Annotated in this window: 100 protein-coding genes, 2 tRNA genes, 1 pseudogene, 1 riboswitch and 1 other annotated feature; of the genes and pseudogenes, 5 read left to right on the forward strand and 98 right to left on the reverse strand. The window is 33.3% G+C overall.

The features are described from left to right. Nucleotides 1-95: 95 nt before the first annotated feature. From DFR80_RS06540 to lepA, 19 genes are all read right to left on the reverse strand, one after another. Nucleotides 96-1190 (reverse strand): DUF3048 domain-containing protein, encoded by a 1095-nt coding sequence (locus tag DFR80_RS06540; protein ID WP_076544620.1) that lies wholly within the window; start codon nt 1188-1190, stop codon nt 96-98. Between the two features lie 16 nt (nt 1191-1206). Beyond that, nucleotides 1207-2466 carry a hemolysin family protein gene (locus DFR80_RS06545; RefSeq protein ID WP_076544575.1) on the reverse strand — a complete coding sequence of 420 codons (1260 nt, stop codon included), beginning with the start codon at nt 2464-2466 and terminating at the stop codon, nt 1207-1209. A gap of 29 nt (nt 2467-2495) precedes the next feature. Next, nucleotides 2496-3197, reverse strand: a complete 702-nt coding sequence (locus DFR80_RS06550; RefSeq protein WP_076544574.1) for a diacylglycerol kinase — start codon at nt 3195-3197, stop codon at nt 2496-2498. 9 nt (nt 3198-3206) lie between these two features. Continuing rightward, on the reverse strand, nt 3207-3638 hold the full coding sequence (ybeY, locus tag DFR80_RS06555) for an rRNA maturation RNase YbeY (RefSeq protein ID WP_076544573.1): 432 nt from the start codon (nt 3636-3638) through the stop codon (nt 3207-3209). Further along, nucleotides 3631-5871, reverse strand: coding sequence for an HD family phosphohydrolase (locus DFR80_RS06560; RefSeq protein WP_233493753.1), 2241 nt, complete (start codon nt 5869-5871; stop codon nt 3631-3633). Before DFR80_RS06560 ends, ybeY begins: the two co-directional genes overlap by 8 nt. A gap of 11 nt (nt 5872-5882) precedes the next feature. Continuing rightward, complete coding sequence (locus tag DFR80_RS06565) at nt 5883-6842, reverse strand: PhoH family protein (protein WP_114489519.1); 960 nt, start codon at nt 6840-6842, stop codon at nt 5883-5885. A 117-nt stretch (nt 6843-6959) separates the two neighbouring features. Beyond that, nucleotides 6960-7418, reverse strand: coding sequence for a hypothetical protein (locus DFR80_RS06570; RefSeq protein ID WP_114489520.1), 459 nt, complete (start codon nt 7416-7418; stop codon nt 6960-6962). Between the two features lie 36 nt (nt 7419-7454). Beyond that, on the reverse strand, nt 7455-8441 hold the full coding sequence (gene floA, locus DFR80_RS06575) for a flotillin-like protein FloA (protein ID WP_076544569.1): 987 nt from the start codon (nt 8439-8441) through the stop codon (nt 7455-7457). 3 nt (nt 8442-8444) lie between these two features. Then, complete coding sequence (locus tag DFR80_RS06580; RefSeq protein ID WP_076544568.1) at nt 8445-9725, reverse strand: nodulation protein NfeD; 1281 nt, start codon at nt 9723-9725, stop codon at nt 8445-8447. 67 nt (nt 9726-9792) lie between these two features. Beyond that, nucleotides 9793-10242, reverse strand: a complete 450-nt coding sequence (locus DFR80_RS06585; protein ID WP_076544567.1) for a GatB/YqeY domain-containing protein — start codon at nt 10240-10242, stop codon at nt 9793-9795. 77 nt (nt 10243-10319) lie between these two features. After that, nucleotides 10320-10664, reverse strand: coding sequence for a histidine triad nucleotide-binding protein (locus DFR80_RS06590; RefSeq protein ID WP_076544566.1), 345 nt, complete (start codon nt 10662-10664; stop codon nt 10320-10322). 103 nt (nt 10665-10767) lie between these two features. Continuing rightward, on the reverse strand, nt 10768-12078 hold the full coding sequence (gene mtaB / locus DFR80_RS06595) for a tRNA (N(6)-L-threonylcarbamoyladenosine(37)-C(2))-methylthiotransferase MtaB (protein ID WP_114489521.1): 1311 nt from the start codon (nt 12076-12078) through the stop codon (nt 10768-10770). Between the two features lie 3 nt (nt 12079-12081). Then, nucleotides 12082-12834 carry a 16S rRNA (uracil(1498)-N(3))-methyltransferase gene (locus DFR80_RS06600; protein WP_114489522.1) on the reverse strand — a complete coding sequence of 251 codons (753 nt, stop codon included), beginning with the start codon at nt 12832-12834 and terminating at the stop codon, nt 12082-12084. A gap of 23 nt (nt 12835-12857) precedes the next feature. Further along, nucleotides 12858-13982 (reverse strand): molecular chaperone DnaJ, encoded by a 1125-nt coding sequence (gene dnaJ, locus DFR80_RS06605; RefSeq protein WP_114489523.1) that lies wholly within the window; start codon nt 13980-13982, stop codon nt 12858-12860. Nucleotides 13983-14108: 126 nt separating this feature from the next. Further along, the gene (dnaK, locus tag DFR80_RS06610; protein ID WP_114489524.1) at nt 14109-15989 is read right to left on the reverse strand and encodes a molecular chaperone DnaK; all 1881 of its coding nucleotides are present in this window, start codon (nt 15987-15989) and stop codon (nt 14109-14111) included. An 89-nt stretch (nt 15990-16078) separates the two neighbouring features. Continuing rightward, nucleotides 16079-16693, reverse strand: coding sequence for a nucleotide exchange factor GrpE (gene grpE, locus DFR80_RS06615; protein WP_076544561.1), 615 nt, complete (start codon nt 16691-16693; stop codon nt 16079-16081). Between the two features lie 5 nt (nt 16694-16698). Next, the gene (hrcA, locus tag DFR80_RS06620; RefSeq protein WP_233493754.1) at nt 16699-17748 is read right to left on the reverse strand and encodes a heat-inducible transcriptional repressor HrcA; all 1050 of its coding nucleotides are present in this window, start codon (nt 17746-17748) and stop codon (nt 16699-16701) included. A gap of 95 nt (nt 17749-17843) precedes the next feature. Then, nucleotides 17844-19070 (reverse strand): radical SAM family heme chaperone HemW, encoded by a 1227-nt coding sequence (hemW, locus tag DFR80_RS06625; RefSeq protein WP_114489525.1) that lies wholly within the window; start codon nt 19068-19070, stop codon nt 17844-17846. Then, nucleotides 19063-20850: a translation elongation factor 4 gene (gene lepA / locus DFR80_RS06630; protein ID WP_114489526.1), complete on the reverse strand. Its 1788-nt coding sequence runs from the start codon at nt 20848-20850 to the stop codon at nt 19063-19065. The genes hemW and lepA overlap by 8 nt, the downstream gene beginning before the upstream one ends. A gap of 259 nt (nt 20851-21109) precedes the next feature. Between lepA and rpsT the strand changes: the two genes are divergently transcribed. Further along, nucleotides 21110-21370: a 30S ribosomal protein S20 gene (rpsT, locus tag DFR80_RS06635; RefSeq protein ID WP_076544558.1), complete on the forward strand. Its 261-nt coding sequence runs from the start codon at nt 21110-21112 to the stop codon at nt 21368-21370. 124 nt (nt 21371-21494) lie between these two features. Here the strand turns inward: rpsT and holA are convergent, their stop codons facing one another. The 18 genes from holA to nadD form a co-directional block, all read right to left on the reverse strand. After that, nucleotides 21495-22502, reverse strand: a complete 1008-nt coding sequence (gene holA / locus DFR80_RS06640) for a DNA polymerase III subunit delta (RefSeq protein WP_114489527.1) — start codon at nt 22500-22502, stop codon at nt 21495-21497. Between the two features lie 100 nt (nt 22503-22602). Next, the gene (locus DFR80_RS06645) at nt 22603-24927 is read right to left on the reverse strand and encodes a DNA internalization-related competence protein ComEC/Rec2 (protein ID WP_114489528.1); all 2325 of its coding nucleotides are present in this window, start codon (nt 24925-24927) and stop codon (nt 22603-22605) included. Continuing rightward, nucleotides 24924-25556 (reverse strand): helix-hairpin-helix domain-containing protein, encoded by a 633-nt coding sequence (locus DFR80_RS06650; RefSeq protein ID WP_114489529.1) that lies wholly within the window; start codon nt 25554-25556, stop codon nt 24924-24926. Before DFR80_RS06650 ends, DFR80_RS06645 begins: the two co-directional genes overlap by 4 nt. Before the next feature lie 99 nt (nt 25557-25655). Next, complete coding sequence (udk, locus tag DFR80_RS06655) at nt 25656-26270, reverse strand: uridine kinase (RefSeq protein WP_076544554.1); 615 nt, start codon at nt 26268-26270, stop codon at nt 25656-25658. An 83-nt stretch (nt 26271-26353) separates the two neighbouring features. Next, nucleotides 26354-27565: a patatin-like phospholipase family protein gene (locus DFR80_RS06660; RefSeq protein WP_114489530.1), complete on the reverse strand. Its 1212-nt coding sequence runs from the start codon at nt 27563-27565 to the stop codon at nt 26354-26356. A gap of 99 nt (nt 27566-27664) precedes the next feature. Further along, nucleotides 27665-27763, reverse strand: a tRNA-Sec gene (locus DFR80_RS15190). A 94-nt stretch (nt 27764-27857) separates the two neighbouring features. Further along, complete coding sequence (gene selB, locus DFR80_RS06665; RefSeq protein WP_114489531.1) at nt 27858-29768, reverse strand: selenocysteine-specific translation elongation factor; 1911 nt, start codon at nt 29766-29768, stop codon at nt 27858-27860. Then, nucleotides 29769-31190, reverse strand: a complete 1422-nt coding sequence (gene selA / locus DFR80_RS06670) for an L-seryl-tRNA(Sec) selenium transferase (RefSeq protein WP_114489532.1) — start codon at nt 31188-31190, stop codon at nt 29769-29771. Nucleotides 31191-31375: 185 nt separating this feature from the next. Next, nucleotides 31376-31870: a GNAT family N-acetyltransferase gene (locus tag DFR80_RS06675; protein ID WP_233493764.1), complete on the reverse strand. Its 495-nt coding sequence runs from the start codon at nt 31868-31870 to the stop codon at nt 31376-31378. Nucleotides 31871-31884: 14 nt separating this feature from the next. Then, a complete protein-coding gene (gene argF / locus DFR80_RS06680) occupies nt 31885-32880 on the reverse strand; it encodes an ornithine carbamoyltransferase (protein WP_369862653.1) in 996 nt (331 codons plus the stop codon). A gap of 146 nt (nt 32881-33026) precedes the next feature. Continuing rightward, nucleotides 33027-33238: a binding site (T-box leader), on the reverse strand. A 220-nt stretch (nt 33239-33458) separates the two neighbouring features. After that, nucleotides 33459-33914, reverse strand: coding sequence for a SoxR reducing system RseC family protein (locus tag DFR80_RS06685; RefSeq protein WP_076544548.1), 456 nt, complete (start codon nt 33912-33914; stop codon nt 33459-33461). Nucleotides 33915-34269: 355 nt separating this feature from the next. Continuing rightward, a complete protein-coding gene (gene feoB / locus DFR80_RS06690; RefSeq protein ID WP_114489534.1) occupies nt 34270-36132 on the reverse strand; it encodes a ferrous iron transport protein B in 1863 nt (620 codons plus the stop codon). After that, the gene (locus DFR80_RS06695) at nt 36133-36360 is read right to left on the reverse strand and encodes a ferrous iron transport protein A (protein WP_076544546.1); all 228 of its coding nucleotides are present in this window, start codon (nt 36358-36360) and stop codon (nt 36133-36135) included. Between the two features lie 278 nt (nt 36361-36638). Next, a complete protein-coding gene (gene leuS / locus DFR80_RS06700) occupies nt 36639-39134 on the reverse strand; it encodes a leucine--tRNA ligase (protein ID WP_076544545.1) in 2496 nt (831 codons plus the stop codon). A 71-nt stretch (nt 39135-39205) separates the two neighbouring features. Further along, nucleotides 39206-39574 (reverse strand): ribosome silencing factor, encoded by a 369-nt coding sequence (rsfS, locus tag DFR80_RS06705; RefSeq protein WP_076544544.1) that lies wholly within the window; start codon nt 39572-39574, stop codon nt 39206-39208. A 14-nt stretch (nt 39575-39588) separates the two neighbouring features. Next, nucleotides 39589-40761, reverse strand: coding sequence for an LCP family protein (locus DFR80_RS06710; protein WP_076544543.1), 1173 nt, complete (start codon nt 40759-40761; stop codon nt 39589-39591). Between the two features lie 3 nt (nt 40762-40764). Beyond that, nucleotides 40765-41355, reverse strand: a complete 591-nt coding sequence (gene yqeK, locus DFR80_RS06715; RefSeq protein ID WP_076544542.1) for a bis(5'-nucleosyl)-tetraphosphatase (symmetrical) YqeK — start codon at nt 41353-41355, stop codon at nt 40765-40767. A 4-nt stretch (nt 41356-41359) separates the two neighbouring features. Next, nucleotides 41360-41962: a nicotinate-nucleotide adenylyltransferase gene (gene nadD, locus DFR80_RS06720; RefSeq protein WP_076544541.1), complete on the reverse strand. Its 603-nt coding sequence runs from the start codon at nt 41960-41962 to the stop codon at nt 41360-41362. 140 nt (nt 41963-42102) lie between these two features. Here nadD and DFR80_RS06725 point away from each other — a divergent pair, with 140 nt between their 5' ends. Then, nucleotides 42103-42621, forward strand: a complete 519-nt coding sequence (locus DFR80_RS06725; RefSeq protein WP_076544540.1) for a gamma carbonic anhydrase family protein — start codon at nt 42103-42105, stop codon at nt 42619-42621. A 68-nt stretch (nt 42622-42689) separates the two neighbouring features. Here the strand turns inward: DFR80_RS06725 and DFR80_RS06730 are convergent, their stop codons facing one another. The 4 genes from DFR80_RS06730 to DFR80_RS06745 all read right to left on the reverse strand — a co-directional run bounded on the left by DFR80_RS06730 (nt 42690) and on the right by DFR80_RS06745 (nt 47919). Continuing rightward, nucleotides 42690-45080, reverse strand: coding sequence for a homocysteine S-methyltransferase family protein (locus DFR80_RS06730; RefSeq protein ID WP_114489535.1), 2391 nt, complete (start codon nt 45078-45080; stop codon nt 42690-42692). Further along, complete coding sequence (locus DFR80_RS06735; protein ID WP_114489536.1) at nt 45064-45810, reverse strand: Vitamin B12 dependent methionine synthase activation subunit; 747 nt, start codon at nt 45808-45810, stop codon at nt 45064-45066. The genes DFR80_RS06730 and DFR80_RS06735 overlap by 17 nt, the downstream gene beginning before the upstream one ends. Before the next feature lies 1 nt (nt 45811). Beyond that, nucleotides 45812-46699: a methylenetetrahydrofolate reductase [NAD(P)H] gene (gene metF, locus DFR80_RS06740; RefSeq protein WP_076544537.1), complete on the reverse strand. Its 888-nt coding sequence runs from the start codon at nt 46697-46699 to the stop codon at nt 45812-45814. 163 nt (nt 46700-46862) lie between these two features. Continuing rightward, a riboswitch (SAM riboswitch) is annotated at nt 46863-46965 on the reverse strand. A gap of 60 nt (nt 46966-47025) precedes the next feature. Next, the gene (locus tag DFR80_RS06745; protein ID WP_114489537.1) at nt 47026-47919 is read right to left on the reverse strand and encodes a cation diffusion facilitator family transporter; all 894 of its coding nucleotides are present in this window, start codon (nt 47917-47919) and stop codon (nt 47026-47028) included. A 234-nt stretch (nt 47920-48153) separates the two neighbouring features. Between DFR80_RS06745 and DFR80_RS06750 the strand changes: the two genes are divergently transcribed. Next, a tRNA-Arg gene (locus tag DFR80_RS06750) sits at nt 48154-48228 on the forward strand. A 48-nt stretch (nt 48229-48276) separates the two neighbouring features. Here DFR80_RS06750 and DFR80_RS06755 read toward each other — a convergent pair. The 6 genes from DFR80_RS06755 to DFR80_RS06780 form a co-directional block, all read right to left on the reverse strand. Continuing rightward, nucleotides 48277-48954 (reverse strand): hypothetical protein, encoded by a 678-nt coding sequence (locus DFR80_RS06755; protein ID WP_147270176.1) that lies wholly within the window; start codon nt 48952-48954, stop codon nt 48277-48279. Beyond that, entirely contained in the window at nt 48947-50335 is a 1389-nt protein-coding gene (locus tag DFR80_RS06760; protein WP_114489539.1) for an AAA family ATPase, read from the reverse strand. The genes DFR80_RS06755 and DFR80_RS06760 overlap by 8 nt, the downstream gene beginning before the upstream one ends. A gap of 751 nt (nt 50336-51086) precedes the next feature. After that, nucleotides 51087-51455 (reverse strand): metalloregulator ArsR/SmtB family transcription factor, encoded by a 369-nt coding sequence (locus tag DFR80_RS06765; protein ID WP_073158292.1) that lies wholly within the window; start codon nt 51453-51455, stop codon nt 51087-51089. Between the two features lie 112 nt (nt 51456-51567). After that, nucleotides 51568-52188, reverse strand: coding sequence for a class I SAM-dependent methyltransferase (locus tag DFR80_RS06770; protein WP_114489540.1), 621 nt, complete (start codon nt 52186-52188; stop codon nt 51568-51570). Nucleotides 52189-52295: 107 nt separating this feature from the next. Beyond that, complete coding sequence (locus DFR80_RS06775) at nt 52296-54536, reverse strand: heavy metal translocating P-type ATPase (protein ID WP_073158298.1); 2241 nt, start codon at nt 54534-54536, stop codon at nt 52296-52298. Between the two features lie 148 nt (nt 54537-54684). Continuing rightward, nucleotides 54685-55815 carry a M23 family metallopeptidase gene (locus tag DFR80_RS06780; RefSeq protein WP_089717708.1) on the reverse strand — a complete coding sequence of 377 codons (1131 nt, stop codon included), beginning with the start codon at nt 55813-55815 and terminating at the stop codon, nt 54685-54687. A gap of 244 nt (nt 55816-56059) precedes the next feature. Between DFR80_RS06780 and DFR80_RS06785 the strand changes: the two genes are divergently transcribed. Then, complete coding sequence (locus DFR80_RS06785) at nt 56060-56827, forward strand: undecaprenyl-diphosphate phosphatase (protein WP_073158304.1); 768 nt, start codon at nt 56060-56062, stop codon at nt 56825-56827. A 364-nt stretch (nt 56828-57191) separates the two neighbouring features. Here DFR80_RS06785 and DFR80_RS06790 read toward each other — a convergent pair whose 3' ends face one another. The 45 genes and pseudogenes from DFR80_RS06790 to DFR80_RS07005 form a co-directional block, all read right to left on the reverse strand. Beyond that, nucleotides 57192-58337: a cysteine desulfurase family protein gene (locus tag DFR80_RS06790; RefSeq protein ID WP_114489541.1), complete on the reverse strand. Its 1146-nt coding sequence runs from the start codon at nt 58335-58337 to the stop codon at nt 57192-57194. 42 nt (nt 58338-58379) lie between these two features. Next, nucleotides 58380-59180 (reverse strand): cation transporter, encoded by an 801-nt coding sequence (locus DFR80_RS06795; RefSeq protein ID WP_114489542.1) that lies wholly within the window; start codon nt 59178-59180, stop codon nt 58380-58382. 474 nt (nt 59181-59654) lie between these two features. Beyond that, nucleotides 59655-59909, reverse strand: coding sequence for a UPF0175 family protein (locus DFR80_RS06800; protein ID WP_114489543.1), 255 nt, complete (start codon nt 59907-59909; stop codon nt 59655-59657). 61 nt (nt 59910-59970) lie between these two features. Beyond that, nucleotides 59971-60306, reverse strand: a complete 336-nt coding sequence (locus tag DFR80_RS06805; RefSeq protein ID WP_089655593.1) for a DUF86 domain-containing protein — start codon at nt 60304-60306, stop codon at nt 59971-59973. Next, a complete protein-coding gene (locus DFR80_RS06810; protein ID WP_089655594.1) occupies nt 60293-60589 on the reverse strand; it encodes a nucleotidyltransferase family protein in 297 nt (98 codons plus the stop codon). Before DFR80_RS06810 ends, DFR80_RS06805 begins: the two co-directional genes overlap by 14 nt. After that, complete coding sequence (locus tag DFR80_RS06815; RefSeq protein WP_089655595.1) at nt 60586-60837, reverse strand: hypothetical protein; 252 nt, start codon at nt 60835-60837, stop codon at nt 60586-60588. The genes DFR80_RS06810 and DFR80_RS06815 overlap by 4 nt, the downstream gene beginning before the upstream one ends. Before the next feature lie 353 nt (nt 60838-61190). Continuing rightward, complete coding sequence (locus DFR80_RS06820; RefSeq protein ID WP_089655596.1) at nt 61191-62294, reverse strand: AAA-like domain-containing protein; 1104 nt, start codon at nt 62292-62294, stop codon at nt 61191-61193. Nucleotides 62295-62367: 73 nt separating this feature from the next. Then, on the reverse strand, nt 62368-62988 hold the full coding sequence (locus DFR80_RS15390) for a cysteine desulfurase family protein (RefSeq protein WP_233493758.1): 621 nt from the start codon (nt 62986-62988) through the stop codon (nt 62368-62370). A gap of 41 nt (nt 62989-63029) precedes the next feature. Then, complete coding sequence (locus DFR80_RS06830; RefSeq protein WP_114489544.1) at nt 63030-63830, reverse strand: cation transporter; 801 nt, start codon at nt 63828-63830, stop codon at nt 63030-63032. Between the two features lie 434 nt (nt 63831-64264). Further along, the gene (locus DFR80_RS06835) at nt 64265-65554 is read right to left on the reverse strand and encodes an IS110 family transposase (RefSeq protein ID WP_114489545.1); all 1290 of its coding nucleotides are present in this window, start codon (nt 65552-65554) and stop codon (nt 64265-64267) included. Nucleotides 65555-65690: 136 nt separating this feature from the next. Beyond that, nucleotides 65691-66080, reverse strand: a complete 390-nt coding sequence (locus DFR80_RS06840) for a DUF302 domain-containing protein (RefSeq protein ID WP_073158316.1) — start codon at nt 66078-66080, stop codon at nt 65691-65693. Nucleotides 66081-66123: 43 nt separating this feature from the next. Continuing rightward, the gene (locus DFR80_RS06845) at nt 66124-66369 is read right to left on the reverse strand and encodes a hypothetical protein (RefSeq protein WP_073158318.1); all 246 of its coding nucleotides are present in this window, start codon (nt 66367-66369) and stop codon (nt 66124-66126) included. A gap of 536 nt (nt 66370-66905) precedes the next feature. After that, a complete protein-coding gene (locus DFR80_RS06850) occupies nt 66906-67181 on the reverse strand; it encodes a metal-sensitive transcriptional regulator (RefSeq protein WP_114489546.1) in 276 nt (91 codons plus the stop codon). Between the two features lie 57 nt (nt 67182-67238). Beyond that, nucleotides 67239-67367 carry an LDCC motif putative metal-binding protein gene (locus DFR80_RS15460; RefSeq protein WP_255417020.1) on the reverse strand — a complete coding sequence of 43 codons (129 nt, stop codon included), beginning with the start codon at nt 67365-67367 and terminating at the stop codon, nt 67239-67241. A gap of 249 nt (nt 67368-67616) precedes the next feature. After that, the gene (locus tag DFR80_RS06855; protein ID WP_114489547.1) at nt 67617-68039 is read right to left on the reverse strand and encodes a NusG domain II-containing protein; all 423 of its coding nucleotides are present in this window, start codon (nt 68037-68039) and stop codon (nt 67617-67619) included. A gap of 48 nt (nt 68040-68087) precedes the next feature. Continuing rightward, nucleotides 68088-68828 (reverse strand): ZIP family metal transporter, encoded by a 741-nt coding sequence (locus DFR80_RS06860; protein ID WP_158537689.1) that lies wholly within the window; start codon nt 68826-68828, stop codon nt 68088-68090. A gap of 85 nt (nt 68829-68913) precedes the next feature. Continuing rightward, nucleotides 68914-69504 (reverse strand): electron transport complex subunit RsxA, encoded by a 591-nt coding sequence (gene rsxA, locus DFR80_RS06865; protein WP_114489549.1) that lies wholly within the window; start codon nt 69502-69504, stop codon nt 68914-68916. Nucleotides 69505-69519: 15 nt separating this feature from the next. Next, nucleotides 69520-70146, reverse strand: coding sequence for an electron transport complex subunit RsxE (rsxE, locus tag DFR80_RS06870; protein ID WP_114489550.1), 627 nt, complete (start codon nt 70144-70146; stop codon nt 69520-69522). Then, entirely contained in the window at nt 70146-70706 is a 561-nt protein-coding gene (locus tag DFR80_RS06875; protein WP_114489551.1) for an RnfABCDGE type electron transport complex subunit G, read from the reverse strand. Before DFR80_RS06875 ends, rsxE begins: the two co-directional genes overlap by 1 nt. Next, on the reverse strand, nt 70707-71615 hold the full coding sequence (locus tag DFR80_RS06880; RefSeq protein WP_114489552.1) for an RnfABCDGE type electron transport complex subunit D: 909 nt from the start codon (nt 71613-71615) through the stop codon (nt 70707-70709). 15 nt (nt 71616-71630) lie between these two features. Beyond that, nucleotides 71631-72956 carry an electron transport complex subunit RsxC gene (gene rsxC / locus DFR80_RS06885; protein WP_114489553.1) on the reverse strand — a complete coding sequence of 442 codons (1326 nt, stop codon included), beginning with the start codon at nt 72954-72956 and terminating at the stop codon, nt 71631-71633. Nucleotides 72957-73002: 46 nt separating this feature from the next. After that, the gene (locus DFR80_RS06890; protein WP_158537690.1) at nt 73003-73239 is read right to left on the reverse strand and encodes a heavy-metal-associated domain-containing protein; all 237 of its coding nucleotides are present in this window, start codon (nt 73237-73239) and stop codon (nt 73003-73005) included. A gap of 28 nt (nt 73240-73267) precedes the next feature. After that, nucleotides 73268-74035, reverse strand: a complete 768-nt coding sequence (locus tag DFR80_RS06895) for a PIN/TRAM domain-containing protein (RefSeq protein WP_158537691.1) — start codon at nt 74033-74035, stop codon at nt 73268-73270. Nucleotides 74036-74631: 596 nt separating this feature from the next. Continuing rightward, a pseudogene (locus DFR80_RS06900) lies at nt 74632-75597 on the reverse strand (acyl-CoA dehydratase activase); the annotation flags it as partial. Then, complete coding sequence (locus DFR80_RS06905; protein ID WP_073158352.1) at nt 75598-76680, reverse strand: acyl-CoA dehydratase activase-related protein; 1083 nt, start codon at nt 76678-76680, stop codon at nt 75598-75600. A 1-nt stretch (nt 76681) separates the two neighbouring features. Continuing rightward, complete coding sequence (locus tag DFR80_RS06910) at nt 76682-77728, reverse strand: acyl-CoA dehydratase activase-related protein (RefSeq protein ID WP_114489556.1); 1047 nt, start codon at nt 77726-77728, stop codon at nt 76682-76684. A 117-nt stretch (nt 77729-77845) separates the two neighbouring features. Then, entirely contained in the window at nt 77846-80326 is a 2481-nt protein-coding gene (locus DFR80_RS06915; protein ID WP_114489557.1) for a heavy metal translocating P-type ATPase, read from the reverse strand. 70 nt (nt 80327-80396) lie between these two features. Continuing rightward, entirely contained in the window at nt 80397-80849 is a 453-nt protein-coding gene (locus tag DFR80_RS06920) for a SoxR reducing system RseC family protein (RefSeq protein WP_114489558.1), read from the reverse strand. A 98-nt stretch (nt 80850-80947) separates the two neighbouring features. Continuing rightward, entirely contained in the window at nt 80948-81232 is a 285-nt protein-coding gene (locus DFR80_RS06925; RefSeq protein WP_114489559.1) for a metal-sensitive transcriptional regulator, read from the reverse strand. A gap of 192 nt (nt 81233-81424) precedes the next feature. Continuing rightward, nucleotides 81425-81571: a YHS domain-containing protein gene (locus tag DFR80_RS06930; RefSeq protein WP_114489560.1), complete on the reverse strand. Its 147-nt coding sequence runs from the start codon at nt 81569-81571 to the stop codon at nt 81425-81427. Between the two features lie 226 nt (nt 81572-81797). Further along, nucleotides 81798-82814: a peptidoglycan DD-metalloendopeptidase family protein gene (locus tag DFR80_RS06935; protein WP_305037541.1), complete on the reverse strand. Its 1017-nt coding sequence runs from the start codon at nt 82812-82814 to the stop codon at nt 81798-81800. Between the two features lie 49 nt (nt 82815-82863). After that, nucleotides 82864-83679 carry an ATP-dependent sacrificial sulfur transferase LarE gene (larE, locus tag DFR80_RS06940; protein WP_073158372.1) on the reverse strand — a complete coding sequence of 272 codons (816 nt, stop codon included), beginning with the start codon at nt 83677-83679 and terminating at the stop codon, nt 82864-82866. A 196-nt stretch (nt 83680-83875) separates the two neighbouring features. Next, on the reverse strand, nt 83876-84724 hold the full coding sequence (locus DFR80_RS06945) for an Mrp/NBP35 family ATP-binding protein (RefSeq protein ID WP_073158375.1): 849 nt from the start codon (nt 84722-84724) through the stop codon (nt 83876-83878). Nucleotides 84725-85054: 330 nt separating this feature from the next. Next, nucleotides 85055-85273 carry a DUF2933 domain-containing protein gene (locus DFR80_RS06950; protein ID WP_073158378.1) on the reverse strand — a complete coding sequence of 73 codons (219 nt, stop codon included), beginning with the start codon at nt 85271-85273 and terminating at the stop codon, nt 85055-85057. 80 nt (nt 85274-85353) lie between these two features. Continuing rightward, nucleotides 85354-85965: an isoprenylcysteine carboxylmethyltransferase family protein gene (locus DFR80_RS06955; protein WP_073158381.1), complete on the reverse strand. Its 612-nt coding sequence runs from the start codon at nt 85963-85965 to the stop codon at nt 85354-85356. A 196-nt stretch (nt 85966-86161) separates the two neighbouring features. Beyond that, nucleotides 86162-86371 (reverse strand): heavy-metal-associated domain-containing protein, encoded by a 210-nt coding sequence (locus DFR80_RS06960; protein WP_073158383.1) that lies wholly within the window; start codon nt 86369-86371, stop codon nt 86162-86164. Between the two features lie 37 nt (nt 86372-86408). Beyond that, nucleotides 86409-87761, reverse strand: a complete 1353-nt coding sequence (locus tag DFR80_RS06965) for a cytochrome D1 domain-containing protein (protein WP_073158386.1) — start codon at nt 87759-87761, stop codon at nt 86409-86411. Between the two features lie 292 nt (nt 87762-88053). After that, nucleotides 88054-88281 carry an SHOCT domain-containing protein gene (locus DFR80_RS06970; protein ID WP_073158389.1) on the reverse strand — a complete coding sequence of 76 codons (228 nt, stop codon included), beginning with the start codon at nt 88279-88281 and terminating at the stop codon, nt 88054-88056. A 47-nt stretch (nt 88282-88328) separates the two neighbouring features. Beyond that, on the reverse strand, nt 88329-89123 hold the full coding sequence (locus tag DFR80_RS06975; RefSeq protein WP_114489561.1) for a hypothetical protein: 795 nt from the start codon (nt 89121-89123) through the stop codon (nt 88329-88331). 13 nt (nt 89124-89136) lie between these two features. Continuing rightward, entirely contained in the window at nt 89137-89775 is a 639-nt protein-coding gene (locus DFR80_RS06980; protein ID WP_073158395.1) for a hypothetical protein, read from the reverse strand. A gap of 2 nt (nt 89776-89777) precedes the next feature. Further along, nucleotides 89778-90482: a PspA/IM30 family protein gene (locus DFR80_RS06985; protein ID WP_114489562.1), complete on the reverse strand. Its 705-nt coding sequence runs from the start codon at nt 90480-90482 to the stop codon at nt 89778-89780. A gap of 80 nt (nt 90483-90562) precedes the next feature. Then, complete coding sequence (locus DFR80_RS06990) at nt 90563-90802, reverse strand: hypothetical protein (protein WP_073158400.1); 240 nt, start codon at nt 90800-90802, stop codon at nt 90563-90565. A gap of 336 nt (nt 90803-91138) precedes the next feature. Further along, nucleotides 91139-93073 carry a copper-translocating P-type ATPase gene (locus DFR80_RS06995; RefSeq protein WP_114489563.1) on the reverse strand — a complete coding sequence of 645 codons (1935 nt, stop codon included), beginning with the start codon at nt 93071-93073 and terminating at the stop codon, nt 91139-91141. Nucleotides 93074-93299: 226 nt separating this feature from the next. Continuing rightward, the gene (locus tag DFR80_RS07000; RefSeq protein WP_114489564.1) at nt 93300-94646 is read right to left on the reverse strand and encodes an NAD(P)/FAD-dependent oxidoreductase; all 1347 of its coding nucleotides are present in this window, start codon (nt 94644-94646) and stop codon (nt 93300-93302) included. 76 nt (nt 94647-94722) lie between these two features. Further along, nucleotides 94723-95136, reverse strand: a complete 414-nt coding sequence (locus tag DFR80_RS07005; RefSeq protein ID WP_114489565.1) for a (2Fe-2S)-binding protein — start codon at nt 95134-95136, stop codon at nt 94723-94725. A 132-nt stretch (nt 95137-95268) separates the two neighbouring features. Between DFR80_RS07005 and DFR80_RS07010 the strand changes: the two genes are divergently transcribed. Continuing rightward, nucleotides 95269-95676: a MerR family transcriptional regulator gene (locus DFR80_RS07010; protein WP_233493760.1), complete on the forward strand. Its 408-nt coding sequence runs from the start codon at nt 95269-95271 to the stop codon at nt 95674-95676. Between the two features lie 340 nt (nt 95677-96016). On the opposite strand, the gene DFR80_RS07015 is transcribed toward DFR80_RS07010, so the two are convergent. From DFR80_RS07015 to DFR80_RS07040, 6 genes are all read right to left on the reverse strand, one after another. Then, complete coding sequence (locus DFR80_RS07015; RefSeq protein ID WP_114489567.1) at nt 96017-96352, reverse strand: DUF86 domain-containing protein; 336 nt, start codon at nt 96350-96352, stop codon at nt 96017-96019. After that, nucleotides 96339-96635, reverse strand: a complete 297-nt coding sequence (locus DFR80_RS07020) for a nucleotidyltransferase family protein (RefSeq protein WP_114489568.1) — start codon at nt 96633-96635, stop codon at nt 96339-96341. Before DFR80_RS07020 ends, DFR80_RS07015 begins: the two co-directional genes overlap by 14 nt. Then, nucleotides 96632-96883: a hypothetical protein gene (locus tag DFR80_RS07025; protein WP_114489569.1), complete on the reverse strand. Its 252-nt coding sequence runs from the start codon at nt 96881-96883 to the stop codon at nt 96632-96634. The genes DFR80_RS07020 and DFR80_RS07025 overlap by 4 nt, the downstream gene beginning before the upstream one ends. A 53-nt stretch (nt 96884-96936) precedes the next feature. Further along, a complete protein-coding gene (locus DFR80_RS07030; protein WP_114489570.1) occupies nt 96937-98496 on the reverse strand; it encodes an AAA-like domain-containing protein in 1560 nt (519 codons plus the stop codon). A gap of 81 nt (nt 98497-98577) precedes the next feature. Continuing rightward, nucleotides 98578-99954 carry an AAA family ATPase gene (locus DFR80_RS07035; RefSeq protein ID WP_114489571.1) on the reverse strand — a complete coding sequence of 459 codons (1377 nt, stop codon included), beginning with the start codon at nt 99952-99954 and terminating at the stop codon, nt 98578-98580. 749 nt (nt 99955-100703) lie between these two features. Then, on the reverse strand, nt 100704-102203 hold a 1500-nt coding region (locus tag DFR80_RS07040), incomplete at its 5' end, for a TrkH family potassium uptake protein (RefSeq protein ID WP_233493762.1).

Genomic DNA, 102203 nt, shown 5'->3' on the forward strand with positions numbered 1-102203 from the left:
TGAAGAAAAGATAAATGACCTATTAGACTACTTTTTTGAGCTTCTTCCTGGTTATATCAAGAAATCATTAATGATTTCTAACGCCGAAAGTTGAGCTAATAAGTAACCTCAGTACTATTTGGGACTACCTGAATCCAGGTCTGTCCTCTGTTGAGCTCAATTTCTTCACCAGCAGTATTAAAATATGTTATTTGATTATCATTATTTTCCCAGCTGCCTTTAATTACAAGCCCGTCTCTAAACAATTTCATTTTGCCGCCAGATTTTAAATCAATATCCTGACGTCCTTCCCGGTCTTTAGTAGATGTCTTAACATACTGAACTATAATATTTTTGGCTTTTAACTGATCACCATTTTCTACAAGATGCGGATTATCTCTGCTATTTAAAAATCTTAAATAATTATTTTCCAGACTGTTATATTCATAAAGAACCTTATAAGGTCCCCAGTAATCAATACTTATATTTTCTGCCTCCTCAAAATCACTAACTACAGAGGCTGTTAAAAAATTAAACTGTTCTGGGTATTCTTTCTCAGCCAGATTGTCCAAATAGTTTTTCAGGGGTTCTTCACCTGAGTATAAATTATGTGGAGCACTTCTTTTACTGCTTCGCCAGAAATACTGGCTTTTATATAACTGATCCAGATGTAGAATATCGTTAACTGCCAGGATGGCAAATCCATCAGGACTGGCTCCAGCATGTAAAAATACGGCATCATATGATTGAGCTGTTTTAACCAGCGCTGGTCTGGCACTTCTAATCGGACCAATTTTTTCTGGTACCTCCGGCCAGAAAATCGCCAGAAATCTAGTAATCCCTCCCTCAAGCATGAACTCATAAACTAATTTAGCTTCATTTAACCCACTCTGGGGGCGGGCAGCTGGCGAGTTTTCAATTGAGACAGCTACAGCTCTTTTATAGTAATTTTTAGTAATCGGAAGCCCTGTAAAAGGCGAAACAGCATTATAATCATTCTCTGTTATCTGTTTTTCTTCCGGGGTCTGAGCTTCATATTCTTTTTCAATATTTTGGATTTCCTCTTTCAGGTCATCCTGACTTAAATTCCCCTGCTGTTTAATATCATCTTCTGTCTGCTGTGGTTGTTGTACTTTCTCTGAACTACAAGCTGTAAATAAAAGCAGTGCTGACAGCAGCAAAATTAGTAAAATATATAACTTCGACTTCATCTTCTCACCCCAAAAATTATTCATCATCTTCAATTTTTAATTCCTTTTCACTTATTAATTTAATTTTTCTAATTCTATTATCGATAATACTTTCAATAACAAATGTTACATCTTCCAGTTCCAGTTTTTCTCCCTGTACAGGCAGTCGATTTAAATAATATAAAACCAAACCACTTACTGTTTCGTAGTCATCACTTTCAGCCAGAGGCTCTTTTAAATAATTATTTAATTCTTCAATATCAACTCTGCCATCAAGCAGTAATTTATTGTCATCAATCACTTCAATATAACTTTTTTCTAAATCAAATTCATCCTGAATATCACCAACAATCTCTTCTAGTAAATCTTCAATAGTAATTAAACCGGATGTACCTCCATATTCGTCCACTACAATTGCCATATGTTCTTTTCTGTCTTTCATTTCTGATAATAATTGGTTAATTGGTTTCCCTTCTGGAATAAAATATATTGGTTTAACAAACTCCTTAATATCTACATCTTTCTTTGGCTCCAGCAGCAATTCCAGCAGGTCTTTAATATAAATTAGACCTACAATGTTGTCAATAGATTCTTCGAAGACTGGAATTCTGGAATGTCCTTTTTCAACACCCATTTTTATTAATTCTGTTAAATTAGCATTTTTTTCTATACAGACCATATCAATTCGTGGAATCATAATTTCTTTTACCAGAGTATCATCAAAATCGAAAACACTCTGAATCATCTCCTGTTCCGTTTCTTTGATTACACCTTCTCTCTGACTTACATCAACAAAACGTCTGATTTCTTCTTCACTTAAAAAAGCAGAAGAAATTAAGCTTTTATCTTTAACAAAAAGATTAACTATTTTAGTAAAAAGATAGATAAAAGGTGATAAGATGATTTCAAGATAATAAAGAGGAGCTGCAGCAACTTTGGCGTAATCAATAGATCTATTATTACCCATAGATTTAGGAGTGATTTCTCCAAAAACTAGGATTAATAAAGTTACTACACCCGTTGCAATCCCAACACCTTTACTCCCAAATAATTCAATAGAAAGTGCTGTCGCTATGGAGGAAGCAGCAATATTAACAAGATTATTACCGATCAAAATAGTTGTTAATAATTTAGTCTGATCCTGCAATAATTTATCTACTTTTGCTGCATGTTCATCTCCTCGTTGAACTTTTTCCTTAATTTTAATTCTATTGACAGACATAAATGCTGTCTCAGAACCTGAAAAAAAGGCAGATAAAAATATTAATATAAATAACGATCCTAATTCTAAATACATTATTAATTCCTCCACAGTCACCAAAATTATTATATACTAAAATAATAAAAGACTATAAATGTAATTATAATACCAAGTATTGCCCCCAACAAAATCTCCTTAAAGGAATGTGTACCAGCCTCCAGACGACTCTGTGCTGTTAAAAAAGCCAGAACAGAAGCTAAAGAAAGAGCAATTAAACTTTTGGTCAGAAACCAGATAATTAATACTGAAGAAGCCGCCAGAGCTGTATGCCCACTGATAATTCCTCCTTTAAGTGGGGTGCCACTACTGAAAATTGATTTAATAATAATAACCAGGATAAATATTAATGATAGGTTAATAAAAATTAAATGCAGTGGTTCATGGCGAATATTAAAAATAAGATTTAATGATAATTCCTGGGCTTTATTAAAAAAAACAAGGTAAGCAATAAACAAAGCATTTCCAGCCGCAATAACAACAGAAGCAGCACCTATATTTTTTGCAATCCGGGCTTTAAAACTATACTCCTGACTTATGATATCAATAATAACTTCTACAGCTGTATTTATTAACTCAGCAAAAATAACAAAAGAAATAGCAATTATTACAAGCCCCAGCTCTATTCTGCTCAAATCAAAGAAAAGACTAAAAGCCAGTACTAAAATTGCAGCTGTTAGATGAATCTGCATATTACGCTGAGTCCTTATGGCATGAATAAAACCTGCGATTGCATGATTAAAACTATCTATAGTTTTTAAAATCCACATTTATTACACCTAATCTCTGCTAATACCCAGCTGAGTTAAAACTCTCTCTTCTTTTTGGCGCATTTCTTTTTTCTCTTCTTTACTATGATGATCATAACCAAAAAGATGCAGCATCCCATGAACAGTTAAATAAGCAAGCTCTCTTTTCAAAGAGTGACCATACTCATCCGCCTGCTCAAGAGCTCTATTTGCTGAAATTATTATATCTCCCAACATCTCATCATCTATTGGAAAAGAAAGTACATCAGTAACTTCATTTTTATCTCTATAGTCATTATTTAAATCCTTAATTTGCTGGTTACTCACAAATGCAATACTTACTTCACCACCACTGTAACCTTCTAGTTCAGCAGCCGTTATAATAACTTCTTCTAAAAGTTTTAGCATCTCCTGGCTGATTTCAATTTCATCCTGTTGATCATTAAATTCTACATTAATCACTATTATTACCACCCTTCATTTCTTTCAAAAGTTTCTCTGGATACTCCACACGCTGGTGATAAATACCGGTTAGTACCTTAACAAAGCTTTTTACAATTGTATCTAAATCACTGAGGGTTAGATTAGATTGATCAAGCTGATTTTCTATTAATTTATCCTTGACAAGACCTCGTACAAAACCTTCAATTCGATCATGATTGTTTTTATTAAAGTTTTTAGATCTAATTGCCGCTTCTGTAATATCTGCCAGCATAATTATTGCTGCTTCCTTACTCTGAGGTTTAGGACCATCATAGCGAAAATCTTTCTTTTCAATATCATCATGTTTATTGTCCTGTAAAGCCTGCTGATAAAAATAAGAAATTAAATTTGTTCCATGATGCTGTTTAATTATATCAATTATTTTAGCAGGGAGTCCATTTTCTTCAGCCATTTCTACACCATCTTTAACATGGGACTTAATTATAAGTGCACTAAGATTAGGAGAAGTTTTATCATGAGGATTTTCTCCCCCAAATTGATTGTCCGAAAAAAAGTAGGGCCTTTTTAGTTTACCAATATCATGATAATAAGCAGCAGCTCGGGCTAATAATGAGTCTGCTCCCACATCCTCAGCAGCTGTTTCCGCCAAATTACCCACTATTACACTATGGTGATAAGTGCCAGGTGCTTCGACCAGCATTCTTTTTAAAATTGGCTGACTGGGATTAGATAATTCCAGTAATTTTACAGAACTTGTCATATCAAATAAATCTTCAAGATAAGGCAGTAAACCATTTGCAAGCACCCCAACTAAAAGACCATTGACAATTCCACCCCCAATTGACCAGATCAGATATGTCCAGTCCTGATTCTGCTGCAGCAGTGAAAGTCCTCCAATTAAAAATACCAGAATAAAACTAACATTTAAACCGGCTCTTATAATATCTCCTCTTTCTTTAACTTTAGTAACACTAAAAATACCAATTAAACCGGCCAGAAAGGAAGTAAGAACTATATTAAAATTCATATCATAAACCGGAGCAACTAATAAACTAATAAATAGAGTTGTAATTAAAGCCGTATCACTACTAATCAGAACTGTCAGCAGTATAGACGCCATTGCTGTAGGAACCATAAAATCAACAAATGGGTTCTGAAACAGAGTCATTATTTTAGCAAAGAAAACTACAATTAAAATTAACAGTTCAATTAATAAAAGCTTACTGTTATCCTGCCAGACTTTTTTCTGATATTTATAAAAATAAAAGCCAAGCAATAAAACTAGAATAAAACTAATAATAATTCTACCTGTTATATTATAATAATTAATTCCACCTTTTTGTAAACCCAGTCTTTCTAAAATATCAATGTCAGATTCAGTAACTACATCACCCTTACGAACAATGATTTCACCCTGTCTCACTGTTTTTTCTACAGCTTCGACTTCAGATATTGCTTCCTGCCTTCTGCTGGCAGTCGCCTCCTGATTCAAAAACATATTTGCAGCAATAACTGATTCTGTAACTTCAGCGAGAGCAAGTCGTTCTCTTCTGGAAATGTCCATTTCCATTGCACTCTGTCGGAGTTCTTCCCTGGCTGAAGCAAGATCAGATGGTAAAATTCTGCCTTCTAGTTTAGTCTCTAAAAGATCAAGAGCTCTATTTTTAATTCCCAATAATTTTTCATTATTAAGAGTTATTAAAACTGCTAGACTTTCGCGACTAAGATCATAATCAATTTCTCCCCTGACCAAATCAGCAATTTCAGTAATTTCTTCCTGACTAAATTTTTCGATTTCAGCTGCTGTGAGATTATTTTCTTTGTCAACTGCAGTCTGTTCACTATCAGCATTACTATTTTGAGCAGTACTTGCTTCATTAATAGTAATTTTATTATAGTAAAAAAACTCTCTTTTGTCATTGATAGCCTTAAATAAGTTATTTACTTTTTTTAATACATCTTCTTCTACAGTGCTGTCTTCTTCATATACTCGAGGTGCAGCATCTGCTGCCCGCTGTCTCAGCTCTGAAGTCCTATTTCTATCAATAAAAGTAATAGTTCTGGGCGCTGTAATATCACTCTGGCTTACCTGTCCAGATCTTAGATCAACCTGATTAGGAATCAAGTCCAGACTCAAAATCAGAACAACCAGAACAAAAAAGATCACTGCCCAGATGATTTTATAGGTATTTGTGGAAAAATCAAGATATTCTTTTCTCCAATTGCGGAGTCTGACTCTTAATTTTTTCATAAATTTCATTTTTAGTTCCCACTTTCATAACTTTCATATGCTTTTATGATTTCTTTAACCAGATCATGTCTGACTACATCGTGCCTGCTTAAATAAACAAAATCGATACCTTTAATATTCTTTAGTATTTTCTGAACAGTAGCCAGACCCGAACGCTTTTTACTTGGAAGATCAATCTGGGTTATATCACCTGTAATTACAGCTTTAGAGTTAAATCCAATTCTAGTTAAAAACATTTTCATTTGTTCTAAAGTTGTATTCTGAGCTTCATCCAAAATCACAAAAGAATCATCAAGAGTTCTTCCTCTCATATAGGCAAGAGGAGCCACCTCTATAATATCTTTTTCCTGATACAATTTAGCTTTTTCCGGTCCCAGAATATCATAAAGGGCATCATACAATGGTCTTAAATAGGGATCAACTTTTTCCTGCATATCCCCAGGTAAAAAACCCAAATTTTCGCCGGCTTCAATTGCAGGTCTGGTTAATACAATTCTATTTATTTCATTGTTTAAAAGACTTTTAACCGCCATGACCATTGCCAGATAAGTTTTCCCTGTACCAGCAGGACCAATAGCAAAGACAATATCTCTGTTTTTAATTGATTCTAAATACAGTTTCTGACCTACAGTTTTAGCCTTAATTTTTCTACCTTTATAATTTTCAAGTATAACTTCATCATAAATTCTATTTAAATCTACAGCCGGATTTCTTTTTAAAAGTTCAGCTGCATATTTAAGCTTCCTTGGTGAAAGTTCTTCATTTTTTTCTGTCAAGGAAATTAATTTTTTTATTATTTTTTCTGATTCTTTAAGTTTACCATTATTCTTTATTTTAATTTGATTACCTCTGCCATTCAATTTTAAAGATAATATCTCCTCTAAAAGTTTTAAATTCCGATCATTATGGCCGAAAAAATTCTGTGCAAGTTGATAATCATTTATTTCAATTATTTTTTCTTTTTGACTCAAATTATAACTCCTCCTTAATACTTTTACTTATTTATTATATCATATTTATTTCTTTAAACAAATTTAGCGAAAAAACTGCAGCCGGAGGGAGGCCACAGTTTTGAAGAAGATTTAGAATTAATCTCTCTTTAAAGCTTTTGGTTTAGATAAAATTTCATTATAAATCACAGCTTTTTCTACCTCATTATACCGGGCAAATATTTCACCCAGAGAGCTGTTTTTTTTCTTAAATCTTTTTTTCTTATGCATCTGCATCTGCTCTTTTGCACCTGTCTGACTTGATTTTTTATGAGAATTATTCTGCTTTAAATCAGTTTTTGACTTTCTCATAATCTTTTCTTTATTCTCAGCTAATGATTGCTTTTCAGCCTCTGCAATTCTAGTCTTTACTTGATCCTGATCATAGCCTTGCTCAACCTGACTGCTGCTTTTTTTTGTTTCCTGATCAGCATTTTTAATTGTCAGATCAAAGTTTTTACTAATAAAACCAAAGACTTTTTTAAATAAAGAAAAAATCTGAAAGATAATAAAAAAGAATATTATTAATGAAGGAAGCACAAAAATAAGATCTCCCAAGTTTCTTCACCTCCAGCATTGACGACATTTTAAAAATTAGTTACCATTCTGATTTTCATTTTCATTTTCCGAGGCTTCGGAAATACTTGTTCTCATTTTTGTATCAGACTCTACATTTTTCATTTTCATATAGTCCATTACTCCCATATTACCTTTTTTAAGTGCTTCGGACATTGCCAGCGGTACTTCTGCCTCTGCCTCTACAACCTTAGCTCTCATTTCCTGAACTCTAGCTTTCATCTCCTGTTCTTCAGCTACAGCCATCGCTCTTCGCTCTTCGGCTTTTGCCTGAGCTATTTCCTTATCAGCTTCCGCCTGATCAGTTTGCAGCTGAGCACCAATATTCTTACCAACATCAACATCAGCAATATCAATAGATAAAATCTCAAAAGCAGTTCCCGAATCAAGTCCTTTATCTAAAACAGTCTTAGATATCGAATCAGGGTTTTCAAGTACTTTTTTATGTGATTCTGCAGAACCTACTGTAGTAACAATCCCCTCTCCAACTCTTGCCAGAACAGTTTCTTCACCAGCTCCACCTACAAGACGATCGATATTTGCTCTTACTGTTACCCTTGCCGTGGCCATCACCTGTATTCCATCCATTGCCACAGCTGTAACAACTGGTGTCTGAATAACCTTTGGATTAACACTCATCTTTACAGCTTCTAAAACATCTCTTCCTGCTAAATCAATTGCTGCAGCTCTTTCAAAAGTAAGATCAATCTCCGCTCTCTGAGCAGCAATCAAAGCATCAACCACCCGATCCACATTACCTCCGGCCAGATAGTGCGCTTCTAGCTGATCACTACTTAACCCTTTGCCCGCCTTATGAGACTTAATCATCGGGCCAACAATTGAAGAAGGAACAACCCTTCTTAAGCGCATCCCAATTAAATTAAAAAAGCCAACCTTAACTCCAGCAGCAGTTGCTGAAATCCACAAACCAATCGGTATAAAATAAAAAAATAAAACAAAAAATAATATTAAAGCAACTAAAATTAAAATTGAAAAAATCTCCATTATTTATTCCCCCTCTGATATTTCCCTGACAACAACTCTTGAACCAGAAACAGAAATCACCTTTACTTTTTTACCTTTTTCTATAAAAGCTCCTTCACTGACAGCATCAACTCTTTTCCCAGCAATCACTATTGTACCAGCAGGACGTAACTTAGAAAGTGTTTTAGCTTCCTGATTCAAATAATCTGTTTTTGAACTTGAAGAATAATAGTTTTCAGAATTACTTTCTAAAGAAATTCGCTTCCAAAAACGGCTACTACCAAACTTTTTAAACATTAAAACTGCTATTACCAGAGTAACTAAAATCACTGCCAATAAAACATTAATTGCAATTGTCGTATTGGGAAAAATAAAAAACAAACTAACTATAACTGCTGCAATTCCAGTTATACCAGCAATTCCAAAGCCAGGAATAATAAAAATTTCTGCCAAAATCAATATGATTCCAATGATAAATAAGATTACAATCCCGGTTCCTATTGATCCAGTAAAAATATGGCTCGCAAAAAAGACTAATAAAGCAAGTATCCCTATAGTACCTCCAAGAGCAAAACCAGGAGTCAGAGCCTCAAAAATCAAAGCAGAAAAAGCAATAATTAAAACCAGTGAACTGATATACGGGCCGCTGATAATACCCATAATAACTTCCAGAGTAGTCTTTTCGACAGTTTTAATATCACTTAAATTAACTTTCTTAATCACTGCAACATCAGCCAAAGTAGAAGCACTAAAATCTGCAATCTGATATTTAAGGGCTTCAGCTGCCGTTAGAGTTAAAAGTTTATCTTTTTCTATCAAATCATTAATTTCAATTGAAGAATCAACCATTGCTTCAGCAATTTGAGGATTTTTATTTCTTCTTTCTGCTGTAGCTGCAAATTCTTTCCTTAAAGCAGAAATATACTTTTCTTCTTTAGGCCTTGTTTCGGCAGCTCCAATACTTGCAGAAGGAGAAATAAACATTTCCTCACCCGCAAGAGCAATCAGGGCAGCAGCAGACCAGGCTCTTCCACTGACAAAGGTAACTACTTCTCTATCCGATTCTAAAATTCGATCTCTAATTTTAAGGGCAGGGTCCACATAGCCACCAAGAGAATTGATTTCTATAATTATAAATTCTGCCCTCTCTTTTTCAGCCGCAGTCAAATTTTTATTAATAAAAGCATATTCGGCATTATTAATTTCACCATCAATTTTTAGGTGGATTACTTCCGCTTCGACTGCAATCGTATAGAAACTAAAAATCAACAATAAGATTAAAAAAAATATAATTTTTCTTTTCATCTGCTGACCTCCCTTAAAGAGGGATAAAGAGGGGAATTACCCCTCTATAAAAAATTCAACTTTTTAATTAGCTGCTTAATTTTTCTTTTACTTTTGCACTAACCAGAGAGCCGTCAGCTTTTCCCTTAATCCTGGGCATAATGGCTCCCATAACTTTTCCCATATCAGACATGTTTTCAGCACCAGTTTCTGCAATAACTTCTTCTACAAGTTGATCAATTTCCTCTTCTGACATCTGCTCAGGCAAATATTCCTGCAGTATTTCAATTTCCTGATGTAATTTTTTTATAACATCTTCTTTTCCCGATTTTTCAAAATCAGAAAGAGAATCTTTAATCTGCTTTACCTGCTTTGCAATCACAGCAGTTACACCCTGGTCATCTAATTCTTCGCCTGTTTCAATTTCTTTATTTTTAATCTCAGAACGAGTCATTCTAATAACTGAAAGTCTGGCTTTATCTTTTTTCTTCATTGCCTTTTTCATATCTTCTAATAATTGTTCTTTTAATTCACTCATTTTAACATCTCCAATCTTATTACATAAAACGTATTTGATAACTTATTATAAACCAGTATTTCCTAACATTATCTTCTTTAACCAGGAGGCCACTGCAGAGTACGTCCACCTAACAGATGAAAATGAATATGAAAAACGGTCTGACCACCATCATCACCACAGTTACTTACAAGTCTATAACCTGAATCAGCTATCCCTTTTTCAGCTGCCATTTTTTTAGCTACCTGATATACATGACCAATTAACTCGTTTTCACTTTCTTCTAAATTATTTAAATCAGCAATATGCTTTTTAGGAACAATTAATAAGTGAACAGGTGCCTGAGGATTAATATCTTCAAAAACTACCAATTTATCATCTTCATAAACAAAATCAGTATCCATTTTACCTGCAGAAATTTTACAAAATAAACAGTCTGTCAAAACAACCCCTCCTTTAATCTTCACTTAAACAATAAACTTTAGCCAATAATCTTATCAAAACCCTGACTATTAACTATATTCTCTTAAAAGAAGAATATTCCTGCTAATCTATTATTTTTCCCAAAATATGATAAGAATCAAAAGTTTCTGCCAGTTTCACTTCAACAAGTTCATTTTTAAGTTTATCAGGTCCATCAACTAAAACTTTTAGATAATTATCAGTATAACCAGTTAGTAAATTGGTTTGATGATCTCTGACCTCTTCAATTAAAACTTCTTTTTTTTCTCCCAGGAATTTTTTTTGATAATCAAGCATTAAAGCCTCATTAACAACTCTCAACTCTTTACTGTATTCTGTTACAAGATTTCCATTTAACTGCTCCATCTCCGCTGCAGGTGTACCTTCTCTAGCTGAATAAGGAAAAACATGGACTTTAGCAAATCCGATCTCTTTTACTAGATCTAAAGTTTCTTTAAAAGTTGTCTCAGTTTCCCCGGGGAATCCAACAATCACATCTGTAGTTATTGCTAGATTAGGAATGCGTTTCCTGAGTTCAGCTACAGTTTCCTTAAATTCTTTAACTGAATAAGGTCTCTTCATAGCCTTTAAAATTTTGTCACTGCCACTCTGCAGGGGTAAATGTAAATGAGGACAGAAAATATCTTCTTTAGAAATCAAGTCCATCATTCCGCTATCAATCTCTGTACCTTCAATTGAACTTAACCGTACCCTTTGAAGTTCATCGATTTCAGTCAAAATCTGCATTAATTCGGTTAAAGCCTGAGAATTCCCTTTTTCACTACCATAAGCCCCCAGGTGAGTACCGGTTAAAATGATTTCTTTTACTCCTTGCTCAGTTAATTTTTTAACTTCTGCTACAATATCTTCTTTTTTTCGACTGCGGACTGGACCTCTAGCATAGGGGATTATACAATAACTGCAAAATTGATTACAGCCATCTTCAATCTTAACATTGGCTCTGGTAGTATTAGAAAGACGTTTTAAGTTTAAATCTTCATAATCTCTGAGCTGCTTATATTCTTTAACTTTAGTATCAACATCTCTACCGGCCAGCATTTCTTCAGTTTTATCCAAAATTTTTGCTTTGTTATTACTGCCCATCACCAGATCAATCTCTTCTATTTCGCTGACCTCATCTGGAAACGCCTGAGTATAGCAGCCAACAATCGCTACTAAACTACCAGGAGAGCGCCTTTTAGCCCGACGAGCGATCTGTCTTGTTTTACGAGCGGCCTCATTGGTTACCGTACAACTGTTAACTATATAAACATCTGCTTCTTCTGAAAAATCTACAATCTGATAACCGCTGTCTAAAAATATATCTATTACAGCTTCTGTTTCATACTGATTCACTTTACAACCTAAGGTATAAAAAGCTGCTTTTTTAATCATTTTTTAATCACCAAGTTCACCTTTCTCATATAAAATTGCTGTTAAAGCAGCAATACCTGCAGTTTCTGTTCTTAAAATTCTTGGACCCAGGCTGATAATTTCTGCTTCCAGTTCAGTTTTGAATTTCTCAACTTCTGACTCAGAAAAACCTCCCTCAGGACCAATAATCAGCAAAATATTGGCATCCCGCTTAACATTATTATCTTTAAAAAATTTTTTAATAGAATAACTGTTTTCATCTTCCCATAAAACTAAAACATAATCAAATTTTTTCTTTAAGTCTTTAAGATTATCCGAACTACAAAAATCTTTGATTTCTGGAATCACAGATCTTCCTGACTGTTTTGCTGCTGCTTCAACAACTCGCTGCCAGCGGCTCTGTTTTTTATCTTTTTTCTTATGATTATATTTTACTATAGTTCTTTTGCTTTCTAAAGGGATTAAACCGGCAAAACCAATTTCTGTTGCTTTTTCGACTATTAAATCCATTTTGCTCTTTTTGGGTAAGCCCTGAGCCAGCCAGACCTTAATTTCGGTTTCAACTTTTGATTTTTCTTTAGTTAAAACCTCAAGTTCTGCCCCATCATCATTAAAATTAATTATTTCTGCTTTCATATCAAAACCATTACCATCAGAAAGAATAACCCTGTCACCTATATTTAGGCGCAGGGAATTTTTTAGATGGTTATAGTCATTTCCAGAAATAATTACTTTTCTTTCAATTTCAGTACTCTGATCTATAAAAAATCTATGCATTTTTTTCACTCCATTATTGGAATTTAAATATTAATTGCATCTTTTATTTTTTTTAAGAAGCTTTTATGCTCCGGATTTATTTCTTCACCACTAATTTCTGCAAATTCGGCCAGCAATTCCTTCTGTTTAGCATCTAAATCTTTTGGAATCATAACTTTAACCTTAATATACTGATCACCACGACCATAACCATTAAGATGCTGAATACCCTTGTTTTTGAGTCTAAAAGTTGTGCCCGGCTGTGTTCCCTCAGGAATATCAAACTGAACCTTTCCCTCTAAAGTAGGTACTTTAATTTTATCACCCAGGGAAGCCTGAACAAAGCTTATTGGAACCTCACAGTAAAGGTCATCTCCTTTACGATCAAAGATTTTGTGGTCCTGAACATCGATTACAATATATAAATCACCTGCAGGCCCACCTTTTTCTCCCGCCTGTCCTTCTCCAGACATTCTAAGTCTGGTTCCTGTATCAACACCAGCTGGAATATTAACAGTTAATTTGCGCTGTTTACGCACCTTACCTGAGCCATTACATTTATGACAGGCTTCTTCAACTATTTTACCATCTCCACCACATTTGGGACAGACTCTACTCTGAGTAAACTGACCAAAAGGAGTTTGTTGACTGCTGCGCACCTGCCCCTGCCCATTACATTCCGGACAGGTTTTCACATCTGTTCCCGGTTCAGCACCACTGCCATTACAGCGATCACACTCTTCCTCCCGGGGGATTCTAATTTCCTTTTTGCCACCAAAAGCAGCTTCTTCAAACTTGATTTCAAGTCTGTACTGCAAATCAGCTCCGCGGCGAGGGCCATTACGTCTGCGACCTCCCATACCACCGCCAAAACCAAACATGTTAAATAGATCATCAAGTCCACCAAAACCACCCTGAGCAAAGTCGTCAAAATTAAAGTCCTGATCATTAATTCCCGAATGTCCGTATTGATCATAACGTGCTCTTTTATCCGGATCACTTAAGATTTCATAGGCCTCAGAAATTTCCTTAAACTTATCTGAGGTATCTTTATCCTGATTCATATCAGGATGATATTTTTTGGCCAGCTTACGATAAGCTCGCTTAATTTCTTTTTGATCGGCATCCCGGTCAACACCGAGCAGCTCGTAATAATCTTTTTTTGCCATTTTAGAATCACCTCTCTAAAAAAGAAAGAGAAAACAGTTATAGGGAGAGGCCTACTCTCCCTAAACTGAAACATCTTTCCCCTTACTCACTAATAATAATTATTGTGGGTTTTTAAACTATCTGATTTATTTTTCTTCGTCTTCTTCTACTTCTTCAAAGTCTACATCTACTGTATTATCGTCAGCTTCGGACTGTGACTGTGGACCTGCCTGGCCTGCACCAGCTTGAGCACCGGCACCAGCAGCTCCTGCTCCAGCTTGAGCTCCCTCTGCTTGAGAGTATAATTCAGAACTTAATTCTGTCAGTTCATCAGTTAAAGCTTCCATTTTTTCTTTGATCTCTTCAGTTTCAGCATCTTCATTATCTAATACATCTTTAAGCTCGTCTTTAGCTGCCTCAACCTTCTCCTTAATAGCAGAATCAACTTTATCTCCTGCTTCATCTAAAGTCTTTTCTGTTTGATGGACTAAAGCATCAGCTTCATTGCGAGTTTCTATCTTTTCTACTCGTTTTTTATCTTCTTCAGCATGTTCTTCAGCATCTTTTACCATTTCGTCAATTTCTTCGTCAGATAAACCACTTGTTGACTTAATAGTGATCTTCTGCTCATTACCTGTTCCCTTATCTTTAGCAGCTACATGCACAATACCGTTTTTGTCAATATCAAACTCTACTTCAATCTGAGGCACTCCGCGTGGTGCAGGTGGAATATCTGTTAACTGGAAACGTCCCAGAGTTTTATTATCTTTAGCCATCTTTCTTTCTCCCTGCAGAACATGAATATCCACACTTGACTGGTTATCAGTCGCTGTAGAGAAAATCTTCGACTTTGAAGTAGGAATGGTAGTATTTCTGTCGATTAATTTAGTAAATACCCCACCCAATGTTTCAATACCTAAAGATAGAGGGGTAACATCAAGAAGTACTACATCATCAACATCACCGGCTAAAATACCACCCTGAATTGCAGCACCAACAGCTACAACTTCATCAGGATTAATACCTTTATGAGCATCTTTACCGATTAATTCCTTAACCGCTTCCTGAACAGCAGGAATTCGGGTAGATCCACCAACTAAGATAACTTCATCTATATCAGATTTATCCATACCAGCATCTTTTAAAGCTTTACGAGCTGGTTCCATTGTCTGCTCAACTAAATCACTAATTAAACTCTCAAACTTAGCTCTTGTTAAATCAATATCTAAATGTTCAGGGCCTTCATCAGTCTGAGTAATAAATGGCAGATTAATATTGGTCTGTTTTACACTTGAAAGTTCAATTTTTGCTTTCTCAGCAGCATCCTTTAAACGCTGTAATGCCATCTTATCTTTCTTTAAATCAATTCCAGTTCTATTTTGAAATTCCTCTGCCAGATAATCAATAATTCTCTGATCAAAGTCATCTCCACCAAGATGGTTATTACCATTAGTTGCAATAACTTCGAAAACTCCATCTCCGATATCAAGAATTGAAACATCAAAGGTACCTCCACCAAGGTCATAAACTAAGATAGTTTCTTCTCCCTTGTCATCAAGACCATAAGCTAAGGAAGCCGCTGTAGGCTCATTAATAATTCTTTCTACTTTTAGGCCAGCAATTTTACCGGCATCTTTTGTTGCCTGGCGTTGAGCATCACTAAAATAAGCCGGAACTGTAATTACAGCTTCTTCTACTTCTTCACCTAAATACTCTTCAGCATCTCTTTTTAATTTCTGTAAGATCATCGCAGAAATCTGCTGAGGATTATATTCTTCCTCATTCAGTGTTACTTTATAATCAGATCCCATGTGTCTTTTGATGGAAGCTACTGTCTGATCAGGATTAGTTACCGCCTGACGCTTAGCATGCTCACCAACAATTCTTTCCCCTTTTTTAGAATATGCTACTACAGAAGGAGTAGTTCGAGCACCTTCCTTATTTGGAATAACGGTTGGTTCTCCACCTTCCATTACTGCTACACAGGAATTAGTTGTTCCTAAGTCAATACCAATTACTTTACCCATTTTATATTCCTCCTTATAAAATTGTTGTCCAAATTTTTTAAACAAAGTTTAAATTAAAACAAAATTTATTAAAAAGTTAAAACTTTATTTTATCCGGCTACTTTAACCATCGCCGGTCTAATAACTCTATCATCAAGGGTGAACCCTTTTTGAACTACCTCAACAACTGTCCCTTCTTCAAACTCTTCACTTTCAACTCTCATAATTGCTTCATGGTACTCAGGATTAAATTCTTCACCTTTAGCTAAAATTTCTTCAATACCCTGATCAGCAAAAGTTTTTAAAAGCTGATTATAGATCATCTCGACCCCTTTATAAAAATCACTTTCACTCTCTTCTGATTTTAAAGCCCGCTCAAAATTATCAATAACAGGCAGCAGACTTGCACATAGTTTGATTTTACCACGCGCAGACATCTCAGCTTTTTCGCGCTGACTTCTCTTGCGATAGTTCACAAAATCAGCCTGCAAGCGCTGTAATCTGCTCAGTAAATCATCTATTTCAGCATCCATTTCTTCAATTTTTTTATTCTTCTCTTTTACTTCTTCAATTAATTCTTCCCGGGAAAGTTCTATTTGGATCCCGTCAAGTTCTTCAAATTCTTCAGTTTTGCTTTTTTCATTTTCTTCTGCCTGAACAGTTTCTTCAGTATCCTGTTCTTTGTTTTCTTCTTTTAATTCATTATTTTCTTTTTCTCTGTTCATAATTATCACCCACTAGCTTTAGAAATTAATTTACCCAAAATATCTGATATAACATCAACCGATGAAATAACACGCGGATATTCCATTCGGGTGGGACCAATAACTCCAATTTTTCCAACTGCTCGATTTGAAATATAATAAGTTGCTACAACCAGTGAGCAGTTTTTGATATCTTCAACCTCATTTTCCTGGCCAATCTTAATTTCAAGATCAGAACCAGAAATACTGTTAATGATTTTGTTAAGCATTTCCTCCTGATCAAGCAGTCTGAGCATTTTTTTTACCTTTTCTAAATCATTAAATTCAGGCTGTTCTAAAATATAGGAGGTACCCCCCAGATAAACTTTAACTCCACCTGGTTCAAATGCACCTTCAAACTCATTATAAAACTGTTTAAACAGGCCAACAGACAGGTCCAGCCTGGCCATTAGTTCTTTTTCTACTTCTTTTAAATATCTAGTATCCAGATTAGCAAGTAATTTATTTTCCAGCTTTTCACTTAAAAATTTATTAAGATAGGAAATTTTACCCGTGGATAAACTCTGATCCAGATTGATAATTTTATTATTAACCATTCCAGCATCAGTTACCAGAACTAAAAGCAGCGAATTATCTGCCAGCTGCATAATTTCAACTTTTTTTAAACGGCTCACCTGACTCTTAGGCTCACTAACCATAGCAGTATAATGAGTCATATTTGAAAGCATTTTTGCCATACCAGAAATTATATCCTGTACATCCTGAAGATCCTGATACAAATTTTCTATATTTTCGATTACACCAGGGGCCTCATTCTTTTCTCTGCTGACAATCTGATCAACATAATAACGATAACCCTTATCAGAAGGCACTCGACCAGCAGAAGTATGAGGCTGTTCTAAATAACCTAAATCTTCTAGATCAGCCATTTCATTTCTGATAGTTGCAGGACTTACATCCAGATTATATTTTTTTGCAAGTGTCCTTGAGCCAATCGGAGATGCAGAAATTATGTGTTCCTGAATGATGGCCTGCAGTATTCGTTTTTTCCTTGGATCTAATTCTTCAACCATCATTTCTCACCTCTTTTTTTAGCACTCAATTAAGGAGAGTGCTAACAGCTAATAATAAAATAACATATTGATTTTTTTTTGTCAAATTATAATTCAATTTAGTCCAGCAAAAATTTCAAAAAAACTTCATTTGCCAATTCTTTTCCCTTCTCTGTTAAATAAATACGTTCATTTCCCTCTTTAATTAATTTACTTGACTTTAATTCTTTAATCTCATCTTTATATACTAATTTAAACTCTAGATCAAATTTACGATAAAATTGATGATAAAATATGCCTGCTGAGGTTCTTAATGCCAGAAATGAATATTCAGCCATTTGTTCTTTCTTACTGAGGCAGTTCAAATTTCTAATTTTAATTTCTGGATTAGGATTAAATTTTTTTACCGAATCTAAAAGCTGATTATTTTCAATTATTTCTTTAAAACTTAATTTTTCCGGATTATAATATTTAAGATAATGATTTAAATCAGCTATATTTTCTGATCTACAACTGCCATCAAAAGCAGCCGCCCCTGGTCCTAGTGCTAAATAAGGCTCAAATAACCAGTAAATATAATTATGACGAGCTCTATAAGCTCTCTGAGCAAAATTTGAGATTTCATAGTGTTGATAATCAGCAGCAGTTAGTTGTTCTAAAGCAAACTCATACATCTCTGCATCCAGTTCTTCTGCCGGTAATTTGAGTTCACCTCTATTATAACGCTTATAAAATGGTGTGTTTTCGTGTATTTCCAGGTTATATAAAGAGATGTGAGGAGGTTTAAAACTTAACAAAGTTTCCAAATCTTTTTTTAACTCATTTAAAGTCTGATTGGGCAAAGCAAAAATCAGATCAGCACTATAATTATTGAAATAATTGTTAACTAAATTTAATATCTTTTTATTCTTTTCACCACTGCTTTCTCGTCCCAAAAAGCTTAAATGATGATCATTAAAACTCTGAATTCCTACACTTAATCTGTTAATTCCGGCTCTTTTCAAAGCAACTATTTTTTCTTCATTAATAGAAGCAGGGTTTACTTCTGCAGTAATTTCTGCAGTTGGAGTGACCCTAAATCTCTTTCTTATCAATTTGATCATTTCTTTAATATAAAATGTAGGCACCAGAGAAGGAGTCCCACCACCAAAATAAATTGTCTGCAGTAAATTATTATCTACTTTTTGAGATAATTCTTCCAATTCCATAAAAAGGGCGAACCAGTAAAGGTCCACCCTTTTTTTCGAATATTTAACTGAATAAAAGTCACAGTAAGGACATTTACTGCTGCAGAACGGAAAATGAATATATAAAGCATTTGCTTGCTTAAAACTTAAATCAGGCATTTTCATCCCTCTCTAAAACTGTCATAAATGCTTCCTGAGGAATTTCTACACTTCCAACCTGTTTCATTCTCTTTTTTCCTTCCTTCTGCTTTTCTAGTAATTTTCTTTTACGGCTGACATCTCCACCGTAACATTTCTGCAGAACATTTTTACGCATAGCAGGAATATTAACTCTGGCAATAATTTTCCCACCAACAGCAGCCTGAATTGGAACTTTAAACATATGTCTTGGTATTACTTCCTTTAATCTCCTTACCAGAGCATTCCCCTGTTGATATGAATTTTCGTCATGTACAATTGTAGAAAGAGCATCAACAACCTCTTTATTTACCAGAATATCAAGTTTGACCAGCTTTGATTCTTTATACCCTTCTAACTCATAATCTAAGGTTGCATAACCCCTGGTCTTTGATTTTAACTGATTAAAAAAATCAGTAATAATTTCACTTAAAGGCATTTCATATTTTAAGGTAACTCGATCTTGATCTATATACTGCATGTCTTTAAATTCACCCCGATTATCCTGACAGAGCTCCATTGCCTGACCAACATATTCTTCCGGCAGATGAATCTCTGCAGTTACAAAAGGTTCCTTAATTTTATCAATTTCGCTTTGTTCGGGAAAAGCTGCCGGATTTTCTATTCTAAGTTGCTCACCATTCTTTTTGATAATCTGATATTCAACACTGGGAGCGGTAATTACAAGATCCAGATCATATTCTCTTTCCAGTCTTTCCTGTATAACCTCCATATGCAGCAGCCCTAAAAAGCCACAGCGAAAGCCAAAACCAAGCGCCTCAGAGGTTTCGGGCTCAAAAGTAAAGGATGCATCATTTAACTGTAATTTTTCTAAAGCTTCTTTTAATACTTCATAGTCAGCATTGTCAGTCGGATAAAGTCCGCTGAATACCATCGGCTGTACTTTCTGATAACCAGGAAGAGCTTTTTTAGCTGGATTATTTTTTAAAGTAATTGTATCTCCGACCCTGCAGTTTCGAACATCTTTAATCCCTGAAATAATATAACCGACCTCACCTGAACTCAATTCGTCTTTTTTCTGCATAGCCGGGCTAAAAAATCCAACCTCATCAACCTCATAACTTTTTTGATTGGACATTAATAAAATTTTATCCCCTTTTTTAACCGAACCCTCCATTACTCTTACATAAGCGATTACTCCCTGGTAGGAATCATAAAGAGTATCGAAAACCAGAGCTCTTAAAGCTTTGTTTTCCCCGTTGTGAGGTGCTGGAACACGCTCAATAATGGCTTCTAGAATCTGATCAATATTGGTTCCCTCTTTAGCACTGGCTAAAATCGCCTCATCCGGATCTATTCCTATGTCTAAAAGCTGCTCTTTAACTCGCTGAGGATTGGCGGACGGTAAATCAATTTTATTAATAACCGGAATAATTTCTAAATCATGCTCTAAGGCCAGATAAATATTGGCCATAGTCTGTGCCTCCACACCCTGAGCAGCGTCAATTACTAAAAGAGCTCCCTCACAGGCAGCCAGAGATCGAGAAACCTCATAGGCAAAATCAACATGGCCAGGAGTATCAATTAAATTTAACTCAAACCCCTGATGCTCAATAGTTACTGCTTGAGCCTTAATTGTTATCCCTCTTTCTCTTTCTAAATCCATTTTATCTAAAACCTGTTCCTGCATTTTACGGTCTGTAATAGTTCCTGTATATTCTAACATACGATCAGCAAGAGTTGATTTCCCGTGATCAATATGAGCAATTATGCAAAAATTTCTTATTTTTTCAGTCTGCAAAAAAACTTCCTCCTTTTTTGAATCATTTTGCTCTAACCAAAATATATTTACAGCAATTTTATTATATTATACTTGGCTCTATTAATCAATTCTCTTTTTAGGCTGCCTTAATTAAGATAGATATCTTTAAACTCTTTTAACCTGGGACTGATTTTTTAAATTTAACTCTTGCATTTTAAAGAACAACATGTTAAAATTGAAATGTTGCAAATTAAGTCTGAGAGTATAAATACTTACATTTAAGAGGGGGTGAAGTTAGATGCCTATTATTAAATCTGCTAAGAAAAGAGTTAAAATCACAGAAAAGAAAACTGCTCAAAATCGCGAGTGGAAGGACAGATTAAAAAATGCGATTAAGGATATGGAAAAAGCAGTTGAAGCAGGGGACAAAGAAGCTGCTGCAGAACAGTTAAAAGAGACTAAAAAGGTCATCGATAAGGCTGTAACAAGAAATATTATTCATAAGAACAATGCAGCCCGCAAAAAATCCCGCCTCACAAAGATGTATAATAATATGTAATTTAAAATTGAATTTGTTTAAAAGATAGCTATCTTTTAAATTATTAAACTCATCCAGCTGGGTGAGTTTTTGTTTTTAAATATAAAAATCCAGCCCCTTCGTCTGAAGCTGAGGCTGGATTTTTTTAATAGGCAATTGATTTAATTATAATCATTTCTAAAGCGGTATTCTGATCTGGGTAGTAACCGGTTAAAAAATGATAATTAGCCTGTAAAATTTCTTCTAGAATTTTTTCAAGTTCTTTTTGAGTAAAGTTTTTACATCTCTGCATTGCTTTTTTTACTGGATAGGGGTGCTTATTTATTTTCCTGGCTATTTCTCGGTTATCATGAGTATACTGACTGTAAAATTTAACCTGCATCAAAAGTTCAATTTGATTCTTGAGCATTGTCAGTAAATACAGAGGATATACTCCTTTATTTAACATTTCTTTTAAAGTCAAAAGAGCCTGATCAGTTTTTTTATCACCAATCAAATCTAAAAAACTAAAAATTTCTTCATCTTCTAAAAATTTTTCTCTACTGATTATAGCCTTAAGATCATAATATGAGAGCTTCTGCTTATCTGGATAGCGAGTCATAATTTTTTCTATTTCACTATTTAAAATTTCCAGTTTGTTACTAAACATATTTTCCAGCATTTTTACACTCTGTCTATCAATTTTTTTATTATGGTTGTGAAAACGCTTGACAATCCACTGATCCAAATCTCGATAACGAGGAGTTTCAAATTCCTGATACACAGCAATTTTTTTTAAATTAAGATAAAACTTTTTTCTTTTATCCACCTTATTTGCTGTTAGAAATAGCAGACTTACACTCTTATCTAAATTATTAAAAATATCCAGAAGCTTCTGCTTTTCTTTCTGGTTTAAAGATTCATCGTCACCAAAATGAGAAACAACAAATCTTTTTTCTGCTCCCATCGGAGGAGTCTGAACAGCATTTGAAAGTCTTTTTAAATAGTCTTCTCCCGGATTAACATAAGAAAGATTAAAATCCCTTATTAACTCCGGCACAAATTTTGCGATAAATTTCTCTTTAAATTTATTCCTTAAATATGAGTTTTCTGCATAAATATAATATAAACTCTTTGCTTTTTTTTCACTCTTAATAAATCCTTCTACATCCATTTTTATTACACCTCAATAATTATAAATAACTTTATCTGCTATTATAGTTTAACATATTTTAGGGATCCTCTCCAGTCAGAAAAATAACTCAACTGAATTTTTATTTAAAAGTGTTTAGCTTAATATTTTGACCATCAGAAATTATTTTAATCATTCCCTGCTGATCAGTACGTAAATATTTTATTTTTAACTTATTAAATCTATTGATAACTTCTCTGGCAGGATGACCAAAATTATTTCTGCCAACAGAGATAATAGCCAGCTTAGGTTTTAATTGTGAAAGCATAATTTTCCCACTTGAGCTTTTACTGCCGTGATGACCTACCTTGAGAATATCAATTTCAGGTAGATTATATTTTTTAATTATTTTTGCTTCCCCATCTTTAGATAAGTCACCTGTAAACAAGAAATTTCTTTTTTTATATTTCAGTAGAAAAACAATTGAGTTTTCATTCCGATCTTCGCTAATATTATCTGGCGCCGGATTCAATATTTTAAAGTAACAATCAGCAATTTTAAAACTCATGCCTGCAGTTAAAAAGTTTACTTTCGAATCTTTATCTATTTCTGCTGCCAGCTGATAATGTAAATCAGTTTTTTGCAGATAGGGAGGAATCATAATTGATTTAACATTTTTCCGCTGAAGCAGATGGCTAAGTCCTCCTGCATGATCTGCATCAAAATGACTGATCATCAGATAATCAAGACTTCTAATGCCAAGGTAATTAAGATATGAGATAATACTGTATTCGATATTTCTACCTTCACTACCTGGAGGTCCTGTATCAAGCAGCATATTTTTGCCATCTGGAAATTGAATTAATATCCCATCTCCCTGTCCGACAGCTAAATAATTTATTTCCAGATTACCAGATGTTGGATTTATAAAAAAAGAAATTATAACTATGGTTAATAGAACTGGAACTATTAACCGCCAGATTCTATACTGCCTGGCTTTTAAATTAATATATCTTTTTTGATAAACATAGGGTAAACTAAACAAAAGCAAGTAGTAAAAAATAACAATTATTACTTTAGGGTGAGCAATGATCAGGGCTTTACCCTGAATCGAAGTCATCAGCTCCAGACCAGCAAATAAAATTTTCAATCCCAGGCTCACTAAAAGAACAGGGACTTTTAGCAGATTTAAACTTATAAAAGAAAATATAAGTATAAAAAATATTAAAGGTAGAAGTATTGTAATCAATGGAATTGCCCAGAGATTTGTGATTAAAGCAATAAAAGAATATTCATTAAAATAATAAGCAACTACAGCCAGAGAAGAAAGTTGTGCAGAAACTGAGACAGCAAAAAAAACCGGTAAAAACTGATTAAATAAAGGAGTTAGATAAAATAGTGCCAGTACAAGAATATAAGATAGCTGTAAAGATACACTAAATAAAGCAGAAGGATCTATAATCAGGTTGACAATTAAAGTTAGAGAAATAATATTTAAAAAATCTCCCTCACGATTAAATTCATCTGACCATAAAAATAATAAAGCAAGTAGTGCCGCCCTAATTATAGAAATAGCAGCCCCGACCATGATAATATAGATAAAAGTTAAAATGCTAAGTAAATAAAGCGCATTTCTCCTTTCAGAACAGAGTTTAAATAAAATAAAAGAGAAAGTAAAAATTAAAATACCCATGTGCAGTCCCGAGATAGCAAGCAAATGACTGGCACCTGCATTTCGAAGCAGTGACTCCTGCTTATAGCTTAAATATTTTCTTTCACCAAGCAAAATTGCTTTAATAAAGGCAGCCTTATCTTTAGAGAATAAACAATTTATTTTTTTGATAAAAATTTTTTTAATATTAATAATTAAGTTTCTAAATGTTTTTTTCTGCCTGAGCAGACTAATATTATGAGGGTCCCACCCCTGAAGATAAATTTCTTGCTTTTTTAAATATTTAAGATAAGAAAATGCACCCGGATTTAAAGCAGGAGTCGGTTTATTTAATTTCAGTTCCAGGCTAACCAGATCACCATCATTAAACCTCTTAATCATTTTAGAATTTAAAATTATTTTACCATATTTAGTTTTTTTCCCATTAATCCTAACTGGTTTAAGACAAATCTGATCACTTTCCAGATCACCAATATCAAATTTAATTTCAGCCAGAACTTTATTCAAACCCTCATCAGCAGAATTTATACAGGAGTAATTACTTCTATATTTATATTCCTGAAAGCTATATAAAACACTACCAAGAATCAGAAAAAGTATTAGCAGCCAGATATAAATTGAGTTTTTGCTGCTATTTAAAATAAAGAAAATATAAAAAAACAGATATACTATTTCGATAAATATAAATATTTTTAGAATATCTATTAGTTCCATCTTAATCAGTAAATAACTACTTAAAATTCCAGTCATTAAAGCTGCAGCCAGAAAAAAAGCAGGTCTCCTCTTAATTTTCACTGTAAAACAATCTCATCTCTAATATTTTCCAGCGTTTTTTCTCCAATACCACTCACATTTAAAAGGTCTTCTTTACGAGAAAAATAATCATTTTGCTCTCTATACTTTATAATAGCTGCTGCCTTGGCAGGACCAATTCCACTCAATTTTTCTAAGCGATTTTGATCAGCCTGATTGATATTAATCAAAGAACTATTAGCTGAAAAATTATTAATTACAGACTTCTCATTTACTTCATTTTCTGGATCAGCAAAAGTCGAACTAGGTTTAATTTTCATTTTTTCTTCAATAAATATTTTCTGGCCATCATATAATTTTTCAGCCAAATTTATCTTAGCCAGATCAGCCTTTTCTTTAAGACCGCCAGCAGCCTTAATTAAATCAACCAACCTGTCATTTTTATTTAATTTATATACTCCAGGTTTTTTTACATTTCCCGCCAGATGAACAACAATTTTTTTATCTAGTTCTTCATTATTTATATTATCCTGCATCTTACCTGTCTCTAAAATATTTAGATTACTTTCTGAACCGGAATCCAGAACTGACTCAGGATCCTGATTATAATAAATAAAAACTATCAACAACACAAATACTACTAAAATAAAATTGACTTTATTTTTAAACATTATTACACCTCCTAAATCTTTATTCAAGATAAAATTTAGTTTTCCTGTATTTTTTTTACAATTTAACCAAAAAAATATAGCAGCCTTAGCTGCTATTTTCTAAATTTGTCTTAAATGATCCTTAATTTTTTTTATTATTAAATCATTGGCTATCTCATTTAATCCTCCATGAGGAATAATAATATCAGCCTGATACTTACTGGGTTCAACAAATTTTTGATGCATAGGTTTTACAGTTTTTAAATATTGATTTTTAACAGACTCAAAAGTTCTGTCTCTTTCTTTTATATCTCTACTGATTCTTCTTAAAAGCCTGATATCAGCATCAGTATCAACATAAATCTTTAAATCAAAAAGATTTTTTAATTCTTCATAATGAAAAATCAAAATACCTTCCACAATAATTATCGGAGCCGGTTGGACCTTTTTCTTTTTTGCAAGTCTTTCATTTGTTTTATAAGAATAAACTGGTCTCTCTATAGTTTTACCGGCTTTAAGTTCCTGCAGCTGTTTTACCAGCAGATCAGTCTCAAAAGAATCAGGATGATCAAAATTAATTTTATGATCTGCAACTCTAAAATGACTACGATCATAATAATAATAATCATGTTTTAAGATTGTAACATTATCCTGAAAAGAATCTTTTAAAATTCTGGCAAGTGTTGTTTTACCTGATGCAGTTCCGCCTGCTATTCCAATTAAAAGTGCACTCATTCAGTTAACTCCTTTTTATTTATTAATATTTGTTTCTATTAATCAAACAATTATTTTAACTTTATTTGCTTTATTGATTAAAATTACTTACTCCCTGTTTTTATGAATAATTTTTCTGCTATATCAATTAACAAATCTTTTTTGAGCTGCCCGGGCAGTAATGTACTTGTTTTAATAAAAGCTGGCAGTTTTCTGGCTAAACTTTCATCTTTTTGCTGATAGTTTTCTCTAACCAGTTTTAATAGTTCCTCAAAACTGTAAATCCGATACCGATCAATATTCAAAGAAGCAGCCAACTCCTCCAATAATCTGGTCACAATAACCGTATAGCTGGAACTATAATCAATTTCTAACATATTAACCAGCTTAGGGATTAAATTTTCGAAAAACGAACGAAGATAGGGTTTTTCAGCCAGTGATAATTGTTTTAAAAGTCTTTTTATAATTTCTTCATCAAGATTCAGCAAATAATTAATAAAATAACTTTCATTCTCTTTAATATTTAAATAATATTTATCTCCAGCCAGGTCTTTAAAATACCGCAGTGTATCATAATAACCCATTTTAATATTTTTACGAGCATTTTGTTGATCAAAATTTAACATTCTTCCCAGTTCCTGACTGGGATTAATAAAAATTAATTCTTGTTTTTTATCAGTCTTTTTTTCTATATCTCCAAGCCCATAAGTTCTAATTGCTATTATATTTTTATATCCTTTGTTTTGGAGAGTTTTTATTGGCAAATTCTCATAAAACCCACCATCGATTAAAATTTTACCGTCAATTCTCTGCATCTTAAAAGCGGGTAAATAAGAGCTGGCCATAATATAGTCAATAACTTTTCCCTCCGGAATATCTTCTAAAAATAACTCCAGCGGTTTTAAATCACTTAGAGAAAGAGTAACTATTGCAAAATTAATATTAGATTTTCTTAAATATTCCTCATCTATATTTTCTTCTAGAATTTCTCGTAAAAACGAATTATCGAGACCTCTATTCTGTAATACTTCTTTCGCTTTGTTAATAAAATATGATAAATTATTTTGATTAATACTTAAATTCAACAGCTCAGATAAATATTTATCCTCTATATCTAGAACCTTGGAGGTGGAAATATTATACCAGTAATCATAGGCTAGATCCAGTTTATCCTGGACAAACATAGCTCCATTCATTGCTCCAATTGAGGTGCCAGCAACTGCTTCGATTTCAATATTAAGTTCTTTAAGAGCTTTCAGAGCACCTATATGATAAGCTCCTTTTGCTCCCCCACCTTCAAGCACCAGTCCATACATTTTTATTCCCCTCATATGTGTTTGTTTTAAAATATATCAAAATAATATAAAATATATAACGAAATAAAAATAAACTACAGCCCTCAGACTGCAGTCAAATGGCGGGAATGTGTGGGAATCGAACCCACCACAGACAGGTCCGCCTGCCTGCCATTAGATTTGAAGTCCAGGATGTCCACCATGGACACAGCCACTCCCGACTATTTTCTTTAATAATTTTAACATGATATTTCCAGTTATTCAAGCAGTTATAATAAAAGAATTAATCTCTTTAGCCAAAAATCAAAAACCACTAGAGTTTATTTCCAGGATAACGAATATCTCCTCTGCGCACAGTAAGCTGAAGTTGATCACATTTTTCTAAAAGTACAAGAGCATATTTACGGCTGCTATCTAATAGGTCTCTAAATTCTGACAGTTCAATTGTTTTATTTGTTTTAAAATAGTCTTGTAAAATTATTCTTATTCTTAAAAAAATATTTTTATCAAAATATAGATCCTGATCCAGACGGATTAATTCTGAAGTCTGCTCAAGATAATCTATTATAGATTCCAGCTCCTGATTTTCTGCCAGAAGTTCTTTTCTGCCTGGAGGAGCAAAATAATTTTCTCTAATTTTATTTATAACATACTCTTTCTGTTTTTTTTCTCTGTCAGTCAGCTTAATATTAAAATTTCGCAGAGCAACAAGATGTTTTTTTTCGATTAGTAAATTTTTATCGAATAAGATATTTAATATTTTATCTAATTCTTTTTTGTTTAAACTTAAGGTAAGTCTGGAACGAATTTCTTCTCGGGGAATTCCTAATTTAAGTCTGTGCTGTTGATGATAATCATTTATAACTTTGCTTATTTTATCTGCTAAATCATTAAAATTATCGTGATGAATAAAACTATAATCAGTTTTTAGTTCCAAAATCTTATCTGCCTCCTTTAATTCTGAAAGGAGACTTAATATGTTTTCAGTCTTTAAAGAAGTTTTCTTTTTTAAAAAATTTAGATAAGTAATAGTTTGATTTTTAATAAATAACTCCAGCGTATCTTTGATAGTTATCTCATTTAATAAATTTAGATGATTTATTACTTCTTTCGAATCTTTTTTTCTTCTGGGAGGAGGATCAATTTCTAGTATTTCACCACCACCTATAGTTTGCAGAGGCGAGAAACGCCTAAGCACAAATTTCTGTCTGTAATAAGGTGATATTTTTTGTTCAAGCTTGATTTTTATAAATATTTCTTCTCCGGGAAAAGCTTCTTTTCTTCCATAAATATTAAGAGTTCCCATCACCTCATTAGCACCAGCATAAAAATGAACTCTGTCCCCATTTGTTACCCGAAAATTTATTGAATCAAGAATCTTCAATTTTGCTTCCACATACTTGGTACTAAGTAAAGACTCAGCAGTAGAGATAACATCACCGCGACTGATTTCATTTTTATCTGGATAACTGATATTAAGACCCACTCTGGTGCCTGAATTTGCTCTTTTAATTTTTTTTCGATAATTTTCCATGCTTTTAATTTTTATCTTCCTTGCTTTTGGGTATAAATATAATTCCTGTCCTGAAGAAAATTCTCCTGTAAATAGAGTTCCAGTAATAATAGTTCCCTGTCCCTTCAAAGAAAAAACTCTATCTATAGGATAATAAGGAATTTGCCCAGTCGAATTTGTTTTCATCTTAGCGGCTAGTTCAATTATTTTATTTTTTAATTTTTTTATTCCCTGTTCTTTAACTGCTGAAACCTCCAAAATTTCTGCATTATCTGCAAAAGTTCCGCTAAATTGGTCTAAAATATCCAGTTTTATTAAAGCAAGCCATTCTTTATCAACTAGATCTATTTTGTTAATTACAATTAGAGCTGATTTTGTTCCCATTAACTCCAATATTGAAAGGTGTTCCTTTGTCTGAGGCATTACACCTTCATCTGCTGCCACTACTATTAAAGCCAGGTCTATTCCACCTGCTGCTGCAAGCATTTTATTAACAAATTTCTGATGACCTGGAACATCTATAATTCCCAGATTTAAATTGCGCACCTGAGTTTCCTTGTTTTCCAAATGTGTAAAAGCAGATTCAATCGAAATTCCTCGCTGTTTTTCTACCAGCAGGCGATCGGTATCTTCTCCGGTTAGCGCTTTAATCAAAGTTGTTTTGCCATGATCTATATGACCTGCTGTACCGACAATTACATTTTTACTCATTTAAAACACCTCAGATACGGCTTTATTTATAGAAGCAGCCAATTGATCAAGCTGTATCGATCTAACAGTTTTCAAATCGAAAATTGCTCTGTCTGCCTGAATTCTAGCAATTACAGAATTTTTTGAAGTTCTAAGTTTTGAAACGAAATTTTCGATATCTTTTGTTCCAGTTTCAACTGCCAACCCATAGCTGTCAAAAGTACTTACCGGAAAAGCTCCTCCACCTACCCTGGCCTCTGTTTTTACCAATTCAACCTTTAATCCTTCTACTTTTTTAATCTTCTTTAAAAGTTGCTGAGCTTTTAATTTAACATTTTCTGGATTTTCTGTAATCATTTTTAAAGTTGGAATTTTTTTAACTGCCTCATCAAAATTATAGTAAAGATTAAGCGTCTCTTCCAGTGCTGCAAGAGTCATTTTGTCTACTCGCAGGGCTCGCATCATTGGATGTGATTCAATCTGATTTAAATATTTTTCCCTACCAACAATAATCCCCGCCTGTGGCCCCCCTAAAAGCTTATCACCACTGAAAGTTAAAATATCTATCCCGGCTTCTATTCTTTCTTTTACAGTTGGCTCATCTGGAAGACCATATTCACTTAAGTTGAATATGATTCCACTGCCTAGATCTTCAATTACTGGCAGATTATTTTTTTGGGCTGCTCTTACCAGTTCTGATGTTTTGGCTGAATGTGTAAAACCTTCGATTCTATAATTACTTGGGTGAACCTTTATAAAAGCGCCAGTCTTTTCACTAACAGCATTCAAATAGTCTTTTACATAAACTCTGTTAGTAGAACCAACTTCTTTTAAAATAGCCCCACTATTTTCCATCACCTCAGGAATTCGAAAAGAGCCACCTATCTCAACCATTTCACCCCTGGAAATTACTACTTCTTTATCCCGCATCAGAGCAGTTAAAATCAGCATCACTGCTGCCGCATTATTATTAACAACCACAGCAGATTCAGCTCCAGTTAAATCCTTAAATATTTTTTTGACTTTTTTAGAGCGATAACCGCGCTGACCACTTTTAAGATCAAGTTCCAGAGTAGAATAATTTTCTGAAACTTCCATAACTTTATTTAAAGCTTCTTTTGCCAATATTGACCTACCAAGATTGGTATGAATAATTACTCCGGTAGCATTAATAGCTTTTTTTATGCCAACATTTGACTCTAATTTTAATTTTTCTGCTAGATTATTTATTATAATTTTTATATTTAAAGAACTATAATCGAATTCATCTTCCTGAATTTCAACTCTGGAATTAATAATTTGACTGCGAATTTTATCCAGTTCTTCTCTCAATACTTTTAAAAATTCTTTTCTTGAATATTTTTCTATTAATAAACCAGCCTCAGGTGAAGCCAAAAAATCATTTACAGCTGGAATAGATTGCAGAATCTCCTTTTTTTGCATTTCAATTCCCCCAAATTTATAATTTTATCCTATAATATTATTTCTGCCAAAATAGTCTAATACCTTTAAAAAACAGATATAAGGAAACCCACACTGCTCGCAAACAGAGTGGGTTTCTCACTTCTCCATTCTTAAATAATTTAATATTATTTAAAATGAAGTTTGTCGAGGGAATTTCGACAAATTTATTTAATTGTTTTTACCCAGAGACCTCGTTCATAACCTTTACTATGGTCTGTTTCCAGACAATTAAAACCCAGTCCCCGATAAAAACTTATTAATTTTTTATCTTCTAAAGAAGAATAGAGCTGTAAGTAATGTGCATCTAAATTCTTTAATTTATCTACTGCCTGCTGAAAAAGCATTGTTCCAAGTCCCTGATTTTGATAATCAGGTGAGACTGCAAAACGTTTAAGAAGATATCTTTTCTCGCTAATCTCTTCCAGTCTAAGAGAAGCAATTATTTGATCTCCATCACTAAGCACCAATACAGTATTTCTATTTAAATCTGCCTTTACAGCTTCTAATTCTTCTCTTAAGGCAGAGTTAATTACTTTCTCTCCATCATCTTTCTTCGCATAATCTGCAAAGGCCTGCTGCATTAAAATATGGATTTCCTCTGCATCAACTAATTTACCCTGTCGACATGTATACTTATTCTTTCTGCTAACTGCTGTCATCACTGCAATCACCCCTATAGTGTAGCTGTCATAACAGCTTTAATTGTATGCATTCTATTTTCAGCCTGATCAAAAACCTTAGAATACTTGCTCTCAAAAATTTCATCTGAAACTTCCATTTCTTTCAATCCATATTCTTTAAATATTTTTTTACCGTTTTCAGTTTCTGTATTATGATAAGCTGGCAAACAGTGCAGAAATATAACATCTGGATTTTTTGTCAGCTTAATCATTTCCATATTAACCTGATAGGGAGTTAAAAGTTCAATTCTTTTTTTGAATTCAGCTTCTTCACCCATTGAAACCCAGACATCAGTATAGATTGCATCAGCACCTTCAACACCATCTTTAATATCAGCTGTTATTTCAATTTTTGCTCCTGACTCAACTGCTATTTTTTTGCACTCTTTAATCAGATCTTTATCAGGCCAGAGTTCTTTAGGAGCAACAATAGTATAATTAATTCCCATAATTGCTGAACCCACCATAAGCGAATTCGCCATATTATTCCTTCCATCACCAGTATAAACCAAATTTAAATCTTCCAGTTTAGAAAAGTTCTCTTTTAAAGTCAAAAAATCAGCAAGAATTTGAGTTGGATGATAAAGATCAGTTAATCCATTCCAAACTGGGACACCCGCATATTCGCCCAAAATTTCGACAGTTTTGTGTTCATAGCCTCTAAACTCAATTCCATCAAACATTCTCCCCAATACTCTTGCTGTATCTGCGACAGTCTCTTTTTTTCCAAGCTGAATATCATTTTTACCAAGATATTCAGGCATTCCCCCTTCATCTTTTGCAGCTACTGCAAAAGCACATCTGGTTCTGGTAGATGGCTTTTCAAAAATCAAAGCAATATTTTTCCCCGAGAGACTTTTCCCTTCAATACCTGCTCTCTTTTTGGCCTTCAAATCCTCCGATAAAGATAATAAATAATTAATTTCGTCCTTTGAAAAATCTTTAAGAGTTAATAAATTTCTTCCTTTTAAATTATAAGCCATAATAATCTCCTCCTTAAATTCTCGCTGGCTTTTAAAAATTATTTGCTAATTCTTCAATTACTTTAATAATTTAAAAAACTAAAATATCAAGTTAAAAAAACAATGATCTTATAAAAACCATTATAAACTAAAAAACCCCCGTACTCTTAACCAAAAGAGACGAGGAATTACCCGTGTTACCACTCCAGTTGCCAGCAATAACTGACCACTCTAGAACTTAACGCGTGTCCGACGTCTCCACCTACTTCTTTCAACAGAGATCCTCCTGAGTGCGTTTCAAAATAATCTACCTGATGGACTTTCAGCTACTCCACCTTGCTTCTAAAAGCAAAATTATTTTTACTTTCTCATTCACTGGATTTATTTATTATGAATCTTATTTTTTATAATTATATAGCTGTCCTAAGAGAATTGCAAGTATTTTTAAAAAGTAAAAATATTCTGATAAATTATTTATATATATTAATTACTTTCTTTTTTAAAATCGATAAAAAATATAACCACCTCTAAGTCCAGTCGATAACCATTGCAGTCCAGGCTCCAGGCAGGCATCCAGCCTGCCGCCTGATCACCTTCATTATATTTTAATTATCATAATAAAATCCATTGTGAGTTACAACTCGTGTTATTTCAGGATGAAAATAACTTTTAGATCCAGCTTTTTTATCAAAAACTCTCAGTAAAACAAATGAAAGTAAAAATCCGATTCCAGAGCCAATAATTCCAGCTATTTCTGCACTACTGACAAACACAGATAACCAGCTGCTGCCGGCAAAATAACCAGCTATAATAGCTACTAAAGGCAAAAGATAAACAATAAAAGCAGAAAACAAAATTGGCCTGGCCCCCATTTCTAATTCAACCATATTACCAACCTCTGCTCCAATTGGATCATTTACAAGAACTTCCATCTCTTCTACCTCATGTGAATCATCAGCCAGCATACATTTTTCGTCACAGTGACTGCAGGCAGATGTCCTTATTATCTGAACCAAACTCTGACCATCTTCTTTTTTTATCACTCTTGCTTTTTCCTTCATCAAAATCACTCTTTCTTCAATTAATTATATAAATCCAATCAAAAACAAATATTACAAAAATCATGATCAAGCTTCAGTTTATTAATCCAAATATATTTTAACAGAAATAATTTCTAAAATAAAGAGCATTTATCACATTCAGAACACTTTTTGAATAAATAACTATTACAGCGCGGACATTTAATTGTTTTAAATTTTTCCATCTTATAACCACAGGTAGGACAAATTATTTTCTTATCCTCACTGTTCTGTTTGTTCAAATTACAATTATCCAACCTGCTGCACCCTCTTTCTTTTAAAATTAATATCAAATAAATAGACAGTCAAGATTTTAACTCAATTAAATTAAGTTAATTTAAAATATCAAAAAATTAACAAGCCCCCCAGTTATAAATGCTGTAATCCAGCTTCCAAACCAAATATAAACTGCTTCTTTAAAATTTCTTTCCTTAACCATAATCATCATTGCTGCTATACAGGGTACAAATAGAGTCAAAGTAATTAAAGAAATAGTTACCTGAGCTGGAGTCAGTGCAATGGCAGTCAATCCTGCAGCACCAAAATCACGACGAATTATTCCCATTACAAAAGCTGTAGCTGTTTCCGCAGGCAGTCCCAACCAATTAACAGTTACTGGTTCTGCCAGGCTGGTAATTAAAGCAAGAAGTCCTGTTTTCTGCATCACAGTAATTAAAGCTGCACCTAAAACGAAGATAGGACCAGCTTCTTTAACAAAAGCTACTGTCTGCTGATAGGTTTTATTAAAAACATTCTTAAGATCTGGTAATCGAATCGGAGGTAGATCAATTAAGAGATCACTTGATTCACCAGGCAAAACTTTATTTAAGAAGGTGCCTGCAAGAACATAGACAGCAAATATTGTTAGAACATATACTAAAATATATACAAGATCAAGCTGAGCTATTAACCCTGCAATAACTCCAAGCTGAGCTGAACAGGGGATAGCAAGACCAAGAAGAAAAATAGCAATAATTCTTTCTCTTTTGGTCCCCAATAATCTGGTGGTGATAGTAGCCATGGTCACACAGCCAAAGCCCAGAAGCATAGGGATAATTGCCCTTCCATTTAGACCAATTTTTTGCAGTAATCGATCCATCAAAACAGCAATTCTTGGCAGATAACCCGAGTCTTCTAGTAAAGAAAGTAAAAAATAAAAACCGGCAACTAAAGGCAAAAGAAGGCCAAAAATATATGTTACCGCCATGGTTAAAATCCCATATTCTCCAGCCAGCAGCTGACCAAAAAAGTTATCAAAACCAATTGAACTGGCTATTATATTTCTAACAAATGGCTCGTAAATATCAGTAAAAATATATCCTTCTGTAAAATCTACAACAGTCTGCGCAATAAAAACTCCAATAAATTGATAAATAAAATATAAAAGCACTAAAAGCATCGGAATTGCAGTTGCTGGTTTCAACATATATGAACCCAATTTTCTAGCAAATTGACCTGTATTCTGATCATATGTCAAAACACTATTTGTAATTTGATCTACCCTCTGACGACGAGCAGTATAAATTTCTTCTCTGAGATCAGGAATATTCTGAAGCTCAGGATAATTGCAGCGAATATTTTCATCTTCCTCTAGAATCATTAAAGCATCAGCTGTGTTTTTCACTGCTGTTCTTATATTATTTAATTTCTGACCTAAATTAGAGTTGTTGGAAAATATACTATTACCCTTAACCGCACTATCAATTGAATCTCTAACCCGATCTAAACCTCTATTTTTAGCAGCAGTTGTGGGAATAACAGGAACTCCCAGCTCTTTTTCCAGATTTTCCAGATCAATAGAAATATTATTTTTTTCTACTTCATCCATCATATTTAAAGCAACAATTATTTTTTTGTCGAGATCAATTAACTGCTGTGTTAAAAAAAGATCTCTTTCTAAATGGCTTGCATCTACAACATTAATAATAATATCCGCAGACATAATAAAATCCCTGGCTACTCTTTCCTCATCATTTATGGAACCGACTCCATAAACTCCTGGTGTATCATAAACAGCTGCATCTCCCATTTTCCCGCTGCTTATATCAAGGGTAGTCCCGGGATAGTTAGAAACACTGACATAAATCCCTGTAAGATAATTAAAAAATATTGATTTACCTACATTAGGATTTCCAGCCAGCACTATCTTTTTATTAGCCTGCAGTTCACTATCAATATTTATCTGACTGCAGTCGTTCAATTAAATCATTCCTTTTTTCTTGACACTTATTTTCTCAGCTGTCCTGCGACCAATAGCAATCTCCTGCAAATTTTTCTTTAAAATAACAGGTCCACCTGGCATTGAACCAGCACACTCTATTTCCGAACCCTCACTAATTCCAAAACGCAAGGCCTGTAAACGAGTATCCTTATCTTCAATTTTATCTATTATAAATTTATGTCCATGTTTCATATCAACTAAAGTCATCAATTTTACCTCCTGCTGCTTTGCTTCTTTTTATAAATAAGCTTTAGTTATTTAAATTAACTTTACCAGCGATATTTATTTCTCTAACTTTATTATACTGAAAACGATTTTCAAAGTCAACAGCTTTTATCAATTTATAGTTGAATTATCAAGTTTATAAATAAGAGTTACTAATAAATAAACTCCTGTAAACTGAATTTACATTCAGCTCCAGGAGCTATTTAAAAAATAACTATTTATTTTAACATAATTCGAATAATACAAGTCAACTGTAAATTTTACTGAATGACTAAATTAACTAATTTCTTTGGAATATAAATAGTTTTAATTAAATTACCGTCTTCAAGATAAGATTGAATTTTTTCGGCAGCCATAGCTTTTTCTTTTACTTTAGTTTCAGGCGCATCGGCAGCCACATTAATCTTATCTCTTACTTTACCATTTACCTGAATAACAATAGTAATTTCATCTTTTTTAAGAGCCTCTTCATCATATTCAGGCCAGACTGCCTGATGAACATTTCCGGCATGTCCTAAATACTCCCATAACTCTTCTGTAATAAAAGGAGCAAATGGAGCCAGTAAAAGCACAATGTTTTCAGCTACATCTTTAATTAACACAGCATCTGTATTCTCTGAACTACGGTCATTAAGATAAGAATATACTTCATTTGTTAATTCCATAATTGCACTGATAGCTGTATTAAAGTTTAATCTTTCACCAACATCTTCAGTCACCTTTTTGATACTGGCATGCATTGACCGATAAAGTTTTTTAGCCTCTTTATCCAGAACGTCAACATCAACTTTTCCTTCAGCGTTTTTAATCAAATCAAGGTTCTCAGTTACAAAACGCCAAACACGATTTAAAAACCGATCAGCTCCTTCAACTCCTTTATCACTCCACTCTAAATCTTTTTCTGGTGGTGAAGCAAAAAGTATAAATAATCGGGCCGTGTCAGCACCATATTCAGCAAGAATATCTTTGGGATCAACAACATTTCCTTTAGATTTAGACATTTTTGCTCCATCTTTAAGCACCATTCCCTGAGCCAACCAATTTGTAAATGGTTCTACATGATCAGTCAGGTCCATATCGTGCACAACTTTTGTAAAGAAACGAGCATATAGAAGATGTAAAATTGCATGCTCAATTCCACCAATATATTGATCAACAGGGAACCACTGATCTACATTTTTCTTGGTAAAAGGTTGTTTCTCATTTTTAGGATCTGCATAACGCATAAAATACCAGGAAGAATCAACAAAAGTATCCATAGTATCAGTTTCACGTCTTGCTGGAGCACCACATTCAGGACAGGTAGTATTAACAAAACTCTCTACTTTTTTTAATGGAGACTCACCGGTTGGAGAAAATTCAACATCATGAGGTAATTTAACCGGCAAATCTTCTTCTGGCACTGCAACTGGACCACAATCATCACAGTAAACAATCGGAATTGGAGCTCCCCAGTATCGCTGACGGGAAATTAACCAATCACGTAATCTGTAATTGGTTTCAACCTTTAAGAATCCTGCTTCAGAAAAATCTTCTGCCATCTTGTCAAAAGCTTCTTCTACACTTAAATCATTATATTTACCAGAATTAATTAAATATCCATCTCCAGCGTAGGCTTCATCCATCTTTTTACCAACCAGTTCTTCTTCTTTATCTTCCGGCTGGATTACAGCTTTTATTTCAATATCATATTTACGGGCAAAATCAAAATCTCGCTGATCATGAGCTGGTACAGCCATTATTGCACCTGTTCCATAACCCATCAGTACATAATTTGCTATATAAATTGGTATCTCTTTATTATTAACTGGGTTAACAGCATAAGCACCTGTAAATAAACCCAGTTTTTCTGATTCTGCTGAAGTTCTTTCCTGTTCTTTTTGTTTTTTAACTTTCTTAACAAAAGTCTCAACTTCTTCCTCTTTATCTGTACCCTCAGTTAATTCTCTGACATAAGGATGCTCAGGAGCCAAAACCATATAAGTTGCACCAAATAGGGTATCAGGTCTGGTGGTAAATACCTCCAAATCTTTATCAAGTTTTGGCAGCTTAAAGTTAACTCTTGTACCTTCACTTCGGCCAATCCAATTTTTTTGCATTAATTTAACTTTTTCGGGCCAGCCATCCAGTAGCTGATGATCATCTAAAAGTCTTTCTGCATAATCAGTAATTTTTAAAAACCACTGTTCTAAATCACGTTTATCTACTTCAGTACCACAACGTTCACAGGATTCGTTTACAACCTGTTCATTTGCCAATACTGTCTCACAACTAGGACACCAGTTAACAGTAGATTCTTTACGATAAGCTAAATCATCATTAAACATCTTAGTAAAAAACCATTGAGTCCATTTGTAATAGTCCTCTGCTGCTGTTGTTACTTCGCGATCCCAGTCATAACTTAAACCCATAGCCTTCATCTGTTCTTTCATATGAGCAATATTATCCCAGGTCCATTCCTTTGGATGAATATTTCCATGCTTTATAGCTGCATTTTCTGCAGGTAAGCCAAAAGCATCCCATCCCATTGGATGCAAAACATTATAACCCTGCATTCTCTTATAGCGGGCAATAACATCACCAATTGAATACACTCTCACATGACCCATATGTAAATTACCGGATGGATAAGGGAACATTTCTAGAACATAATAATTCTCCTTATCAGGATCATCTCCAGTTTTATGTAAATCTGATTCCTCCCAGTTTTTAAGCCATTTTTCCTCTACTTTTTGAAACGGATAATAGTCCTGCAAAGATCTTCACTCTCCTCATTAAATTGAAATTTTATCTTTCTATAATAAAATAAAATTAAACTCGGGTCAGTCTACTCTTTATCTTGCTCTTCCTGCCGCAGAATTTTCTCTGCGTCTGACCAGAGCCTTTCAAGATCATAATACTCTCTTTCTCTTTTTTGAAAGACATGAACAATTACATCGGCATAATCAATCAAGACCCAACGGGCATCATTCATTCCTGCCATTCTTTTAGGTTCAATACCTTTTTCTGCTAACTTATCTTCAATAGCTCTGGCAACCGCTCTGACCTGCTTATCCGAATTAGCACTACAAAGTACAAAGTAATCAGCAATTACTGTTAAGCCCTGTACATTTAAAACATCTATGTCTTCAGCTTTTTTATCATCGGCAGCATCAGCAGCCATTAAAGCAATATCTTTAATATTTAAATCTGACATTAATAACTTCCTCCTCAGACAGATTTGCTATAGCCTTTACCAACTATAACCTCTATCTTATTATTTTTTTCTTCAGAAACATTTTTATCTGTTTCTATAAATTCAGTTTTACCTCCAAGTAATTCAGCAATCTTAGCAGCAGTCTCCTGATCATCTTTCACATAATATTTAATAATTGAGTTTTGATAAGCATAATTATCAGCATTACCTATATCTGCAATTTGAAAGCCATATTTTTTAAGTAGCTCTGCCGTTTTGGAAGCTGCACCTGATTCGCCAACTCCATTTAAAATATTGAGCTGATAGTCTTTATTATTTAGATAAGATTTATTTCTTATCAAATTATCAACCATTATTTCCGCTGCTTGCATATCAGGAACCCAATAACTAATTCCATTAATATATTTTGCTTTACCAGGCAACATTTTGCTTTCTATATTACTGAGATCAATCTCTTTAGCTGTGTTTAAAAATGGTGTAATATCCTGAATCGGAATATTTGTATTAACAGCATTATTAACCTCTTTTATTATTCCGGGAATCTTAGTGACTATGGTAGGAGAAAGAACCTTTGCTAAAACAGCATCTAAAAATTTCTGCTGTCTCTCAATCCTTCCAATATCTCCTCTTAAATCTCTGTAGCGCACATATTCTAAAGCTTCTTTTCCATTTAAAGTCTGCTCACCAGCAGGAATATCAATATAAAGGCCTCCCGCTTTATCAACATAGTGTAAGTTTCGAGAAACATTAATATTTACACCACCAAGACGATCAATAATCTTTTCAAAACCTCTAAAGTCTGTTTCCAGATAATAGTCTACATCAATTTCTAACATTTCTTCTACAGTTTTGCGGGTTAATTCAATCCCCCCATAAACATGAGAAGAATTTAATTTGGTAAATTTTCTTTTGTCAGAATTCACATAAGTGTCACGCGGTAAAAAGATTAATCCTGCCTCATTCGTTTCTACATCAAGACTAATTAAAATAATAGTATCTGCTCGTGAAGGGCCGTTGACATTTGAATCATACCCAACAGCCAGAATGTTTACTTTATTTTCTTTAAAAGGTCCACTTGATGAAATCTGACTTAATTCATCATTCCACAAAAAGGGAATTGCAACACCAATTATAACTAGAAATATTATTAATGCAATATATTTCCAGTCAGTTAATTTTTCCAACATTTATTAATCACTTCTTTTTTTTAATAATTTATTTCGTAAATCATTCGAATACGGATGAATAAAATTATTTTTTTCCAGCTGATATCTAAAAATATGAGTAGTTATTAAATAAAGTCCAAAATAAAAATTTGATTCAATTTCTGATCTGATCCCATCTAAACCATCAAAATTACGATCTTCAGAAATAAAATCAGCTGCATAAATCACCTGAGCAATCTTTCCCATTTCCGGATGACCAAGTGTATGAAATCTAATTGCTTCCAGAATTTCCAAATCAGTTACACCAAAAAGTTCTTCTGCCATTACAGCTCCTGCCGGTGCATGTAAAACCGGTTCTATCTCTAATTCGAGTTGATCAGGCTCCCATCTTGAATCTTTAATTATTTCTTTTAATTCAAAATCTCTTTTGCTTTTAGCAATATCATGTAATAAAGCAGCTGTTTCTACTTTAGTTAAATCCAAGCCAAGTTTTTTTGCCAGTTTTAAAGCTGATTTCAATACCATTTTTGTATGCTGATACCTTTCTTTTCCCAGCAGTGATTTTATTTTTTCTAAATCAAGATTTGAATTCGAATTTTTTTTGTTTAATGACATCCAATCACCTATAAAGATTATTTTCCATTATGTACTCTGCAATTCTATCCAGAGTTAAATAGCGAATAGATTTATTCTTTTTTATTTCAGATCTAATAAAAGAAGAGGAGATTTCTATATTCAACCCCTGATATGTCAGGATATTATCCAGATAGGGTAAATATTTGGGCTGACTTAAAATATCCTCAAAATTATAACCATACCTATTAAAAACAATAAACTTTCCTTCAGATAATAGATACTCAGGTTCTTTCCATTTGAAAATTTCAGCGAGAGAGTCTGCGCCTATAATAAAAAAAACTTCTTCTGCATCTAACTGGGGTACAAACTGCGCCAGAGTTTTTGCAGTATATGAATACCCATCATTTTTTAATTCCCAATCAGAAAGCAAAAAGTTTTTATTGTTATCTACTGCTAATTTTAACATACTAAATCTTATAAAATCAGGTGAAATATCCTTGTTTTTTTTATGTGGCGGTCTACCAGCAGGCATAAATATTACTTCATTCAGATCAAAACGGTTTACAATCTGTTCAGCTAAAATAAAGTGCCCTAAATGTGGCGGATCAAAGGTTCCACCAAAAATAGCCACTCTTTTTTTTGACATATTTTTCACCTCTAATTTCATACATCTTTAATTATAAATTATTTTAACAATGCTTGCAAGTTTAATCACCTTTATAAAGAGGAGTTTTATCTTTTTAATAGAAATAATTAATTAGAGTAAAATGACTGGAGGTTTTAAAAATGCTTTATAAATTTAAAAATTATAGTCCCAAAGTTGCCGAAAACACTTTTATTGCTCCCGGAAGTAAAATAATTGGTAATGTAGAATTATCTGAACACAGTAGTGTCTGGTATAATAGTGTAGTTAGAGCTGATCTTGCCAGGATCAAAATTGGTAAATTTTCCAATGTTCAAGAAAATTCAACAATTCATGTTGAGCAAAACAGAGGAGTTGAAATCGGTGATTATGTAACAATTGGTCATAATGCAGTAATTCATGCCTGTAAAATTGCAGATAAATCATTAATTGGAATGAACACTACAATTTTAAGTGGAGCTAAAATTGGAGAAGGTTCAATTGTAGGGGCCGGAGCAGTTGTCCCCGAAAATGCTGTTATCCCGCCCGGCAGTCTGGTTTTAGGCGTACCTGCCAAAATAGTAAGAAGTATTACAAAAGAAAAAATAATTGAGTTAAAACAACACGCTATTCATTATGCTGAGCTTGCTGCTGAACAAGAAAATAGTGAAATAACAGAATAGCAAAATTAGTAATGCCTCCAGATTTTAAATTGGAGGCATTTTGATTATTAAAATGCTTAAAATAAAAGTTAATCAGTAAATATTTTTCTGGCAATTTCAACAGCTTCTCTGGCATCTCTAGCATAATAATCAGCTTCAATCATTTTAGCATAATCTGCCGTTAAAACTGCTCCTCCAACCATAATTTTGGTTGTGGGTGATATCTCACGAACAGCATTAATTGTTTTTTCCATATTTTTAACTGTCGTAGTCATTAAAGCGCTTAATCCCAAAAGTTTAATTTGATTTTCTTTAACAGCCTGGACTACCTCTTTAATATTAACATTGCGTCCCAGATCAATAATCTGATATCCATAATTTTCAAGTACTGTTTTAACAATATTTTTGCCAATATCATGGACATCCCCTTTTACAGTAGCCATTACTATCGTACCTTTGGAAATATCCCTTCCCCCTTTACTGGCCATATCCTGTTTTAAAATAGCAAAAGCTTCTTTAACAGTTTCTGCCGACTGCACTAACTGAGGTAAAAATATTTCACCTTTTTCGTAGCGATTACCCACAATATCCAAAGCAGGAATCAGGTAAGAATTTACTACTTCCAGTGCTTCTTTTTCCTTTAAAATTTCCTCAGTTAAATTAGCAGCTTCACTTTTTAGACCTTTTACAATGACTGTTTTTAAATCATGACTTTTATTTTTTTCTTGAGAATTTTCTGTTTTAGCTGAATTAGTCTCTACTTCTGCCATATATTTTATATATTCTGTTGCTCCTTGATCAATATTATTTAAAACAGCTGCTGCTTTAACAGCTGCCATCATCTCTTCATCATTAGGATCAATAATCGGTAAATTTAAGCCTTGATAAAGGGCCATACTCAAAAAAGTTCTATTTAAAACAGGACGCGCTGGAAGCCCAAAAGAAACATTGGAAACTCCAAGTGTAGTTTTGACTCCCAGTTCGTTCTTTACCATTTTTAAAGCTTTAAGAGTTTCTTTAACTCCCTCTTGCTGGGCTGAAGCAGTAAGTGTCAAACAGTCAATAATAATTTTGTCTCTACTAATTCCATATTCAGCTGCCTTTTTTACAATTCTTTTTGCTATCTCAAAACGACCTGCAGCAGTATCAGGAATCCCATCATCATCCATAGTCAGTCCGATTACTGCTGCTCCATATTTTTTAACAGCAGGAAAAGTATTTTCGAGAACTTCAATTTCACCATTAACCGAATTGACAATGGCAATCCCATTATAATATTTCAAAGCTTCTTCTATAACTTCAGGATCACTGGAATCGATTTGAAGGGGAGTATCCAAAATCCCCTGCAGCTCTTTAATTATTTTGACCATCATTTCTTTTTCTTCTATCTCAGGCAGTCCCAGATTAACATCAAGAATATCTGCTCCTGCATCAACTTCTTCAACCGCTACCTTGAGAATATAATCTAAATCATCATTTCTCAAAGCCTGTTTAAATGCTGCTTTACCGGTGGGGTTAATTCTTTCTCCCACTACATTAACTCCTGCTAGATTAACATACTGAGAAGGCGAGCAAACAAAACTTTCATTAATTACATTCCGTTCTTTGACTTTTTTGTTTTTTAAATTATCTGCAATCAAAGAAATAAACTCTTCGTTAGTGCCACAGCAACCACCAACAACTGCCAGTCCTTTTTCGTATAATCTTGCCAACGGCTTAAAATACTCTTCAGGTGAAATCTTAAATACAGTTTCTCCATCTTCAACTATTGGCAAACCTGCATTTGCCTGCAGAATAACTGGTTTCTCAGAATACTCCAAAACTTCTTCTACTAATGGTTCCAGTTTTTCCGGCCCTAAAGAACAATTAAGTCCAATTCCATCAACACCCAGACCTTCCAGCACAGATATCATAGAACGAATACTGCCACCTGTAAAAGTGCGGCCATCTTCTTCAAAAGTTAATGTACAGAATACAGGCAGATTGGAATTTTCCTTAGCTGCCAGTACTGCAGCTCTGGCTTCATAAAGATCAGAAATTGTTTCTATATGTATTAAATCGGCACCATATTCAACTCCTACCAGAACCTGCTGCTGATAGAGATCATATGCTTCATCAAAAGTTAAACTGCCCATTGGTTCCAGGAGTTCTCCCAGAGGTCCCATATCTAAAGCTACTGCAGCGTCAACACCTAACTCAATTACTGCCTGCCTGGCATTTTCCACTCCAGCTGTAATTATTTCTTCAACTGAATACTTAATTTCTTGCATTTTTAAAGCATTTGCTCCAAAGGTATTGGTAGTTATAATTTCAGCACCAGCCTTAAGATAACTTTTATGAATATCAATAATTTCTTTGCTATTTTCAATATTTAATTTTTCTGGAACATCGCCAGCCTTTAACCCCCGCTGCTGAAGTACTGTACCCATTGCCCCATCAAATAAAATTATTTCTTTACCCAATTTAGCCTTTAGCTCCACAGTAAATCCCCTTTCTTCTAAGCTCACAATCTTCATACAGAAGACAATTTTTACAGTGCCTTTTTTCAAATTCTAAGTCCCCATCTTTCGAATTTTCTATTTTCTGCTCCTGCTTAATTGAATGTTCTTCTGCAGCTGTTTTCTTGTCTATAACCCCAATAATTGCAGTTACAGATTTAGTCGGAAGCAGCATATTATAGCTGGAAGCAGTTAAGCCAATTTTTTTTGGTGCCTTCAAAATCCTTAGAAATTCTTTTTGAATATCTATACCGAGATCACCATATCCAGGACTATAGCGAAATGTTATATCGTCATTCCCTTCTTTTAGTGCTTTCTCTTTAATTTCAGCTTCCACCCGGTCACAACCCTCTTCAATCGCTGTAGTGGCACAGGCGTCAAAAATCATTGACTTAGTTACAGAAATTTTCTCATAAAAGGAAATCTTTTTATCTACCTGAGCTCCAAGTGTGGCTGCCATTAGATAAATTTCCGCTGAATTTTGGAGATGTTTTTTAATACTTCTACCTTTTAAAGTTAAAGTAGTATTTTTTATTTTCACACCCTCTTTTGTATGTTCAATCGGAAATTTATGATATAGATAACGAAAATTAATCAACTCTTTTATTTCTGAAATTGATTCAGCAAGCAGACGATTTATATTCTTATCTTCTATATCTTTAGCAGTCTGTAAGTATCTTAAAACTTCTTTTCTGTCAATTTTAAATTCCATTTTAACCAACCTTTTTACCATTAATGTGGGTTATTAAAGAACCAACGGCTTCTTTTATTCTACGAGCCACATAAGGGTTGTTCATAGTATAAAGATGGATTCCATCTACTTCACTGGAAATCAAATCAACTATCTGTTCAACTGCATATGCTATTCCAGCATCTCTTAAAGCCTCAGGATTATCTTCATATTTATCTAAAATCTTCTGAAATTTATCCGGAAAATAAGCATCAGATAATTCTATAATTCTTCCAACCTGCTTTTTATTTATTACCGGCATTATTCCTGCTTCAATTGGTACATTTATCCCTTTCTCCTCTACTTTATCCCTGAATTTATAAAAAAGAGAATTATCAAAAAACATCTGTGAGATTAAATAATCCACTCCATAATCTACCTTCTGTTTTAAATACTCAATATCCTGATCCAGACTCTCTGTTTCTAAATGGCCTTCTGGATAACAGGCAGCTGCAATTCCAAAATTAGTCTGTTGTTTGATATGCTCAACCAGCTGATAAGCATAATTATAATCTCCTAATGGGTCACCATCAACAGGTTTATCCCCCCGCAAAGCCAACACATTATCAATATTCTTTGCTTTGAGTCTGGCCAGTATTTTATTTAAAGTCCGCTGATCAGAGTTAATACATGTCAAATGAGCCAGTGCTTCTACCTTATATTTTTCTTTAATAATTGAAGATAGTTCACAGGTTCGATTTTTGTGAACTCCACCTCCAGCCCCATAGGTCACACTTATATAATCAGGGTCAATATCTTTCAGCTCCTCTAAAGTTTGATAGATATTTTCAATTGGCACATCTGCTCTGGGAGGAAATACCTCCAGAGAAAATACCACTTCTTTTTCGTCAAAAATACTTTTAATTTTCATTTTAACCTCCTCATACTGCTCTACTACTTTTAAAAGTTATTTACTTATAAGCTCTAATCAAATTACTCTCTGCTTAATTATTAAAAGCTTCTAAAATTTTATGTTTAAAAAATAACATAAAAAAGAAAAAATCCACTTCTTAAGTAGAAGTGGGCTTCACAACTACTTATCTTTCAGGCTTAACCTGCTGGATTTAGCACCGGGCAGTATAACTGCTGGTTGCCGGGTTTCTCAGGGCCAGATCCCTCCACCACTCTCGATAAGACAATTTTCTATTTTTAATTACTTTACCATATTAAAAGATTTGTGTCAAGTAAATTCCAGGTTTAAGCCCTACAGTCTTCAGACTCACATTCTTCATTTTCATACTCAATTTCAACTGTAACATGATCAATTCCTTCTTCAGCAAGCAGTTTTTTAACTTTTGTTTTTAATTCAATAATGTCGTCTCTTTTTATCTGATCTTTGACAATTAGATGTGTACTCAAGAAATTTTTCTCACCCTCTAATGTCCAGACATGAGTATGATGAACAGCAAGAGCATTGCTCTGTTCAACAATTTTATGTTGTAAATTTTCAATATTAATGTCATCTGGAACCCCCTGTAGAAATATAGCTAAAACTCTTTTCAACTTTGATATAACATTATATAAAATGTAAATATTAATTAATAAAGATAAAAGAGGATCCAAAATAGGAACACTTTTAAAAATCAGAATTATACTAACAATAAAAATTGCTGTCCAACCAAGTAAATCTTCCATCAGATGCCAGCTAACCACCTCTTTATTTAAAGAACTGCCCCCTCGCAATTTTAAAACAGATATTCCATTGATTATTATCCCAAAAATAGATAAAAATAACATTCCCTCAGGATGAACAGTTTGAGGATTAAAAAGTCTTGGAACCACTTCAGATAATATAAAAAACGATCCTAAAATTAAAACTATACTGTTAATTAAAGCTCCCAGCAGAGAAAAACGAGCATAACCATAACTAAAATCATCATCTGCTTTTTTTTGCGAAAAGTTCTCCAAATACCAGGAAACTGCCAGAGAAATTGAATCTCCAAGGTCATGTAAGGCATCAGACAAAATTGCCATACTATTTGTTAACAAACCACCAATAATTTCAATAATTGAAAATGATAAATTTAAGAAAAAGGCAAATTTAATATTTTCAACTGCAGAATGATCGTGTTCATGATGGTGCTCACTCATCAGAATCACAAATATTAATCATATTTTCTCCCCCTGTATAGTTGTATTTATAAAAATTGTAGCATTTAAAAGAATTTATATCTGTTAAATAATTTCTTTATGCTAAATTTTTTTAAGAATTTATATATGATTCAAAAATATTGATAATCTTTTTAAGCAAATAATCTAATAATACTTAAAATCATACAACTTATTGACATTATTCAAACTGTCTGTTAAAATAATTTAAGTAATGCCCCCGTAGCTCAGTGGATAGAGCAAAGGCCTCCGAAGCCTTGAGCGTAGGTTCGACTCCTACCGGGGGCACCATTTGTTTAGTTTTCATATTACTAATAGGAAAATATGCCATTAAAAATGCTAAAAATCTTCAAAAACAAGGTGTAAATTGCTATATCTGTTTAAGGAGTTATTTCCCTGCTTAATAAACTCCCAAGTTTCTTCATATTCACCTTCGACAGCAAAACTATCCTTTCTAATAAAATCTAAAAACTCTAATTCCCTTTCAAAATAGCTATCACTAAATTCTTCAGCTTTTTCTACTTTTTGATTATCATCAACATTTGCATCATTGTGAAGTACATGCTCTAAATTACAGGATAGGTAGTAAGCTTTATATGGAATTCCATTAATTTTTGAATGGCTACTTAGTCTATCCATAATTTTACTTTTTTTATTATTTCTTTTCTTTGTGTTTTCAGGATGTCTGGTACATAACTTATCAACATAATAGTAATTCTTATCCTTATCATGTTTTTCGATCAAATCTTCACTGATATATGCTCCATCAGTATCTAGTAAATGAATTATCTCTGAGATATCACTTTTCTTGTAATGTTCTCTATCCATAAATGACTTAATTTCTTCATTTATCTTCCTGATGACATTACGAGAATCAACTTCATTACTGGTAGTTATATCTCCACGAGCAATTTGAAATTCAATCTCTTTATCCTCAAATATCTCAGAAAAAATAAGACCAAAAGATATTTCCTCCGTTATACCTTCTACTAAGAATAGAATTAATTTTCTAGTCATCAGCATCAACTCTACCAGCAGCCCTAAAAGCTCTGGCTATTTTGTATTCATTTGTTCTCTCATAAACTTCCTCGTCCTGTCCACCTAACTTAATTCCACGATAATAAAAGCTTCTTAGATTATTGGTTTCCTTTACATTGGTAAATCTAATGTATCGATTCTTAGGATTAGTGGTTGTAAAAACAAGTGACTCTTTATTCAGTTTCTCCAGTGGTCTTAAGTTATGAGAAGTAAAGACCAGCTGTCCCTTAGCTCTATCCTGAATGATCTCCAGAATTTCACCTAAAAGATATTCAAATATACCAGCATCAAGTTCATCCACTGCCAGACAAATACCGGGCTTATTATACATAGCAATCATTGCACTCAAGATAGATATAATCTTTTTAATACCATCTGATTCATATCTCAGAGGAATCTTAATCTCTCCTCTTTCTGCCAGCAGCTCTATTTTAATAACTGGATCACCATTCTCATCCAATTCTTCTCCATACTCTTTAATTTTAATTGTTAGCTCTGGAATTATCTCTTTTAAGACGATGTTTAAGTTCTCGATAACATTTTTGACAATAGAGAGGACCCGCTCAGGAACTGTTGTCGGCTCAGACAGAGCTATTGCCAGATCTCCACCTTCTATTCTCTCTGAATCACTAAGCTGAAAACAGAAAGGTATAATTAGATTTGCATTGATCATACCTGAACGAGAATTTCTGATCACAAACAGGTTCATACGAGCATACTGTTTAATCTCCATTATAATATCAGCAAATTCGTTAAAGGCTTTATTACCCTTATAAATATGATCCATCTCACTAGAAAAAATAAAGGATGTTTGTTCCTTTTTCGCAAGCTCCTTAGCCACTTTAAGATCCACTTTAGCATCTTTATTGTTCTTTGTAAGCAAATTGTAATTCTTTTGGGGACTTAACAACTGCTCCTTCTCATCAAGGTTGTGAGTTATTATCCCCCTCTTATATGTCCAGCCATCTTCTTCAAGTTTCTTATATGATAGATCTTCCTTGATAATAACTGGAGCAGCATTCTCTCTTCTTTCAATTACCATTTCATAAAAGAGTTGATATTTATCTTCTCCCAAAGACATAGAAAAAACAGCATTTATAGCAGCTTCTTTCTCACCCTGGTATATATAATCTTTAATATCTCCAGGCAGAGATTCTCCAAGCAGGACCAGTTTCAGTATCCACAAAGCTTCAATAAGAGCAGTTTTACCAGAACCATTCTGGCCGTATATTCCCAGCACATCTGATGTTTTAGAAAAAAAGTCTTCGCTTTTATAACTGTTAAAATCAATCTGACCCTGCCTAACATTCTTGAAATTTTTCAGTTGTACCTGCTGCAGACGCAGCATTCTCTCCTTCATTTGATCACCTCCATTGATTAAATTATACAACTATTAGTGATAAAAAGCAATATTTTCAGCAAAATCGGTATAAAAAATATCATATTCGTTAAAAAGTTTAGATTATAGTCAAAAAAATAGTCTATCAGCTGATTCTCATAATAGTTGTTCAGACTAAACCTATATTAAATTTTACGATGTTAAACAAGGTGTACTCATTTCGATTACACCTTACATTATAATAATTTATAGTTAAGCTAAACATGTAAACTGTTCAATCCGTTAAAGTTATCCGCACTTATAGATATGTGCGGAGGTTTTTAACACTCATCAACTTCACCAATCAAATAGTTCAACAAAAAATACCCTGTAACTATTAGTCTACAGGGAAAAATATACATTGTTTAGTTTTGACTTATTAAAGGAATTACTTCTTTATTTCCTTTTTTTCTTCTTTCTTCTCAGGTTTTTTCTTAGCTACTTTTTTCTTATCTTTCATTTTCAACACCTCCCTGATATTTCAACTTACTACTTGAGCCTAAATTTATTATATTACATAAAACTCGAAATAATATCTAATTATTAAGTCCCCCTGAAGAAAATATTATACAAAATAAAACCCCCAGAAAAGCTCCATCAATAACTGAACAAAATGAAGGTTTCTCTGAGGGTGAATAATCGCACCCAAATTTATAGTTCAATAATAAAATGCATTGTTTCTGAAAAATCCAGTAAGTTTAATTTTTATAAACTACATCTAAAGATAAAAATATTAATCCTCTAAAACGTGATTCAAACCCTGTCCAAACAAACATAAAACATGATTATCATCCAGAGAGTAATAAACAGACCTACCTTCCTTTCGATATTTAACTAGGTTATTGTTCCTAAGAACTCTTAATTGATGAGATATTGCAGAAGAACTCATTTCCAGTATTTCAGACAAATCACAAACACATAACTCCCTATCTTTTAAAGCATATAAAATATTTATCCGTGTTGGATCTCCTATGGTCTTAAATAGTTCTGAAAGCTGATAAACAATATTTTTTTGAAGTTTACGGTCTTTCATTAAATTTACAACCTGCTCATCCGGGTCAAACACTTCACACATATCACAAAAATTTTTGTCTTTTGCCATTAAATCATCTCCCCCAAATCAAAACTAGCACCTTATATTTATTTTAACATAGATTAATTTCTAATAGAAGGCATTTACTTTAATCTAAATTATACAGCAGCAATTATTGGGGTTAAACTTTATATCCTGAAGCAACAAAGACACCGCCATTTTTAAAACTGTGATTTAAATTAAAATCTTTCACTTCTTTTCTGCTTTTTAAATACTCCCAGGTTGGTCTAGTAACATCAGCATTACCAATTAAGTCTATAAAACGGCCCCATAAATTGGGTTCTTCCATATACCAATCCATAATAACAATTTTACCGCCAACCCTTACAAGCGAAAGACTTTTATCAATAACTTTTTTCCATTCAGGCATAGCTGATAAACCCAATTCGAGATAGATAGCATCAATATTTAATTCTTCTTCTGAAATAGATGCAATATCAGATTTATTAAATCTAGCAGCATCTTCATGTAAAGTTATTATATTATCCCAACCTTTTTTTCTAATTTTTTTTCTGGCTTTTGTCAACATTCCTTCAGAATAATCAATACCAATTATTAAACCATTACTTTTCAACTGATTTTTAAGATATTTAAAACTTTGTCCAGTTCCACAGGGTAAAACTATTATATTACTGTTTTTTTTAAAATCCAGTTTTTCAATAGCAAATTTTCGCGGCTTGTGATAATACCAGTCAGGTGCTAGTAGATCATATAGATAAGAAAAGATATCATAATATTTCATTATAATCCCCCCACAGCCTTATAAATGATTTCCCCCTGAAGATTTTATCCAAACATATTTCTGATGAAATTATTTTTAAGCTTCAGAGGGATTTTTTACTTGCTTAATTAAACATTACGGCTAATTCTCATAGCATTAAAGACAGCAATTAATGCCACACCTACATCGGCAAAGACTGCTCCCCACATGGTTGCTAAACCCACAGCACCCATTATAAGTACTATACCTTTTACACCTAAGGCCAGAATAATGTTCTGCCAGACAATTTTTCTTGTTCTCCGGGCAGTATTAATAGCAGTAATTAATTTTGAAGGCTCATCTGTCATTAAGACAACATCTGCCGCCTCAATAGCTGCATCTGAACCAAGTCCTCCCATAGCAACACCTATATCAGAGCGAGCCAGAACAGGTGCATCATTGATTCCATCTCCTACAAAGATAAGTTTATCATTTTCTTTCTGTCTGCCAAGTAATTCTTCAATTTCATCTACCTTCTGATCCGGTAGAAGTTCAGAATAATAATTATCTAAGCCAAGCCGCTGGGCTACTCTCCCGGCAACTGCCTCCCGATCACCAGTTAACATAGTTAACTGCTTAATACCTAATTCTTTTAAACCCTTAATTGCCTTTATCGAATCCTCTTTTAATTCATCCGTAATTGTTATATAACCTGCGTATTTATTTTCAATCGCTAGATAAACAATTGTTCCATCTGCATCAACTTCCTGATATTCAATGTTATTTTTATTCATTAATTTGATATTACCTGCCAGAATTTCTTTGTCATCAACCACAGCTTTAATCCCGTGTCCAGAAATTTCCTGATAATCTTTTATTCTTTGATTATCAATTTTCTGGTCAAACGCTTCGACAATGGACTTTGCTATCGGGTGGGTGGAATGACTTTCAGCATAAGCAGCCATAGTTAAAATCTGCTCATTATTAAAGCCATTATATGATTCCACCTTACTAACAGCAAATTCTCCTTTAGTTAAAGTTCCAGTTTTATCAAATACTATTTGACTAACATTGTTCAGTGCTTCCAGATAATTACCACCTTTAACCAGAACGCCCTGTCGCGATGCTCGACCTATTCCTCCAAAAAATCCTAACGGAATGGATACTACAAGTGCACAGGGACAGGAAATAACTAAAAAGATAAGAGCTCGATAAAACCAGTCTGCAAAGGCTGCTCCCTGTAAAAATAGTGGCGGTAAGACCGCAATAGCCAGAGCCGAATAGACTACAACCGGTGTATAATAACGGGCAAATTTAGTAATAAACTTCTCAGTTGGTGCTTTTTTTGCACTGGCATTTTCCACAAGTTCCAAAATCTTAGATACTGTTGACTGACCATATTCTTTTGTCACTTCTACTGTTAATAAACCATCTTTGTTAATTGTTCCACTCAAAATTTCATCACCAGTTTCAACTTTACGCGGAACAGATTCCCCGGTAAGTGCTGAAGTATCTACCATAGAACTTCCTTCAAGCACTTCTCCATCAAGTGGTACTTTTTCACCAGGTTTTATAATTATTATATCACCTATTTGAACATCTTCAGGGTCAACCTCTTTTGTTGTATCTTCAAGTTTTAAATTAGCATAATCAGGTCTTATATCCATTAATTTTTTAATTGAGCGTCTGGAACGGTCAACTGCTCTTTCCTGGAAAATCTCACCAACCATGTAGAAAAGCATTACTGCTACACCTTCAGGAAACTCCTGAATAGAAAAAGCTCCAATTGTTGCTATACTCATTAAGAAGTTCTCATCAAAGACCTGGCCTCGCTTTATATTTTTGAAAGCTGCCATTAATACTGGTCCACCGATAAGCAGGTAACTGGAACCAAAAAGTAGCCATTCCAGATATATTGATAAACTTCCCAATTCTACTTCCAAAAATGGTAGTTCGAATAGAATTATTGCCAGAGCAAAAATTATTGTTCCCGGCCAGAATCGTTTTTTAAGATAAGAATTTTCATCGTCAACCCCATGATCGCGATCATGTCCGTGACTCTCTTCGTGATCATTTACACGACCGTCCTCGTGATTATGTTCATGGACCTGGTTGTGATCAGACTTTTGATTAGCTCTTTTTCGTCTATTTCTAGACTCCTTAACAGTTAAGCCAGGTTCTATTCTATCTGCAATTTCTTGCAATTCATTTTCAAATGAATTATCAGCACCCTCTCCTTCAACAGTAATCGTGCTGGTAGCAAAATTCAAACTCACCTTTTCTATATCCTCTAAATTATTAACTTCTTTCTCAATCTTACCTGCACAATTAGTACAGGCCAAACCTTCTAGTTCAAATTTCTTTTTCTTATTTTCTGCTTTTTCTGGCATAATAATCCTCCCTAGTTATAATTTAATATATGATTAATTGAATAATTGTTCATATATAGTATACCATTGAATTCGATTTTTGTCAACAATGATTGAGCACTTATTCATATATTATTTAAATAAAAAGATTTACCCTTAGGTAAACCTTTTAAATATATGATAAAGGATCAACTGGTCTTCCATTAACCTGAACCTCAAAATGCACATTTGGTCCTGTTGTATTACCGGTATTACCGGATTTTGCTATTAAATCACCTTTTGAAACTCTATCTCCAGTATTGACTATCAACTTAGAATTGTGTGCATAAAGTGTTCTCATTCCTTTTTGGTGTTCAATAATAATAGTTTTACCATAACCTCTAGCCCAACCACTATATACAACTCTACCTTCACCTGATGCTTTCACTTTCGAACCTGAAGGAGCTGCATAATCAATACCTTCATGCATTCTACCCCATCTCCTACCAAAATAAGACGAGATTCTTGCATATACTGGTTTAGTAAATACTTTTTCAAGGCGATCACGATAACCAAATTCAGGTTTTGCTCCAGGTAAGATTAATGTATCACCAGGTTGAACCCTATTTGGATTATTAATTAAATTACTGGCAATAATTTTGTTTAAACTTATATTAAACTTATCAGTAATAGATGAAAGATTCTCCCCCGGACTTATTTTATATAAGATCCCTTTTACTGGAAGAACCTTAATCGTTTGACCGGGTTTTATTTTATTAATATTATTAATATCGTTTGCCCCAATTAAAGTATCTAAATCCACATTGTGCTTTTGAGCAATATCCCAAAGAGTTTCACCGTTTTCTACTCTGTGCTTTTTTATTTGATTAATTAAGCCAATTCTACTGCCCGGCTTTCGACTATTTTCTTTAACTAATTCTTCAGTAAAACCCTGACTGGAGCTTTCAATATTATACTTTGTGTCTTTATCTTTATATAATTTTTCTATGTATTCTAATTTATTATTAAATTCTAACTGATTTTCTGCAAAATTAAGATCTGAATTCTCTGAGAGGTTAAATTCGTCTTTGATTTTAACAAAATCGGTCTTTCTCTCCAGTGCATTTTTTCGCTTTTCCGTTATAATCAAACTAAAATCTGAATTTTCTTTTGAGTTTCGCTTAAGATCAAGTTCTTTTTTTACAGAAATAGATCCTCTGGGAACTCTTGTGCTTTCCAAATGCCGCTCTCCCAGAACAAAGTTTTTGTAAATTATTGTAAATGCAATTAATAAAAGAATAGCTGTAAATCTTTTTTTCATATTTCAGATTGCCCCCTGTTTTCATTAGTATTGTATAAAAATAGTAAAGAATAGAATAAACTTTTAATGTATGAGCAGATGTTCAAACATATTATACTATATTTCTTCCCTAGCGTCAAAAAAATCTTACACCCTACTATTCACCGGACTTAATTAAATTATTGAAACAGGAGTAAAAACTCAATTTGTTAAAATGAAAACTATATGCTATAATAATTTAATAAAAATATATTGGAGGTTATTTATGGAAATTATCAAGTACTTAGTTTTAGGCGTAATCCAGGGAATAACTGAGTTCTTACCAATCAGCAGTTCAGGGCATATTGTGCTTTTTAAATATTTTTTAGATATTAAAGCTGGACTGACAATTGACATCTTTTTGCATTTTGGAACTTTACTGGCAATATTTTTTGTGTATTACCAGGATATACTAAATATGATTTATTTTAAGGATGAATATAAGACTTTTAATCTATATATCATAATCGGCTCAATCCCTGCTGCAGTTGTAGGGATATTTTTTGAAGATTTTTTTGAAAAAATGAATTCTTCTTTAACTGTTGTCGGGTTTTTTTTAATAATTACCGGTATAATACTCTGGCTAACTAATAAAATAACAATCAATAAACGGCAGATAAAAGATATGTCGATTTTAGATTCGATTTTTATAGGACTAGCTCAGGCACTTGCAATTTTCCCCGGTTTATCTCGCTCTGGATCTACTATAGCTGCCGGCTTATATAAAAATTTAAACAGAGAACTTGCTACCAAATTTTCGTTTATTCTTTCTATACCTGTCATAGGAGGAGCAACTCTTCTCAAACTAAAAGAATTAACTTTAAATGGTACAACTGACCTAAATTATTTCTATCTATTTTTAGCTACTATATCATCAATGATCACAGGTTATCTTGCTATTAACTTTTTCTTAAAAATGATAAAGGAACAAAAACTTCATTATTTTGCCTATTATTGTATTCCACTTGGATTAATATTAATATTTTCTTTATAATATCAGATTTGACAAGAGTTAGTCCTTTCAACTTCTTTTTCAATCAGTTTTTATTGTTACTATACTAACTTTTTCCCCTTTGTTCTGCATTGTGGACTTAATATTTCTTCCATTTGTCTTTGATTGTATTAAAGCAAAAGACAGTGATAATTGTCCAATAACAGATATTATTAACAAAAACCCCCAGAAAAGCTCCATCATTAATCGAAAAAATGAAGCTTCTCTGAGGGGATATCATCTCTAAGTTCAGTTTACAATTATAAATTCACTAAAAATTAATTACCTTATCAGCCTCAATAATCCACTGAGTAAATTCTGTCATATTACTTAACTCTACCCCATCAATTATCTCCTCCTCTAAATATTATAATTCACGTAAAGATTCTAACTTATCTAAAACATGTTCAATTTCATCCCTGGTTGTATATTTACCAAGACTAAATCTCACAGCACCTCTTCCAGTTTCCATAGTCACAGACATAGCTTTTAAGACCGAAGAAATTTCTACTGAATCAGAATGGCAGGCTGAGCCTGTAGATAAAGCTATATTATCTAAATGATCCAGAATTTCCTGACCACTGTAATCTAAAAAACTAATATTTAAAGTGTTTGGTAAGCGTTTAGTCGGATGGCCATTCAGAACTACTCGATCTTTAAAGTTTTTCTGCAGCTGCTTCTGAAAATAATCTCTTAATTCTTTAATCTCCCCGGGAGTATTATGCTCAAAGTCAGCTTTCTTTTCCTGAAGCAGATTTTCCGCAAGTTCACAGGCTTTACCAAGAGCAACATCAAAAATTACATTTTCTGTCCCCGCTCTTTTTCCCATTTCGTGTCCTGCTCCATGAATTAAAGGTTCTATCTCAATTCCATCTCTTATATAAAGTGCACCAATCCCTTTTGGGGCATAAACTTTATGACCGGCTACTGATAGAAAATCTACTCCCAGCTTTTTAACGTCTGTTTCAATTTTCCCCACAGATTGAGCAGCATCGGTATGCAATAAAATGTTGTTTTCTGAGGCTATTTCAGCTATTTCTGCCAGTGGCTGAATAGTTCCTGTCTCATTATTGGCATGCATGATGCTAATTAAAATTGTCTCGTCAGTTAGAGCAGCTTTTAATTGCTCAATATCTACTACTCCATCCTGATCTACAGGCAAATAAGTAACTTCATAACCGTTTTCCTCAAGAAACTTACAGGGAGAGATCACAGCAGGATGTTCTATTTCGGAAGTTATAATATGCTTACCCCGATTTTGATAAGTATAGGCAACACCCTTGAGCACCATGTTATTTGACTCACTTCCTCCAGAAGTAAAAATAATCTCCTCTGGTGAAGCATTTAATAAACTGGCAACTTTTTTTCGAGCTTCTTCTACAGCCTGTTTTGTTTTTGATCCCAGTTCATGACTGCTTGAGGGATTACCAAAATTTCCATAAATATATTCTTCCATTGCTTCAGCTACTTTCTTATCAATTGGTGTTGTAGCATTATAATCAAGATAGATCATAGATTAACACTTTCCTTTCTGAACTTAAATATAAAAACATTATTATTTAGCTAAATTCAAAATCTTTCTAGCTCCATTGATTACTACAATAAACACAATACCTCCAATTATTAAATCAGGCTTATTTGAGTCAAAAAAATAAACTAAAAGTCCTGAAATAATTACTCCCGAATTTACAATTAAATCATTTGAAGTGAAAATCCAACTTGCTTTCATATGTGCTTCTTTGCTATCGGATTTTTGGAATAAGTAGAGACAATACAAATTAGCAATAAAAGCCAAAATAGATACAATTATCATTGTACTAAAATCAGGCATTTTTCCAAAACCAAAAAACCTTCTTAATACTTCAATAAATCCAAAGGATGCAATAAAAATTTGAAAATATCCTGCAAGTTTTGCAACTTTCTTCTTAAGAAGAATGCTCCCACCTACTGCAAAAAGGCTAACTAAATAAACTATTGAATCTGAAAACATATCTAAACTATCAGCAACAAGCCCCATTGAATTTGCAATTAACCCTGCAGTCATTTCAAAAAGGAAAAAACCAAAATTAACTAAAAGAACAGTTTTTAGAAGTTTTTTCTGACTCTGAGAGTCATTTGTAATCTCATTATTTTCATCCTGGATTTCAATAACTTTTTCTAATCTGGAATCCAGTTTTAGCTCATCTAAATAATTTTTTATTCTTTCATCTTTTTGTGAATGAAAAACAATAAGTTTCCTTTTTTCAAGATCAAAATCAAGTTTTTGGATTAATTTAATTGACCCAAGTTTTGTTTCAATTAGATTTTTTTCCGAGGGACAATCCATCTTTTTCACTTTAAAAATACTTTTATACATATAAACCTCCTTTGATAGTTAATATATAAACCGCAGGGCAAAAACAATTTCAGACTCAACAAATTAGTTATATGGGAAGAAAAAAACCGAATTAAAATTTCCCTTTATTACTCTCTACTTTTATCTTATCATAAGGCCATAGTTATAAAAACAAAAAGCCCCAGAACCCCAGAAAAGCTCCATCAATAACTGAACAAAATGAAGCCTCTCTAATGGTAAATCATCTCCAATTGAAATGCTGATTTTATTCGATTCTCCACCGTGATTTCACCGCAGTGAGCCTCAACCACCGTTAAATACCGCAGTAAAATATACAGTATTTTACAACTATATGGGATATTTCCAACACTAGATTGCTGTTATGACAGGGATTATAAGAAAAGCTGCTAACATAAGGAACTTCGGCAAAACTCTCCGAAGCCTTGAGCGTAGGTTCGACTCCTACCGGGGGCACCATTTTATTATATGCTATTTTTAAGCATTTTCAAGATCAGAAGCTAATTCTTCTGGCCTTATATTTATCATTTCTACCCCATACTGGTGTAATTCGAAAAGAAATGAAACTCGATCCATACCTACCATTTCTGCCGCCATACCAGAGGATATTCGTTTGAGTTCAAATAGTTTGACCACCATTGCCATTTTAGCTTCTCTTTCAAATTTTTCAGGACTCTCCTGAAGTAAATCAGGCAGATTATAAGGATATTCAATTACTAGCTTTCTTGACATGATAATGACCTCCCTATTTGTATTAAGGTAAAAAAATAGCCAGACAATATGCCTGGAATAATCAAATATGACTCAGAATATCTTCTATCGCTATTTTAAGTTGTGGTATTTTATTTTCAATTACATTCCAAACTATTTCTAAGTCAACTCCAAAATAGTCATGTATTAATATATCTCTTAGGCCAGCAATTTTTCTCCATTCTAAATCAGGATATTCCTCACGAATATCAGTGGGTATGTTTTTAACAGCTTCCCCTATAATTTCAAGATTTCTAACAATAGCATCTTGAACCATCTCTTTTTCTTTAAATTCTTTATAAGACATATTTTCTGAATAATTCTGAACTTTATTTATCGAATTTAAAATATCCCTTAAATATACTTCAGGCCTCCGCATATTTAGCACTTCCTAGAATATCTTCCTTTAATTCTTCTTTTAAGGCATCTTTAATCACAAGATCTACATCTTTATTTAAATTATCTTCAAGATAAAATTTTAAATCCATATAATTATCAAAGGTCTTCTCTCCTTTTTTAAATTCAACAAGAAGATCAATATCACTATTATTAGTAGCCTGACCACTAACATATGAGCCAAATAAGGCAATACTTTTAACTCCGAATCTATTTAATGTACTTCTATTACTCTGTAAAAATTTAAGGATTTCTTGACCTGTCATATTATCGACCTCCTATTTCTTTCTTCTATTTCAAGATCTTTGTTCTTAGTATGAGCAACATAGAGTTCTCTTTCAGGGTATTTCTTATGAAGCTCTCTATAGGCGGTCATAGCCTCACCACTATTATTAAATTTATCCAGAACTGCTATTTTATCAACCACTCTTTTTTTCTGATCTGAATGAGCTTCTATCGCCTCTAATAGAATCCAACAGTCAGGATAGCCATCTCTAATATCTTTCCATTTCATCTTGAAATCATCCCTTTATTACTTTCTACTTTTATTATATCACAAAGCCATAGTTATAAAAATAAAAACCCCCAGAAAAGCTCCATCATTTACTGAACAAAATGAAGTATCTCTGAGGGTAAATCATCTCCCATTGAGATGCTAATTTTATTCTATTTCCCACCATGATTTCACCGCAGTGAGCCTCAGCCATCGTTAAATACCGCAGTGGAATATATAGTATTTTACAACTATATGGGATATTTCCATCAATAGATTGTTGTTATGACAAGGATTATAGAGAAAACTGCTAATATAAGGAACTTCTACAAAACTCATCGAATCCTTAAGCGTTGATTCGACTCCTACCGGGGCTACCATTTGTTTCTATTGGCTAAATAATTATGTATCCTCTTTTTATAAATTTTATTATGGATTTTAATAATTCCATTTTGTTTTCTGAACAATCCATATGTTTTACCCTGTTTTATTACTGAATTAACAATAGCATAATTAATAATTCTACCATCGATAACTATTTTCTCACACATTTCCTCTAACTCACTAACTTTTCCCATGTTTTTTATTAAAATATCAAAATGAAGTAATTTTCTATTTAATATTAGCTCTACTGCTTGATCCAAATACTTTTCCTGCCATCTATTTTCATTATCTTGAATTATCTCATCATCAATTACTTCTACCAACTTACTTACTAAAAACGGATGACCTGAGGTGTAATAATATAATTTTTCAACAAATTCATCTGCATTCAGTTCAATGTTCCTTTCTGCTGAATATTCTCTTAACATTGAAGCAATTTCTTTTATTTCCAGCTCAAAATCAATATTAAATTCACTGGCGATATTCCAAATACTGTTATATATTATTTCATTAGAAGAATCATTAATCATAATATCATTTATATTATGCATTCCTGCCAGTATTATGCTATGAAAAGTTTTTACTCTTTCTGCCTGTGCTAAATTAAATTTTGCCTGTAGCATTTCAAGAAAATCAAAAAATAGTTGATTAATATAGCCTTTATCTACATCATCTATGATCAATACAACTCTTTTCTCGCTTTTTTCTATCAGATTAGTAATGAGATAAGACAAATTTAAAAAATCATCTATATTATCGACTTCTTTTTCTAATAAATTCACTAATTCAGTATCTCCATTAAATTTTAAACGATCTCTAATAGTTAAAATAAATTCTCTACAAAAATCACTGGTGCTGCTAAATATACTTTGATCAAAATCTTCAAAAGTAATATTAATAACTATATAATTCATTTTTTCTAGACTCTTTCGCAATAAATATAATATTGTGGTTTTACCTGTTTGATGAGGTTTACTAATTATAAAATACTTGCCTGCCTCAACCATCTTTTCAATTTCTCTAATTTTTTTGCTCACATCAGCCATATAATGTTTTTCTGGAATACAGACACCGGTAGTGTTAAATTTTTTCATTTAGCTCACCTCATTTTCAGCTTCAAGTTATGCTTATTATACCACAGTGGCTAACTTAATTAAATCAAAGCAGTCATTGAATTTGATCTGTCCTGAAAGCTCTAGCAATTCTATGTTTATCAGTTTTTTCATAAACCTCTTCTTCCTGTCCACCTAACTTAATTCCACGATAATAGAAGCTTCTTAGATTATTGGTTTCCTTAACATTGGTAAATCTAATGTATCGATTCTGGGGATTAGTAGTTGTAAAAATCAGTGACTCTTTATTCAGTTTCTCCAGAGGTCTTAGATTATGAGAAGTGAAGACCAACTGTCCTTTTGCTCTATCCTGATCTACAGATAAATAAGTAACTTCATAACCGTTTTCCTCAAGAAACTTACGGGGAGAGATCACAGCAGGATGTTCTATTTCGGAAGTTATAATATGCTTACCCCGATTTTGATAAGTATAGGCAACACCCTTGAGCACCATGTTATTTGACTCACTTCCTCCAGAAGTAAAAATAATCTCCTCTGGGGAAGCATTTAATAAACTGGTAACTTTTTTTCGAGCTTCTTCTACAGCCCCTTTTGTTTTTGATCCCAGTTCATGGCTGCTTGAGGGGTTACCAAAATTTCCATAAATATATTCTTCCATTGCTTCAGCTACTTTCTTATCAATTGGTGTTGTAGCATTATAATCAAGATAGATCATAGTTTAACACTTTCCTTTCTGAACTTAAATATAAAAAATTATTATTTAGCTAAATTTAAAATCTTTCTAGCTCCATTGATTACTACAATAAACACAATACCTCCAATTATTAAATCAGGCTTATTTGAGTCAAAAAAATAAACTAAAACTCCTGAAATAATTACTCCCGAATTTACAATTAAATCATTTGAAGTGAAAATCCAACTTGCTTTCATATGTGCTTCTTTGCTATCTGATTTTTGGAATAAGTAAAGACAATACAAATTAGCAATAAAAGCCAAAATAGATACAATTATCATTGTACTAAAATCAGGCATTTCTCCAAAACCAAAAAATCTTCTTAATACTTCAATAAATCCAAAGGATGCAATAAAAATTTGAAAATATCCTGCAAGTTTTGCAACTTTCTTCTTAAGAAGAATGCTCCCACCTACTGCAAAAAGGCTAACTAAATAAACTATTGAATCTGAAAACATATCTAAACTATCAGCAACAAGCCCCATTGAATTTGCAATTAGCCCTGCAGTCATTTCAAAGAGGAAAAAACCGAAATTAACTAAAAGAACAGTTTTTAGAAGTTTTTTCTGACTCTGAGAGTCATTTGTAATCTCATTATTTTCATCCTGTATTTCAACAACTTTTTCTAATTTAGAATCCAGCTTTAGCTCATTTAAATAATTTTTTATTCTTTTATCTTTTTGTGAATGAAAAACAATAAGTTTTCTTTTTTCAAGATCAAAATCAAGTTTTTGGATTAATTTAATTGAACCGAGTTTTGTTTCAATTAGATTTTTTTCCGATGGGCAATCCATCTTTTTCACTGTAAAAATACTTTTATACATATTAACCTCCCTCTATAAATTAAGTTTATCTCTTTAATACTCGCTTATTCGCAGTTTTTCATATTTCTTTGAATTAGAAAAACAGAAACTTAAGACATAAATATTAATTTTTGGAAATATAGAAACGACCTGATTAAAAATCTAACTCTTTTCTAAAAAATTACTCTATGGTCGCTTTGGATCTCCACATAACCATGGCGGTCTTACCTCCCATATCTCCCAGGATCTATGTCCCAACATTCCTTCGTTCTACCTTCCCATGGGTGGAGGCCGGCTCTGCTCCTATACCGGGTCTTAACTTCTGTTAAGCCCTTTTGGTGTAAATAATTTCCGGCTAATCCAGTCTTCCTCTTTCAAAGTTCTATTACTCAACTTTAAACAAACTTTCTTAAGTCAACAAACTTAGTAAACATTAACAACAATACACTTCATACTTAAGCTACTTCCTGTAAATCTAAATTTCTCTCAATATCGTTCATCAACTTTTGACCATCATAATTAACATGTTTTTGACCCAGTGCAAAAAATATTCTAATCAATTTGCAAGCCAGAGCTTTCATTGACTGCTTTGGTTTTAAAGGGTTTTTTCTTCGAGTAGTATAGTATTCATGCAGCTGTTTAAACTCCTCATTTTTAGCCAGTATCGGCAGCATAACTCTGTAGAGTAATGCTCGTAATCTGGGTCTTCCTCTTTTAGTTATCCTGGTTTGCCCCAAATGTTTACCTGAGCTGTGTTCTTTTAAGTTTAAACCTGCCAGTTTCTGTATCTGTCTGGGATGATCATAATCATTTATATTCCCAACTTCTGCAATAAAACCGGCCACAGTGATTATCCCTACACCCTTTACTGACTCCATATATTTAGCTTCTTCCATACTGTTAAATAACTTTTCTACTTTTTCTTCAAGCAGTTCTTTCTGGTTGTTTAAAAGCTCATACTGCTCAAGTAAATTCCTTAATTCATACCGGGTGAATTCTCCACCTTCTTTAATACCAATTGAATTTAAAGCTGCTTTTTTAAGCTTTCTGGCTCTTTTAATACCTACACCTCTATTAGCACCTTTTCTAAAAATCTCAACTATTTCTTCCTCAGTTTTTTCAAGTATTAATTCTGGCAAAAAGAGTTCTTTTAAAATTGCAACTGATGCTTTTCCACTCCATTTTTTAAAAACAGTTTGATATTCAGGAAAATATTTATCTATCAGCTGCTGAATTTTATTTGAAAGATTCACTATATCCTTAACTAATCTTTCTCTGTGAGTCATTGCTACTCTTAGATCTGCATATTCTTTTTCCGGCATATGTGGTATTGAATATCTGCCATCTATTACTAGTTTAGCTATGACTTTAGCATCTTTTCTGTCTGTTTTAGTTGGTGAATTATCATCAAGAGACTTACTCTTTTTAACATGAGCTGGATTTACTACTACCCTCAAAAAATCTGTCTTTCTTCTTAGATATTCTTCCAGGGGTAACCAGTAATGTCCTGTTGGCTCCATACCAACTATTACATTATCCTTATTTTCCTTCTCACTTACTTTTTTAACCCAGTGTAGAAGTTTTTTAAAACCTGCTTCATTGTTTTCAAAAAAGATTGCCTTATCATATTCTATTCCTCTAAAATTGAAGGCTCTTGCTGCATGTTTATTCTTTGCGATATCTACTCCCACTACCAGTGTTGAAACTTTTACTTGCATAATCTTTTTGTTTTGAGTATAATTCATATTAGATACCTCCTTGGTTTTTTAGAGATCAGAATGACCTCTGATACTCCGTATTATACCAAGGGGGTATTTTTTTGTCGATACTGATTTTTATTCATTACAGGAATGCTCCTATTATTGATTAATTTAATAACATTTAAACGTTTTCTATAACTCGCTCCAGTCTTTCCTTGATTTCCTGTGCTATTTCGTTAACTTTTTTATTCTCTGACATTCCAAGTGCTTTTTCAGGATCAATTGCTGCCAAATTAACCTCTTGATTATCATTTTCATAAATTATAACATTACAGGGAAGCAAAAGACCAAGTTCAGGTTCTTCTCCTATTCCTTCAAAAGCAAAAGCAGGATTACAGGCTTCAAGAATAACATAATTGCTCATCTCTTTATCCAACTTTTCTTTAAATATCTTTTTCATATCGAGTTCTGCCAGCACACCAAATCCTTCTTCTTTTAGCTCTTCTTTTACTTTGTCAATTGTTTCCTGATAAGAAAGTTTAACTGTTTTTCTAATTCCATAATTGCTCATAATTTTCCCCCTTTATATTCTTAAATATCAATTTCCATTGTAATTAAATGCTTAAGTTGTCCAGTATTTCGTTCAAATCTTCTTTAGAAATTTCACCTTTTGCATAACACTGTCTTGCTAATTCTTCTGGACTACTCTCATCAAAACGACTTCGCTCTTTATTGCCGGAGCCAACATGTTTATGATTATCATATCTGTGGTTATTTTTTCTAGTATATTCTCTGAATGGATAATAAACCACTCCAATGATTACTCTCCAGAAAATTATTGAAGCTCCTCCGCCCATCATTCCAGATCACATTCCATCTTACCAGGCCAAATCCAGGTTAAGCAAAAATTAACTCCTGCAACAATGACTGTTTATATAACTAAAGTAATAATTAAATTTCTTTTCATTTAAGTGACATCCTTTGAAACTTAAGTTCAAACTTTCCAATATACCTCCACTAGGTATCTTAAACATAGTATAACACTCAGGATTGCTCCTGTCAACAACAATATCGTGATAATCAAATATTTCTTTGTTACTGTCCTGTCAACTTTGATCTAAGACTATTTTAAAATATTAATGTGAAAAGAATGTGAATTTATTAAAAAAATATTATTAATTCTAATAAATTAAGACCAGTTTTCATTACCTTAAATTTAGGCATAAAAAAAGAGCTGCGGGGACAGCCTCAGTTAAGAGATTATCCAGACAACTCATTGTCTTTATTAATGATATAATTAGATTAAGATTGATAATATAAAACTAAGTTTAAAAGATTGTTTTTCTTCTATTTCAAGTTGTAATTTTATTAAAAATTATTATTTGAACTATCTGCTTTAATCTGTAAACTTGGACAGCACACCCATTAATTCATCTATAACTTTATCTCCCTCTTCATCTTTAACTGCTCTTTGAACACAGCCGTGGACGTGTTTATCCAGAATTTTTAAACCAACTTTTTTAAGTCCCCCCTGTACAGCATTGATCTGATATAAAACATCAACACAATATTTATCTTCTTCTATCATCCTCTGCAACCCACGAACCTGGCCTTCTATCCTTTTTAACCGGGCTTTTAAGTCTTTTTTATCTAGATCACATAATGAATTCATATAACCACCCCATTTTAATATTACTGTTTAATAAAAAAAAATATTATATTTCTAAACTTATTTCTCATTTTCCTTTTTCGTTTTACCATCTCCACAACAATCAGGAACATCATTTCCATACTCTTTCTGATTAGCTGAGGCAAGTTTATCAATAAATTTTTGCCACCAATTCTTACTTTTACTCATACTTTCCTCCTAATAATCCCCAATACTTATTATATTAAATAAAAAATTCTATAATCTCCAAAAATTTAATTAATAACTATACACTATACCCCAATACCGTATACTAATAATATACCACACTCTAATTTAATTTTCAAGAGATACTTTTCTTCCAAATATCCAATATTTAAGCATTATATCACCCCTTTCGGCAAAAACTTTCTTATAAATTCTACATCATAATTTATTATTAAATGTAAATATTTAGATTTACCATGACATACCATCTAATGCCTGTTCAGATTTACTCTCTTCAATCCAGATAGCTAATTTATTTGGGACACATATAATTGAAGGTCCTGGTTCACTAATCCACCCAATTTTTTCATCAATTCTCAATGGATCAGCTGGTGGTGCCTTTTTAACTCTTACTCTACCATTATGTGCCTCAATAATTGTAGTTCCAATTGGACCATCTGCCTCTATAATTAAAGGCTCACTTTGATAAGTTTCATTTATTTTTACTTGTTTTTGTCTTCCATTAGCTGTTTGGATAACAATAATATATTCATCTTCCTTAGTATTCTGGTTCAGAATACTATTTGGAAATAATATAAATGATAATGAAATGATAGCTATAATAACAATTAAAACCTTATCATAAAATGTCATGAGTTCCCATGCTTTGCTCATTTTTATCTCCCTTAAAAATTTACGTTTCCATAATGTGTGACTGTCAAATTATAAAAAGTTGCTTAAAATCAATCCCAAAAAAACACCGTTTATAATACCAAAAATTGCTGTGTATCCTTCAGCTTTTTTATGTGCATCAGGAATAAGCCCATCAAATGTAATATATAACATTGCTCCAGCTGCCAGACCTAAAGAAATAGATAAACTCAGATTTGAAATATTTCCTAAATAAGCTCCCAGAAAAGAACCTATACCCATAGGAATACCAGACAACAATGTAATTAAAATAACTTCTACATTCTTTAAACCTGCTAAACTCAAAGTGGTAGCAACTGCCATTCCTTCTGGAAAATTTTGTACAGCCATAATCACAGCTAAACCCAGACCTAAATTATCAGCAGAACTATAACCAGCTCCAATTGCTAAACCCTCAGGTATATTATGCAGAGCAATACCAACTGCCAGCAGAATACCGGCCTTTAAATAATGACTCTCATCATCATCTATTGAAACAAAATTTTGATGCGGAAATAACATATCCAAAATACTAATTAACATAGCTCCTAAAAATAATCCAGTTAGACTGCTCCAGATTGAACCGGTTATCTGTGCTTCAGGAATCAGATCTAAAAAAACTACAACAGTCATAATCCCTGCGGAAATCCCTAAAATTATACTTAAAAATTTTGTTTTGATTTCTCTAACTAATAATACAATTAAGCCACCACCCACAGTTCCTAATGTACCAGAAAAGAAACCAATAAGGGATACATATAACAAATAATTCATTTTTATCATCCTTAATTTCTTATAACATTTTAACAACTCAATTTTCTACATATGAAAATTATTTAATTCCTTAAATTGATAAATATTATATAGTTATTAAACCAGAAAAACCCATAAAAGCCATCGCCATAATACCAGCAATAATCAAAGTTACTGGTACACCTTTTAATACTCCCGGTACATCGCCAAATTCTAATTTTTCTCTCAGTCCTGCCATCAATACAATCGCCAGAGTAAAACCTATTCCGGCACCAAATCCAAATACTGTACTGCCGATAAAACTGTATCCATTAAGTGGAATTAGTAGCGCCAGTCCTAAGATTGCACAATTTGTTGTGATTAATGGCAGAAAGATTCCTAATGATTTATAAAGTACAGGACTTGTTTTCTTAATAAACATCTCTACAAACTGGACCAGAGATGCAATTACTATAATGAAAGATACATACTGTAAAAATGGTAAATTTAATGCTTCTAAAATATAGGTGTTAATCAGCCATGTTGCAGCACCAGTTAAAGTCATAACAAATGTTGTTGCTAAACCCATCCCCACGGCAGTCTCTACCTGTTTTGATACACCCAAAAAGGGGCAAATCCCTAAAAATCTAACCAAGATAAAGTTATTAACAAAAACTGTTCCAAAAAAGAATAGAACAAGTTGGGTGAATTCTGACATCTTTAATTCCTCCTATTAGTGACATGTGGTATCATTTGTAGCATTTTTACTAATCACATTCATAATTGCTATTAAAATCCCCAGTGTGATAAATGCTCCTGCAGGTAATACCATAATAACCATCGGTCTATACCAGTCTCCCAGTATTTGTAGTCCAAACATTGAACCCATACCAAATAATTCTCTCACCGCACTCAATAAAAGTAAGGCCCATGTAAAACCAATTCCCATTCCCAGAGCATCTGCAAAAGACCGATGAACAGGGTTCTGAGATGCAAAAGTTTCCTGTCTTCCTAAAATCAAACAGTTAACAACTATTAAGGGTACAAATAAACTTAATGAAGCAGCAATAGAAGGATAAAAAGCTTTTAAGAAATAGTCAACAAAAGTAACAAATGTAGCGATAATTAGTATGTAACTTGGTATTCTAACATTACCAGGAATTAATTTTTTAATTAAAGAAATTACAATTTCTGAAGAAATGAGAACAAAAGATGTAGCTAATCCCATAGCTAAACCATTTACCATAGTATTAGTTACAGCCAGGGTAGGGCACATCCCAATAACAAGACGAAAAACAGGGTTTTCCTGCCAGAGCCCATTTTTAAAATCAGAAATTAACTGTTTTGCTTTAACGGCCATTAACTTCCACCTCCATAAGCATTATTGATCATGCTGACAGCTTCCTCCACAATTCTGGTGGTGTTGGCTGACGAAATAGTAGCTCCTGCAACCGCCTGGACTTCCATAGTTTCCGACGGAGGAGTTTTTACCAATTCATAATCACCAAAGGGTTTGTCAGCAAAATTACTCTTGTATTCTTCTTCTGTAATTCGAGCTCCCAGTCCGGGAGTTTCCTGATGATTTAGGATACTAATCCGAATTATTTCTTCTGCTTCCAGATCAACTCCGATCATTAATTCTATCGGTCCATTGTAGCCACCACCACTGTGCTGATAGGCTACTCCTACTCGATTACCACTACTGTCATAACCTTCGTAAAAAATCTGACTCTCTCTTTCTACCTGATTGATTTCTTCCGCTGTGGGTAAGACTTCATTAATTGCAATTCTTCTTGTTTCTTCCTGATTTGCCTCAATATATGGAATTGTCCACTGATAGACAAAGGTCAATAATATAGCAGATATTATCCCAATAGTTGCTAAGGTTATAATCATGGCTTTTGTACTATTCTTTTCCATTTATCTCACCTCTCCTAAACTGCGGGGTCTTGTATATCTGTTAATTAAAGGTACTGCTGTATTCATCAATAAAATACTGTACATTACACCTTCTGGATATCCCCCCCAGAGTCTAATGATCACAACTAAAAGGCCGGCTCCAATTCCAAAAATCCAGCGTCCCAACTTTGTTGTTGGACTGGAGACCATATCAGTAGCCATAAATAGGGCCCCGATCATTAAGCCACCTGCGAAAAGATGAAAAATTGGATCTGAACCAAAGGCAAAAGTGCCTAAAAATACTGTTCCAACCATTGCCAGCGGAATTCTCCAGTTGACATAGCCTTTATATAAAAGATAAGAAAAACCTAATAATAGAGCTAAGGCTGATGTCTCTCCTAAAGAACCACCAATCTGACCTACAAAAAGATTCCAGGTATCAGTTGCAATCCCTTCCATTTTCATCTGACTTAAAGGTGTTGCAGAAGAAACTCCATCTACAGTCCAGGTAGTCATTAAAACTGGATAAGAAGCTGTTAAAAATGCTCTCCCAACTAAGGCTGGATTAAATGGATTTTGTCCGATTCCACCAAAAACCTGTTTTCCCAGACCAATAGCAACTACTGAACCAAAAAATGCAGTCCAGAGAGGTATAGATGGTGGTAGAGTAAGTGCTAATAATAATCCTGTAACTACTGCACTTCCATCTTTAATCATAATTTTTTTATTTCTTATTTTTTGAAATATGTATTCTGTTAAAACTGCACCAACAACAGCTGCCAGAATCACAGATAGTGCTCTTGCTTTAAAGAAATATACAGCAGCAAAAACTGCAGGCAAAAGAGCAATAACAACTGACCACATTATTTTTTTTACTGAATCCTGTGATCTGACATGTGGTGAGGATGTTACAATTAATTCGTTATTCATTATTGATTATCCTCCTTAATTCTTTTCTCTTTTTTTGGCCATAACCTGTGACTTACCAAGACGCAGATGATGAACCAGAGGTATTTTAGCCGGACAGACAAATGAACAGGAACCACACTCAATACAGCTTAAGACCTGCCAGTCTTCCAATTCCTCCACCATATCATTTTTCGCATAATTTGCCAGTTGAGTCGGCATCAAAAACATCGGACAGGCATCAACACATTTAGCACAGTTAATACAGGGAGAAGGTTCATATTCTTCAACTTCATCCTCAACTAAAACCAGGATGCCGGATGTACCCTTTACTCCAGGAATATTTAAATTCTTTTGAGCCACTCCCATCATAGGTCCACCTGTAATTACTTTGGCCGCATTATCTTTTAAGCCACCCGCTTCTTCTACCAGGTCACCAATATTTATACCTATCCGATAAATCAAGTTCTGGGGAGAATTAATTCCACGGCCTGTAATCGATATAGATCTTTCGTAAAGTGGCTTTCCATCTCTAATTGCATCTGCAACTGCAGCTGCTGTAGATGTATTATTAACCACAACTCCTACATCAAGCGGCAGCCCTCCAGCCGGAACTTCTCGACCAAGAATAGCTTCAATTAACATTTTTTCTCCACCCTGTGGATACTTTGTCTCTAAAATCTTAACTTCAATATTAGCTTCATCGTTAACCGCATCCTGCATACTCTCGATTGCTTCAGGTTTATTTTCTTCAATACCAATAAAACCTGTAGATGCACCTGCAGCTTTCATTAGAGCTTTTAAACCAAAGACAATACTCTTTGGTTTCTCCACCATTACCCGATGATCAACAGTTAAATAAGGCTCACATTCTGCTCCATTTAAAATTACATGATCAACACTTTTGTCATCTGGAATAGAAACCTTAACATGAGTTGGGAACATTGCCCCACCCATCCCTACTATTCCTGCTTCTCTTATAATTTTTCTTATCTGATCAGAATCTAGTTGGTCCAGATTGTCATGGTTTTCCAGACCCGAATTAAGTGTATCTTCCTCTGCTGCCTCAATTACCACAGCATCAACAACATTTCCTCCCGGATCTGTCACTTTTCTGATTTCCTTAACAGTTCCTGAAACCGAAGCATGAATAGGAGCACAGACAAAACTATCACTATCAGCAATTTTTTGTCCAAGATCAACCTGATCTCCTTTTTTAACAAGAACCTTGAGCGGTGCACCTATATGCTGTTTTAGAGGAATAATTACTTCCTCAGGACGTTTAGCATTTTTTAAGGGCTTATCCTTTGTTAAATCCTTATTATACTCAGGATGTATACCCTGTTTAAAAGTCAAAGCTTTCACTATATAATTTCACCCCTATTGTGTTATTCTAGATTTAAAAATCATATTAATTTTTGGGGACAGCGTTATAACCTGCTTTTTTTAAGCTCTCAAGAAGTTTTTCTGAACTAACTTTTTCTTTATCATATCTTACAATTGCATTTCCTTTATTTAAACCAACTCTAATTTCTTTAATACCATCAAATTCTCTTAAAATATCAGCAACTACTGTAAAGCAATAAAAACATTTCATTCCTTCTACTTTAATCACTAGTTCTGCATTATTTTTAATTTTTGCAGTCATTATAACCCTCCCCATTAACTATTTATTATTAAATATTTTCAGATGACAAATTTGCAAAATACATTCTTCCCGAATTTTTCTGAAAAAAGCTTGAGATAACTACATTAATTTTTTCTCCTATATGATTTTGACCGCCCTCAACAACTATCATTGTCCCGTCTTTAAGATATGCAATACCCTGCCCCTGTTCTTTTCCTTTTTTGATAATTTCCACTTTCTTTTTTTCTCCTGGTAAAAGAACCGGTTTAAGAGCATTAGCCAATCTATTTATATTAATAACATTAATCCCCTGTAATTCAGCAAGTTGATTCAAATTATAATCGCTGGATATTAAATCAGCATTTAATTCTTTAGCCAGGTAAACCAACTTATGATCAACCTCCTGACTATTAACTTCTCTATCTAAAATAACAATATCCTCTCCAAGATCATTTTGTAATTTTTTTAATATTTCCAATCCCAATCTACCTTTTTTTCTTTTTAACTCTCTATCCGAATCTGCAATATTTTGTAATTCTTCTAATACAAAGCGGGGAACAATTAAAATCCCATCTATAAAATTGTTTTTATAAACTTCAAATATTCTTCCATCAATAATAGCACTTGTATCAATTATTTTAGGGGATGACTCAGAATAATACCTATCATTACCTTTAACATCAGATTCTTTAAATAAGATATAATCTATTTCTTCTTCTTTACAAAGTATTATATACACGGTAATAATGATTATAATTATATTAATAAAAACTATTGTTTTTTCACTAAAAAACGGAAGTAATATAAATTTCGACATTGAGTAAGCTAATAAAACTCCCAAAAATAAACTAAATAAAATTAACAATATTTTTTTTATAGATAAATGGTCTATTTTTTTCTTAATGTTATTCGTCAATAACTTTAAATTAGGGTATAAAAGCAAAATAATACTTGTCACACTTATTCCAACTAAAATTTTTAAACTTAGATCTTTTTCAAGTAATTGAATCTTAAAAAAAGTATGCAAAATATAAAATAAGATAAGGATGATCCCTGTTAATATGGCGCTTAATATTCTCCAGTTATAATTTTTAAGTTTTTTAATTTTAACCCACCTCATCTCTCAACCAGCTACTAAAATATAAATCTGTACAGCTTAAAAATCAGTTAAGATAATAATTATCTAGAGATTTAAACAAAACTGTTATCTTCTTTCTTATTTTCATCTGATTTTTCAAGCTCTTCTAATTCTTTCATAACCTGTTTCTCTTTTTCCAGATCTACTTTATAAAGATCAACTTCTATTTCTTCAGAATCTAGATTAGAAGCTTTATCCTGTTTTTTTGAAGATTTAGCAGCTGTTTTTTCTTCCTTCTCAGAACTCCCCTCAGCATTAGCAGCAGCACTATCACCAATTAGAGATGCCGTCCATTTACCACACCGGTCACCTGTAACAGCAATCACTTTACTATCAGCTATGACTTTGATTACCTCACAGTTATTGGCACAGTCCTCACATTCAAAACTTGTTGTTTCAAACTCCTGCTCTGTTAAATCAAAACCTCTAAAACTGCTTTCCTGACCACTTCTTTTGACATCTCTTTTGGCCAGCATAGCAATTCCAATTGACCCCATTACATCGTGATGTTCAGGGACAATTACTTCAGCTCCAATCTCTTCTTCAAAAGCTGCTTTGATCCCGATATTGGCTGCCACACCACCCTGGAAGATATATTCTCCTTCTAAAACTCGATTACGAACCAGGTTATTCATGTAATTTCTGACCAGTGCTTCTGAGAGACCATTGATGATTTCAGGTTTAGTAAATCCATACTGCTGCTTTGAAATCATGTCAGATTCCGCAAAAACCGTACAGCGGCCTGCTATCCTGACATCTCGGTCAGCTTCTAAGGCCAGACCTCCAAATTCTTCAATGGGCACTCCCAGTCTTTCTGCCTGATGGTCCAAAAAAGAACCAGTACCGGCTGCACAGACAGTGTTCATCGCAAAATCAACTGCAATACCATCTTCCACAATAATTAGTTTGGAATCCTGTCCCCCGATTTCAAAAATGGTACCGGCTTCAGGATGATAATAGGTGGAAGCCCGGGCATGAGCTGTAATCTCATTTTTAACTGTATCTGCACCCAGCACATAGGCAATCAGCTGTCTCCCACTGCCTGTAACTCCAACTCCACTAATCTTATAATTTTCAAGTTCAATTTCTTCCCTTAATTTTGCTAAACCTTCTTTAACCAGTTTGATGGGGTTACCTGAGTTACGGGTATAAAGTTTAAAAACAAGTTCGTTTTCTTCATCAATAGCAACAATATTGATACTAACTGATCCTATATCTACACCCAGATAAAGATTATTCATCTACATAACCTCCCTATAATTTTTTTCTCTGATCATATCCAAAAATGCTTCCACTCTGGTCAGTACATTTGCATCAGCAGTCTGTTCATCAATAGAAATTGTTAAAACAGGTATCTCATATTTTTCTGATAGATCATCCATTACACTCTGAGACACCAGTTCTGGCAGACAGCCAAAGGGTTTAAGATGAATAATCCCATCAAAGCCTTCTTCCTTAAAATTAATGGCATGACCAATATTTCCCTGAGCATGACCGCCAATTCCAATTTCAATAAATTCTTCTCCCTTTTTCTCAATTTTTTCTAAGTCTCTGTCGAGAAACGGAAAAGCATTTTCTCTAATCCAGTTTGTTAGATACTGGGAACGTTCAACCTCAAAACCAAAGCGATTTACTTTTTCTTCAATCTGGTTGTTAATTGACTCTTCCATTACAACATAAATTTCGCCAATAATTCCAATTTTATAGCGCTCAGCTTCAACTGGAATTGAATCCTCAAATTTAATCAGTTTATTTAAATATTTATTTTTAATTTCCTTTATCTCTGCAGTATTTTTAATCTGGTAAAAATCTTCCTGAGCCTGCATCCAGAGCTTATTAATTGTTCCTTTGTCATTATAGGCTCTTAAGATTTCTATCTTTTTTTCTATTTCATCTAAAGCTTTTGTCAGCTCATAAACAATTTTTATCACTCGACCGACCTGCAGCCAGGAGCTGTCTCCTTTTAATCGTTTAATAACCTCATAAAAGTATTTATAATCATCATGAGGAGAGTCAATAACAATAATCTCCACTTCATGACCTAAATCCTGAAGGATTTTTTTGTGCACTTCACCATAATATCCAGCCCGGCAGGGTCCATGACCACCACTGGTAACCAGAGCATCTAAATTCTTATCCATCAATTTTAAATAGATACCAGTAATCACTTTAAAAGGAAAACAGGCAAATTCAGGACTGTATTTTACCCCCAGATCAATAATTTCTTTATCTGGTTTGGGCGGCATTACCACATCATGTCCCAGCAGTTCAAATAATTTGGCATATACAATTGTTGGTCCCATATAAGGAAAAGATAGTCTCATTTTAATTATTCTCCTTTTTTAGCCGCATCAGATCGATAAAAGCTTCAATTCTAGTGATAATATGGCTTTCACCTGTCTGTTCATCAATCCTTAATGTCATAAATGTTTTTTCATATTCTTTAGCATCAACTTCTAAAATCTGCCCCAGCATTGAATCAGGTCCACAGCCAAAAGCAGTCAGATGAATAACCCCATCTATCCCATCATTTTTTAAATAATGTTCTGCTGCTCCATAAAGTTTATTTGTAAACTCCCAAAACATGGGCTTTCTCAGATTAGACAATTCTTTTTCTATAATATCTTCTGCCACCATCGAAAAAGTATGAACTCTGACCCCCATTTCCTTTAGCTTATTTATTATATCCATATTTATATACTGGTCAAAAATATTGTAGACATAGCCGATCACGGCAATATCAACAACTTCCTCATTTACGGGAGCTTCTAAATTCTGATCTCTGCTCTGAGGTGGTTTTGGATCATTTTCAAATTTAGTAATTACCTCTTCTAAAATTTCTAGTTCTTCTATTCCGGCAAAGTCATCGATCAAATAACCCTTAAAAAGTAAGTCTCTATACCTCTGCCAGAAATCAGTTGCTTTTTTTAAAGCAGATTTCATTTCTCTTTTAGGAATATTTAAAGTTTTAGACAGTTTTTGATGATTATCAAATTTCGCTATATCATCACTTTTTGAATCAATCTGATCAGCAATTACCTCAGTTTTTAAACCGGGTAGAGAATGTCTGATCATATCCGGCAGACCTAAAAATTTTGGACACAAAACTACATCTTTTTTAAGTGAGCGAAAGCGCGGCATAAAAATATAGTCCACATCTTTTTGATCCAGATTTAAAACATGTCCGATCATCACTTTTATGGGAACACAAATTTCTGATAAGGACTTTTTTACTCCTTTATTCAGCAGATCCCTGGAGGTACTATCCGAAATAATCGGCTCCAGATTAAGCTCGTCAAAAAGTTTGAGCCAGAAAGGAAAATAATAGTAATATAATAAAGCCCGAGGTATTCCAATTTTTCTTTTTTTCATATCTCAATGCCTCCAAAACTTATCATAAACAATTATCAATTTATAAAATATTTCATATTGGAATAATAAGATAAGGAAGAGAACTGTTCTCTCCCTTATTTATCAAATTACTTTAATTTATGCTTTTTTCTTTGGGGCATAACTGGGCTGCACATCAACTTTACGCAGCATATTAGCATTTGTTACAACACTGATTGAACTGGTTGCCATTGCTATTTCTGCAATAACTGGGTGCAGTAATCCAACAACAGCTACTGGAATAGCAACTGTGTTATAGAAAAATGCCCAGAATAGGTTTTGCTTAATCTTTCTGAAAGTTGCTCTCGATAGTTTAATTGCTGTTATTACTGCTGATAAATCCCCTCTAACAAGTGTTATGTCAGATGATTCGATTGCTATATCTGTTCCAGTTCCTATTGCAATACCTACATTAGCCTGAGTCAGAGCTGGTGCATCATTAATTCCATCTCCTACCATTGCAATAGTACCAAATTTATCCTGCAGCTTCATAATCTCATCTACTTTACCATCCGGTAATACCTCAGCTACCACATGATCAATACCGACTTCATTTGCTATAGCTTCTGCTGTTCTCTGATTATCTCCTGTTATCATTGCTGATTGAAGTCCTAATTTATGCAATTCTTTTATCGCCTTAATTGAATCTTCTTTTAAAGCATCTGCTACTGCAACTATACCAAGCAGTTTATCTTCTGTAGCTACAAGCATTGCAGTTTTTGCTTCTTTTTCAAGCCTGATCATTTCATCTTCTAAGTCACTTGCATCTAATCCGGCTTCTTCCATTAATCGACGACTACCTACCAGAACTTCTTTTCCATTTATAGTGGCTTTTACACCTTTTCCTGTCACAGAACCAAAGTCTTCTATTTCTTTTACTTCAATACCTCTATCTTTTGCATCATTCACTATAGATACTCCCAGTGGGTGTTCAGATCCTGATTCCACACTGGCTGCATACTTTAATAGTTCGTTTTCACTTGTACCATTGGTAGTCACCAGATCCGTTACTTCTGGTTTTCCTTTGGTTATTGTACCCGTCTTGTCGAAAACAATTGTATGAACATCCTTCATTGTCTGAATGGCTTCACCTTTACGGATTAAAACTCCATTTTCTGCTCCAATTCCGCTTCCTACCATTAAAGCTGTTGGTGTTGCTAGACCAAGAGCACAGGGGCAGGCAATTACTAAAACTGCTATTGTTGCGAAAAAGGCAAGTGTAATTGTTCCAAGTGTAGGGTCTACCCAGGGTAAAAATGACTGGGCCCAGAATCCAACACTACGAAAAGTTTCAGGAAAAGCCAGCCATAGAATAAATGTTGCTGTAGCAATAACTAAGACAGCAGGAACAAAAATACTGGTTATTTTATCAGCAAATTCCTGAATAGGAACTTTTGTTCCCTGCGCTTCTTCTACCATTTTGATAACCTGAGATAAGAATGTATCCTTTCCCACCTTAGTTGCTTTCACTTTAATTAAACCATTCTGATTGACTGTTGCTCCAATTACTTCATCACCAACAGTTCTTTCTACGGGCATCGATTCTCCAGTTGCCATTGATTCATCCACCGTTGATTTCCCTTCAATTATCTCACCATCTGTCGGAATTTTCTCACCGGGTTTTATCAGCATTATATCTCCTGGTTGGACTTCATCAACTGGGACTTCTTTTTCTTCGCCGTCAACTATAACAGTTGCAGTTTTAGCCCCTAACTCCAACAGTTTTTTTATCGCCTGTGAAGCTCGACCTTTAGCTGTTTCTTCAATATATCTACCTGTTAAGTGAAAGGCCATAATCATTGCTGCCACACCGGCATAGTTTGCTATTGGTGTAAAGAATACCGCAGGACCTGTAGCAAAGGCTGCTCCGGTTCCGATAGCAATTAATACATCCATATTGGCTCCACCATGGCTAACTGATTTATATGCAGTTACAAATGTTTTACGTCCAAAGATAAATAATGGTGGAAGTGCCAACAACATCATACCTAAATCAAATATTGTCTCACTTGGCCAGGCTACTCCTAAAACCATCTCTGGAATCATCCAGATAATTATGGGAATTGTAAATGCCCAGGCTCCCCACATGTTTCTTTTAGCTTTTTTAACTTTCTTTAAATCTTCTGCTTCCTCATCTACATTTTGTTCATCACCCTCAAAACCTGTGACATCATATCCAGTTTTAGCTACTATTTTCTTAAAATCGTTTTTTGATAATACACCTGGATCATATTCCACTGTCCCTTTTTCAGTAGCAATATTTACACTCGCTTCATATACTCCATCTGCTTTATTTAATGCCTTTTCCACTGTTGTTGCACAGCTGGCACAGGTCATACCACCAATTTTAAGTGTTACTTTCTCTCTCTCCTGTTTCACATCATAACCAGTTCCTTTTACAACCTCAACTAACTTATTCTCGTCGACTTTAGAAGAATCATAATCAACATATGCTTTTTCTGCCGCAAAATTAACCTGTGCCTGATCGACACCATCTGTTTTATTTAAAGCTTTCTCAATAGTTTGAGCACAGCTGGAACATGTCATTCCTTCTAATTTTAATGTTGTTTTACTATTCATTTTATTGCACCTCCATATTTTTTATATACCTGTATATGGTATATTAACGTTACTCTAATAACTCATTTCCTCAAATATATTTATTGTTTCTTATTATCTGAGTAATAACCGGTTCAAAATTTTTATTATTTTTAAATTTTGTATCTATCAATCTGATTATGATAAATGAAAATCCTAAAAATAATATTGAACTTAATATTCCAAAACCTTCTCCAGATAAAATATTAGCTTTAGTTGCCATCCAGTCACCTAAAAAATAGCCAGCAATCATATTAATAATTGGTATAATATATATAATTAGTGAGGCAAATACAAGATTTTTCTTTTCCATTTCAAGCTTTACTTGTTCTCCTTTAACAGCTCCAATTTCATTTTCAACTTCCATAATTATTTGATCCTGATCATGACTATCCTGCTCAGATAATGGACATGTTTTATCACATTTACTACAGGCAGAATGACGAGTAATCAGAACTCTGGCTATTCTCCCACTATTTTCAACTACTTTACCCTGTTCTTCCATTTATCTCACCCTACCTTTGAAAGGTTTTTCCTTTAAGAAATAAAAATCTAAAAATTAATTTATTTTAGAAACTAAAAGTATTAAGATTTGTTATTATATTAATCAGCAAATTTTGCCAAAACACCCATTAATTCATCTATTACAATCTGGTTATCTTCTTCATTTTCACACTTTATCACTTTTTGAACACAACCATGAGTGTGATTATCTAAAACATTAAGCCCTACTTTTTTTAAAGCACCTCTAACAGCTACAACCTGTGTTAAAACATCAACACAATATTTATCTTCTTCTATCATTCTCTGTAAACCCCTAACCTGGCCTTCTATTCTACGCAATCTAACTATTAATTCTTTTTTTTCCTCCTGGCAAAGTGAACTCAATTATTTTTCCTCCCTTTTGATTAGATATATTAGCCATTTTATAGGATTCTATCAAAAGCTATCATAGTAAATGGTTTTAACAATTTATTTGTAAACAATTAATAATTTGTAGGAATTTGGATGTATCATTTCTGTCTTTATTTGCACAGAGATAATACATCCGTTGCATTGGTAGCAAAAATTTAAATATTTTTATTCATTTATAAACTCTTCAGGATTTTTAGCAAATTTATTTTTGCATCCTTCAGCACAAAAATAATATATTTTTCCTTTATATTCATATGATGCAACTGCCTGATCAGCTTCGATATCCATTCCACATACAGGATCTTTAGCCATAATATTCACCTCCTTTTGATTATACCATATACCCCTATTGGGTATTTCTTAATTAAAATATATCATACCCGTGTGTTTTTGTCAACTTTTTTAAAAATTAATTGTCTGCAAAAATCATATTACATTACCTTTTACCCCTATTAGGTATATTTGAAAGTAAAAAAATTTATTTTATTCTTTTTCTACCTACAGATCTCTAAAATTTTATACACTTTAATTATTTCACTTATGGTAGATAATTAAGTGGACTAACTGTTTCACCATTTAAATATATTCTAAAATCAAGATGTGGTCCTGTACTTTCACCTGTACTCCCAGATAAAGCTATTCTATCTCCTTTTTTTACTACAGATCCTGATTTCACTAATAAACGAGTATTATGTCCGTATAATGTTCTAACTCTTTTCCCATGATCAATTACTATGGTATAACCAAATCCATTTACCCAGCCACTCTTTATCACTTTACCATCAGCTGCCGCTCTGATCTGAGTACCAGTGGGAACTGCTATATCTATTCCACCGTGAAATTGTCTCTTACCTGTTATTGGATGAATCCGATTGCCATACGGAGAGGAAATTCTGCCCTTAACCGGCCAAATTAAAGAATTGATATTTAATGCAAATACCCGATCCACTCCTTTACTTAAATGTGGCACAGTTAATGTCTGTCCGACAAGAATTTGATTATCACGTAAATTATTAGCCCTTTTTATGGCCTGAACACTGCTGCCATATTTTTTAGCCAGAATAGATAAAGCATCTCCTGCCTGAATTTTATGATCAATTTTTTTATATACATTTTCTATACGACCATCACCCATACCCGATTTGGGTATCAAAATAGTCCTGCCTGCAACAATTTTGTTTGAGTTTAATTGATTTTTTTCTCTAATAATAGCTGCAGTAGAATTAAATTTTATAGCTAATTCAGATAATGAATCTCCTTTTTTTACCACATATGTAATATCTTCAGTTCTTTTAATCAAAAAGTTTAATGTCTTCTCACCAACAATTCCGTCAGCTGTCAAACCATTACTTCTTTGAAAGTCCTTAATGGTCTCTTTTGTACGATAACCGTAAATTCCATCAATTGAAACCTCATATCCCAGATTATTCAGCATCTGCTGAACCTCTTTAACCTGAGTACTTGTATCACCTAATTCTATACTGGCAAAAATATTCATTGTAAATAAAAGTAAAATTATAATAAAAATAAATGTAATATTAATTTTTTTAATCACTGAAAACCTCCATCAAAAATGACCAGAAATAAAATGTCATGTGTAAATATTATTTATTCAAAACCTCATTCATGCTACCGCTTCTGTAGCCTTCTAAATCAATGGTGATATAAGTATAACCAATATCTTTAAATTTATTAACTATTTTTTCTCTTTTTTCTATCAGCAGGGGAAGTTTCTCAGGCATTACTTCAATCCTAGCTGTGTTTTGATCGTGATGTCTGACTCTAAATTGACTAATTTCCAGGTTCCGCATATATCTTTCTGCCTGATCTACCATTTCTAATTTATCAACAGTTATTTCATCACCATAAGGGAAACGAGAAGACAGACAGGCAAAAGCCGGCTTATTCCAGGTCGGTAAATCATATTCTTTAGATAAAGCTCTGATATCATCTTTTGTCATTTCCGCTTCTTTGAGTGGGCTTTTTACTTCCATTTCTCTGGCTGCCTGCATGCCGGGACGATAATCATGAAGATAGTCATCATAATTTGAGCCATCCAGAACACAATTATATCCCTTTTCCTCAGCAATCTTTATAACTTCTGAAAAAAGTTCTTTTTTACAGTAATAACATCTTTTTTGATCATTTTTTACAAAGTTTTCATTATCTAATTCTGTTGTGTGGATTAGATGATGTTTAGCACCCATATTACGCGCAAGTTTTTCTGCTTCCTTTTCTTCTTCCGAAGGATAGGTTTCTGCACAGGATGTTATCGCAAGTACATTATCATCTCCCAGAACATCTATAGCTACCTTTAATAAAAAAGTGCTGTCCACTCCTCCAGAAAATGCAATAGCAACCGATTTCAGTTCTCTTAGTATTTTTTTTAATTTTAAACTTTTATTCTCTATATTTTTCATTTTTAGTAACCCCCAATTATTAATTTACAAATAGAGCCAAACATAACATTTGATTAATTTTAAAATTAAATAATTCCTGCTTAACTCAACTATTAAATCCTTTTTAGATTAAGAAATTCACCAGCATAACCCTATTACTTTCAGGAACAATGCCAAAGACGCTAAATAACCCATTTATAATTACATTTTGTTATATTTAGTGACAGGCAGGACCATTTTGTAGGGAAATTGGTTTTTTATTGGGGTCAAATTCAGGTTTTTTAGAAGTAATTGTTTCTGAGATTTTTTTATAAACCTTACTAATTTCTAATTCCTTTTTAGCTTCGACAATGGGTAATCCATCATCACTGGCCTGTCTGGCAATTGGATCAAGAGGAAGTTGGCCTAATAAATCCGTATTCAGTTCTTTAGCTAAATCTTTTCCACCACCCTGGCCAAATATATATTCCTTATGTCCACAATCATCACAGCGGAAATATGACATATTCTCTATAACACCCAGTACATCAACATCTAACTTTTCTGCTGCTTTTCCAATTCTTCCAGCAACGTGGACAGCTGTTGGCTGGGGAGTGGTTACTACCAGTACTTCAGCATGAGGAAGATTTTGCATTATATCTAAAGCCATATCTCCAGTACCCGGAGGAAGATCAAGCAGTAAATAATCTAACTCTCCCCATTCTACATCCTGCATAAACTGTTGTAATGCACCTGAAAGAAGTGGTGCTCTCCAGACTACAGGATTTCTTTCATCTACAAATGAACCCATTGAAATAACCTTAATATTAAATGATTTGGGAGGAATTATTGTCTTATTATCTTTAGTTTTAGCTTCATCCTTCAATCCAATAATTCGAGGAATGCTGAACCCATGAATATCTGCATCCAGAATACCAACTTTTTTGCCAGCCTTAGCCAAAGAAATTGCCAGGTTGACAGTAACTGTTGATTTGCCAACACCACCTTTGCCACTGGCGATTGCAATTAAACCTTCATTTATATTACCATTTTCTAATTTAATTATTCCATCTTCTACCTTATACATATAATTTTACCACCCTTCTTTTTGAAATTATTAACTTTTATTCTACTAAATCAACCTTATTATTTAAAATATCTATTTTATTTCCAAGCAATCATTATATCTGCATTTTTAAAAGGAAAATTAAAGTTAACTTATACTACCCCGTACGGGTATATAGTATTTGCATTAAACATATCATTTGATTTATTGTTTGTCAAGAAATTTTCGCAAATATGAACCTTTCTTTGTCATTTTTAATATTTTTTACCCATTACCCCTATTAGGTATATTTAGGAATAAAATTTTTTCTCCTCTCTTTTTTAGCAGGCACTATTATCTTATAATATGTTCTTAATGATCATGTTGTTCATCATCATCTTCTTTTTTATGATCTCCATGCCCCATCCCTTTCATCATAAAAACATGCATCAAAGGACATAATAAAAAGAATAAAATTCCCCAGTTTCCTATTCCACCTCTTCCAATAAAGTAAACACCACCAATCATAACTGCAAAACATATTAACATCATCCAAAAATGTCCCTTATGACCATTCCTGTTTTTCGGCATCATAATCCACCTTTCTACTTTAACATTTGATTTTTAATTAAGCAAAAATTCTATTTAACTTTTAGATCTTTAAAATAATTTTATTTAAAAGATGGTATAAATGCTGGTGTAGAATCCATATAAACTAAATATTCATCTCCAAACTTTTCTATCATTATTTTTTCTTCTCTTTTAGACAATTTTAGATATGTCATAATTAGGATTGGAAACATAATTAAAGTAATGATTGTCGGCCATTGGACTAACATACCAATCATCATTAAGAAAATTCCTAAATACTGAGGATGACGAATGTATTTATATATTCCATCAGTTACTAAACCATCTTCACCCTTAAATATTTTGCGCCAACCTAATGCTATTATAATCATTCCTATGCCAAATAATAGACCACCAATCTGGCAAATAAGTAAGGCTTTGTCTTCACCCAGTCCCAAAATTGCAAAAAGATGTCCATTTGTATGTTCATATGGATTTAAAACCGGTATTTTATAACCTAATACAGAGCTTAGAAAGTATATTGTTAATGGAAAACCATACATCTCAGCAAATAGTGCTACAAAAAAACCACTGGTTATACCCATTGATCTCCACTCATACTTCTTTTTAGGCTTAACAAAGCTTATTAAAAATATTATTACAAAAAGAAGATTTGTAGCAACCATCCCCCAAAGACCATAATCATAACTCATTTAATCCACCCCTGCTTATTAGAATATTAAATATTATTTATGAAACTTTCTTATCAAATATAATATATAATCAAACCTATCAAGTATAAAATATTATGAACAGCTCCCCTTATATTAAAGAAAAGCTGTTCATTAATTAATATAAAAAATTTTAGAAAATAAATCAGTTTGGGTTAAAATCTTATTATAAAAGCCATTATTTAACTTCAATCAACTCATAACCAGCTTCATCTACAGCAGTTTCAAACTTAACTTCATCTACTTCATGAGCTAACTCCACTACTGCTGTACCCTCATCAGCACTAACTTCTGCTGAAGTAACACCGCAAATATCTTCTAATTCTTTTTTTACATGATTCTCACAATGTTCACAGCTCATTCCATCTATCTTAATAATTTTCTTCATAATAATCACCTCCTCATAAACTTTTTTCACTAAGTTTTTATTTTATTAGAAAACTAATCTCATGTGGTTCTTCTCCAAGCTGAATTCGACTGATTACCTCATATGTTTCTGTGTCAATAAGTATTGCCTCGTTATCTCGGGCATTAGTAACCACTACTTTTTTTCCATCAGGAGTAAACTCCAGATGATTTGCATATTGACCTGCAGCTATATAACGTTCAATCTGACGTGTTTCTGCATCAATAATTGCAACATTATTTGTCTTTCTGTTTGCAGTCCAAATCTTTTTACTGTCAGGAGAAACAATTACACCATGGGTTCCTTCACCAACTTCTATTTCATCCACAACAACAAATTTATTTAAGTCAATTACCGAAACACTGTTTGATTCCCAGTTTGCAGTATAGGCATATCTACCATCAGGAGCCACTCTACCTTCATTTGGACCATCTCCCACCGGAATTTTTACTGTTACTTCAAAATTAGGTATTGAAATAACAGAAACATCATCGGATTCCAGGTTTGTTAAGATAGCATATTTTCCTGCAGGATCAAAGTCTATATGACTGGGGCTGTCACCTATGCCTTCTTCAATCACTTTAATTATTTCCTGTTTAGCAGTATCTATCACTGCCACTTCACTCTCCGAACCAGAAGCAACAAGAATATATTTACCATCTGGACTCATATCTATGCCGTGAGCTGTACTTTTAACTTCTAATGTCTTGACCAATTTATTTGAACTTAGATCAAATATCTTAATTAATCCATTTTGAAAATCCCCAGTATATAAAAATCTTCCATCTGGAGTAATTTCAATACCGTGAGAGGCCTCTTCTCCTACCTTAATTGTATTTATAACCTTTTCAGCACCAATATCTATAACTGAAACCGTGCCACTGGCTGCATTAGGAATATAACCAAGCAATTTTTTGTTCTGGTTAATATTCCATCTAAATCTATGACTCGCTTCTCGAATGCCACTAATCTCTAGTTCAAGATACTCTGTTTTATCAGAATAAAATTTCTGTCCATCTATTGTAGTATTCTTGATTTTAATTAATCCAATTGGATGGTGGCTGGACTCCCTTTCCCACTCCCAGTTTATATTTTCGTTATTTAAATAATCCTGACCATTTCTAACAGTAATTAATTCTTCAAAATTATTATCTAATAAATTACCACTGTGAGTAGACAAATAAACTTCAAACAACAGTTCTTCAGAATTCATTTCACCGAAATTAGCAAATTTAATTTCTAAACTCACCCCTTCTGCACTGGAGGTTCTTATCCAGTCATCCGAATTTGCAGAAACGCTTATTGAAGAAATAAATACAACCAGTAAAATAAAACCAAAAGTTATTATTTGTGTAAATTTTAAATTTTTCATTTTTCACCCTTCTTTTTAGTAACGTAGTATTGTTTAACCTTACAAACATGTAACCTGACCTATTAATTTAAATTGTAAACAACTTAGTTTTTATATATTACCTTATACATGTAGTGGGTATGTATATATTAGCATTATTTTAAATTTGAGTCAAGTTTTTTAACTTATATTTTATTTATCCACTTTTCTTTATAATACAGAATAGCTCCCCCAAATAAATCAAAGAAAAGACCTTCTCAATTACTAGAAAAGGTCTTTTCAGATAATACCTGTATCAAATATTCATTTAAGATCATTGTAAGTCTTTTTTGCGAGTTTTAAACTCTTCTCTTGTAATATTTCCTAAAGCATACTCGTGCTCTAAAATACTTAAAGCTTCTCGGCTACTACGGTTTTTTTGTGATCTTATAAAGAACACAACACCTGTTATAATAAGGCCCCAGAATAATAAAGGCATTATCCACCAATAACTACCTAATAAACCAGAACCATATCCATTCAAACCAAAACAATATCCCATTTATTAAAACCCCTTTCTATATTTATCCTTAATTATTAAATGTTTTTTTATTCTTGATGTTCTTTGACACTAATAACTTCAGCTAAATCTCCATGCCAGTTATGATACCAAACCTGACCTGTATAAGAATTAACACTCAGCATACCGGTTGTATTATCATTAGTGTCTGCTGTATGGAATGTATAATAACCCGGGAACTGATGTCCTTCATCTTCTATCATAAAATCATTTGCCTGAGCAAATTTCTCTGCGTTTTCCAGAACTTCTTGACGTGGCATCATATTCTCTTCTACTGGTGCACTCCAGCCCATCATATAAGACATTCCATTTTCTGTATTCCACATCATATTTGGTCCATATTCTGGGTAAATCACCTTTCTATAAGGATCAAACAATAATTCGAAGACTCCCTGATCACTATCTTTTTCTACAACTGAAATATAATATGGTGAATCGTTAAAAATGAAAATATCACTAATCTGATAATCTGAGCCAAACTGTCTATCAACAAGTTCAACAGCTAAATCTTTAACTTCTTCTTCTGTCATTCCTAATGCTGAAAGACTGTAATCAATATTTCTATTAATTCCTTGTCCATAACCTCTCATCATTCCACCATAACCCATACCTCTGCCCATCATTCCCATCATGCCATTAGGACCCATCATGCCATAATTACCCTGGTTGTTGTCTGGATAATTATTGAAACCATTCATCTGACCATTATAACCATTACCCATCATGTTATTATTAGACGAACCTGAATGTGCTCCCACGGCTGAGTAAATACCAGCCACCAACAATAATGCTATTAAGACAATAAATATTTTATTTTTAAACATAATAAATTCCTCCCTAAATATCTTTTTTAATATTTTCTAATTCTTCCTGTAATTTTACAGCTTCATAATCAAGCATTTTTGTATCTATTATCTTCATTGTTTTGTCAATCTCATCAATCTGTTTTTCTAATTCTTTTTCTCTCTTTTTCAATACCTGAATATTTTCTTCAAGGTCTATCTTTTTTCCTATATATTCTCTGGCAGCTTCCTCACTGGAAGATACCATGGATTCAGCCATTGACTCTGTTTTTTCTTTTTCCTGATATAATTCGCTCAGGCGTTCCTCAATCTTTGATCTTATACTATCAACTTTTTCTTTACTGCTTTTTAATTCTTTAATTTTTTCTTTATATTTATTGACATTTTTGTTTTTATCTTTTGGCTTATCTTCTTTTAGTCCACTATCCTGTGAACTATTTTCTCTGTTATCACGACTCGATTCTTTAATATCCATCAACTGCTCAAAGGAAAGATTTCCATCATAAGCCCTATCTTTAAGGGAATAATATCTGTCTTTACCAATCCTGCCTTCAGCATATAATCTTTTTATTAGGGAAATCTTTTCCTGAGTGTCATCCGGCCGCCTGTCATTATATCCTGTATTTCTGCTGTCATAGACCCGAAAAAGTTCATGGAATCCACCACATCCCATTATTATGCATCTCCCATCTTTTTAGATCTTAGATTGGCAAGTTCTTCTTCAATTTTTGAATCACGTTCTATTTGATTAAGAGACTTTTCAATATCATCCTCTGAATTAAAATCATTTATTAACTCACCATCAGCGACTAACTCATCTATAGCAGAAAGCTTAGCTTCCTTCTTCTGTATCTTTTCTTCAGCTCTTTTGATCTGTTCATTTAAATCAGTAATATCACTGCTGGCCCCGGTAATAATCTCTTTTACTTCCAGCTGAGCATCGGCAGATTTATTTATAAAAGTTAACTCTTCTCTTTTTGTTTCCAGCTTTTTAATTTGTTCAGCTAATGTTTTTTTATTGGATTTAATAACTTCAATTTTATTCTCTATTTTCTCTATTTTAGTTTTCAAAATAGTTTTTTTATCATTTAAATCCGCCTTTTTCTCTAGAGCAGCACGCGCCAGTTCTTCTTTTTCTATATCCATAGCTGTCTGCGCCTGCTCCTGGGCAAGTTCTACCTTATCTTTAACATCATCTAAGTCTTTTTCCAGACCCTTTTTGATTGTAGTTAGCTCCAATAATGACTTCTGTACCTGTTGTAAATGTTCTTTCATCTCCTGCAGAGATATATCCAAGAGTTCTTCTGGATCCTCAACCTCATCCACAAATTTACTCATCTTTGCCTCAAATACTTTCTTCATTCTTTTAAATATTTTCATTTAATAACTCCTCCCAGATTAAAGATCAGTTATAATAAAGTCATACTTTTTACTAATTTGTTATTTTAATGTTTCAAGATCTATCTTAAATCATTTCTAATATCATCTAATTCTTTTTTAGTTATTTCGCCTTTAGCATAACGCTCTTTAGCAATTGCTTCAGCCTGATTTACCTGATAATTAGAGTTATTTCTGTTATACCCTGAACCAGAACTGTTGATATTTCCATTGTTAAAATAATATATTACAGCAATAATGATTATTATCCAAAAAATCAAGGAAAACCCTCCTCCCATCATTCCTAAACCAAATCTCATCATAGTTTTCACTCCTTTTTTAAATGCTTTATACCCTCAACCCGTAATTATATAATAACAATTAAATGTGAAGAGATTATGAATTTTAGCTTTAAACTATGAGTTACCATCATTATTAATCTTAGCACAACTAGATTTTATAAATACATTATACCCCTATCGGGTACCATAAGTAAAGTATAACACTCAGGATTAATTTTGTCAAAAAAAAGAGCTTTCTACTTTGAAATAGAAAGCCCCCTAGAAAAAAACTATTCAGTATCATTTATTATTTAATTTTGCTTTATGACTTTATTAAATTTTATAAACCATAATCATTGTTTTACTTTGCTTATTATCTTAAAACTTTAACATCTTAGCATTGATTGCTACAATTACTGTACTCATCGACATTAGTACTGCACCAACTGCTGGAGAAATCATGATTCCAACTCCTGCCAGCACACCTGCTGCCAGTGGAATGGCAAAGGCATTATAGCCTGTAGCCCAGAATAAATTCTGAATCATCTTCTTATAAGTTAAGCTGCCAAATTCGATCAGCTTAAGAACATCAAGCGGATCACTTTCAACCAGAATTATATCTGCTGTTTCGGCAGCTACATCTGTACCTGAACCGATGGCAATCCCAATATCAGCTTTAGCCAGTGCTGGAGCATCATTAACACCATCACCAGTCATCGCGACAAAGGCACCTTCAGCCTGCAGCTCTTCTACTTTTTTCTGCTTCTCATCAGGTAGAATTTCAGCAAAGTAATCAGTCAGACCAAGTTCATTACTCACATATTCTGCAGTTTTCTGATTATCTCCGGTCAGCATCTTAACTTTAATTCCTTTATCTTTAAGCTTTTGTACTGCCTCATAAGAGCTTTCTCTAATTTGATCGGCCAGTCTAACCATTCCAATTAAATTACCGGCTTCTAAAATAAAGATTTCGGTAAATGGTCCTTCTTTTAAAGCATCCTCTGGTAACTCTATATTATTTTCTTTCAGATAACCTGGAGAAACAGCTTTAAAATCTCCGCCTTCAATTTTTCCGATAACACCCTTACCTTTGATTATTTCAAAATCATCGACTTTCAGCAGCTCAACTTCATCTTCTTTTGCTTTCTTTACTATTCCAGTTGCAATTGGATGTTCTGATTCCTGTTCTAAAGAAGCTGCTTTCTGCAGAATCTCTTCCTTATTATATTCATCCACAAAGCTTTCCACTGCTTCAACTCCAAATTCTCCTTCAGTCAGGGTACCTGTTTTATCAAATAAAACTGTATCTATTTTACGGGCATTTTCAAAAGCAGTACGGTCACGAATCAGCAGTCCATTTTTAGCAGATAGAGTTGTAGAAACAGCTACCACCAGTGGAATTGCAAGACCTAAGGCATGGGGACAGGTAATAACCATCACTGTTGCCATCCGCTCTATAGAAAAAGCTAAGTCTCCGCTAATAAAGTACCAGCTAAAAAGAGTAATTGTACCTGCACTGATAGCAATTAATGTCAGCCAGAAAGCTGCTCGATCGGCAAAATTCTGGGTTTTTGATTTATCCGCTTGAGATTCCTTAACCATCTCTATAACCTGGGACAGATAACTCTCATCTCCTGCTTTTTCAATTTTAATTTTAATTGAACTGTCACCATTAACAGAACCACCTATTACTTCATCATCAACTTTTCTTGCAACCGGTTCTGATTCTCCGGTTAACATTGACTCATCTATATAGGAATCTCCCTCGTAGATTACTCCATCAGCCGGGACTTTTTCTCCCGGTTTAACTAAAACCTGATCTCCTTTTTTTAACTCTTTTATTTTAATTTCTGTAACTTCTCCATCTACAATTTTATGAGCCTGATCCGGCATTAATTTAGCCAGTTCTTCTAAAGCATTAGAGGCTCCCATAACCGAGCGCATTTCAATCCAGTGACCTAAAAGCATAATTACAATTAAAGTTGCCAGCTCCCAGAAGAAAAATCTACCTTCCAGACCAAAGACAACAGCTGAACTGTAAAAATAGGCAACAGAAATTGCAAGAGCAATCAAAGTCATCATACCCGGATTTTTATCACTCAGCTCATCTTTCATTCCACTTAAGAATGGCCAACCACCATAAAAGAAAATCAATGTAGAAAGTGCAAATAACACATATTTACTGCCTGCAAAATCAAAACTGTAGCCAAAAAAGTTCTGAATCAGAGGTGAAAGCACTAAAATTGGTACTGTGATCACTAAAGATATTTTAAATCGTTTCTTAAAATCATCTAGCATTTTTTGATGATCCACTTTTATACCCCCTTTTATAACTACACACTATCAAAATGTCCATATTTATAAATATATTCAAACATTTTGATATTTTGTAATTTGAGTATATCACTATAATTAAATTTATACAAATTACATTCAGGACAAATTATGTCAAGTAGATTTTGGATATAATATAGGCCATAAGTATCTATCTACCTGATAGTACTATATTATTTAACTCGGATCCTAAAACTGCTAACTTTTACAGCATATAAGAAATGTCGGAAGCAAAAGTTGGATAAGAAAATATCATTTTCTTGATTTCTGTCACCCTCATCTCTGTTTTTATAAACACTGCAAACAGGTTAATTATCTCTTCAGCATTTGGGCCAATTAAATGGGCTCCTAAAACCGTCTCAGTCTCTTTATCTATAATAGTTTTAAAAGCATACTCCGGCACCTGCAGTCGGCGTGCATTAAACCAATTATTAGCTTCTTTAAAATTAACACGATAATTATAGCCTTCTGCTTGAGCTGCTGCTTCTGTTAAACCTACCGAAGCCATTGTTGGTAAAGTAAAAACTACTGTTGGCATAGGGGGATACTTAACTACTTTCTGCTCTGCTTTAATTATATTGCTGGCAGCTGTATATCCTTCTAGAACACCGACCGGGGTCAGTGGTAGTCCAGGAGAGTCAGCAGCATCTCCTGCAGCATAAACTCTAGAATTAGTTGTGCTCTGAAGGTACTCATTAACTTCAATTCCTTTTTTAGTATAAGAAATATTAGCCTTTTCTAAATCCAGATCAAAGATTTTTGGAGGTCTTCCAGCTGAATTAATAACCATTTCTGCTTCAAAAAATTCAAATTTTCCACTGGTCTCTCCTTTTACCCGATAGCTATTGTTTAATTTCTCAATCCCACAGACTTCTGCCTCCAGAACGAGATTAATCCCTAGCTCTTCAGTGGGTTTAACCAGCTGGTCAACAATATCCTGTTCAAAGTTTTTCAATGGAGTCTGACTGCGGTGGACAATTGTAACTTCAGCACCACAGCGGGCAGCTATATGAGCAAATTCAAAGGCGATATAACCACCTCCAATAAAAAGTAGAGAATCCGGCATTTCCTTCATATTAAGAAAGTCTGTGCTGGTCTGCGCATACTCTGCTCCTGGAAATTCAAGTTCTCTCGGTTTAGCACCAGTGGCAATTGCTATTTTATCGGCTCTAATTTTTTCCTGTCCGACCTGAAGAGTGTCTTCAGAGAGGAAACGTGCTGTTTCATGATACATAGCAATTCCCTTGTTCTCATAACCGGCCTCGATCTTCGGTGGCATTTCATCTACAAATTTCTGCTTAAATTCCATCACATCTTCCCAATTTATCTCGGGAACATCGTTAATTCCTTTACCCAGAAGGTGGTAAGCATGGTAGTAAACCTCAGTTGGCCCAATTAATACTTTTTTTGGATCACAGCCACGAAGAGCACAAGTTCCACCATAAGGTAGTTCATCAGTAATAGCTACCTGCAGACCTTTATCTGCTGCTTTCTGAGCAATACTCATCCCCGCCATCCCTGAACCAATAACAAATAGATCGTAATTTTTCATAAATAATCTCCCCCTTATTCAGTTTACTAAGTTTATTAAATTTAATATTTAAACTCTGATTAATTTAGAAATTATTTTAATTAGAATATCTTGCTATTTCATCAGCCAGCGCCCGATGACAGCATTTACCAGTCGGATTTTCAGTTAAACAATTTCCTGTAATTGATTTCCCGGTATATTTTCTGATTTCAGCAGTAGTTTTATAACCTTTATCAACTGCTTCTTTTATTTCTCCTCTGGTTAAATTAGAACAATAACAGATTGGAACCTTATCATCTTCTAAATCTTTATACCACACTGCTACTTTTAAATCTTCTTTACTGTAGTAAATCGTTCCAGAACTATTGAAATAGGCAACTTCGCAATCAGAATTTAAACATATTTGATAAGATCCATTCTTTTCAACTTCTTCCTCAACCAGACTTTCTACTGTTACTACATTAACTTTTTTTCCTTTTGTTCCGCATTGTGGACATGATATCTCTTCCATTTGCCTTTCCTCCCCTTAAAATGCTATACTTTCATTATAAACCATGTAGTATGGTACAGAGTCAAGGATTTAATGAATTTTTCTTGTCAATATGATAATCTTTTTGGAATATAAGAGTTGTAAAAAAGAAGGGTGATTAAAATCGAAAAAATGACCACTGGTAAATTAGCTGAAAAAGCTGGAGTAAATGTTGAGACAGTTCGTTATTATGAACGGGAAAAACTAATTCCTGAACCCCCAAGAAACAGCTCAGGGTACAGACAGTACTCAGCAAAGGATCTGAAACGCCTTAAATTTATTAAGTCAGCTCAAAAATTAGGGTTCTCCCTAAAAGAAATATCAGAATTACTATCTTTAAAGGCAAATTCAAAATCTGCATGTTATGAAGTGAGAATTATGGCCAAAGAGAAAATAACATTAATAGAAGATAAAATTAAAGACTTAGAACAAATAAAGAATATATTAGTAGATCTAACTGATGATTGTATTAAAGCAAAAGATAGTGATAATTGCCCAATAATAGATATTATTAACAAATAAACCCCCAGAAAAGCTTCATCATTGACTGAACAAAATGAAGTTTCTCTGAAGGTAAATCATCTCCTATTGAGATGCTAATTTTATTCTATTTTCCACCGTGATTTCACCGCAGTGAGCCTCAGCCACCGTTAAATACCGCAGTAAAATATACAGTATTTTACAACTATATGGGATATTCCCAACACTAGATTGCTGTTATGACAGGGATTATAAGAAAAGATGATAATATAAGGAACTTCGACAAAACTCTCCGAAGCCTTGAGCGTAGGTTCGACTCCTACCGGGGGCACCATTTTATTATATAAGGTAAAAAAATAACCAGACATTATGCCTGGAATAATCAAATATGACTTAATATATCTTCTATCACTATTTTAAGTTGTGGTATTTTATTTTCCATTATATTCCAAACTATTTCTAAATCAACTCCAAAATAGTCATGAATTAATATATCTCTGAGGCCAGCAATTTTTCTCCACTCTATTGCAGGATAATCCTCTCGAATATCAGCAGGTACATTTTTAACAGCTTCCCCTATAATTTCAAGGTTTCTTAGAACAGCATCTTGAACCATCTCTTTTTCTTTAAATTCTTCAAATGAAATATCACCTGAATAGTTCTGAACTTTATTTATTGAACGTAAAATATCGTTTAAATATACTTCAGGCTTGCGCATATTTAGCACTTCCTAAAATATCTTCCTTTAATTCTTCTTTTAAGGCATCTTTAATCACAAGATCTACATCTTTATTTAAATTATCTTCAAGATAAAATTTTAGATCCATATAATTATCAAAGGTCTTCTCGCCTTCTTTAAATTCAACAAGAAGATCGATATCACTATTATTAGTAGCCTGTTCGCTAACATATGAGCCAAATAAAGCAATACTCTTAATTCCAAATCTATCTAATGTGTTTCTGTTACTCTGCAAAAATTCAATAATTTCTTGACCTGTCATATTATCGACCTCCTATTTCTTTCTTCTATTTCAAGATTCTTGTTCTTAGTATGAGCAACATAGAGTTCTCTTTCAGGGTTCTTCTTATGAAGTTCCCTATAAGCTTTCATAGCTTCATCGCTATTATTAAATTTGTCAAGAACAGCTATTTTATCAACAACTCTTTTTTTCTGGTCCGAATGAGCTTCTATTGCTTCTAGTAGAATCCAACTATCAGGATATTCATCTCTAATATCTTTCCATTTCATTTTGAAATCTTTCCCTTATTACTTTCTATTTCTATTATATCACAAAGCTATATTTATACCCAGTAAGCAAAGATTTTTTTATTTTTAACTTCCATTTCTTCATTCTTATATTCTTTATTCAGGTTAAAATTAAAACTCAAGAGATAACCCTGATCCATATTCTGGCTTTCCAAATAATCAGCAAGCTGCTCCAGTCCTCGCTGGTGATATTCTTCTCCCCGCCAGATTTTTAATTCCACTATATATTTCTGTTCAAGATAGCTAATTACCACATCAAGTCTTTTTTCTTGAGAAATCTGTACTTCTTTGAAATCAAATCCTTTACCATTGATGATTGGCTTTAAAAAAGCGAGAAAAATCAAGCGACCATTTCTTTCTAAAAAATCTCTATCACGATCACTATATTGTTCTTTAATGAAAACCTGAAAACGCTCCAGTACTGCTTTTAGATTCAGCTGACCATTATCTATAAAGCTGTCTTTGAAATCAAAAGCATCACTTTCCATTGAGTTTTCTATTTTGGATATCAAATAATTGTATATTCGCTGCTCATAGATTCTGTTATGAATTTTTAAGCTGCCGTTATCATTTTTGAAAATACCGTATAGCTCTCCCTTTTCTATTGTCGGATTATCAAGATTATAAGTGATTTTTCTACCATCTACAATTAAATCTACACACATATCTTCTAAATCATTATTATTTTCGATATTTTTAATTAATGTATCAAAATTAGGAAGGTCTTTTGCTAAAATGATTTTTACTGCCTGCTCAAGATGTTCTTGCTCCCAACTGGACTCATTTTCTCTCAGTATTTCTTCAGCAATTATCTCTGCTAATTTGCTAACCAAAAACGGATGACCTGAAGTATAATAATGCATTTTCTCAGCAAAATAATCTGAATCCAGGTCAATATCCCTGTCTTCCTGGTACTCTTTTAACATCGAAGCAATTTGATCGACTTCCAGCTCAAAATCAACCTTAAACTCACTGGCAATATTCCAGGGGCTATTGTACTTATGTTCTTCATCATCTCGTAATTTTAGTTTAAGGTTTTTTACATCATGTACCCCTGATAAAATTACACTATAAAATGTTTTATCTCTTTCAGCCTGAGCTTTAATAAATTTATCTCTTAATAGCCCCAGAAAACTTAAAAAAAGCTGATTATTACTGCTCTTATCAACTTCATCAATCATTAAAACAATTTTCCTTTCTGCTTTATCAACAAACTCAAAAAGATAATTATTTAAATCTGCAAAATTATCCAGATTATCTATTTTCCTCTGATCAAAATTTAGTTTATTATGCTCATTCTTAAAACTTAAATCTTTTTTCATTAAATTTATAAATGCTTTAATAAATGCTTTTTCGCTATTAAATACTTCATCTCCAATTCCTTCAAAACTAATTAAAATTGGAATATAATCATCTTTCATTAAATTTTTCTCTAAAAGATAAAGTATAGTTGTTTTACCAGATTGACGCGGTTTATTAATAGTAAAATATTTACCCTCTGCAACCATCTTTTCAATTTCTCTAATTTTTTTACTAACATCAGCCATATAATGTTTTTCTGGAATACAGACGCCGGTAGTGTTAAATTTTTTCATTTAGCTCACCTCATTTTCAGCTTCAAGTTATGCTTATTATACCACAGTGGCTAACTTAATTAAATCAAAGCAGTCATTGAGTCATTGAATTTGATCTATCCTGAAAGCTCTAGCAATTCTATGTTTATCAGTTTTCTTATAAATCTCTTCATCCTGTCCACCTAACTTAATTCCACGATAATAGAAGCTTCTTAGATTATTGGTTTCCTTAACATTGGTGAATCTAATATATCGATTCTGAGGATTAGTAGTTGTAAAAATCAGTGACTCCTTATTCAGTTTCTCCAGAGGTCTTAGATTATGAGAAGTAAAGACCAGCTGTCCCTTGGCTCTATCCTGTATGATCTCAAGGATTTCACCTAAAAGATATTCAAATATACCGGCATCAAGCTCATCAACAGCTAGACAAATTCCCGGCTTATTGTACATAGCAATCATTGCACTCAAGATAGATATAATCTTTTTAATACCATCTGATTCATATCTAAGAGGAATCTTAATCTCTCCTCTTTCTGCCAGCAGCTCTATTTTTATTACTGGATCACCGTTCTCATCCAATTCTTCTCCATACTCTTTAATTTTAATTGTTAGCTCTGGAATTATCTCTTTTAAGACAATGTTTAAGTTCTCGATAACATTTTTGACAGTAGAGAGGATCCGCTCAGGAACTGTTGTCGGCTCAGAAAGAGCTATTGCCAGATCTCCACCTTCTATTCTTTCTGAATCACTAAGCTGAAAACAAAAAGGTATAATTAGATTGGCATTGATCATACCTGAACGAGAATTTCTGATCACAAACAGGTTCATTCGAGCATACTGTTTAATCTCCATTATAATCTCAGCAAATTCGTTAAAGGCTTTATTACCCTTATAAATATGATCCATCTCACTAGAAAAAATAAAAGATGTTTGTTCCTTCTTCGCAAGCTCCTTAGCCACTTTAAGATCCACTTTAGCATCTTTATTGTTCTTAGTGAGTAAATTGTAATTCTTCTGGGGACTTAATAACTGCTCCTTCTCATCAAGGTTGTGAGTTATTATCCCTCTCTTATATGTCCAGCCATCTTCTTCAAGCTTTTTATATGATAGATCTTCCTTGATAATTACTGGACTAGCATTCTCTCTTCTTTCAATTACCATTTCATAAAACAGTTGATATTTATTCTCTCCCAAAGACATAGAAAAAACAGCATTAATAGCAGCTTCTTTCTCACCCTGGTATATATAATCTTTAATATCTCCAGGCAGAGATTCTCCAAGCAGGACCAGTTTCAGTATCCACAAAGCCTCAATAAAAGCAGTTTTACCAGAACCGTTCTGACCGTATATTCCCAGCACATCTGATGCTTCAGAAAAAAAGTCTTCGCTTTTATAACTATTAAAATCAATTTGACCCTGCCTAACATTCTTAAAGTTATTCAGTTGTACCTGCTGCAGACGCAGCATTCTCTCCTTCATTTGATCACCTCCACTGATTAAATTATACAACTATTATTAGTAAAAATCAACATTTTCAGCAAAATCGATATAAAAAATATCATATTAGTTAAAAATTTTAGGTTATAGTCAAAAAAATAATCTATAAGGTGATTCTCTTAATAGTTGTTAAGACTAAACCTATATTAAATTTTACGATGTTAAACAAGGTGTACTCATTTAGATTACACCTCACATTATAATAATTTATAGTTAAGCTAAACATGTAAACTGTTCAATCCGTTAGAGTTATCCGCACTTATAGATATGTGCGGAGGTTTTTAACACTCATCAACTTCACCAATCAAATAGTTCAACAAAAAATACCCTGTAACTATTAGTCTACAGGGAAAAATATACATTGTTTAGTTTTGACTTATTAAAGGAATTACTTCTTTATTTCCTTTTTTTCTTCTTTCTTCTCAGGTTTTTTCTTAGCTACTTTTTTCTTATCTTTCATTTTCAACACCTCCCTGATATTTCAACTTACTACTTGAGCCTAAATTTATTATATTACATAAAACTCGAAATAATATCTAATTATTAAGTCCCCCTGAAGAAAATATTATACAAAATAAAAGCCCCAGAAAAGCTCCATTGTTACTGAACAAATGAAATCTCTCTGGGGTAATTAAGATGCTAATTTTATTTGATTTTCTATTATCAACTGCTTACGTTTAATCGTACTTAATCTAAATATTGTAATCCCTAAATTCCTATATAAAACTACATTAATGCTTAGAAATATAAACTCCATCTTTAAATAGTTTTATCCCGGCATAAAGAATTATAAAGAATTCCAGCCTACCTAAAAACATTCCGATCGTCTGGGTCCAGATTATACCCAGAGGTGCTTCGGATGAAAGTAAGCCAATTGAAATTCCAACTGTACCAAGAGCTGATCCAAATTCAAACATACTATCTAAAAGAGAATATCCATAGGCTGTATGGACTGCTACTCCTGCAAAAAAAGTAAACAAGTATAGTAATATATAGTTAGCTACATCTTTTACATGCTGATCTTTTACATAAAACTTATTCTCTCCCCGCCAGAGATAATTGCTGCTGACACTTCTGCGAGGTAAAAACTGTTCTTTAATTTCCCAGTAGATTGATTTAAAAATCAAATAAATTCTATACTGCTTAATACCACCAGCAGTAGAACCTGTTCCACCACCAACAAGCATAATTAAAATAATAATAAAGTTAGCAAATATCGGCCAGCCGGCAAAAGAAATAGTCGAAAAACCGGTTGTTGATAAAGCTGTAATGATCTGAAAAAAGGTAATTCTAAAATTCTCGCTCAACATAGGGTATAAAGAGTTTAATGAAAAAAACATTAATATTGGAGTTAAAAATATAAATAGAGTGATCATTAATCGTATCTCAGCGTTTTTAAAGAATGTTTTAACCTTACCCTTAAGCAGTGTGTAATGGGTTGCAAAGTTTATTGTACCAAGCAGCATCAGAACAATTGTCACCACTTCAATAGATAAACTGTTGTAATGTCCAATGCTGTCAGGCTGGGTAGAAAAACCTCCAGTAGAAATTGCAGCCATAGAGTGATTTATAGAATCAAAAAGGGGCATCCCTGCAAAATAATAGAGAATAATCCCTGCAACAGTATAGAAAGTATAGATTTTCATGATCAACATGGTAGAGCGTTTTACATGAGGTAATAATTTATCACTTCTTGCCTCAGCCATATATAAACCCATTCCATGAACCGGCAGTAGTGAAGATAAAGCAATAACTGCCAGGCCAGCTCCACCGAAAAACTGCATAATCGAGCGCCAGATCAGAATTAATTTAGGAGCAGTAGTCACATCTACAAGCGATAAACCAGTTGTGGTCCAGCCACTTACCACTTCAAAAATAGAATGGCTCCAGTTCATATCTAAAATAGTTATAAAAGGTATTGCCGAAAATATAATTGCTCCGAGCCAGGAAAAGATAACAATTATACTCCCTTCATTTAAGGATAATTCTACATCTTCTTCCTGATGTCTGCTCCCATAAATAAATAAGACTAATCCTGCCAGAATAGAAAGTCCTCCTGCCAGCAAAAAATGAGGTGCCAGGCTGCTTTCTTCAGGAAAAGCTAGTAAAAATAAAAGCGGTGATAAAATAGCAGCTCCGGCAAAGATAATAATAATCCCGGTATATTTTGAAATCAGAAAGTAACGAGAAATAAGCAGATTTTTATATTTCATCTTATTCTTCACCACCAA

It is taken from the genome of Halanaerobium sp. ST460_2HS_T2 (genome assembly GCF_003337665.1).
Taxonomy (GTDB): Bacteria; Bacillota; Halanaerobiia; order Halanaerobiales; family Halanaerobiaceae; genus Halanaerobium; species Halanaerobium kushneri.

Coding starts and splice junctions, on each gene's coding strand:
- DFR80_RS06975 (WP_114489561.1), bottom strand. CDS start 89,123: ATGTTTAAAAATAAAATATTTATTGTCTTAATAGCATTATTGTTGGTG.
- dnaK (WP_114489524.1), bottom strand. CDS start 15,989: ATGGGTAAAGTAATTGGTATTGACTTAGGAACAACTAATTCCTGTGTA.
- DFR80_RS06790 (WP_114489541.1), bottom strand. CDS start 58,337: ATGATCTATCTTGATTATAATGCTACAACACCAATTGATAAGAAAGTA.
- dnaJ (WP_114489523.1), bottom strand. CDS start 13,982: ATGGCAAAAAAAGATTATTACGAGCTGCTCGGTGTTGACCGGGATGCC.
- DFR80_RS06660 (WP_114489530.1), bottom strand. CDS start 27,565: ATGTATGGACTGGTGCTTGAAGGTGGGGGAGCAAAAGGAGCTTATCAT.
- floA (WP_076544569.1), bottom strand. CDS start 8,441: ATGGAGATTTTTTCAATTTTAATTTTAGTTGCTTTAATATTATTTTTT.
- DFR80_RS06980 (WP_073158395.1), bottom strand. CDS start 89,775: ATGGGATGTGGTGGATTCCATGAACTTTTTCGGGTCTATGACAGCAGA.
- rsxA (WP_114489549.1), bottom strand. CDS start 69,504: ATGTCAGAATTCACCCAACTTGTTCTATTCTTTTTTGGAACAGTTTTT.
- yqeK (WP_076544542.1), bottom strand. CDS start 41,355: ATGTCATTAAACAAAAAAAATTCGAATTCAAATCTTGATTTAGAAAAA.
- DFR80_RS06805 (WP_089655593.1), bottom strand. CDS start 60,306: ATGCGGAGGCCTGAAGTATATTTAAGGGATATTTTAAATTCGATAAAT.
- rsfS (WP_076544544.1), bottom strand. CDS start 39,574: ATGTCAGATTTAAATATTAAAGATATTGCTTTAATGGCTGCTGATGCT.
- DFR80_RS06815 (WP_089655595.1), bottom strand. CDS start 60,837: ATGAAATGGAAAGATATTAGAGATGGCTATCCTGACTGTTGGATTCTA.
- DFR80_RS06945 (WP_073158375.1), bottom strand. CDS start 84,724: ATGTATAAGGTAGAAGATGGAATAATTAAATTAGAAAATGGTAATATA.
- DFR80_RS06785 (WP_073158304.1), top strand. CDS start 56,060: ATGGAAATTATCAAGTACTTAGTTTTAGGCGTAATCCAGGGAATAACT.
- metF (WP_076544537.1), bottom strand. CDS start 46,699: ATGAAAATTAAAAGTATTTTTGACGAAAAAGAAGTGGTATTTTCTCTG.
- DFR80_RS06970 (WP_073158389.1), bottom strand. CDS start 88,281: ATGGGATATTGTTTTGGTTTGAATGGATATGGTTCTGGTTTATTAGGT.
- DFR80_RS06540 (WP_076544620.1), bottom strand. CDS start 1,190: ATGAAGTCGAAGTTATATATTTTACTAATTTTGCTGCTGTCAGCACTG.
- DFR80_RS06770 (WP_114489540.1), bottom strand. CDS start 52,188: ATGAAATATTATGATATCTTTTCTTATCTATATGATCTACTAGCACCT.
- DFR80_RS06650 (WP_114489529.1), bottom strand. CDS start 25,556: ATGTTTAAAAATAAAGTCAATTTTATTTTAGTAGTATTTGTGTTGTTG.
- DFR80_RS06765 (WP_073158292.1), bottom strand. CDS start 51,455: ATGGCAAAAGACAAAAATTTTTGTGATATGTGTGAAGTGTTTGACCCG.
- DFR80_RS06775 (WP_073158298.1), bottom strand. CDS start 54,536: ATGCCAGAAAAAGCAGAAAATAAGAAAAAGAAATTTGAACTAGAAGGT.
- DFR80_RS06735 (WP_114489536.1), bottom strand. CDS start 45,810: ATGGAATTTAAAATTGACAGAAAAGAAGTTTTAAGATACTTACAGACT.
- hrcA (WP_233493754.1), bottom strand. CDS start 17,748: ATGATGGTTGAAGAATTAGATCCAAGGAAAAAACGAATACTGCAGGCC.
- DFR80_RS06695 (WP_076544546.1), bottom strand. CDS start 36,360: ATGACTTTAGTTGATATGAAACATGGACATAAATTTATAATAGATAAA.
- DFR80_RS06745 (WP_114489537.1), bottom strand. CDS start 47,919: ATGAGTGAGCACCATCATGAACACGATCATTCTGCAGTTGAAAATATT.
- DFR80_RS06800 (WP_114489543.1), bottom strand. CDS start 59,909: ATGTCAAGAAAGCTAGTAATTGAATATCCTTATAATCTGCCTGATTTA.
- DFR80_RS07020 (WP_114489568.1), bottom strand. CDS start 96,635: ATGACAGGTCAAGAAATTATTGAATTTTTGCAGAGTAACAGAAACACA.
- DFR80_RS06560 (WP_233493753.1), bottom strand. CDS start 5,871: ATGAAAAAATTAAGAGTCAGACTCCGCAATTGGAGAAAAGAATATCTT.
- DFR80_RS06820 (WP_089655596.1), bottom strand. CDS start 62,294: ATGAAAAAATTTAACACTACCGGTGTCTGTATTCCAGAAAAACATTAT.
- DFR80_RS06950 (WP_073158378.1), bottom strand. CDS start 85,273: ATGCCGAAAAACAGGAATGGTCATAAGGGACATTTTTGGATGATGTTA.
- hemW (WP_114489525.1), bottom strand. CDS start 19,070: ATGCCTGATTTAAGTTTTAAGCAAGCAAATGCTTTATATATTCATTTT.
- rsxE (WP_114489550.1), bottom strand. CDS start 70,146: ATGGCCGTTAAAGCAAAACAGTTAATTTCTGATTTTAAAAATGGGCTC.
- DFR80_RS07025 (WP_114489569.1), bottom strand. CDS start 96,883: ATGAAATGGAAAGATATTAGAGATGAATATCCTGATAGTTGGATTCTA.
- selB (WP_114489531.1), bottom strand. CDS start 29,768: ATGAGTAAAAATGTAATTGTCGGTACAGCAGGTCATATAGATCATGGC.
- DFR80_RS06985 (WP_114489562.1), bottom strand. CDS start 90,482: ATGAAAATATTTAAAAGAATGAAGAAAGTATTTGAGGCAAAGATGAGT.
- rpsT (WP_076544558.1), top strand. CDS start 21,110: ATGCCTATTATTAAATCTGCTAAGAAAAGAGTTAAAATCACAGAAAAG.
- DFR80_RS06955 (WP_073158381.1), bottom strand. CDS start 85,965: ATGAGTTATGATTATGGTCTTTGGGGGATGGTTGCTACAAATCTTCTT.
- mtaB (WP_114489521.1), bottom strand. CDS start 12,078: ATGATTAAAAAAGCAGCTTTTTATACCTTAGGTTGTAAAGTGAATCAG.
- DFR80_RS06850 (WP_114489546.1), bottom strand. CDS start 67,181: ATGAATTCATTATGTGATCTAGATAAAAAAGACTTAAAAGCCCGGTTA.
- DFR80_RS06685 (WP_076544548.1), bottom strand. CDS start 33,914: ATGAAGGAAAAAGCAAGAGTGATAAAAAAAGAAGATGGTCAGAGTTTG.
- DFR80_RS06550 (WP_076544574.1), bottom strand. CDS start 3,197: ATGTGGATTTTAAAAACTATAGATAGTTTTAATCATGCAATCGCAGGT.
- DFR80_RS06890 (WP_158537690.1), bottom strand. CDS start 73,239: ATGACTGCAAAAATTAAAAATAATGCAGAACTAGTGATTAAAGTAGAA.
- DFR80_RS06905 (WP_073158352.1), bottom strand. CDS start 76,680: ATGAGACTATCTTTTCCTTATATGGGACCAACAATTGTATATGCCAAA.
- DFR80_RS06860 (WP_158537689.1), bottom strand. CDS start 68,828: ATGAATTATTTGTTATATGTATCCCTTATTGGTTTCTTTTCTGGTACA.
- DFR80_RS06725 (WP_076544540.1), top strand. CDS start 42,103: ATGCTTTATAAATTTAAAAATTATAGTCCCAAAGTTGCCGAAAACACT.
- DFR80_RS06930 (WP_114489560.1), bottom strand. CDS start 81,571: ATGGCTAAAGATCCTGTATGTGGAATGGATATCGAAGCTGATCAGGCA.
- DFR80_RS06840 (WP_073158316.1), bottom strand. CDS start 66,080: ATGAGCAATTATGGAATTAGAAAAACAGTTAAACTTTCTTATCAGGAA.
- udk (WP_076544554.1), bottom strand. CDS start 26,270: ATGAGTGCACTTTTAATTGGAATAGCAGGCGGAACTGCATCAGGTAAA.
- DFR80_RS06835 (WP_114489545.1), bottom strand. CDS start 65,554: ATGAATTATACTCAAAACAAAAAGATTATGCAAGTAAAAGTTTCAACA.
- DFR80_RS06710 (WP_076544543.1), bottom strand. CDS start 40,761: ATGTTGGAAAAATTAACTGACTGGAAATATATTGCATTAATAATATTT.
- DFR80_RS06600 (WP_114489522.1), bottom strand. CDS start 12,834: ATGCATAGATTTTTTATAGATCAGAGTACTGAAATTGAAAGAAAAGTA.
- DFR80_RS07000 (WP_114489564.1), bottom strand. CDS start 94,646: ATGAAAAATTACGATCTATTTGTTATTGGTTCAGGGATGGCGGGGATG.
- nadD (WP_076544541.1), bottom strand. CDS start 41,962: ATGTCAAAAAAAAGAGTGGCTATTTTTGGTGGAACCTTTGATCCGCCA.
- DFR80_RS06545 (WP_076544575.1), bottom strand. CDS start 2,466: ATGTATTTAGAATTAGGATCGTTATTTATATTAATATTTTTATCTGCC.
- DFR80_RS06795 (WP_114489542.1), bottom strand. CDS start 59,180: ATGTATAAAAGTATTTTTAAAGTGAAAAAGATGGATTGTCCCTCGGAA.
- DFR80_RS07015 (WP_114489567.1), bottom strand. CDS start 96,352: ATGCGCAAGCCTGAAGTATATTTAAACGATATTTTACGTTCAATAAAT.
- DFR80_RS15390 (WP_233493758.1), bottom strand. CDS start 62,988: ATGATCTATCTTGATTATAATGCTACAACACCAATTGATAAGAAAGTA.
- selA (WP_114489532.1), bottom strand. CDS start 31,190: ATGCAAAAAAAGGAGATTCTGCAATCTATTCCAGCTGTAAATGATTTT.
- DFR80_RS06780 (WP_089717708.1), bottom strand. CDS start 55,815: ATGAAAAAAAGATTTACAGCTATTCTTTTATTAATTGCATTTACAATA.
- DFR80_RS06875 (WP_114489551.1), bottom strand. CDS start 70,706: ATGGAAAAGAATAGTACAAAAGCCATGATTATAACCTTAGCAACTATT.
- larE (WP_073158372.1), bottom strand. CDS start 83,679: ATGAAAAATATAGAGAATAAAAGTTTAAAATTAAAAAAAATACTAAGA.
- DFR80_RS15460 (WP_255417020.1), bottom strand. CDS start 67,367: ATGAGTAAAAGTAAGAATTGGTGGCAAAAATTTATTGATAAACTTGCC.
- DFR80_RS06920 (WP_114489558.1), bottom strand. CDS start 80,849: ATGGAAGAACAGGGTAAAGTAGTTGAAAATAGTGGGAGAATAGCCAGA.
- DFR80_RS06760 (WP_114489539.1), bottom strand. CDS start 50,335: ATGAAGGAGAGAATGCTGCGTCTGCAGCAGGTACAACTGAAAAATTTC.
- DFR80_RS06755 (WP_147270176.1), bottom strand. CDS start 48,954: ATGACTAGAAAATTAATTCTATTCTTAGTAGAAGGTATAACGGAGGAA.
- DFR80_RS06585 (WP_076544567.1), bottom strand. CDS start 10,242: ATGAGTGAATTAAAAGAACAATTATTAGAAGATATGAAAAAGGCAATG.
- DFR80_RS06960 (WP_073158383.1), bottom strand. CDS start 86,371: ATGAAGAAAATTATTAAGATAGATGGAATGAGCTGTGAACATTGTGAG.
- DFR80_RS07030 (WP_114489570.1), bottom strand. CDS start 98,496: ATGAAAAAATTTAACACTACCGGCGTCTGTATTCCAGAAAAACATTAT.
- DFR80_RS07035 (WP_114489571.1), bottom strand. CDS start 99,954: ATGAAGGAGAGAATGCTGCGTCTGCAGCAGGTACAACTGAATAACTTT.
- DFR80_RS06990 (WP_073158400.1), bottom strand. CDS start 90,802: ATGATGAGATTTGGTTTAGGAATGATGGGAGGAGGGTTTTCCTTGATT.
- holA (WP_114489527.1), bottom strand. CDS start 22,502: ATGGATGTAGAAGGATTTATTAAGAGTGAAAAAAAAGCAAAGAGTTTA.
- DFR80_RS06675 (WP_233493764.1), bottom strand. CDS start 31,870: ATGACAGCAGTTAGCAGAAAGAATAAGTATACATGTCGACAGGGTAAA.
- DFR80_RS06830 (WP_114489544.1), bottom strand. CDS start 63,830: ATGTATAAAAGTATTTTTACAGTGAAAAAGATGGATTGCCCATCGGAA.
- DFR80_RS06895 (WP_158537691.1), bottom strand. CDS start 74,035: ATGTCGAAATTTATATTACTTCCGTTTTTTAGTGAAAAAACAATAGTT.
- DFR80_RS06810 (WP_089655594.1), bottom strand. CDS start 60,589: ATGACAGGTCAAGAAATCCTTAAATTTTTACAGAGTAATAGAAGTACA.
- DFR80_RS06580 (WP_076544568.1), bottom strand. CDS start 9,725: ATGAAAAGAAAAATTATATTTTTTTTAATCTTATTGTTGATTTTTAGT.
- DFR80_RS06965 (WP_073158386.1), bottom strand. CDS start 87,761: ATGAAAAATTTAAAATTTACACAAATAATAACTTTTGGTTTTATTTTA.
- DFR80_RS06915 (WP_114489557.1), bottom strand. CDS start 80,326: ATGAATAGTAAAACAACATTAAAATTAGAAGGAATGACATGTTCCAGC.
- DFR80_RS06845 (WP_073158318.1), bottom strand. CDS start 66,369: ATGATGGGCGGAGGAGCTTCAATAATTTTCTGGAGAGTAATCATTGGA.
- DFR80_RS06910 (WP_114489556.1), bottom strand. CDS start 77,728: ATGAAAAAAAGAAAAATTGGAATACCTCGGGCTTTATTATATTACTAT.
- DFR80_RS06880 (WP_114489552.1), bottom strand. CDS start 71,615: ATGAATAACGAATTAATTGTAACATCCTCACCACATGTCAGATCACAG.
- DFR80_RS06855 (WP_114489547.1), bottom strand. CDS start 68,039: ATGAGCAAAGCATGGGAACTCATGACATTTTATGATAAGGTTTTAATT.
- grpE (WP_076544561.1), bottom strand. CDS start 16,693: ATGAACAGAGAAAAAGAAAATAATGAATTAAAAGAAGAAAACAAAGAA.
- DFR80_RS07005 (WP_114489565.1), bottom strand. CDS start 95,136: ATGGAAGAGATATCATGTCCACAATGCGGAACAAAAGGAAAAAAAGTT.